General features: G+C 61.2%; 102 protein-coding genes, 3 pseudogenes and 2 riboswitches (2 of these 107 running past the window's edge). Of the genes and pseudogenes, 47 read left to right on the top strand and 58 right to left on the bottom strand.

Annotation, left to right across the window (positions count from 1 at the left end; translation table 11 throughout):
* Window positions 1–131, top strand: the end of a protein-coding gene (locus ACS4RR_RS13410; protein WP_456188895.1) for a DUF922 domain-containing Zn-dependent protease. 496 nt of this gene lie to the left of the window's left edge; only the last 131 of its 627 coding nucleotides appear in the window; the start codon falls outside the window, past its left edge; its stop codon occupies window positions 129–131.
* A 314-nt stretch (window positions 132–445) separates the two neighbouring features.
* On the opposite strand, the gene ACS4RR_RS13405 is transcribed toward ACS4RR_RS13410, so the two are convergent.
* Entirely contained in the window at window positions 446–766 is a 321-nt protein-coding gene (locus tag ACS4RR_RS13405) for a 2Fe-2S iron-sulfur cluster-binding protein (RefSeq protein WP_003540151.1), read from the bottom strand.
* Between the two features lie 260 nt (window positions 767–1026).
* On the bottom strand, window positions 1027–1410 hold the full coding sequence (locus ACS4RR_RS13400; protein ID WP_017964526.1) for an Hpt domain-containing protein: 384 nt from the start codon (window positions 1408–1410) through the stop codon (window positions 1027–1029).
* A 462-nt stretch (window positions 1411–1872) separates the two neighbouring features.
* Here ACS4RR_RS13400 and ACS4RR_RS13395 point away from each other — a divergent pair, with 462 nt between their 5' ends.
* Window positions 1873–8853 (top strand): apolipoprotein A-IV repeat region-like domain-containing protein, encoded by a 6981-nt coding sequence (locus ACS4RR_RS13395; protein WP_456188894.1) that lies wholly within the window; start codon window positions 1873–1875, stop codon window positions 8851–8853.
* A gap of 157 nt (window positions 8854–9010) precedes the next feature.
* Window positions 9011–9571, top strand: coding sequence for a cysteine hydrolase family protein (locus ACS4RR_RS13390; protein WP_222385165.1), 561 nt, complete (start codon window positions 9011–9013; stop codon window positions 9569–9571).
* A gap of 54 nt (window positions 9572–9625) precedes the next feature.
* On the opposite strand, the gene ACS4RR_RS13385 is transcribed toward ACS4RR_RS13390, so the two are convergent.
* Complete coding sequence (locus ACS4RR_RS13385; protein WP_222385166.1) at window positions 9626–10375, bottom strand: aminoacyl--tRNA ligase-related protein; 750 nt, start codon at window positions 10373–10375, stop codon at window positions 9626–9628.
* Between the two features lie 386 nt (window positions 10376–10761).
* Between ACS4RR_RS13385 and ACS4RR_RS13380 the strand changes: the two genes are divergently transcribed.
* A complete protein-coding gene (locus tag ACS4RR_RS13380) occupies window positions 10762–11637 on the top strand; it encodes a D-alanyl-D-alanine carboxypeptidase family protein (protein WP_170255771.1) in 876 nt (291 codons plus the stop codon).
* A 22-nt stretch (window positions 11638–11659) separates the two neighbouring features.
* Here ACS4RR_RS13380 and ACS4RR_RS13375 read toward each other — a convergent pair whose 3' ends face one another.
* Genes ACS4RR_RS13375 through ACS4RR_RS13360 form a run of 4 tightly spaced genes read right to left on the bottom strand, consistent with a single transcriptional unit; the run spans window position 11660 to window position 15692 of the window.
* The gene (locus ACS4RR_RS13375; protein WP_017964530.1) at window positions 11660–12271 is read right to left on the bottom strand and encodes an ABC-type transport auxiliary lipoprotein family protein; all 612 of its coding nucleotides are present in this window, start codon (window positions 12269–12271) and stop codon (window positions 11660–11662) included.
* Between the two features lie 24 nt (window positions 12272–12295).
* Complete coding sequence (locus ACS4RR_RS13370) at window positions 12296–13666, bottom strand: MlaD family protein (protein ID WP_260110952.1); 1371 nt, start codon at window positions 13664–13666, stop codon at window positions 12296–12298.
* 9 nt (window positions 13667–13675) lie between these two features.
* On the bottom strand, window positions 13676–14521 hold the full coding sequence (locus tag ACS4RR_RS13365) for an ABC transporter ATP-binding protein (protein WP_170255769.1): 846 nt from the start codon (window positions 14519–14521) through the stop codon (window positions 13676–13678).
* A 1-nt stretch (window position 14522) separates the two neighbouring features.
* Complete coding sequence (locus ACS4RR_RS13360) at window positions 14523–15692, bottom strand: MlaE family lipid ABC transporter permease subunit (protein WP_222385167.1); 1170 nt, start codon at window positions 15690–15692, stop codon at window positions 14523–14525.
* 102 nt (window positions 15693–15794) lie between these two features.
* On the opposite strand from ACS4RR_RS13360, the gene dgcA reads away from it, so the two are divergent.
* Window positions 15795–16778, top strand: coding sequence for an N-acetyl-D-Glu racemase DgcA (dgcA, locus tag ACS4RR_RS13355; protein ID WP_222294799.1), 984 nt, complete (start codon window positions 15795–15797; stop codon window positions 16776–16778).
* Here the strand turns inward: dgcA and ACS4RR_RS13350 are convergent.
* Window positions 16730–17950, bottom strand: a complete 1221-nt coding sequence (locus tag ACS4RR_RS13350) for an MFS transporter (RefSeq protein WP_170281231.1) — start codon at window positions 17948–17950, stop codon at window positions 16730–16732. The genes dgcA and ACS4RR_RS13350 overlap by 49 nt on opposite strands.
* Before the next feature lie 225 nt (window positions 17951–18175).
* The gene (locus ACS4RR_RS13345; RefSeq protein WP_017964536.1) at window positions 18176–19018 is read right to left on the bottom strand and encodes a UDP-2,3-diacylglucosamine diphosphatase; all 843 of its coding nucleotides are present in this window, start codon (window positions 19016–19018) and stop codon (window positions 18176–18178) included.
* A gap of 211 nt (window positions 19019–19229) precedes the next feature.
* Here ACS4RR_RS13345 and ACS4RR_RS13340 point away from each other — a divergent pair, with 211 nt between their 5' ends.
* Entirely contained in the window at window positions 19230–19979 is a 750-nt protein-coding gene (locus ACS4RR_RS13340) for a histidine phosphatase family protein (RefSeq protein WP_170281297.1), read from the top strand.
* Between the two features lie 130 nt (window positions 19980–20109).
* On the opposite strand, the gene ACS4RR_RS13335 is transcribed toward ACS4RR_RS13340, so the two are convergent.
* A complete protein-coding gene (locus tag ACS4RR_RS13335; RefSeq protein WP_456188893.1) occupies window positions 20110–21549 on the bottom strand; it encodes an FAD-binding oxidoreductase in 1440 nt (479 codons plus the stop codon).
* Window positions 21550–21809: 260 nt separating this feature from the next.
* On the opposite strand from ACS4RR_RS13335, the gene ACS4RR_RS13330 reads away from it, so the two are divergent.
* Window positions 21810–24122 carry an NADP-dependent malic enzyme gene (locus ACS4RR_RS13330; protein ID WP_456188892.1) on the top strand — a complete coding sequence of 771 codons (2313 nt, stop codon included), beginning with the start codon at window positions 21810–21812 and terminating at the stop codon, window positions 24120–24122.
* A 158-nt stretch (window positions 24123–24280) separates the two neighbouring features.
* Here the strand turns inward: ACS4RR_RS13330 and ACS4RR_RS13325 are convergent, their stop codons facing one another.
* Complete coding sequence (locus tag ACS4RR_RS13325) at window positions 24281–24817, bottom strand: ribonuclease H family protein (RefSeq protein WP_456190143.1); 537 nt, start codon at window positions 24815–24817, stop codon at window positions 24281–24283.
* Between the two features lie 251 nt (window positions 24818–25068).
* On the opposite strand from ACS4RR_RS13325, the gene ACS4RR_RS13320 reads away from it, so the two are divergent.
* On the top strand, window positions 25069–26163 hold the full coding sequence (locus ACS4RR_RS13320; protein WP_170261018.1) for a DUF2865 domain-containing protein: 1095 nt from the start codon (window positions 25069–25071) through the stop codon (window positions 26161–26163).
* A 73-nt stretch (window positions 26164–26236) separates the two neighbouring features.
* On the opposite strand, the gene bluB is transcribed toward ACS4RR_RS13320, so the two are convergent.
* Both bluB and ACS4RR_RS13310 read right to left on the bottom strand, forming a co-directional pair.
* Window positions 26237–26926, bottom strand: coding sequence for a 5,6-dimethylbenzimidazole synthase (gene bluB / locus ACS4RR_RS13315; protein ID WP_170261020.1), 690 nt, complete (start codon window positions 26924–26926; stop codon window positions 26237–26239).
* A gap of 42 nt (window positions 26927–26968) precedes the next feature.
* Window positions 26969–27156, bottom strand: a riboswitch (cobalamin riboswitch).
* Entirely contained in the window at window positions 27124–27285 is a 162-nt protein-coding gene (locus ACS4RR_RS13310) for a hypothetical protein (protein ID WP_456190176.1), read from the bottom strand. Its footprint overlaps the riboswitch before it by 33 nt.
* Before the next feature lie 270 nt (window positions 27286–27555).
* Between ACS4RR_RS13310 and ACS4RR_RS13305 the strand changes: the two genes are divergently transcribed.
* From ACS4RR_RS13305 to ACS4RR_RS13295, 3 genes are all read left to right on the top strand, one after another.
* Window positions 27556–29430, top strand: a complete 1875-nt coding sequence (locus ACS4RR_RS13305) for a methyl-accepting chemotaxis protein (RefSeq protein ID WP_222385172.1) — start codon at window positions 27556–27558, stop codon at window positions 29428–29430.
* A gap of 60 nt (window positions 29431–29490) precedes the next feature.
* The gene (locus tag ACS4RR_RS13300; protein WP_222385173.1) at window positions 29491–30072 is read left to right on the top strand and encodes a hypothetical protein; all 582 of its coding nucleotides are present in this window, start codon (window positions 29491–29493) and stop codon (window positions 30070–30072) included.
* A 402-nt stretch (window positions 30073–30474) separates the two neighbouring features.
* A complete protein-coding gene (locus ACS4RR_RS13295) occupies window positions 30475–31542 on the top strand; it encodes a 3-deoxy-7-phosphoheptulonate synthase (RefSeq protein WP_260110954.1) in 1068 nt (355 codons plus the stop codon).
* A 588-nt stretch (window positions 31543–32130) separates the two neighbouring features.
* On the opposite strand, the gene ACS4RR_RS13290 is transcribed toward ACS4RR_RS13295, so the two are convergent.
* The 3 genes from ACS4RR_RS13290 to ACS4RR_RS13280 form a co-directional block, all read right to left on the bottom strand.
* A complete protein-coding gene (locus ACS4RR_RS13290; protein WP_260110956.1) occupies window positions 32131–32694 on the bottom strand; it encodes a hypothetical protein in 564 nt (187 codons plus the stop codon).
* Between the two features lie 906 nt (window positions 32695–33600).
* Window positions 33601–34431: a TolB family protein gene (locus ACS4RR_RS13285; RefSeq protein ID WP_260110957.1), complete on the bottom strand. Its 831-nt coding sequence runs from the start codon at window positions 34429–34431 to the stop codon at window positions 33601–33603.
* A 93-nt stretch (window positions 34432–34524) separates the two neighbouring features.
* On the bottom strand, window positions 34525–36204 hold the full coding sequence (locus tag ACS4RR_RS13280; protein WP_222385177.1) for an NAD+ synthase: 1680 nt from the start codon (window positions 36202–36204) through the stop codon (window positions 34525–34527).
* Between the two features lie 192 nt (window positions 36205–36396).
* On the opposite strand from ACS4RR_RS13280, the gene ACS4RR_RS13275 reads away from it, so the two are divergent.
* On the top strand, window positions 36397–36927 hold the full coding sequence (locus ACS4RR_RS13275; RefSeq protein WP_222279334.1) for a DUF1003 domain-containing protein: 531 nt from the start codon (window positions 36397–36399) through the stop codon (window positions 36925–36927).
* On the opposite strand, the gene ACS4RR_RS13270 is transcribed toward ACS4RR_RS13275, so the two are convergent.
* Complete coding sequence (locus ACS4RR_RS13270; RefSeq protein WP_222385178.1) at window positions 36924–37322, bottom strand: GFA family protein; 399 nt, start codon at window positions 37320–37322, stop codon at window positions 36924–36926. The two genes, ACS4RR_RS13275 and ACS4RR_RS13270, sit on opposite strands and share 4 nt — an antisense overlap.
* Window positions 37323–37617: 295 nt before the next feature.
* Between ACS4RR_RS13270 and ACS4RR_RS13265 the strand changes: the two genes are divergently transcribed.
* The gene (locus tag ACS4RR_RS13265) at window positions 37618–39456 is read left to right on the top strand and encodes an ABC transporter ATP-binding protein (protein ID WP_260110958.1); all 1839 of its coding nucleotides are present in this window, start codon (window positions 37618–37620) and stop codon (window positions 39454–39456) included.
* A 239-nt stretch (window positions 39457–39695) separates the two neighbouring features.
* On the opposite strand, the gene ACS4RR_RS13260 is transcribed toward ACS4RR_RS13265, so the two are convergent.
* Window positions 39696–41069, bottom strand: a complete 1374-nt coding sequence (locus tag ACS4RR_RS13260; RefSeq protein WP_017964553.1) for a class II 3-deoxy-7-phosphoheptulonate synthase — start codon at window positions 41067–41069, stop codon at window positions 39696–39698.
* A 219-nt stretch (window positions 41070–41288) separates the two neighbouring features.
* On the opposite strand from ACS4RR_RS13260, the gene ACS4RR_RS13255 reads away from it, so the two are divergent.
* Window positions 41289–42572 (top strand): TadE/TadG family type IV pilus assembly protein, encoded by a 1284-nt coding sequence (locus tag ACS4RR_RS13255; protein WP_222385180.1) that lies wholly within the window; start codon window positions 41289–41291, stop codon window positions 42570–42572.
* 175 nt (window positions 42573–42747) lie between these two features.
* Here ACS4RR_RS13255 and gor read toward each other — a convergent pair whose 3' ends face one another.
* The gene (gor, locus tag ACS4RR_RS13250) at window positions 42748–44133 is read right to left on the bottom strand and encodes a glutathione-disulfide reductase (protein WP_260058857.1); all 1386 of its coding nucleotides are present in this window, start codon (window positions 44131–44133) and stop codon (window positions 42748–42750) included.
* A 230-nt stretch (window positions 44134–44363) separates the two neighbouring features.
* Between gor and ACS4RR_RS13245 the strand changes: the two genes are divergently transcribed.
* Complete coding sequence (locus ACS4RR_RS13245; RefSeq protein ID WP_260058858.1) at window positions 44364–44576, top strand: hypothetical protein; 213 nt, start codon at window positions 44364–44366, stop codon at window positions 44574–44576.
* A 170-nt stretch (window positions 44577–44746) separates the two neighbouring features.
* Here the strand turns inward: ACS4RR_RS13245 and ACS4RR_RS13240 are convergent, their stop codons facing one another.
* From ACS4RR_RS13240 to rpiA, 3 genes are all read right to left on the bottom strand, one after another.
* A complete protein-coding gene (locus tag ACS4RR_RS13240; protein ID WP_222385182.1) occupies window positions 44747–45031 on the bottom strand; it encodes an acylphosphatase in 285 nt (94 codons plus the stop codon).
* Between the two features lie 94 nt (window positions 45032–45125).
* Complete coding sequence (locus ACS4RR_RS13235) at window positions 45126–45689, bottom strand: DUF2059 domain-containing protein (protein WP_017964559.1); 564 nt, start codon at window positions 45687–45689, stop codon at window positions 45126–45128.
* 15 nt (window positions 45690–45704) lie between these two features.
* Window positions 45705–46403, bottom strand: a complete 699-nt coding sequence (gene rpiA / locus ACS4RR_RS13230; RefSeq protein WP_017964560.1) for a ribose-5-phosphate isomerase RpiA — start codon at window positions 46401–46403, stop codon at window positions 45705–45707.
* A gap of 265 nt (window positions 46404–46668) precedes the next feature.
* Here rpiA and ACS4RR_RS13225 point away from each other — a divergent pair, with 265 nt between their 5' ends.
* Window positions 46669–47385, top strand: coding sequence for an HAD family hydrolase (locus ACS4RR_RS13225; RefSeq protein ID WP_210254191.1), 717 nt, complete (start codon window positions 46669–46671; stop codon window positions 47383–47385).
* A 310-nt stretch (window positions 47386–47695) separates the two neighbouring features.
* Here ACS4RR_RS13225 and ACS4RR_RS13220 read toward each other — a convergent pair whose 3' ends face one another.
* Window positions 47696–49609, bottom strand: coding sequence for a L,D-transpeptidase family protein (locus tag ACS4RR_RS13220; RefSeq protein WP_260110959.1), 1914 nt, complete (start codon window positions 49607–49609; stop codon window positions 47696–47698).
* Window positions 49610–49683: 74 nt separating this feature from the next.
* A complete protein-coding gene (locus ACS4RR_RS13215; protein ID WP_162117672.1) occupies window positions 49684–49920 on the bottom strand; it encodes a hypothetical protein in 237 nt (78 codons plus the stop codon).
* 91 nt (window positions 49921–50011) lie between these two features.
* Between ACS4RR_RS13215 and fumC the strand changes: the two genes are divergently transcribed.
* Window positions 50012–51403 carry a class II fumarate hydratase gene (gene fumC / locus ACS4RR_RS13210; protein WP_456188891.1) on the top strand — a complete coding sequence of 464 codons (1392 nt, stop codon included), beginning with the start codon at window positions 50012–50014 and terminating at the stop codon, window positions 51401–51403.
* A gap of 226 nt (window positions 51404–51629) precedes the next feature.
* On the opposite strand, the gene ACS4RR_RS13205 is transcribed toward fumC, so the two are convergent.
* Complete coding sequence (locus ACS4RR_RS13205) at window positions 51630–52781, bottom strand: acyltransferase family protein (RefSeq protein WP_456188890.1); 1152 nt, start codon at window positions 52779–52781, stop codon at window positions 51630–51632.
* A 206-nt stretch (window positions 52782–52987) separates the two neighbouring features.
* Here ACS4RR_RS13205 and ACS4RR_RS13200 point away from each other — a divergent pair, with 206 nt between their 5' ends.
* On the top strand, window positions 52988–54595 hold the full coding sequence (locus ACS4RR_RS13200) for a fumarate hydratase (protein ID WP_260110961.1): 1608 nt from the start codon (window positions 52988–52990) through the stop codon (window positions 54593–54595).
* Between the two features lie 346 nt (window positions 54596–54941).
* Window positions 54942–56009, top strand: a complete 1068-nt coding sequence (locus ACS4RR_RS13195; protein WP_260110962.1) for a GGDEF domain-containing protein — start codon at window positions 54942–54944, stop codon at window positions 56007–56009.
* 344 nt (window positions 56010–56353) lie between these two features.
* On the opposite strand, the gene ACS4RR_RS13190 is transcribed toward ACS4RR_RS13195, so the two are convergent.
* Window positions 56354–56965 (bottom strand): pyridoxamine 5'-phosphate oxidase family protein, encoded by a 612-nt coding sequence (locus ACS4RR_RS13190; RefSeq protein ID WP_170261038.1) that lies wholly within the window; start codon window positions 56963–56965, stop codon window positions 56354–56356.
* Window positions 56966–57002: 37 nt separating this feature from the next.
* Window positions 57003–57983, bottom strand: coding sequence for an alpha/beta hydrolase (locus ACS4RR_RS13185; protein WP_170261039.1), 981 nt, complete (start codon window positions 57981–57983; stop codon window positions 57003–57005).
* Between the two features lie 47 nt (window positions 57984–58030).
* Here ACS4RR_RS13185 and ACS4RR_RS13180 point away from each other — a divergent pair, with 47 nt between their 5' ends.
* Window positions 58031–58498 (top strand): MarR family winged helix-turn-helix transcriptional regulator, encoded by a 468-nt coding sequence (locus ACS4RR_RS13180; RefSeq protein ID WP_456188889.1) that lies wholly within the window; start codon window positions 58031–58033, stop codon window positions 58496–58498.
* 3 nt (window positions 58499–58501) lie between these two features.
* Here the strand turns inward: ACS4RR_RS13180 and ACS4RR_RS13175 are convergent, their stop codons facing one another.
* The gene (locus tag ACS4RR_RS13175; protein WP_222294779.1) at window positions 58502–59692 is read right to left on the bottom strand and encodes a low temperature requirement protein A; all 1191 of its coding nucleotides are present in this window, start codon (window positions 59690–59692) and stop codon (window positions 58502–58504) included.
* A gap of 59 nt (window positions 59693–59751) precedes the next feature.
* The gene (locus ACS4RR_RS13170) at window positions 59752–60126 is read right to left on the bottom strand and encodes a gamma-butyrobetaine hydroxylase family protein (protein ID WP_170261044.1); all 375 of its coding nucleotides are present in this window, start codon (window positions 60124–60126) and stop codon (window positions 59752–59754) included.
* A 136-nt stretch (window positions 60127–60262) separates the two neighbouring features.
* Between ACS4RR_RS13170 and moaA the strand changes: the two genes are divergently transcribed.
* Window positions 60263–61309 (top strand): GTP 3',8-cyclase MoaA, encoded by a 1047-nt coding sequence (gene moaA, locus ACS4RR_RS13165; RefSeq protein ID WP_017964572.1) that lies wholly within the window; start codon window positions 60263–60265, stop codon window positions 61307–61309.
* 279 nt (window positions 61310–61588) lie between these two features.
* On the opposite strand, the gene ACS4RR_RS13160 is transcribed toward moaA, so the two are convergent.
* The gene (locus tag ACS4RR_RS13160; protein ID WP_456188888.1) at window positions 61589–62374 is read right to left on the bottom strand and encodes a class I SAM-dependent methyltransferase; all 786 of its coding nucleotides are present in this window, start codon (window positions 62372–62374) and stop codon (window positions 61589–61591) included.
* 115 nt (window positions 62375–62489) lie between these two features.
* Between ACS4RR_RS13160 and ACS4RR_RS13155 the strand changes: the two genes are divergently transcribed.
* The 3 genes from ACS4RR_RS13155 to ACS4RR_RS13145 are packed head-to-tail and all read left to right on the top strand — an operon-like array spanning window position 62490 to window position 65449.
* Window positions 62490–63626, top strand: coding sequence for an ABC transporter substrate-binding protein (locus ACS4RR_RS13155; protein ID WP_222294600.1), 1137 nt, complete (start codon window positions 62490–62492; stop codon window positions 63624–63626).
* A gap of 6 nt (window positions 63627–63632) precedes the next feature.
* Window positions 63633–64703: a FecCD family ABC transporter permease gene (locus tag ACS4RR_RS13150; protein WP_222294602.1), complete on the top strand. Its 1071-nt coding sequence runs from the start codon at window positions 63633–63635 to the stop codon at window positions 64701–64703.
* Window positions 64697–65449 carry an ABC transporter ATP-binding protein gene (locus ACS4RR_RS13145; RefSeq protein ID WP_222294604.1) on the top strand — a complete coding sequence of 251 codons (753 nt, stop codon included), beginning with the start codon at window positions 64697–64699 and terminating at the stop codon, window positions 65447–65449. The genes ACS4RR_RS13150 and ACS4RR_RS13145 overlap by 7 nt, the downstream gene beginning before the upstream one ends.
* 21 nt (window positions 65450–65470) lie before the next feature.
* On the opposite strand, the gene ACS4RR_RS13140 is transcribed toward ACS4RR_RS13145, so the two are convergent.
* The 4 genes and pseudogenes from ACS4RR_RS13140 to ACS4RR_RS13125 all read right to left on the bottom strand — a co-directional run bounded on the left by ACS4RR_RS13140 (window position 65471) and on the right by ACS4RR_RS13125 (window position 69800).
* Complete coding sequence (locus ACS4RR_RS13140) at window positions 65471–66421, bottom strand: sugar-binding transcriptional regulator (RefSeq protein ID WP_017964577.1); 951 nt, start codon at window positions 66419–66421, stop codon at window positions 65471–65473.
* Between the two features lie 21 nt (window positions 66422–66442).
* Window positions 66443–67908: pseudogene (locus tag ACS4RR_RS13135) on the bottom strand (FGGY family carbohydrate kinase).
* Between the two features lie 126 nt (window positions 67909–68034).
* Window positions 68035–68991 carry a transketolase family protein gene (locus tag ACS4RR_RS13130; RefSeq protein ID WP_222294607.1) on the bottom strand — a complete coding sequence of 319 codons (957 nt, stop codon included), beginning with the start codon at window positions 68989–68991 and terminating at the stop codon, window positions 68035–68037.
* A complete protein-coding gene (locus tag ACS4RR_RS13125) occupies window positions 68991–69800 on the bottom strand; it encodes a transketolase (protein ID WP_222294608.1) in 810 nt (269 codons plus the stop codon). The genes ACS4RR_RS13130 and ACS4RR_RS13125 overlap by 1 nt, the downstream gene beginning before the upstream one ends.
* Before the next feature lie 209 nt (window positions 69801–70009).
* On the opposite strand from ACS4RR_RS13125, the gene ACS4RR_RS13120 reads away from it, so the two are divergent.
* From ACS4RR_RS13120 to ribB, 6 genes are all read left to right on the top strand, one after another.
* Window positions 70010–70990, top strand: a complete 981-nt coding sequence (locus ACS4RR_RS13120; RefSeq protein WP_017964581.1) for an ABC transporter permease — start codon at window positions 70010–70012, stop codon at window positions 70988–70990.
* Window positions 70991–71106: 116 nt separating this feature from the next.
* A complete protein-coding gene (locus tag ACS4RR_RS13115) occupies window positions 71107–72036 on the top strand; it encodes a sugar ABC transporter substrate-binding protein (RefSeq protein WP_017964582.1) in 930 nt (309 codons plus the stop codon).
* A 28-nt stretch (window positions 72037–72064) separates the two neighbouring features.
* A complete protein-coding gene (locus ACS4RR_RS13110; RefSeq protein WP_456188887.1) occupies window positions 72065–73543 on the top strand; it encodes a sugar ABC transporter ATP-binding protein in 1479 nt (492 codons plus the stop codon).
* Between the two features lie 22 nt (window positions 73544–73565).
* Window positions 73566–74354, top strand: a complete 789-nt coding sequence (locus ACS4RR_RS13105) for an SDR family oxidoreductase (RefSeq protein ID WP_170282213.1) — start codon at window positions 73566–73568, stop codon at window positions 74352–74354.
* A gap of 265 nt (window positions 74355–74619) precedes the next feature.
* Window positions 74620–75402, top strand: a complete 783-nt coding sequence (locus tag ACS4RR_RS13100; protein ID WP_456188886.1) for a glucose 1-dehydrogenase — start codon at window positions 74620–74622, stop codon at window positions 75400–75402.
* Window positions 75403–75594: 192 nt separating this feature from the next.
* A riboswitch (FMN riboswitch) is annotated at window positions 75595–75745 on the top strand.
* Between the two features lie 126 nt (window positions 75746–75871).
* Complete coding sequence (gene ribB, locus ACS4RR_RS13095; RefSeq protein ID WP_222279332.1) at window positions 75872–76507, top strand: 3,4-dihydroxy-2-butanone-4-phosphate synthase; 636 nt, start codon at window positions 75872–75874, stop codon at window positions 76505–76507.
* A gap of 379 nt (window positions 76508–76886) precedes the next feature.
* On the opposite strand, the gene ACS4RR_RS13090 is transcribed toward ribB, so the two are convergent.
* The gene (locus ACS4RR_RS13090) at window positions 76887–77654 is read right to left on the bottom strand and encodes an SDR family oxidoreductase (protein ID WP_456188885.1); all 768 of its coding nucleotides are present in this window, start codon (window positions 77652–77654) and stop codon (window positions 76887–76889) included.
* Window positions 77655–77992: 338 nt separating this feature from the next.
* Between ACS4RR_RS13090 and ACS4RR_RS13085 the strand changes: the two genes are divergently transcribed.
* Genes ACS4RR_RS13085 through mobB form a run of 3 tightly spaced genes read left to right on the top strand, consistent with a single transcriptional unit; the run spans window position 77993 to window position 80074 of the window.
* Window positions 77993–78901, top strand: a complete 909-nt coding sequence (locus tag ACS4RR_RS13085) for a DMT family transporter (protein WP_456188884.1) — start codon at window positions 77993–77995, stop codon at window positions 78899–78901.
* Window positions 78902–78926: 25 nt separating this feature from the next.
* Entirely contained in the window at window positions 78927–79556 is a 630-nt protein-coding gene (gene mobA / locus ACS4RR_RS13080) for a molybdenum cofactor guanylyltransferase MobA (protein ID WP_222294612.1), read from the top strand.
* Window positions 79553–80074, top strand: coding sequence for a molybdopterin-guanine dinucleotide biosynthesis protein B (gene mobB / locus ACS4RR_RS13075; RefSeq protein ID WP_017964590.1), 522 nt, complete (start codon window positions 79553–79555; stop codon window positions 80072–80074). Before mobA ends, mobB begins: the two co-directional genes overlap by 4 nt.
* Here the strand turns inward: mobB and ACS4RR_RS13070 are convergent.
* The 3 genes from ACS4RR_RS13070 to ACS4RR_RS13060 all read right to left on the bottom strand — a co-directional run bounded on the left by ACS4RR_RS13070 (window position 80006) and on the right by ACS4RR_RS13060 (window position 84661).
* Window positions 80006–82174 (bottom strand): hybrid sensor histidine kinase/response regulator, encoded by a 2169-nt coding sequence (locus ACS4RR_RS13070; protein ID WP_222294770.1) that lies wholly within the window; start codon window positions 82172–82174, stop codon window positions 80006–80008. The genes mobB and ACS4RR_RS13070 overlap by 69 nt on opposite strands.
* Entirely contained in the window at window positions 82149–83660 is a 1512-nt protein-coding gene (locus ACS4RR_RS13065; protein ID WP_456188883.1) for an ATPase domain-containing protein, read from the bottom strand. The genes ACS4RR_RS13070 and ACS4RR_RS13065 overlap by 26 nt, the downstream gene beginning before the upstream one ends.
* 107 nt (window positions 83661–83767) lie before the next feature.
* Complete coding sequence (locus ACS4RR_RS13060) at window positions 83768–84661, bottom strand: LysR family transcriptional regulator (protein WP_260298807.1); 894 nt, start codon at window positions 84659–84661, stop codon at window positions 83768–83770.
* A gap of 120 nt (window positions 84662–84781) precedes the next feature.
* On the opposite strand from ACS4RR_RS13060, the gene ACS4RR_RS13055 reads away from it, so the two are divergent.
* Entirely contained in the window at window positions 84782–85177 is a 396-nt protein-coding gene (locus ACS4RR_RS13055) for a (R)-mandelonitrile lyase (RefSeq protein WP_260298808.1), read from the top strand.
* A 14-nt stretch (window positions 85178–85191) separates the two neighbouring features.
* The gene (locus ACS4RR_RS13050) at window positions 85192–86181 is read left to right on the top strand and encodes an aldo/keto reductase (RefSeq protein WP_260298809.1); all 990 of its coding nucleotides are present in this window, start codon (window positions 85192–85194) and stop codon (window positions 86179–86181) included.
* A 90-nt stretch (window positions 86182–86271) separates the two neighbouring features.
* Here the strand turns inward: ACS4RR_RS13050 and maiA are convergent, their stop codons facing one another.
* The 6 genes and pseudogenes from maiA to ACS4RR_RS13020 all read right to left on the bottom strand — a co-directional run bounded on the left by maiA (window position 86272) and on the right by ACS4RR_RS13020 (window position 90994).
* Window positions 86272–86907 carry a maleylacetoacetate isomerase gene (gene maiA / locus ACS4RR_RS13045; protein ID WP_260058874.1) on the bottom strand — a complete coding sequence of 212 codons (636 nt, stop codon included), beginning with the start codon at window positions 86905–86907 and terminating at the stop codon, window positions 86272–86274.
* A gap of 19 nt (window positions 86908–86926) precedes the next feature.
* Complete coding sequence (locus tag ACS4RR_RS13040; RefSeq protein WP_172643366.1) at window positions 86927–87088, bottom strand: hypothetical protein; 162 nt, start codon at window positions 87086–87088, stop codon at window positions 86927–86929.
* Between the two features lie 65 nt (window positions 87089–87153).
* Window positions 87154–87570: pseudogene (locus ACS4RR_RS13035) on the bottom strand (organic hydroperoxide resistance protein).
* Window positions 87571–87761: 191 nt separating this feature from the next.
* Window positions 87762–89084, bottom strand: coding sequence for a sensor histidine kinase (locus ACS4RR_RS13030; protein WP_456188882.1), 1323 nt, complete (start codon window positions 89082–89084; stop codon window positions 87762–87764).
* A complete protein-coding gene (locus tag ACS4RR_RS13025) occupies window positions 89081–89821 on the bottom strand; it encodes a response regulator (protein ID WP_170261080.1) in 741 nt (246 codons plus the stop codon). Before ACS4RR_RS13025 ends, ACS4RR_RS13030 begins: the two co-directional genes overlap by 4 nt.
* Before the next feature lie 126 nt (window positions 89822–89947).
* Window positions 89948–90994, bottom strand: coding sequence for an alpha/beta fold hydrolase (locus ACS4RR_RS13020; RefSeq protein ID WP_222294624.1), 1047 nt, complete (start codon window positions 90992–90994; stop codon window positions 89948–89950).
* A 360-nt stretch (window positions 90995–91354) separates the two neighbouring features.
* Here ACS4RR_RS13020 and ACS4RR_RS13015 point away from each other — a divergent pair, with 360 nt between their 5' ends.
* Both ACS4RR_RS13015 and ACS4RR_RS13010 read left to right on the top strand, forming a co-directional pair.
* Window positions 91355–93130, top strand: coding sequence for a cytochrome c biogenesis protein DipZ (locus ACS4RR_RS13015; protein ID WP_260298811.1), 1776 nt, complete (start codon window positions 91355–91357; stop codon window positions 93128–93130).
* A gap of 55 nt (window positions 93131–93185) precedes the next feature.
* The gene (locus ACS4RR_RS13010; protein ID WP_017964602.1) at window positions 93186–93944 is read left to right on the top strand and encodes an alpha/beta hydrolase; all 759 of its coding nucleotides are present in this window, start codon (window positions 93186–93188) and stop codon (window positions 93942–93944) included.
* A gap of 87 nt (window positions 93945–94031) precedes the next feature.
* On the opposite strand, the gene ACS4RR_RS13005 is transcribed toward ACS4RR_RS13010, so the two are convergent.
* Entirely contained in the window at window positions 94032–96260 is a 2229-nt protein-coding gene (locus tag ACS4RR_RS13005; RefSeq protein WP_017964603.1) for an OmpA family protein, read from the bottom strand.
* Between the two features lie 330 nt (window positions 96261–96590).
* On the opposite strand from ACS4RR_RS13005, the gene ACS4RR_RS13000 reads away from it, so the two are divergent.
* From ACS4RR_RS13000 to ACS4RR_RS12985, 4 genes are all read left to right on the top strand, one after another.
* The gene (locus tag ACS4RR_RS13000) at window positions 96591–97364 is read left to right on the top strand and encodes a transporter substrate-binding domain-containing protein (RefSeq protein ID WP_017964604.1); all 774 of its coding nucleotides are present in this window, start codon (window positions 96591–96593) and stop codon (window positions 97362–97364) included.
* A gap of 113 nt (window positions 97365–97477) precedes the next feature.
* Entirely contained in the window at window positions 97478–98284 is an 807-nt protein-coding gene (locus tag ACS4RR_RS12995; RefSeq protein WP_017964605.1) for an ABC transporter permease, read from the top strand.
* A complete protein-coding gene (locus ACS4RR_RS12990) occupies window positions 98281–99111 on the top strand; it encodes an ABC transporter permease (protein WP_017964606.1) in 831 nt (276 codons plus the stop codon). The genes ACS4RR_RS12995 and ACS4RR_RS12990 overlap by 4 nt, the downstream gene beginning before the upstream one ends.
* A 221-nt stretch (window positions 99112–99332) precedes the next feature.
* Window positions 99333–99599, top strand: coding sequence for an usg protein (locus tag ACS4RR_RS12985; protein WP_017964607.1), 267 nt, complete (start codon window positions 99333–99335; stop codon window positions 99597–99599).
* A gap of 60 nt (window positions 99600–99659) precedes the next feature.
* Here ACS4RR_RS12985 and ACS4RR_RS12980 read toward each other — a convergent pair whose 3' ends face one another.
* Window positions 99660–100385, bottom strand: coding sequence for a DUF2270 domain-containing protein (locus tag ACS4RR_RS12980; RefSeq protein WP_017964608.1), 726 nt, complete (start codon window positions 100383–100385; stop codon window positions 99660–99662).
* A 132-nt stretch (window positions 100386–100517) separates the two neighbouring features.
* Between ACS4RR_RS12980 and ACS4RR_RS12975 the strand changes: the two genes are divergently transcribed.
* The 4 genes from ACS4RR_RS12975 to ACS4RR_RS12960 all read left to right on the top strand — a co-directional run bounded on the left by ACS4RR_RS12975 (window position 100518) and on the right by ACS4RR_RS12960 (window position 102962).
* On the top strand, window positions 100518–101336 hold the full coding sequence (locus ACS4RR_RS12975; protein WP_456188881.1) for a class I SAM-dependent DNA methyltransferase: 819 nt from the start codon (window positions 100518–100520) through the stop codon (window positions 101334–101336).
* A gap of 128 nt (window positions 101337–101464) precedes the next feature.
* Window positions 101465–102151 carry a glutathione S-transferase family protein gene (locus ACS4RR_RS12970; protein WP_017964610.1) on the top strand — a complete coding sequence of 229 codons (687 nt, stop codon included), beginning with the start codon at window positions 101465–101467 and terminating at the stop codon, window positions 102149–102151.
* Complete coding sequence (locus ACS4RR_RS12965; protein ID WP_260110987.1) at window positions 102148–102489, top strand: ArsR/SmtB family transcription factor; 342 nt, start codon at window positions 102148–102150, stop codon at window positions 102487–102489. The genes ACS4RR_RS12970 and ACS4RR_RS12965 overlap by 4 nt, the downstream gene beginning before the upstream one ends.
* Complete coding sequence (locus tag ACS4RR_RS12960) at window positions 102486–102962, top strand: SRPBCC family protein (protein ID WP_456188880.1); 477 nt, start codon at window positions 102486–102488, stop codon at window positions 102960–102962. The genes ACS4RR_RS12965 and ACS4RR_RS12960 overlap by 4 nt, the downstream gene beginning before the upstream one ends.
* 55 nt (window positions 102963–103017) lie before the next feature.
* Here the strand turns inward: ACS4RR_RS12960 and ACS4RR_RS12955 are convergent, their stop codons facing one another.
* From ACS4RR_RS12955 to ACS4RR_RS12910, 10 genes are all read right to left on the bottom strand, one after another.
* Complete coding sequence (locus ACS4RR_RS12955; protein ID WP_017964613.1) at window positions 103018–103485, bottom strand: DUF1801 domain-containing protein; 468 nt, start codon at window positions 103483–103485, stop codon at window positions 103018–103020.
* Between the two features lie 101 nt (window positions 103486–103586).
* The gene (locus ACS4RR_RS12950; protein WP_017964614.1) at window positions 103587–104057 is read right to left on the bottom strand and encodes a DUF1801 domain-containing protein; all 471 of its coding nucleotides are present in this window, start codon (window positions 104055–104057) and stop codon (window positions 103587–103589) included.
* A gap of 11 nt (window positions 104058–104068) precedes the next feature.
* The gene (locus ACS4RR_RS12945; RefSeq protein ID WP_017964615.1) at window positions 104069–104290 is read right to left on the bottom strand and encodes a hypothetical protein; all 222 of its coding nucleotides are present in this window, start codon (window positions 104288–104290) and stop codon (window positions 104069–104071) included.
* Between the two features lie 57 nt (window positions 104291–104347).
* Complete coding sequence (locus ACS4RR_RS12940) at window positions 104348–104758, bottom strand: SRPBCC family protein (RefSeq protein ID WP_017964616.1); 411 nt, start codon at window positions 104756–104758, stop codon at window positions 104348–104350.
* On the bottom strand, window positions 104755–105078 hold the full coding sequence (locus ACS4RR_RS12935) for an ArsR/SmtB family transcription factor (protein WP_017964617.1): 324 nt from the start codon (window positions 105076–105078) through the stop codon (window positions 104755–104757). The genes ACS4RR_RS12940 and ACS4RR_RS12935 overlap by 4 nt, the downstream gene beginning before the upstream one ends.
* Window positions 105079–105327: 249 nt before the next feature.
* Window positions 105328–106155, bottom strand: coding sequence for an ABC transporter ATP-binding protein (locus ACS4RR_RS12930; protein ID WP_017964618.1), 828 nt, complete (start codon window positions 106153–106155; stop codon window positions 105328–105330).
* 10 nt (window positions 106156–106165) lie between these two features.
* The gene (gene ssuC / locus ACS4RR_RS12925; protein ID WP_260110988.1) at window positions 106166–107002 is read right to left on the bottom strand and encodes an aliphatic sulfonate ABC transporter permease SsuC; all 837 of its coding nucleotides are present in this window, start codon (window positions 107000–107002) and stop codon (window positions 106166–106168) included.
* An 86-nt stretch (window positions 107003–107088) separates the two neighbouring features.
* On the bottom strand, window positions 107089–108279 hold the full coding sequence (ssuD, locus tag ACS4RR_RS12920; protein WP_017964620.1) for an FMNH2-dependent alkanesulfonate monooxygenase: 1191 nt from the start codon (window positions 108277–108279) through the stop codon (window positions 107089–107091).
* Window positions 108280–108646: 367 nt separating this feature from the next.
* Window positions 108647–109612: an aliphatic sulfonate ABC transporter substrate-binding protein gene (locus ACS4RR_RS12915; RefSeq protein ID WP_456188879.1), complete on the bottom strand. Its 966-nt coding sequence runs from the start codon at window positions 109610–109612 to the stop codon at window positions 108647–108649.
* Window positions 109613–109812: 200 nt separating this feature from the next.
* Complete coding sequence (locus tag ACS4RR_RS12910) at window positions 109813–110181, bottom strand: hypothetical protein (RefSeq protein ID WP_456188878.1); 369 nt, start codon at window positions 110179–110181, stop codon at window positions 109813–109815.
* 162 nt (window positions 110182–110343) lie between these two features.
* Between ACS4RR_RS12910 and ACS4RR_RS12905 the strand changes: the two are divergent.
* Window positions 110344–111212 (top strand): annotated as a pseudogene (locus ACS4RR_RS12905) (NAD(P)-dependent oxidoreductase).
* Entirely contained in the window at window positions 111209–111892 is a 684-nt protein-coding gene (locus ACS4RR_RS12900; RefSeq protein ID WP_260110991.1) for a DNA alkylation repair protein, read from the top strand. The pseudogene ACS4RR_RS12905 and the gene ACS4RR_RS12900 overlap by 4 nt, the downstream one beginning before the upstream one ends.
* 144 nt (window positions 111893–112036) lie before the next feature.
* On the opposite strand, the gene ACS4RR_RS12895 is transcribed toward ACS4RR_RS12900, so the two are convergent.
* Both ACS4RR_RS12895 and ACS4RR_RS12890 read right to left on the bottom strand, forming a co-directional pair.
* The gene (locus ACS4RR_RS12895; RefSeq protein WP_260110992.1) at window positions 112037–112933 is read right to left on the bottom strand and encodes a LysR substrate-binding domain-containing protein; all 897 of its coding nucleotides are present in this window, start codon (window positions 112931–112933) and stop codon (window positions 112037–112039) included.
* Between the two features lie 452 nt (window positions 112934–113385).
* Window positions 113386–113800, bottom strand: the 3' portion of a protein-coding gene (locus ACS4RR_RS12890) for a porin (RefSeq protein WP_260110993.1). The gene runs 653 nt beyond the window's last position; only the last 415 of its 1068 coding nucleotides appear in the window; its start codon lies beyond the right edge, outside the window — the gene reads right to left on this strand; the stop codon is at window positions 113386–113388.

The raw sequence follows: 113800 nt of genomic DNA, 5'->3' as shown, positions 1-113800 counted from the left end.
AATCAGCTCGCGGTATAGAGGAGCACGACCGGCAGCAGGCGCGATTCGACCGGGTCGAGGCGGTCAATTTTCAGAAGCGCATGTTGAGGTTGCTGAACAATCGAATCAATGGTCGAGCCAGCGCAAAATAAGGCTTTTTCAGTCTTGTTGCGAGCGGAAAACCTTAGCTGCACAACGAAACTTGTGCGAAACTTGCACCCTCCCCAGCGATTGAATGGTCATTTTTCATCCTGGCAGACTCAACCGGAACGCATTAATATGAACACATTCGAAAGTTCAGGTACGGCATCTGCACTTTCATCGCTGGGTTCTCCTGGCGCGTTCCGAAGCCGCGGATGTTCCTCCCTCATCCGTAGGTAATGCGCCCGCCTCGCCTCGCTCGCTCTAGCGCGCGAGGCGTCTTTTTTGATATCGAATTTTTCGGCGACGTTTGAAGCGCTGCGCTTCAGGCCTGGCGTTCCGGCACGTGCACCACGAGCCCGTCATAGACGGCCTTCATCCGGATCTGGCAGGACAGCCGCGAGGTCGGGCGTACATCGAAGGCGAAGTCGAGCATGTCCTCTTCCATCGCTTCCGGCTGGCCGACCTTCTCCGTCCACTCCTCGTCGACATAGACATGACAGGTCGCGCAGGCGCAGGCGCCGCCGCATTCGGCCTCGATGCCGGGCACCGAATTGCGCACGGCATTCTCCATCACGGTGGAGCCTTGGTCGACGTCGAGGTCGAAGCGCGTGCCGTCGAAGGCGACGATGGTAAGTTTGGGCATCAGAACTATTTCCGGTCTTCAGGTGGATGGGCGGATTTTCTTCCGACAATTCGACGCGTCAGTCAACATTGGGAAATCCGCGACAGCCTCGCAGATCGGGCCTTCGCCCGCCGTCTTCAAAGCGTCATCAGGGACGTCGCAAAAAGACCCGTGGTTCCGCAATGGAACAACGGGCCTCGTTCGAACGGTACCTCATGCATATCGCCCAAAAATATGCGGCGGTTTTGGCACAGCGACATGCGTCGGTGAAGACCTAGAGATCAGCCGCGGCAGAGCTTCAGGATGAAATTCTCGGCGTCGATAACGGCAGCGCCGAGCGCTGCCGTCGCGCCGGCATCACCGCCGGTTTCCTCGACGGCTTCCGCCGTCTGCGACACGCGGAACGCGCCGACGGAGCTTGCCGCACCTTTCAGCCGGTGCGCGGCTGCGCCAATACGGATGGTTTCGCCGCTTGCAATATCCTGGAGGCAGGCACGGGCCTGGCGCGCAAACATCTGAAGGACTTCGATTTCCAACGTCTTGTCGCCCATCGTCTGCTTAGCGAGATGGACCAGATCGATCGGCCGGACCTTCGAAGGACACGGTCCCTTTGCATTATCCGGCGCCTCGAATACGATGTTCAATGCTGCCATCTGGGCTGCCATTGCCAATTCTCCCGTCTCTATCGTCCGCAGTTGCAACAGTTCTGCGTCCGGAGAGTGGCCATCACGTTAAATTCGGGCACATTCAGGGCGGAAATCTCGCCATATGGTTAACGTCCGTTAAATATCCCTAAATTATTGGTTTTTAAGCGATGCCTCGGATTCAAAGATGTTAACAACGGGTTAACGAGCCGTGAATCTCAAGCCTTCATTAATTGTGTGAGGACCTCAGATGTGTCACTACGATACTGGTGGAGCGGGTTTATGGTACGCGCCTTTGCCGAGCGAGTGGATAATGGTAGTGTTTTGATACCTTCCGTTTGAAAAAGCGGCTATCTACTCTGAAATGACATGCTTATCCGTCCTTCGTTGGGATGGAAGGCTGGAACGGCAAAGTTGTTCCCGGGTGAGGCGGAAGCCAGGGATGCGCGGTTGGGCCGGCTGACAGTAACGAGGCATACCCGAATGGCGAACAACAAATACAACGAGTCAATTGAGGACAAGGCGTTCAAGGCATTGGACGAGGCGCTCCAGATCGACTTTAGCAAGGATAACGTACCGTCTCGCCGCGGCGACGCGCCCCAGGCCCCGGAGGCTAATGTGTCTGATCCATCGAATGCGCGTAATCAGCAGGCTCAGGACGAAGCGCAGCGCCGCAGCCGCCGCGGTGCCGCCGGCGAGCAGACTTCCAGGGGTCCGGCCTTCACGCCCGCCAACGATGCCAGCCGCAATACGCCCGCCTCGATCCTGAAATCCTTTGACGGCGCCTCCAGCCGCTCGGCGGTGCGCACCGCCACCTTGTTTTCCGTGCTTTGGGTCATGGCCGGCCTCGGCCTGATGTCGCTGCTTTATGCTCCGCAGATCTGGCAGATCCGTTCGCTCGCCGACCTCGTCGCCCTGCCCGGCGTCATCGCCGGCCTCGTCGGCATCATCGTTCCCGTGATGATGTTCTACGCCTTCGCCATCATGATCTCCCGCGCCCAGGACATGCGCAACGCCGCCCGTTCCATGGCAGAGGTGGCATTGCGCCTGGCAGAGCCGGAAACCATCGCCTCCGAGCGCATCATGACCGTCGGCCAGGCCGTGCGCCGTGAGGTCTCGGCCATGAACGAGGGCATCGAGCGCACCATCGCGCGTGCCTCCGAGCTGGAAACGCTCGTCCATTCCGAAGTCAATGCGCTTGAACGTTCCTATGCCGACAACGAGTTGCGCGTGCGCGGCCTCGTCCACGAACTCGGCTCCGAGCGTGAGGCGATCGTCAACCATGCCGATCGTATCCGCACCTCGATCGGCAGTGTGCACGACCAGCTGAAGGAAGAGCTGTCGCTGGCGACCGAAGAGATCGCGGTGCGGCTTGCCACATCCGGCGAAGCCTTCGCCTCGCTGATCGATACGCGCGCCGCGACGATCCTGGAAAAATCGGACAGCGCCCTGCAGTCGATGGGCAGCCTGCTCTCTGCCAAGACAGATACCCTGCTGCAGACCCTGAACGCATCGGGTTTTGCGCTCGCCACAGAATTCGACAACCGCCTCGAAGCGCTCTCCGTCAATCTCAACGACCATGGCGAAAGACTGCTCAGCCAGTTCGAAACGCGCGCCTCGACCATGGACAGCAGCACCGAGAAGCTGAATGCGGCGCTGAACGAGCGCACGCACCAGCTCAACGAGATCCTGATCGCCCGCACCCGCGAGATCAACGAGAGCCTGACGTCAGGCGAACGTACCATCGGCGGCACGCTTGACGACGTGCTGTCGAAGCTGAACAGCGCGCTCGACGAAAAAGGCGCAAGCTTCCGCCAGAGCCTGCAGACCACCGCCGACGACGCCGTCATGGATCTCGACGTGCGCTCCGGCTTCTTCGAGGAGCGGCTGCAGACGACCGTCGCCCAACTGTCGACCGCCTTCGACGAACGCGTCGCCGAGTTCACCAGCGCCTTCGACAAGCGAACCGGCTCGCTCGACACCAAGCTGATGGAAAGCCTCGCTCGTATCAACGAGACGCTGACCGGCGGCTCGGATTCGATCGACGGCATCCTGAATTCCGGCATCGACCGGCTTGGTTCGTCGCTATCAGACCAGTCGCTGGCGCTCGCCACCGCGCTCGCCACCGGCCACGAAGTGCTGGAAAGCACGCTCGGCAGCCGCGCAGATGAAATCACCACGGCACTCACCAGCCGCACCGGTGAACTGACCTCTGCGCTGCAGAGCGCGACTTCTGAAATCGCGCTGACCCTTGCATCAGGCACCTCCGAACTGCAGAACAACCTTCAGACGCGCTCGGCCGAATTCCGCGACACGCTGCGCACCACCACCACTGATCTGACGACTGCCGTTGCCGCTGGCACAGAACAGGTGACCGCTGCCTTCGGCGGTCGCGCCGAGGAGCTCAGCGGCGTGCTTGCTGCGCGTGCGGCCGAAATCAGCGAGGCGCTCGGCACGGCCCACGGCCGCATCGACAGCGTCATGGCAGAGCGCGGCGGCGCACTGGTCGAGGCGCTGACCACCCATCACAGCCGCTTCGAGGAAACGCTGGCAACCCGCTCCGACGCCATCATCAATGCCGTCTCCGGCACCCATGACCGTCTTGCCGAGACGCTCGATGAAAAGTCGATGGCGCTTGCCATCTCTCTGAACGAGAGCCATGCCCGCATCGAGGATACACTTGAGACGCGCTCCGAGGCCTTACTCAACGCCGTGTCTGGCACGCATGATCGTTTGTCGGAAACGCTGGACAGCAAGGCGGCGGCCCTGACGACCTCGCTCGACGAGCGCCATGCCCGCATCGAGGATGCGCTTGGAACACGCGCCGAGGCACTGTTGAACACCGTATCCGGCACGCGCGACCGTCTTGCCGAGACGCTCGACGAGAAGGCGATGGCGCTGGCCATGTCCTTGAACGAGAGCCAGGCCCGTATCGAGGAGACGCTTGAAACCCGTTCAGCCTCTCTGCTGAACGCCGTCTCAGGCACCCATGACCGTCTCTCCGAGACGCTGGACGGCAAGGCGGCAGCTTTTGCCACCTCGCTGAGCGAAGGCCATGCCCGTATCGAGAATACGCTCGAAACCCGCTCCGCGGCCCTGCTGAACGCCGTCTCCGGCACCCATGATCGCCTCTCCGAGACGCTGGACGAAAAGGCGATGGCACTCGCCATCTCGCTCAACGAAACCCAGACGCGGATCGAAGACACGCTGGAAACCCGATCGGCAGCCTTGGTGAATGCGGTCTCCGGCACGCATGACCGTCTGTCCGAGACGCTGGACGAGAAGGCGATGACGCTCGCCATCTCGCTCAACGAGAGCCAGTCGCGGATCGAAGACACGCTGGAAGCACGCTCCGAGGCCTTCCTCAAGGCCGTGTCTGGCACGCACGACCGTCTCTCGGAAACGCTCGACGAAAAGGCGACGGCGATCGCCGCCTCCCTGAACGAGGGCCAGAGCCGCCTGCAGGATACGCTGGAGAGCCGCTCGGAATCCTTCCTGAATGCGGTCTCTGCCACCCACGACCGCCTGTCCGAGACACTTGACGATCGGGCGATGGCGCTTGCCATCTCGCTGAACGAGAGCCAGAGCCGTCTCGAGGAGACGCTGACAACAGGCGCCGATGCGATCACCAATGCGGTTTCCGGCACGCATGTTGGCCTGAACGGTGTACTCGACCAGAAGGCCGCCGCCCTCGCCACTTCGCTGAGCGAAGGCCAGGCCCGCCTCGAGGAAGCCTTGGGGCACCGCACCGCCGCGATCATCGGCGCCGTGACGGCAACCCACGACCGGCTCACCGATACGCTCGACGAAAAGACCATGGCGCTCGCCATTTCGCTCGACGATAACCAGAGCCGCTTCGACAGCGTGCTCGAAGCCCGCAGCAACGCCATCATGGAGGCCGTCTCCGGTGCCGAGGCACGAGTCGCCGGTGCCTTCTCCGACAAGACCGATGCGATCCGCACCGCCTATACCGACAATCAGCAGCGGCTCGAAAATGCGCTTTCCGAGCATAGCGCCGCCCTCTCGGGTGTTCTCGATGCCGGCGGCACCCGCTTCGAGGATCTCGTCGGCGGCTTGACCGGCCGCATTGAAGGCCGTCTGACCGATGCACATACACGGCTCGGCGGCCTCGCCGACGAAGCCGCGGCGCGCATCGAGGGCGGGCTTGCCTCGGCCCATGAGCGCATCCGCACGACGCTCGAAGACCGCGCCAACGCCATAGACCTATCGCTGAACCAGGCCCATGCGCTGATCAGCGATACGCTGGCCGAACAGGCGACCAGCATCGGCACCTCGGTGGCGACGAGCGTCGGCATGCTCGAATTGTCGCTGGAGCACCGTGAAGCCGCAATCCGCCAGGCGATCGATGCCGGCGCCCAGAGATTGGAAGATCGCATGCATGCCGGCGCCGGCCAGATCGCCGGCCGCTTCCAGGAGGCGGCAAGTGCGATTTCGAGCTCCACCCAGGATTTGTCCACCCGTCTCGATCGGTCGGTCGAAAACCTGACGGGCCGTTTTGATGAAACCGGATCGCGTGTGGAAGCCGGTCTTGCGGCGATCGAGACCCGCATCCGCGACGGCGTCGGCGGTGTTGCCGAAAAGGTCGAAGCGGCCAGCGGCCAGCTGTCCGGCGTGCTTGCCGACGGCGTCTCTCGTCTCGGCGCGCTCAGCGACGACGCCACACAGCGCATCTCGGCGACGCTCGAAGGCAGCGCCGCAAACCTCACTCAGGCGATCGACAGCCGCACCGCCAATCTGGCCGAGACGCTGGACAGCCGCACCACCAGCCTGACCGGCGCTATCGATGGCCGAACCGCGAGCCTCGCCGAAACGCTCGACCGCGGCAATGAACGCATCGAGGAACGCCTCTCCACCATGGACCGTGCGTTGACCGTCGGCCTCGATGCCGTCAACCGGACCATCGAAGGCAAGGCCGCTGGTCTCGCCTCGACGCTGCGCAGTGCGGTTGCCGACGCGGCCCAGGGAATGGAAGGCGAAGCGACGAGAACCACCGAACTGCTTGGCAAGACAGGCCAGCAATTCGCCGAGGATCTCAATGTGAAAAGCGACGAATTCACCCGCACCATGGATGAGCGCTCGTCGCAGATCGTCACCCGCGTCGCCGAAGCTCAGAACCGGCTGGCAAGCCAGGCCGCTGCCGTTGCCCAAACCTTCTCGGAAGCCGGCAACGCCATCGTCAACAAAGTCGCCGAGGCTGAGACCATCGTCGGCACGCAAGTCAATGCCATCTCCAAGGTGCTGTCGGATGCCAGCCAGTCTCTGGAGTCACGCGGCAACGCCATCCGCTCGACGCTCACGGGCGCCGGCAGTGAGATTTCCGCAACCATGGCGGATGTCGACCGGGCGCTCGAAGCGCGCAGCAGCGCCATTCGCACCAATCTCGAGGAGCGAGCCCGCGAGATCGATACGACGTTCTCCGAGATCGACCGGGCGCTCGAAGCGCGCGGCAACTCGATCCGCTCGACGCTCGAGGAGCGCACCCGCGACCTCAACTCGATGTTATCAGGCCGTTCGGTCGAATTGACGCGCATCCTCGACGAGACGGCCCGCCCGATCATCGACCGCTACACTGATGCCGGCGAGCAGGCCGCCGCCCGCATCACCGCCGCAGCCAACCTCAGCGCCGACCGTCTGCGCGCCGAAAACGAAGCGCTCGCCAGCGCAGTTGCCGCCCGCACCGAGAATGTCGCCAATGCCGTCAGCGCCATCGAAAACAGCCTGGTCGGCAACGTCAACGGCCTCGTCCAGCGCATGTCGGAAAGCAGCGCGGCGATGGCGATGATGATGAACCGCGCCGCCGAGCAGCTGACCAGCGTCGACGGTCGTCTCGGCGATACCACTACGCGGTTTGCCGACTCCGCCACCAAGGCCGCCGAGATGGTCTCCGCCTCCACCAGGCTTCTCGAAGGCAAGATCGACCGCCTCTCCGACATCTCGGGCCAGACGCTGGCGCAGGTCGGCGGCATCATCGGCCGCTTCGACGAACACTCCAAGGTCCTGACCCAGGCCTCGCAGCTTCTCGGCGCCGCCCAGTCCAACCTCGCCTCGACGCTCGAGGAACGCGAGAGCGCGCTGCAGACACTCTCTGTCGGCCTCGTCCAGCGCTCCGCCGAGATCGAAAAGACCATGCAAGGCCTCGGCGGCATGATCGAGACCGTGTTCGAGCGGGCAGAACAGCGCTCCAGCCAGGTCACCGGCAATTTGCGCCAAGGCGTGCAATCCTCCTTTGCTGACATTGGCCGCATTCTCACCGAAACCGAGAAGCGCGCCCAGGAAGCGGCAGAAACGATGCGCGAGGCGATCACCCGCGCCGGCGACGAGGCCAATACGACGATCGACGGCACTTTCGCCAATGTCGAACGCCGTTCCGGCGATCTCTCCAATCGCATTCGCGGCGGTCTCACCGCCTCGCTGTCGGACGTCGAGCGCATGCTCGGCGAAGCCGGCCGCGCCTCCGACGGTGCCGCCCAGCACATGCGGGAAGCGCTGCGCGAGGCGATCGACGATGCAGTCGGCCGCTTCTCCGGCGCCACCGAAGATATCCGCCGCTCTGCCGCCGACATCCGCAGTGAACTCGACGCGACCCGTGCCGAACTGAAGCGCGGCGCCTTCGATCTTCCCGAGGAAGCCAAGGAAAGCGCCTCGGCCATGCGCCGGGCGGTCGCCGAGCAGATCAAGGCGTTGCAGGATATCTCCCAGCTCGTCGGCCGCTCCAGCCAGCAGCTTGAGATCTCCGAACCTGTCACCCGCACGCTTGCTCAGGCGCAGCCGGCCCCGCGTCCCACCCAGCCGGTCGCAGCCCAGCCGCCGCAGCCGGCAGCGCCGCCGCCGCTTGAAGCGACGGGCCTGCGCGGAACGATTGCACCGTCTGCGCCGGCTGCCGCCCCTCCGCGCGCCGCGCCGCAGCCTGCCCCCGCTCGCCAGGAGCCAGCCCGCCAGGAACCGGCGCGCGCCGAAGGCGGCGGCTGGATCAGCGATCTCCTGCGCGGCGCATCGCGTGACGAGGCCGCCGACGAAGCGCCTGCCCGCGCCCCGGCCCGCCAAGCGGAAACCGCCGCCCCTGCGACGCGCAGCAACAGCGATAGCCGCAATCCGCGGCACGTCGTCGAATCGCTGAACTCGCTCTCGGTCGATATCGCTCGCGCCATCGACCACGACGCCTCGGTCGATCTCTGGCGCCGTTATCAGCGCGGCGAGCGCGACGTCTTCACTCGTCGCCTCTATACGCTGAAGGGCCAGCAGACTTTCGACGAGATCAAGCGCAAATACGACCGCGAACCGGAATTCCGCACCGCCGTCGACCGCTATATCGGTGATTTCGAAAAGCTGCTCGCCGACGTCGCCCGCACCGACCCGAACCGGACGGTGACGCAGTCCTACCTCACCTCGGATACGGGCAAGGTCTACACCATGCTCGCTCATGCCGCAGGCAGGCTCGGCTGAGCCTGACTGGGACCTGCGGTTTGGAAAGCCGCTTGAACACGTGTCAGGCGGCTTTCGTTCTATATTGCGAGCGTGACCAGGCCTCTCTGCAGATATACAAAAGCAAAGCATTCCGAAACGAAACCATCCACCGTCCAGTTACGGAAACCTCCCCGAAATGACCAAGGCCCTTCTGATCATCGACGTGCAGAACGCGATCCTCGCCGGCAAAGCCTCGCCTGAGCGGCAGCCTTACGTCGATACCGCACTCGACGAGACCGTTGCGCGCTTGGCAGTGTTGCAAGAAAAAGCTCGGCAGGCGGGCGCGCAGGTCGTGCTCGTTCAGCATGACGGCGACGTTGGCCATCGGTTGGCGGTCGGCACGCCGGGTTGGGCCCTGCGCGACGAGATCGCGCCAAGGCAGGCCGAGGTCGTTGTGCGCAAGAAAAGCGCCGACTCCTTCTTCGAGACCGATCTTGCCGAATGCCTGCACGAGCGATCAATCACTCACCTCGTCGTCGGTGGATGCATGTCGCAATTCTGTGTCGACACGACAGTCAGGCGAGCCGTGTCGCTCGGATATGATGTGACGTTGATTGCCGATGGTCACATGACCGGCGACACAGCGACCTTCACCTTCTCCGAGATCATTGCCCATCACAATGAAACGCTCGATGGTTTCGATGCCGGCAAGGCAACGGTAGAAATCCGCCCCGCCGCCGAGATCGAGTTTTCATAAATTCTCAGACCACATGAGAACCGGGACCGCCTGGCAGCACCGGATTCCGATATCTCACCGATCGGCGGCTATGCTCCAGTTATAAATGCACCGATCGAGACCGATCGCGATCTCAAGCACGAGCACGTCGTGGTCGAAGGCAGCTCCCTTCTTCGGCTGCGACCGGTAAGGCTGCGGAAAATCCGTGCGTCGCGAGATCGAGCAGACCTCCATCCACTTGTCGCCATTGTCGACCTCGATATCCATCGTCACCTCGGAATAGCCCGGCAGCCGGTCGGAAGGTACGATCCGCGTCGGCAGATGGATCAGCGATGCGACCATCCGACGGACCGGCTCTAGGCATGCGGCGTGATAGTCGTTACCGCTATCGGCCGTGAAGGCGCATTGGAATTCAAGCTGCCAGAATTCCTTCAGCCGCATGTGTTTGGTCGGCTGTTCCTGCTCGCGACGATAGGATCTGCCGGCTTGCCAGACGCAGAGCGGCAGCCGTGTCTTGGAGTGATTGCCGAGAATATGCTGCATATAGATGTAGGTCGACGGCGTGGTCTCCGGTCTCAGCACCAGCGCGGTATCGCTGGTGGAGAGCTGCTCCTGGACCCAGATATCGGCTTTCGAATAGGCGCTTGAAACAAGTGACCGCGGCATTAGCGCCGGCGCCTCGACCCTCCTGACATCCCAGGCCGGATTGACGGATCTGAGAAAACTGCGGACTTCTTGTGAGAAGAAGCCGATCATATGATCGCGCAGATGGATCTCGCGCTCCTCCCAATGGACGAGCGAATTGACATGATAAATATTGAGCACGGTGCCTGTCTCCCTGGCAGCCTTGATTGACGTGGTGAGGGGCTTTACGTCCAGCAGCGCGCCGGACGCCGATAGCGCCCGTACGTCACAGCAGGACGCGGAGACCTCGTTCGTCAAAAGCGCGCAAGATCGCAACCTGCGGGCAGGTGCTGATATGACGGGAGATGGGCGCGCGCTTCGTGCTCATGGCGAAATTCTCTACGTGCCCAGCCGGACATTGTCAAACGGCCGCAGCGAGCCGGACGTCGGTCGAAGGACATGGCGAGACAAAAGGGATCATCTGTGGATGACCCTTTTTTGTTGCCCCCGTTCCTTCATTCCGTCACAAACCTTTTTAATCCCCTTGCGTTCAAGCTCATAACCAACCGATAGAGACAGCAACATTGATGACCAAGACGACATCCAGGCTCCTTGCCACCGCGCTCTCCTCTGCTTTCCTGATGGGCGCCGTCACGCTGGCTGAGGCCGGCCAGGCAAGTTTCGTCGTCGATGCGCAGTCCGGCCAGGTCCTCGAAGGTTCGAATCAGGACGATCTGAACTATCCGGCGTCACTGACCAAAATGATGACGCTCTATCTCGCCTTCGAGGCCCTGCATGATGGACGCCTCAACTGGGACCAGAAGCTCACAATGTCGGAAAATGCCGAGAGCAAGGAGCCCTTCAAGCTCGCTGTCGGGGCCGGCCGTAAGGTGACGCTGCGCGAAGCGGTCGAAGGAATTGTGGTGCTGTCCGCCAACGACGCTGCTGTGGCGATCGCCGAGCAGCTTGGCGGCTCCGAACAGGCTTTCGCCAAGGCGATGACCGACAAGGCACGCCAGCTCGGCATGAAGGACACGGTCTTCAAGAATCCGTCGGGCCTTCCCGATCCTGAGCAAGTCACCACGGCGCGTGATATGGCGACACTCGGCGTTTCGCTGATGCGGGACTTTCCCGAGGAGTTCAAGCTCTTCTCGATGCGCGGCTTCCAGTTCCGCGGCATGAAGCTGCGCGGCCACAACAACCTCATGTATCGCTATGACGGCGTCGACGGCATCAAGACCGGCTACACCGACGCATCGGGCTACAATGTCGTGACCTCGGCGTTGAAGGATGGCCGCCGCGTGGTCGGCGTCGTCATGGGCGAAAAGACCGCGAGCATACGCGACGACAAGATGGCAAGCCTGCTGGACAGCGCTCTGTCGTCGTCATCGACCGCCACAGCTTCCACGACACCCGGCAGCCAGCCGGGAACGACGATGACGGATTCGCAACCGACGAAGTAGCCCGAAAGCTTAGCCCGCAAGCTTAGATGGTCTTCAGCGTCCAGCTGACGATTTCGCTGGCGACCGTGGAGAAGGCGCGGTCGAGGCCCTTGACGAAGCCGTCATTGCCGCCGCCGGCCGGCGCCATGGCGCGGAACACCTTCTGGGCGCGCACCGAGCCGTTGCGGTCGTTGAGGATCTTGGCGGAGATCTCGACCACCGCCTGGTTGCCGTTCGAAGCATCGATCTCGAAGGAGCGGATATCGGTAACGACTTGGTAGTCGATCGCCAGCCCCTGCCCCGGCATGCCGACGCCGCCGAGCTTGCCGGAGTTCTCGAAGGCTTCCACCAGTTTCGACTGCACTATGCGCGGCAGCTTGTCGCCCCACTGCGCCTTCGAGAGATATTGGATTTCTGACGGCGAAACACGGATAACGATCTGCTCGCTGTCGAGCGCTCTCAGCGCCGTCGGGCTGGCGATCAAGATCTGGCGGGATTTGGCTGCGGGTCCACCCCCGTCGACGGCGGCGGACAGGTCATAGGTATCGTTCTTGGCCGCGGTGCCGCACCCGGAAAGGATCAGCGCCGTCAGCGGCAGTGCGATCACCGTTCCCCTGATCCAAGAACGGCGTGACGACAGATGCGATGCGACCATATTCGGCTACCCCTGACTTCCCAGTTAACGCCGCGTCCGGCCGTCATATTGCTTGACCGTTTCCCCGCCGAAGATCAGGCGTTGCGGATTGCGGTCGAAGTTGGTGATCGTGTCGTTCAGATTGCTCACGGTTCCGCGCATGTCGTTGACGAGAGTCTGCACGTCGCGCAAGCCGCCGCTCGAGAATTTCTGCAGATTGTCGGCGATCGGCCCGATGCGCGAATTCAGGTTGTCCGCCACCTTCTTGAAGGATTCCAGCGTATCGCGCGCCTCAGTGAACAGCGATTGCGTATTGTCGGTGCCGAGCAGCGCATCGACCTTGATGAGAATGCCGTCGATGCGGGTCGAGGCCGAATTCAGCTTGTTGGAAAGCTGCGACACGTCCTGGATCGTCTGGTCGATATCTTTCTGACGCGCGGAAACCGTGTTGGCGACATCGCGGATCGAGGCGACGGCGACGCGCGCATCCTTGGTCGCCTGCGCGATATCGTCGACCGAACCCTTCACCTTCTGGGGATCGATCTGGGCAACGAGCGTATCGACGCGGTCGAGTGTCGCCTGCGCCTGCTTGCCGAAATCGTTGAAGGTGGTGGCCGTCTCGTCGAACTTCTGGATCGCGCCCTTGAGGTCGCCCGAAGCATCGGCGACATTGGCGGTAATCCTCTCGGCATTGGAGACGATGTTGTCGATCTTCTGTGCATCGACCGCCTTGACCAGCTTTTCGACCGCTTGCAGCGTCGAATCGACACGACCGGAGACCGCCTTCACCGTATTGGAGAGTTCACCCACGCTCTGCAGGAAGGAGTCGATATTGCCGGAATTCTTGGCAAGCGCATCCGAGAACGTCTCGGCATTCTTGAAAGTCTCGGTCAGCGGCCCGCGCGAATCTTCGATGAAACCCTGAAGTTCACCAACCGCGTCGTTGGCACGATCGAGGATCTTGTCGGCGGTTGCCAGAAGATTGGTGACGCTTGACTGGTCGGCGACGATGACGGCGCGTTTGCCGTTGTCGATCGCATGCTGGAGGATGCTTTCCTCGCCCTTCCGGCCGCCTGACAGTTCGATATAGGCGGCGCCCGTCAAGCCCTGGATTTCAAGGGCGGCCTTGGTCGAGGGGTAGATCGGCGCATCGGTGCGCACCTGGGTGAAGGCCAGTGAATATTGCGGATCGTCGGCATCGATCGATAAAGTCTGCACCGAGCCGATCTGGATGCCGTTGAAGCGCACCGGCGAGCCGACGCTGAGGCCGTTGGCCGAGCCCGGAATACGCACGATCAGTTCCGTCATCGGGCCGCCGCGGCCATATTCGGCCATCCAGTAGACGAAGCCGAAGGCAGCCGCGATCACCAGCACGGTGAAAAAACCGACAATCGTGTAATTGGCTTTGGTTTCCATCTTATCCGGTCACTTTCCGCTGCTGTCGTGCCGCGCGGCAGTAGCGTTCTGCGGCACGATCGACCGCGCGCGTTTGCCCTTGAAATAGGCCTGCACCCACGGATCGTCATAGGCCAGCATGTCGTCGATCGTGCCTTCCACCATTACTCGCTTCTTTCCGAGCACGGCAATACGGTCGCAGACCGAAAACAGGCTGTCGAGGTCGTGCGTGACCATATACACGGTCAATCCCAGACTATTGCGCAGGCTGGCGATCAGTTCGTCGAATTCGGCCGCGCCGATCGGGTCGAGGCCGGAGGTTGGCTCGTCCAGGAAGACCAGTTCCGGATCGAGTGAGAGCGCGCGCGCAAGGGCTGCGCGCTTGATCATGCCGCCAGACAGTTCGGAGGGATATTTGTCGGCGGCATCGGCTGCAAGCCCGACCATACGGATCTTCAGATGCGCCAGCTCATCCATCAGCGAGGTCGGCAAGTCGAGATATTCGCGCATCGGCACCTGGATGTTTTCCTTGACCGTCAGCGACGAAAACAGTGCTCCCTGCTGGAACAGCACGCCGAGCCGCATGTCGAGCGCGTTGCGCTGCGGCTCGTCGAGTTCGTCGAAATTCTGGCCGAGGATCTTGATCGTGCCGGAGCGGCGCGGCAGCAGCCGGAGCACCGTGCGCATCAGCACCGATTTGCCGGTGCCCGACGCGCCGACGAAGCCGAGGATCTCGCCGCGGTAGATATTGAGGTTCAGATTGTCGAGCACGACCTTGGAGCCGAAGCCGACGGTGACGTCGCGCGCCGACAGCACGATGTCCCTTTCGTCCTTGTCTTCCGTATCGATCGGTTTCTCGTCCACGCGATTCGCCATGCTAGAAGTCGATCGCTGCATAGAACATCGCAAAAAGCCCGTCCATCAGGATGACGACGAAAATCGCCTTCACCACCGAGGCCGTGACATGCTGGCCGAGCGATTCCGCGCTGCCGCCCACCTTCAGCCCCTCGACGGCGGCGACGATGCCGATGACCAGCGCCATGAACGGCGCCTTGATCATGCCCGACAGCACGGTCGACAGCGTCACCGCCTCGTGCAGGCGCGACAGGAAGTTGGCGAAGGTGATGCCGGAATAGCCCCAGGCGACAGCGGCAGCCCCTCCCAGCGAAGCGAAATTTGCCAGCACCGTCAAAAGCGGCAGCGCAATGGTCAGCGCCACCAGCCGCGGGAAGATCAGCACGCCGATCGGGTTCAGCCCCATCACCTTCAGCGCGTCGATCTCCTCGCGCATCTTCATCGAGCCGATTTCGGCGGTGATCGCGCTGCCCGAGCGGCCGGCGATCATGATCGAGGTCAGAAGCACGCCGATTTCGCGCAATTGCAGGATGCCGACGAGATCGACGACAAAAACCTCAGCGCCGAAGTAGCGCAGCTGAAAGGCGCCCTGCTGGGCAATGATCGCCCCGATCAGAAACGACATCAGCAGGATGATCGGGACGGCGCGAACGCCCATATGGTCGATCTGGTTGACGATTGAGGCCGGTGAAACGCCGCTGCCGCGGCCGAATTTCATCTGGGCGCCGCGCACCGCCGAGCCGAGGATATACATGGCGGCAGCGAAATTGTCCCAGATCTCATAGGTCATTTTGCCGATCGGCGCGAAGATGCGCGCAATAAGCGAGACTTTCTCCGTCTGCTCCGGCTCGGGCTTGGCCGGCTCCTCGGAAAACATCTCCAGCATTTCGTCGATATGCGGATTGGTGCCTTCGAAGCGAACCACCCGGCCGCTCGCCTCTTCTTGTTTCTTCAGCCGGCACAGCAGCCAGATGCCGGCGGTGTCAATATCCGAAACGTCCGAGAGGTCTACGGTCAAGTCACCGGTCTTTTTCTGCAGCAGCTTTTCGAAATCGCGCAGCACCAGATGGATGTAGGCGCTGCGCCAATTTCCTTGAAGACGCACACGCTGTCCCGAGCCATCAGCCTGGTCGTCCACATCAAGGGAGGCGGCGTTGCGATTCTCGGCGTTCAAGATACTTGTGTCTTTCAAGGCTTATAGCGACATTGCCGACTCGCGAAGCAGATCGTTCGTCGCCCGGCGCGTCAATATACAGAAGCACCGTGCAATTTCCATGCTCGTAGGAGAGCAATAATGCCGCGCACCCTCGATATCCAGATGAATTCCTTTCCGATTGCCGGGACCTTCACTATCTCGCGCGGGGCAAAGACCGAGGCCGAAGTGATCACCTGCACGCTTGTCGAAAAGGGTGCGCAGGGGCGCGGCGAATGCGTGCCTTACCGCCGCTACGGCGAGACCATGCAGAGCGTTTTCGCCCAGATCGACGCGGCGCGACCGCTGATCGAGGCCGGCATTTCGCGCAGCGACCTGCTATCGGCCATGCCGCCGGGCGCGGCCCGCAACGCCGTCGATTGTGCCCTCTGGGATCTCCAGGCAAAACAGACAGGAGACAGCGTCGCCGCCCGCCTCGGCATTGCCGCTCCGCAGCCGCTCACCACCGCTTACACCATCTCGCTCGGCACGCCGGAGGTGATGGCCGCCCAGGCGCGCGAGCATGCCGGCCGCGCCCTGCTGAAGGTCAAGGTCGGCACCGGCGACGATGAAAGCCGCATCCGCGCCGTCCGCGTCGCCGCGCCCGACGCCGCCATCATTCTCGACGCCAATGAGGGCTGGCCGGAGGCCGTGTTGGAGCGTCATCTCCATATTGCCGCAGAAGCAGGCATCGCCCTCGTCGAGCAGCCGCTGCCGGCTGGCCGCGATGGGCTGCTCGCCGAAATCAACCGCCCGCTCCTCGTCTGCGCCGACGAGAGCGTCCACCATACCGGCGATCTCGCGAGCCTCGCCGACCGCTACGACGCGATCAATATCAAGCTCGACAAGACCGGCGGACTGACGGAGGCGCTGTCGATGAAGGTCGAGGCCGAACGGCTCGGATTCAGCATCATGATCGGCTGCATGGTCGGTACCTCGCTTGCCATGGCGCCCGCCGTTCTGCTCGCCCAAAATGCCGATTTCGTCGATCTCGACGGCCCGTTGCTGCTGGCCCGCGACCGCGAACCCGGCCTGCGCTACGCCGCTTCGCTGGTCTTTCCGCCCGAAAGCACCCTCTGGGGTTGAAGGTAATAGGCTGAGATGACGAGGCAGAGGCCGGAAAACGCGATCAGCGCCATGACGTAATAGCTGACAACGCCGAGCCAGGCGTAGAGATAACCCGACGCCAGGGTCATCAGCGCCATCGCCATGCCGACATAGAAGAAATAGGCGCCCTGCGCTGATGATTCCTGCGTTTCCTGAACCGTCGCCATGATCCGCCGCTGCACGCCGGTATGCACGAAGGCGTAGGTAAAGCCGTGGAAACATTGCAGCAGGAAGAAACCGGCAAAACCGGTATTCATCGGAAACAGGATCCAGCGGCAGACGCTGATGGCGCAGCCGAAGCGGATCAGCGTCCAGGCGTCGAAGCGACGGTTGAGACGCTTCGACAGGAAGAACACCGTCACTTCCGAAGCGACGCCGGCGCTCCAGAGCAGCCCGACCTCAGTGCCGGAGAAGCCGAGCTGATGCCAGTAGATCGAGGAAAAAGCGTTGAGCACCGCATGGCTCGACTGCTGGATGGCGACGCCGATCAAAAGCAGCAGCAGGTGCGGCTCGCGCAGGCCGCTGCCGGTGGCGGCCGGAATGTTGATCGGCTGGCCGCGGCGCCGCGTCGGCCCGATGCGCGGACAGAAGATCGCCATGACAACGGTCATGATAAAGCCGAACACCATGACATCAAGCACCATCCCGCCGCCCCATCGGCTGATCATCTGGCCACCAACCAGCGTCGAGACGATGAAGGCGATCGAGCCCCACACGCGCATCGACCCGTAATCGAGCCCCCAGCGGCGCACACCTGAGATGACGATCGATTCGACGATAGGCACATAGGGCGCGAAGGTGGCGCCCTGCAGCGCATAGATGATCGCCACGGGCCAGAAGGTCGTCGTCCAGAAGAGCGCGATCGCCGTCAGCAGCGACATGCCGCCCGACCAAAGCAGCACGTCGGCGCGCTCCTTCAAGCGGTCGGCGATCATGGCGACGACAGGCGCCACCAGCACGCGAACCACCATCGGTATGGCAAGGATGATGCCGATTTCGTGGTCGCTGAAGCTGTGGGTTGCGAGCCAGACGGGAAAGAACGGCAGGACGATGCCGTTGACGAGCAGCGGCGCGCAATAGGAAAGCGCGCTGAGCAGCCGGAAACGCGGCGGCGCTCCCTCACCCGTCGGGGAATTTTGAGCGGGAATCATAGGTGGACCTGCAGGAAACTGGACGCTGTCCTAACACACCACCCTGGAGGCGACTATTGCGAGAAATAACCGTTCTGAAACGTTTTAGAAAATAAACAAGGCCTGTCGCCAAACGGTAACGGCCAAATACCTACTGTTTTATTTTAAGTGTTTGCGGCGTCCTATACGCGTCTGAAAAGACGCGCGGCGCTGTAAAGCGCAAACGCGGATGCGCCGCCGCCAGAATCAAGCGGCCTGCGGGGCCAGTTCGCCCTCATCATGCATTTCGATGGCGGCAAGCGCCGGCACGCTACTGGCAAGCGCCCGCCAGGTGATCAGTTCGAACGTGCCATCCTCGTGCTCGGCGACCGCCGTGCAGCTTTCCACCCAATCGCCGGTATTGATGTAGCGGATGCCGTCCATGTCCTGGATGATGGCATGGTGGATATGTCCGCAGATCACCCCGTCGGCGCCGTTTTTGCGGGCTTCCTCGGCCACGACGCGCTCGAATTCACCGATGAAATTGACCGCATGTTTGACCTGCAGCTTCGCCCAGGCCGAGAATGACCAGTAGGGCATGCCAAGCCGGCGGCGCACCGCCGCCAGGATGACGTTGATGCGGATCGCCGTGTCATAGGCCCAGTCGCCGAGATAGGCCAGCAGTCGGGCGTTGCGGACGACGATGTCGAACTCGTCGCCGTGCAGGATCAGGTATTTCTTGCCGTCGGCGCCGTCAAGCATCATGCGCTCGACGACTTCGATGCCGCCGAAATGCATGCCCGGGAAGGCGCGCAGGAATTCGTCGTGATTGCCGGGAATATAGACGACGCGCGTGCCCTTGCGCGCCTTGCGCAACAGCTTCTGGACGACATCGTTGCAGACCTGCGGCCAGTACCAGCTGCGCTTCAGGCGCCAACCGTCGACGATGTCGCCGACGAGCACGATCGTATCGGCCTCGTGGTGGCGCAGGAAATCCAGCAGGAAGTCGGCCTTCGCGGCCTTCGAGCCGAGATGGACATCGGAAATGAAGAGCGTGCGGAAATGTCTGGGTTCCATCATGTCTTTCACGAGCTGCCGCTCATGTCCCATCTTTCATCTAGCCTTCCAAAACCAGACTCGTGTTTCAGGAAGATGACAAGCTGGGGAAAAGCCCTGCAACCCTGTCCATTCCGCGCGGCCGCCTGGCCGTCGCCGCGCGTGCAGCACGCCCGTCGCCGCCAAGCCCACTGACGAGGTTGCCGTGCGCATTCAGGGCGTTCATGATGACGGCGATTCCATATCCGACAATGCGGGATGGCTGATGCGTCTCTTTCTCGTTCGCCACGGCGAATCCCTCGGCAACATCAACGAACAGGCCTACCGCCAATTCGGCGATCACAATGTGCCGCTGACGCAGTGGGGCCATCGGCAGGCGCTCGAAGCAGGCGGCGTGATCGCCTCCTATCTGCAAGCACTGCCGAGCGCGGGTTTCGGCAAGCTGCATATCTGGTATTCGCCCTTTCTGAGGACGCGGCAGAGCAAGGATGCGCTGCTCGAAGCCCTGCCGGCAAGCTTCATCGGCGATATCAGGGAAGACTATCTGCTGCGCGAACAGGATTTCGGTCTCTTCACCGAAATCTACGACCGCGCCGAACAGAAGCGGAAGTTTCCCGAAGAGTTCGAAAGATGGGCGAGGCTGCGCAGCAACAGCGGCAAGTTCTACGCACGGCCGCCGGATGGCGAAAGCCGGGCGGATGTGGCCCAGCGGGTGCGCCTGTTCCTCCAGACCGTCATGCACGATGCCGAAAATAGCGACCACAACGTCGTGATCGTCGGTCATGGCGTCACCAACCGGGCGGTCGAAATGAATTTCCTGCACCGCCCTGTCGAATGGTTCGAGCACTCCGACAATCCCGGAAACGCCGATATCACCCTGATCGAGGGGACGCGCTCGCAAGGATACGAGTCGATCCTGCTGCATCAGGCCGCCGACCGGCAGCCGGGACAGGAAGGCGAACTGCGCGATGCCTATGGCGCGGACGTGACGATCACGCCGAAGCCCGGCAGGTAGCGACGCCGGACCGAAACGATCGGCATGTCACCGGCCAAGGACATTATGCTACGAGCGCCAGAACATCGTGCCGCCGCGCGTTGAGCAAGCGCGCGACGGAGTGATTCAATGCCTTGATTTCGCCACCCCGTCAGGCGGCGCACACGGCCGCCACGGGTTTGACGTTCTGGTTCATGCGGAACAGGTTGTTCGGATCGTAGCGCAGCTTGATTTCGGCAAGGCGGTGGTAGTTGGTCCCGTATGCTATTTCGACCCGATCGGTTTCGTCTTCCGGCATGAAGTTGATATAGGCGGTACCGACCGAATGCGGCTTGGTTGCCTCGAAAAGCTCACGCGCCCAGCCGGTGCAGCTTCCGTCCATCCCGGCTTCCCGCCAGCGCGCATGCACATTCATGACGAAATGCGAGCTGCGCTGCGGAAACGCGGTGGCTTCGGTCGGAACACGCCCGGCCGCACCGCCGACATGGCCGATGAAGATCTCGCATTCCGGGCCGGGCAGCTTGCGCACGGCATTGAGCAGGACGTCGATCGCCGGATCCGAAAGCGAGGCGAAATCCTGGCTCTTCCAGTAATTGCGCGCACCTGGCGTGAGCAACGGGTCGAACGCCTGCTGCCAGCCGGCGAACGGCACCGGGCCGACGACGTCGGCAATCGGATTTCCGATCGCACGTAATCTGGCCGTCGCCTTTTCTCCCGCTGCGATGTCTCCGCAATAACACATCGCCAGCACGACGATTTCCTTTCCGTGCCATTCGGCGGGAAGGAACGGCAGCGGCGGCGCCTGGCGCATCACCACCCAGCAGGTCAGTTCGTCAGGTGCCGCCTCCAGCGCCTGCCGGTACTCCTTGAGCACCGTTTCCGCATCGGCGAAGGGATGTACGACCAGCCCGGCGAGAACCTCCGTGGTGAGAGGGTTAAGCTTGAACTCGAACGAGGTCACGACGCCGAAATTGCCGCCGCCGCCGCGTAGCGCCCAGAAGAGGTCGGGTTTTTCCGTCTCGCTCGCCTTGACCAACTCGCCGTCGGCCGTCACCACATCTACCGAAAGCAGATTGTCGATCGTCAGCCCGAATTTGCGGGTCAGCCAGCCGAAGCCACCGCCCAACGTCAACCCGGCGATGCCGGTGGTCGAATTGATGCCCGTCGGCAGCGCCAGCCCGAAGGCCAGCGTTTCCTTGTCGACATCGGCAAGTGTTGCGCCCGGCTCGATCCTGGCGCGCCGCGTCTGCGGATCGACCCGCACCGATTTCATCGCCGACAGGTCGATGACGACGCCACCCTCGCAGACGGCATTGCCGGCGATGCCGTGGCCGCCGCCGCGCACCGAAACGAGCAGATTATTGTCACGCGCAAACCGCACCGCCCGCACGACATCCGCAGCACCTGCGCAGCGCGCGATCAGCCCCGGCCGGCGATCGATCATTGCATTCCAGATCGCCCGCGCCTCGTTGTAATCCACGTCCTTACTGGTCAGAAGACTGCCGCGAAATCCGGCGGCAAAGGCATCGATGGCCACGTCATTGACCATCGTCTGACCCCTTTGCAGGGTCGTCAGGTTCAAATTGTCCATGGTTTCCTCCATGCGACCGGCGCCCCGCACCGTCGCGGCCGGCATTTTGCGCCCGTTGCCGCGGCCAGACAAGCTTCCAGAAGGATTAGCTAACTGAAACGATCGCAATCGAATTGGTCCGACGACCCCTCTGATTCGCGGGCAGAGCGGGTGTGCCATTTGACCCTTTGCGAAAACTTGAGCCACCCCGCATTTCCATACTGTCGCCCGTAGCCGATTGATGTATGGAGGGAGCTCAAAAGACGTGCACGGAGGCGGCGATGGATCACCTGGAAAAATCGAAGACGGAAAAGAACTTGACGAGCGGCGATCTCGACGAGCAGGCGCTTTTCTTCCACCGCTATCCCCGCCCCGGCAAGCTGGAGATCCAGGCGACCAAGCCGCTCGGCAACCAGCGCGACCTGGCGCTCGCCTATTCGCCGGGCGTTGCCGCCCCTTGCCTTGCCATCCGCGACAATCCCGAAATGGCGGCCGAATATACCTCGCGCGCCAATCTCGTCGCCGTCATCTCCAACGGCACCGCCGTGCTCGGCCTCGGCAATATCGGCCCGCTTGCCTCCAAGCCGGTCATGGAGGGCAAGGCCGTGCTCTTCAAGAAATTCGCCGGCATCGACGTCTTCGACATCGAGATCGACGCCGCAGCCGTCGACCAGATGGTTTCGACCATCGCCTCGCTGGCGCCGACTTTCGGCGGCATCAATCTTGAGGACATCAAGGCGCCGGAATGTTTCGAGGTCGAGCGGCGCCTGCGCGAGAAGATGAAAATCCCGGTCTTCCACGACGACCAGCACGGCACGGCGATCATCGTTGCCGCCGCGATCCTGAACGGGCTGGAACTCGCCGGCAAGGACATCGCCGACATCAAGATCGTCGCCTCCGGCGCCGGTGCTGCCGCCCTTGCCTGCCTCAACCTGCTGGTCATTCTCGGGGCGAAGCGCGAAAACATCTGGGTCCACGATCTAGAAGGCCTGGTCTATGAGGGCCGGGTCGAGCTGATGGACGAATGGAAATCCATCTACGCCCAGAAGAGCGATACGCGCACGCTCGCCGAAAACATCGGCGGCGCCGACGTCTTTCTGGGCCTTTCGGCCGCCGGCGTGCTGAAACCCGAGCTGCTGGCGCAGATGGCCGACAAGCCGCTGATCATGGCGCTCGCCAATCCGACGCCGGAGATCATGCCCGATCTCGCCCGTGCCGCCCGCCCCGACGCAATGATCTGCACCGGCCGTTCGGATTTCGCCAACCAGGTCAACAACGTCCTCTGCTTTCCCTATATCTTTCGCGGCGCGCTCGATTGCGGCGCTGAGACGATCAACGAGGAAATGAAGATGGCGGCGGTGCGCGCCATCGCAGCCCTTGCCCGCGAAGAGCCGTCCGATGTCGCCGCCCGCGCCTATTCCGGTGAAACTCCGGTCTTCGGCCCCGACTACCTGATCCCCTCGCCCTTCGATCCGCGCCTGATCCTGCGCATCGCGCCTGCCGTTGCCAAGGCCGCCGAACAGAGCGGCGTCGCGCGCCGCCCGATCCAGGATTTCGACGCCTATCTCGACCAGTTGAACCGCTTCGTCTTCCGCTCCGGCTTCGTCATGAAGCCGATCTTCACCGCGGCCAAGGCTGCAGAGCGCAAGCGTGTCATCTTCTCCGAAGGTGAGGACGAGCGCGTGCTCCGCGCCGCCCAGGTGCTGCTTGAGGAAGGCCTTGCCGAACCGATCCTGATTGGCCGCCCGCAAGTCATTGAGACGCGCCTGAAGCGCTACGGCTTGCGCATTCGGCCGTTGCAGGATTTCGAGGTCATCAACCCGGAAGACGATCCGCGCTTCCGCGAATATGTCGATCTCTATTTCTCCCTCGTCGGCCGCCGCGGCGTCATCCCGGAAGCGGCCCGCACGATCGTACGCACCAACACCACCGTCATCGGCGCGCTGGCGCTGAGGCGCGGCGAGGCCGATGCGCTGATCTGCGGCCTCGAAGGCCGCTACGAGAAGCACCTGCGCGACGTCCGCCAGATCATCGGCAAGCGCAAGAATGTCCGCGATTTCTCCGCACTCAGCCTGATGATTTCGCAGCGCGGCGCCACCTTCTTCACCGACACCTACGTCACCTTCAATCCGACTGCCGAGGAGGTTGCCGAGGCGACGGTGCTGGCGGCCGAGGAAATCCGCCGTTTCGGCCTCACGCCGCGCGCCGCGCTAGTCTCGCATTCCAACTTCGGCTCGCGTGAGTCCGAAAGCGCCACGAAGATGCGCAACGCCCTGCAGCTCGTGCGCGAAGCCGCGCCCGACCTCGAGGTCGACGGCGAGATGCACGGCGAAAGCGCCATCACCGAAGCGCTGCGCAAGCGCGTCATGCCGGACACGACCCTGCACGACGAGGCGAACCTCCTGGTCTTCCCGAACCTCGACGCCGCCAACATCACCCTCGGTGTGGTCAAGTCGATGACCGACGGCCTGCATGTCGGCCCGATCCTGCTCGGCACCGCCCTGCCCGCCCACATTCTCGCCCCCTCGGTCACCTCCCGCGGCGTCGTCAATATGGCGGCACTCGCCGTCGTCGAGGCATCGCAACCGGCTTGAGCCGGCTCAGACTGCCGACAAAGCCGGCAACGCCTCTTTCGTCATGCTCGGGCTTGTCCCGAGCATCTGCAGCCGGTTGATATCGAGCAGATATGAGGCCCGGGGCGTGGGATAGTACGAGCGGCCCCTGAAGCCGCTCCGACACATGTCCTGATGCCCTACCAGGCACTCCGTATCGACAGACGTCCTTTATCCGCGAGCGCATCCGCGCGCTCGTTGCCGGCAATGCCGGAATGGCCTTTGCACCAGGCAATGGTCACCAGGCCATTCTGGGATAGTTGAAGATCGACCGCCTTCCAGAGTTCCGCATTGGCGATCGTTCGCCTTCGCGCATTCCCATTCGGGCTGCTTTTCTTCCAGCCGTTGTTCTTCCAGATATGTCGCCAGCTGTTGCAGCCTTTGATGGCGTAGATGGAATCCGACCAGATGGTCGCGGGCTCGCCGCTTGCCTCGCTGTTGATCCAAACCACAGCCTTGAGGACGGCCATCACTTCCACCGAATTATTGGCGGAATCTTCCGCGCCACCGAAGCCGGACGCAATTTCCGCGGCATCGCAATAAACGACGAATGCCCAACCTCCGTGCCCAGAACCGGGTTCATAACAGCCGTCCACGAAGACGTGGAAGCCGTGTTGGGTTTCCGGCAGCCCGACTATCGTTGCGGGGGAGCTGAGTTCATTGGCAATTCCTGTCATTTTCAGCGTCCGGATATGAGTACGTTTCTCAAGCGCCCCAGGAGATTGGAGTGGGCACTTGGCCTCGTTGATTACCATCGGCAGCTTCTTCATAATCGAACACTGGGTCTTTGGCTGTCCGCTGGATAAAATCCCGAAAATACGCTAGGAATATCTCCAAGCTTATTAAGAGAAACAAGCTAAGAGACAAGGCGCGGCGGATGGACGCCGACAGTGACCGATCGATTCTTTGCTCATTCCGGGGCGACGCCGTGAAACGCCGAAACCTGTCTCTTGCCCTCTTCCTTGTCTTCGCAGCGCCCGCTGCCGGGCAGTCCATTACTATCTGTGAGGATCTGCGTGGCCGCCTCGCCGACCTGCCGCGGTCGATCGGCAATACCAACGGTCCGGAAGCGCGCCAATATGCCAGCGCCATGGCCGAGCAGAACCTCGAGCTGCGCAAGGTCCGCAACGAGCTGCGCGGCAACGGCTGCACCTCGGGCAGCATGGTCGTCATCGGCGGCGAAAATGCCGATTATTGCGCCGAGCTGTCGCAGTCCGAAGCCCGGATGATCGACAACATCCGCTATCTCCAGGACCGCCGTGACGAGCTGCGCAACCAGACCGACGGCAATGAGGACGCGCGCCGCGAGCTGACCGCCGCTCTCGACCGCAATGGCTGCAACAGCGAAAACTTCTATGCCCCGAGCGATCGCAGCGCCGACGACCTCGCCCCGAGCGTCGAAGAACAGGCGATGCGCACCGACACCTTTATTCCGCTCGGCGGCGGTGAAGAGGTCGATCCGCGTTACGGCGTGCCGCGGGCCGAAATGCTCTCGCCGGTCAGCACCATGTGCGTGCGCAGCTGTGACGGCGGCTTCTTTCCGATCAGTTCGAACGCCACATCGGTCGATTTCGGCCGCGACGCACAGACCTGCGCCAAGATGTGCCCGGGCATCGAGACCGAACTGTTCTATCGTGACGTGACGAGCACCGAAGCCTCGAACATGATCTCGGTCGCAACGGGCACGCCCTACAGCGCCATGAAAAATGCCTTTGCCTACAAGAACCGCACGCCCGGGGAAAAGTCCTCCTGCGCCTGCAATCTCACCGCCTATTATGAGGAGATGCGCGGCAAGCAGGTGGTGAGCGAACCACCGCAGCAGAGCTCCATTACCACTATCCGCACCAATCCCCCGGCGAAGGATGCCGCAGCTGCGCCGCAACCATCCGTTCCCGAGCGCCCCTACGATCCGACGCAGAACCGCGTCCGTCAGGTCGGCCCCCAGTTTCTCGCCGGCGATCAGGGCTCGATCGACCTCACCAATCCGGCAACGCCGGGCCCGCAACCACAACAACAGCAGTGATATCAATCAAGCCACCCAAACCGCGCGGCGGTTTTGGGACTACGACATGCGTCTTCGATGCGACGCACTTTATTTAGGGCTCGCTTCGTCCCCATCCATCATGAAAGACGAGTTCCTCAAGCGGCAGCCGCTGCCGCCAGCCTTTGACGGAGAGTTCCGGCTCGTCATAGAGCCGATCGACGAAACCGGCACAGAGCCAGGCGACCACCTCGATATGCTCGGGTATGCCGAGAATGCTCTTCAGGTCGCCTTCATGAAAGATGCTGACCCAGCCGACGCCGACCCCTTCCGCCCGCGCGGCAAGCCAGAGGTTCTGGATGGCGCAGACTGTGGAATAGCTATCCATCCTCGGATTGTGCGTACGCCCCAGCACCACGCTGCCGCCGCGGGTGGGATCGCAGGTCACGCAGATCCCGAGCGGCGCCTCCGTAATGCCTTCGAGCTTAAGCGAACGATATGCCTGCCGCCGTTCGCCTTCGAACATCAGCGCCGCCTCCTCGTTGGCGCTGGCAAAGGCATTCCGGACGCGCGCCCGCACAGTCGGGCTTTTCACCAGAATGAAATTCCACGGCTGCATGAAACCAACCGACGGCGCGTGATGGGCGGCCGTCAACAGACGCTCCACGACATCGTCTGGCAAGGGATCAGGCAGGAACTGGCTGCGAACGTCGCGCCGCGTCATGATCGCATGATAGACGGCCTCGCGTTCGGCCAAGGAAAAACCGGACGCCGCCGAAAGGGCATCCTCATCAAAGGGTCGCATCGTCAAATCCCCAACAACGCAACCGCCCCGCCGTCCGCGCGGATCGGTCTATCTAGCCAGGCCGGTCTTCTGACTGGGCGTCATCCGTCTGCCGCAGCCTTCCCGGCAAGAAGCCAGTGGCGTGATGAAGCGGCAAACGTCGGCCTTACAGCGTTGGGCACGTTCCGGCTTTGCACCGGATTCCCGATTCTCCCGCCTTACCGGCGGGCACCTGACGGCGCATCTATTTCAGGAAAGCGCGGCGGCGGCAAGGCGGCCCGCATGACGCCGCCGACACGCTGCATGGCCTTCGGCGATGTCGATGACGCCGACAGCAGCCAGGCAACCGCGATCAATGCCGTTGCCCAGCGTATCTCCATCCCTCCACCGTCCAGCACGATACGACAGTACCCGCCGGTTCGCTGGGCTTGGCGCCCGCAGGCGCCAGGGTGAAACGACCCGCATGTACCCCAGCACCATTCTACTTTATGATTTATTCACACATCAAATACACACTGCGTTTACGCGTTTTGGGTTGCTATCAGGACATGGGCATGAGGGCTCATGATGTGACCGTCAGCGTCGATGCCCGTATTGATACGCCAGTCCGGAACATGTCCGACTGAGCCGCAATTCTAGGCCGCCGCGGAATGTTCCAATTTTTGAAAACGATGCCTCTGACCGCCAAGCTGGCGGCGATTATCGTTGCCGTGAACCTCTGCGGCATTTCCGCTTTCGCCACCTATACCTGGATGTACGAAACCCGGGCCTTGATCGATGGCGCCAAGGCGAACTGGTCCAAGGATGCCGAGCAATTTGCCTCTCTGGCAGCGGGCGGCGTGAAATGGGGGAAGGCGAACGCCGTTCGAGAGGCTTATTCGCTCTACCGCGACGACCCCTCGCTCGATCTCGTGCAGTTTGCCGCATTCAACGCCGAACCTGCCGCCGTCGATACCTGGGCGCGCGATGGCGTCAGTGGTTTGCCGGCACCAACCGATCTGGCGAAGAGCCTGAGCGCGAAACCGGAAAAGACGACCATCGATGACGGTAGAATATCTGCCGGCGTCGTGACGATCATCGCGCCGCTCCCGCTGGATAAGTCGGGCAAGGCCACCGGTTACGTCGTCACGAACTGGTCCGTCGAAAAAATCGCTTCCGAAGTCAGGCAGAAAGTTCTCATTTCGCTGCTCACGCAGTCCGCGATCACCGCCATAGCCGTCGTTGCCTTCCTTCTCGCCATGCGCAGCCTCGTTGGCCGGCCCATCAGGATCCTCAGTGAGAGAATCAGCGCGTTGCAGAAAGGCGACCTGGCCTCTCCCGTCACCTACAGGGAAAATGGCGACGAGATCGGCTTTCTGGCACGCGCGTTGGAAGTCTTCCGCCACGAGGCGATTGCGAAGGTCGAGAGAGAGCAGGCCGCTGCCGAGCAGAGCGCTTCGCTCGACGCCGAACGGGCGCGCAATGTATTGTTCACCGAAGAAGCCAGCAACACCCAGCGGCTGGTCATGACCTCTCTCGCAAATGCATTGGAAAAGCTTGCCGCCGGCGATTTCTCGATACAATTGGCCGATCTCGGTCCCGAATTCGATAAATTGCGGCAGGATTTTAACAACATGGTCGATGCGGTCGCGGCCGCTCTGACAGAGATAAAGACCGCTTCCGTGGCGGTTGAAACCGGCTCCAGCGAGCTGGCGAACTCCGCGGATCAACTCGCCAGGCGGACCGAGCAACAGGCAGCAGCATTGGAACAGACCGCTGCGGCACTGGATGAGGTGACCACCACGGTCAGAACATCGTCGCAACGGGCTGAAAATGCCGGGCAGTTGGTCGAGGAGACAAAGCGGAGCGCTCATGTCTCGGCGACGGTGGTGCGCGATGCAATCGGCGCGATGGACCGGATTCAAACCTCCTCGAGCCAGATCGGCCGCATTATCGGCGTCATCGACGAAATCGCCTTCCAGACGAACCTGCTGGCGCTGAACGCCGGTGTCGAGGCGGCGCGCGCCGGCGAGGCCGGCAAGGGTTTTGCTGTTGTCGCGCAGGAAGTGCGTGAACTCGCTCAGCGGTCGGCAAATGCCGCAAAGGAAATCAAGAACCTGATCAACGTATCCGGCCAGGAAGTTGCCGCGGGCGTCGGGCTGGTGAACGAAACCGGTGACGCCCTGCTGAAGATCGAGGAGCAGATCAACCGCATCAGCGATAGCATCGCTTCCATCGTCCAATCCTATCGCGAACAGGCGACGGGCCTGCAGGAAATCAACAGCGCAATCAACCAGATGGATCAGACGACACAGCAGAACGCGGCAATGGTCGAGGAAACCAACGCGGCTTGCCACGAACTGCTGTCGCAAGGACGCCTGCTGCAGGACTCGGCCGGCAGGTTCGTGGTCGGTGGGTCTACCGCCAGCCAGCCCAAACCCGTTCAAGCCGCCCGCCAAGCTCGTCCCGAGCCCAGAGCCGTCATGCAGCGTCATGCAGGCAATGCCGCCGTTGCCGCTGCTCCCGGTGCCTGGGAGGAGTTTTGACGTCGCCTGCATCCGATAAGCCTTAGTTCTCAGCAACCTATAATCAGGAAGGAAACGCTTATGAAGAAAATCGTGCCCGCATTTCTTTTGGCCTGCACCGCATTTGCCATGCCCGTGGGCGTATCCATGGCACAGGATGCCAAGCTTGCCCCGATCTCCGACTACGTGACAAGCGATGTAAAGCCCTGGCTTAACGACCCCGCCATCATCGAGGCTATCAAGGCGCAGAACGCTGCCAACGCCAATCTCAATGCTGCTGATGTCGACGCCCTTGACAAGAAGTGGCGTGCCGAAGTCGATGGCTCAGACCACTCGATGATCGATGGTGTGCTCAACAACGCACTGTCGAAATTCCTTCAGGGGAAGAAGGAGGCTTCCGGCGGCAAGATCACGGAAATCTTCGTCATGGATACAAAAGGCCTGAATGTCGGTCAAAGCGACACCACATCGGATTACTGGCAGGGCGACGAGGCCAAGTTCCAGAAGTCCTTCGGAGCCGGCAAGGACGCCGTCTTCGTCGACGAGATCGAAAAGGATGAGTCGACCCAGACACTGCAGTCGCAGGCAAGCGTCACGATATCAGACGACAAGGGAACACCGATCGGCGCCATCACCGTCGGCGTGAACGTCGACGCCCTGTGATCTCAGGAACTGAGTCTTCTGGAACAGTGCGAACGACCGTCGCCCGGAAGCATCTTTAGGGCGACAGGTTTAAACAAAGCTTAGAGCGCGTCGCCTGCACGAGATCGAGTGCGACGCGCTTCTTGCCTCGCCGGGGGTCTCCCTTCCGCAGAAGCCGTTGCCATCTCGGGGAACGCCGGATTTTCAGGCCGAAAATTCTGCGTGACAACGCGTGGCCGTGACACTACATACCTCTCATGTCGATCACATCAATCTGCGCCTCGCGATTTTATTGGTACCGCTACTCTCAGCGGATGCGGGTCCATGCGTAACTGAATTCGACGCGACGACAACCCGAACAGCCGCTAGTCTACCTGGCGGTTTTTTTGTTCCGCCCGGGTATGACCAAACAGGAGCCATACCGTGTCTGATACCATTGACGATCTGCGTATCGTCGAAATCACCCCGCTGACCAAACCCGCCGATATCATCGCGGAAATTCCCCGCAATGCTGATGTCAGTAAGACCGTGACCAGTAACCGTGATGCGATCCATAAGATCCTGCAGGGCGAAGACGACCGGCTGATCGTCGTCATCGGCCCCTGCTCCATCCACGATCCCGTTGCCGCCAGGGAATATGCCGAACGGCTGGCGGAACAGCGCCGCCGCTTCGCCGGCGATCTCGAGATCGTCATGCGCGTCTACTTCGAAAAACCCCGCACGACCGTCGGCTGGAAGGGCCTGATGAACGACCCGCATCTCGACGGCAGCTACCGCATCGAGGAAGGGCTGAGGATTGCGAGACGCCTGCTGCTCGATATCAATGCCATGGGCCTTCCGGCCGGCTGCGAATTCCTCGACACCATCACGCCGCAATACATCGCCGATCTCGTCAGTTGGGGCGCGATCGGTGCGCGCACGACCGAAAGCCAGGTCCACCGCCAGCTTGCCTCCGGCCTTTCCTGCCCGATCGGCTTCAAGAACGGCACCGATGGTGGTGTGCGCGTCGCGCTCGACGCCATCCTCGCCGCCTCGCAGCCGCATCACTTCCCGGCAGTGACCAAAGACGGACAGGCAGCAATCGCCTCGACGACAGGCAATGAGGACTGCCACATCATCCTGCGCGGCGGTAAGCGGCCAAACTATGAGACGGCCGATGTCGAATCCGTCACGAGCGAAGCCGTCAAGCTCGGCGTGGCCCCGCGCATCCTCATCGATGCCAGCCATGCCAACAGCGGCAAGGACCCGATGAACCAGCCGCTCGTCGTCAGATCCGTTGCCACCCAGATTGCCTCCGGAAATAGCGACATCAAGGGCATGATGATCGAAAGCAACCTCGTCGCTGGCCGCCAGGACCTCGTTCCCGGCAAGCCGCTGGTTTACGGCCAGTCCATCACCGACGGCTGTATCGACTGGGATATGTCGGTGGCGACGCTGGAAGACCTGGCGCAGTCCGCCCGCGCCCGGCGCAAGGCAGCCGTCGCAGCCTGATAGTCAGCATTAAACGCAGCGGGCAGAAACCCGCCGCCCATTACAGGGCGGTGGGGGCAACCCGGTTATCTCACGGTACGCCGATGGCGACACTGCCGCTGGCTGTGACCGCCAGTTCATGCCCATTCATCCCAACGAGCCACAGCCGCCAAATGCAGGTGTCTGATGATGGAGCGACCAGATGGGCCGACACAGGCGCATATTTCGCGGGCACGTCATTTGTCGTCGGAGCCGGCTTGGTCGGAAAATACCTTCGTTTGTGGAGACGGCTATCAACGGTGCTCAATCGATCGTCACCACTTCGCCGGTGCTCGGGCCTGTCGTCGCATTCGTGGCGCTGGCCGCAATGCCGCTCGCGATGGGCGCTAAGTTCGCCGCAATTGCCAACAGCGAGGTCGGCTATAACAATTACTATGGCGCTGCTGTTGGTACCGGTAGGCTGATTGGAACCAAGGCCAATATCAGATTTCTCGTCCAATCATCCGCGAAGTCGCCGATCCCCAAGCAGCGTGGGGTTACTAACCCACCGCCCCGCCATCATGGGCGGAGCTCGGGACCGGATCACCGGCACGCGGAATAGGAGTAGATTTAATAGAGCCATGGATGCATTGAATCGGGCTCGTGTTCAGTCGCGACCCTGTAATAGGTACGCATGTCGTCGCGCTCTTTTTCGTAAGTCCACTTCAAGCCCCATCTGCATTCTTCCGTCATGCACTCACGGCTCTTCGATCCGAACATATCGAGTTGAAATGCCTCGCCATTGATTTCGCCGGTAATCGAGCCGGTTTTCCCCTTATCCTTCGATATGAGTTCAAACGCCCCTGCTCGACCATCCAGACAGTAGATCTTCCCGCGGTAGGTTCGCTCGCCGGTCTCAAGCTTCCAGAAATTCGTCTTCACCTGCGATACGCTGTAGCGACCCTTGCATTGCTGCCTTTCGGCCGAGCCGATCTCAATCGTCCCCCCCATCTCCTCACTCTCGTCCCTCGCAGTCACCTTTCCGAGCACCGGAGTACCCGTTGCGAGGTAGCTTCCCTCGACGCCACGGACAAAAAGATATGAACAACCTGCGAGCGTGAAACCCATTGCCACCAAGGGGCCGGCGACCGTGAAACCACGCAGCGTCCACGCGCATCTCAAGACAGCCAGCAAGTCTATACCTCCAGGTTCATCCTCATGTTCGCGGATGCCAAAAGAGCGGGTTGGAGCATTGGGCGCCAGTCGTTACCAGCCAGAATAGCGCTGATATTCAGGTCACAATATTTCCCCCACAATTAGGAAGATGAATAAATGCCACAGCTCATCTTGAAATAGAATACCCGTCCGCTTCGGCAAGTTACACGAAACTAGAGGCAGCTACTGCAATCAAACCTTGGGAGCCCCCAATCACCCACCCCTCAAAAGCGTGCGCATCAGCAATTCGAAGATGAGGCCGGGCGCGACGTTGTTACTCACACTGTGACGTGAAATCCTGCCGAATAAACTTTTTCGATAGGGGACGCATGCCTGTAAAAACTCTTCCATCTCCACCTTGGTGGAGAGTAACGATTGCGTTGATCGTAGTTCCCTAAATCGCGTCCTTCGCATACGCTGTTTACAGCCCACTGTATCAGGGCCTGCCGGATATGACCGAGCGCGTTATCCGAACAACTCAGGCCGTCGCGCTCATTGGTGCGTATCCGCCAACTGCTGTGTTGGGGATTCCATTGCTATGCTACTTCAGGCGACGTGTAGGGCCGCCCCTTGCAAATTGCGCGATGGTTGGAGCCTTTGTTGCGACCTTCCCCTGGATGTGCCTAGTTGTATTTTTCGGCCCTGACGAGGCTTATGCTGGTGACCACATCACTTACCAAAACGGCATGATGACATGGTGGGGATTGCTAGAGACCGTCAAATCGCTCGCAGTGACAGCTGTATTCGGCTTTGCTGCTGGTGGCCGCAGCTGGCGTTAAAAGACAGCCCGTTTCTGAAACGATTCCAAGCAAAGTGTTCGAGTAGGCGGTCTCTCGATATCATCAAATACCCACCACCCCATCATAAAATGGCGGTGCGTCAGTCTCAATATCTCACCGGAAAATACCTGGCATAGGCGAATTCCTCGCCATCAGGAGACCAGCAGGGCACATTGATCGTGCCCTGCCCGCCGAAAAGCTCGAACAGCGTCTTCAGATTGCCGCCATCCATGTCCATCAGCCGCAGCCGTACGTCGAGATCGCGCGGATGGTCGAACACCGAAGGGTCGTAGGACAGGATCAGCACCTTGTCATTGGCAGGCGATGGATGGGCGAACCAATTGCCCTGATTGTCCGATGTCACCTGCTCGAGCCCGGTGCCATCGGGATGGATGCGCCAGATCTGCATCAGCCCGGTGCGGCTGGAATTGAAGTAGATCCATTGGCCGTCAGCCGACCAGTCCGGCCCGTCATTGCGTCCCTCGCCATGCGTCAGCCGCGTTTCGGCGCCGCCATCGACGGAGATGGTGTAGATATCGAAGAGGTCGTCGCGGATGCCGCAATAGGCAAGCTGGCGCCCGTCCGGCGACCAGCCATGCCAGTAGGATGGCAGGTTCTGCGTGATGAGCCGCGGCGTGCCGCCTTCGATCGGCAGGAGATAGATCGCCGACTTGCCGAATTCGCTCTTGTCGGAGATGACAATTTCAGTCCCATCGGGCGAAATGCCGTGATCATTGTTGCAGTTGACGGCAAAGCCGGTATCGACCGTGACCACGTCGCCGCCATCGAGCGGGAGGCGATAGAGCAGCCCGTCGCCGTTCATGAGCAGGTAGGAACCATCCGGCGAGAAGTTCGGCGCCTCCACCAGCCTGTCCGTCTGCCAGACCTCGCGGGCCCTGCCCGTCCTGACATTGTAGATCTCAACCGAGCTGCGCATGTTTCCTCCCGAAAATCTTGCAACGCCGCGCATCTTTCCAGACGCAGGACGCCGTAACGCTTTGAATTGCTGCCGTCAGCGATCTCGATTGCGTTAGCGATCCCGAAAACGGTTGGTGATCGGATAACGTCGGTCCCGGCCGAAATTCTTTTTGGTGATCTTCACGCCGGGCGCCGATTGCCGGCGCTTGTATTCGGCGAGATAGAGCAGATGCTCGACCCGGTGAACGGTCGCGACATCATGGCCGCCCGCGACGATCTCCTCGACCGCCATCTCCTTCTCGACCAGGCATTCGAGGATATCGTCGAGCACGGGATAGGGCGGCAGCGAATCCTGATCCTTCTGGTCGGGCCGCAGTTCGGCCGACGGCGCCTTGTCGATGATATTCTGCGGGATCACCTCGCCCGACGGCCCCAGCGCATCCGGCGGCACGTTTTCGTTGCGCCAGCGGGAAAGCGCATAGACCTGCATCTTGTAGAGGTCCTTGATCGGGTTGAAGCCGCCGTTCATGTCGCCGTAAAGCGTGGCGTAGCCAACCGACATTTCCGACTTGTTGCCCGTCGTCACCACCATCGAGCCGAACTTGTTCGAGATGGCCATCAGGATGACGCCGCGCGCCCGGCTCTGCAGGTTCTCCTCGGTGATGCCGCTGCCCGTGCCTTCGAAAAGGCTGGCGAGCGCACTGCTGAAACCCGTCACCGGCTGTTCGATCGGCACGATGTCGTAGCGGCAGCCGAGCGCCTTGGCGCAATCGGCCGCATCCTTCAGCGAATCCTCGGAAGTATAGCGATAGGGCAGCATGACGGTGCGCACCCGCTCCTCGCCCAGCGCATCGACGGCGATTGCCGCACAGATCGCCGAGTCGATGCCGCCGGAAAGGCCGAGCACCACGGTTTTGAAGCCGTTCTTGTTGACGTAGTCGCGAAAGCCGAGCAGGCAGGCGCGGTAATCGGCCTCCTCGCTTTCAGGGATATGCGCCATCGGCCCTTCGTCGCAATGCCAGCCGCTTTCGCCGCGCTTCCATGTCGTCACCGCTAGCGCCGTCTCGAACTGGCTCATCTGGAAGGCAAGCGACTTGTCGGAATTGAAGGCGAAGCTCGCCCCGTCGAAGACGAGTTCGTCCTGGCCGCCGAGCTGGGCGGCATAGATCAGCGGCAGTCCGGTCTCGATCACCTGCTTCAGCACCACCTGATGGCGGATATCGACCTTGCCGCGATAATAGGGAGAACCGTTCGGCGACAGCAGGATCGCGGCCCCGCTTTCGGCCAGCGTCTCGCAGACGCCGAGATCGCCCCAGATATCCTCGCAGATCGGAATGCCGATGCGCACGCCGCGGAAATTCACCGGCCCCGGCATGGCGCCCTGGTCGAAGACGCGCTTCTCGTCGAACTCGCCGTAATTCGGCAGGTCGATCTTGTCGCGCACCGCGATCACCTTGCCGGCGTCGAGCACGGCGACCGAATTGTAGCGGCCGGTCTCGTCCTGCCGGGGAAAGCCGATGATGACGCCCGGCCCGCCATCGGCGGTATCGGCCGCGAGAGTCTCGACCGCCTTCCAGCAGGCGCGAATGAAGGCGGGCTTCAGCACCAGATCTTCAGGCGGATAGCCGGAGATGAAAAGCTCCGTCAGGACGAGCAGATGCGCGCCCTCCCGTCCCGCGTCAAAACGCGCCTCGCGCGCCTTGGCGAGATTGCCGGCGACATCGCCGACCGTCGGATTGAGCTGGCCGATGGCGATGCGGAAAATATCAGAAAGGGCGTTTTCCTCTGTCATGTCATTTGTTTAGCCTGCGCCTTTCGCGACCGCAACATGTTGGTGCCAAAAGCGGCGCCCCGCGGTGACGAAATTTTTATGAACGGATTGCGCATGGCGCCACGCGGCATTGATGCGCATTGCAATTTACCTCCGGAGCGGAATACTTGCGCCGGAAGCGACCGCATCGATAACGGGTATCGGAAACAGGCCATGTCTAATCTCTCGGAATTCGTGCACCATCATTTCGACAAACCGGCCGACGAACTCGGCGACGTCGAAAAGCGCGTGCTGGCGAAAGCGCACCAACGCAAGGTCATCTCGACCGACGTCAACGCCGCCTTCTCAGCCGAGGCCTCCTTCGGCGAGCGTATCGCCGACAGCATCGCCCGCATCGGCGGCTCCTGGTCTTTTATCATCGCCTTCTTCGTCTTCCTCACCGCCTGGACGGTGATCAACACCATCATTCTGGTGAGCGGCGCCTTCGACCCTTATCCCTTCGTCTTCCTGAACCTGATCCTGTCGATGCTCGCCGCCATCCAGGCGCCGATCATCATGATGTCGCAGAACCGCCAGGCCGAACGCGACCGCTTCGAGGCCGCCAAGGATTACGAGGTCAATCTCAAGGCCGAGCTCGAAGTGCTCTCTCTGCACCAGAAGATCGACATGCGCGTGCTGACCGAACTGACGGCGCTGCGCGAGGACGTTGCCCGCCTCAGCGCCGAATTCGCTGCCAAGGGCTAAACCGGATTCACCGCATATTGCGGCAGGCCATCTGTTATCTCGTAGAAATCGCCCTTGTCGGCACAGTAGATATGATGGCCGAAGGCCAGGCCGCTCGGCGTGTCGAAGGCGCCTGCCATGACCGAAACTTCCGCCGATCCGTCCGCCTGCCAGAACAGCGCGGAGCCGCAATTGGAGCAGAAGCCGCGCTGCGCCTCTTCGCTCGACCGGTACCAGCGGACCGCCTCAGTGCCATCAACCGAAAGAGCCGCGCGGGCCACGTTGACCGCAGCGTAGTAAAACCCCGTCTGCCGGCGGCATTGCGAGCAGTGACAACCGACGACAGGTCCTGGCTTCGTCGTCGTCGAAAATCGCACGGCGCGGCAAAGGCAGCCGCCTGTATGCCGTTCGGTCATGGTCGCCCTCCCGTTTATGACGGGATGTTGCCGCCGATCGCCCGCGGCGTCAAATCCATTCCGTTCAACGAAATCATCAAAAATCTTGAGGGTCGTCGACCTTGTGCATATTTGGCCGGAGCGATTACCCCTGTTGCTGGTCGACAACACCCGCAGGGCTCTTCGCATCACAGCATTGAATCGACCACCATTGTCGGCGATACTTATGGAGCAATTCATCCGACCCTCGGGAGACTGACATGAGAGCGATCCTGTCCGAACAAAGGAAACATCCCCCACAAGGACATTCAGCTTCATGAACATTTCGTTCTCTCGCGCGAGGAAAAGCTCGCGACCTCATAATCGCTTCCCGAAACTCTTCCGCGACGACGCGAATGCCGCAGACCGCAGGCGGCGCTGGTCGCGCATGCGCAAATTCCTCTCCTACTATCGCCCGCATCTGCCTTTGCTGCTGGCGGATCTGCTTTGTGCCATCCTCGTCGCTGGCACGGCGGTTGCCTTGCCGCTCTGCGCCAACATCGTCACGAGCCGTCTTCTCGCTCTGCCCGATGCGCCGCAGGCCTTCGCACAAATCCTTGCGATGGGCGGCATCATGTTGGCCGTTCTGGCGGTCCAGATCGTTGCCATCTTCTTCGTCGACTATCGCGGCCACGTGATGGGCGCCCGCATCGAGGCCATGGTGCGGCAGGAACTCTTCGAGCACTGCCAGAAGCTCTCGTTCAGCTTCTACGACCAGCAGCGCACCGGCCAGTTGATGAGCCGCATCACCAATGACAGCCTGTGGCTGGGCGAGCTCTTTCACCACGGCCCCGAGGATCTTTCCATTGCCGTGCTCAAATATGGTGGCGCCATGCTGGTGCTGTTCTTCATCGATCCGCCATTGGCGGCCCTGATCCTGTTGCTCACCCCGGTGGCGGTGGCCTATGCGCTCTATTTCAACCGGCGGATGAACCGCGCGCTCGAAGCCAGCAAACGGCAGGTCGCCGCCGTCAACGAGCGCGTCGAGGATGCTCTTTCGGGAATTCGCGTCGTCCAGTCCTTTGCCAACGAGGCGCTGGAGAAGGAACGTTTCGCCGAGCAGAACCGGCGCTTCCTGCAAAGCCGCGCCGAGGGCTATCGCAGCGAGGCCTGGTTTTCGGTCGGCACCGAAACTTTCGCCCAGCTCATCACCATAATCGTTATCGTCATCGGTGGCCTGCGCATCCTGACGGCGGAACTGACCGTCTCCGATATGCTGACCTTTCTGCTCTGTGTCGCCGTGCTGGTCGATCCGGTGCAGCGGCTCGCCAATTTCGTGCGCCTCTGGCAGGAGGGCTACACCGGTTTCATCAGGGCCATGGAGATCCTGGAGATCGCCCCCGATATCACGGACCGGCCGGCCGCCCGTCCGATGCCGGCGCCAACGGGCGAGATCCGTTTTTCCGACGTCGCCTTCGGCTACGAGGGCGATGGCCCGCGGGTGCTCGAGCAGCTATCGCTCACCATCGCCCCCGGGGAGTTCGTCGCCCTGGTCGGCCCCTCGGGGGTCGGCAAGAGCACGCTTTGTTCGCTGATACCGCGCTTCTACGATGTCGAGGCTGGCGCGATCCGTATCGATGGCACCGATATCCGCGACGTGACGCTGACTTCGCTCCGCCGCCATGTCGGCGTGGTGCAGCAGGATGTCTACCTCTTTGCCGGCACGGTGGCGGAAAACCTGCGCTACGGCCGGCCGGAGGCCAGCGATGCCGAACTGGAAGCGGCCGCGCGCGCGGCCAATGCGCACGACTTCATCATCGCCCTGCCTCAGGGCTATGACACCGATATCGGCCAGCGCGGCGTCAAGCTCTCGGGCGGTCAGCGACAGCGCCTCACCATTGCCCGTGCCTTCCTCAAGAATCCCCAGATTCTGATCTTCGACGAAGCGACCAGCGCGCTCGACAACGAAAGCGAACGGGCGGTGCAGCAGGCACTGCTCAGCCTGGCAAGCGGGCGAACCACCCTGGTCATCGCTCACCGCCTGTCGACCGTCCGCCACGCCGACCGCATCCTGGTCCTGACGGCTGATGGCATCGTCGAACAGGGCACCCATGACGAGCTGATGGCGCAAGACGGCGTCTACGCCAACCTGCACAGCGTCCAGGCGAGTATATGAGCGTCTGTGTCAGCCCCTCATACGCCTGCCGGCACCGACCAGGGTCGAGCCACGGGTCTCGACCCGTCCTTCGAACCCCCGTAAACGGGCGAAGGGACATGCCGTGCCCGCTTCCCCCAAACTCGACGCTGCGTTTGGTACGTCCCCTCGCCCCGTTTACGGGGAGAGGGCTAGAGGGGCAGCTATCAACAAAAACCCGGCATCGCGCCGGGTTTTTTGTCATTCATTTCAGACTGATCTCAGCCGTTGGCGACCATGCGCTTTTCGTCGCGCCCGCCCTTCATGCGCTCGGCAAGCAGGAAGGCAAGCTCGAGCGCCTGGTCGGCGTTGAGGCGCGGATCGCAATGCGTGTGGTAGCGGTCCTGCAGGTCTTCTGCGGAGACCGCGCGGGCGCCGCCGGTGCACTCGGTCACATCCTTGCCGGTCATCTCGATATGGATGCCGCCCGGATGCGAGCCTTCGGCGCGGTGGATCTGGAAGAAGCTTTCGACTTCCGACAGGATCCGCTCGAAGGGACGGGTCTTGTAGTTGTTGAGCGTGATCGTGTTGCCGTGCATCGGATCGCAGGACCAGACGACCTTGCGGCCCTCGCGCTCGACGGCGCGAATGAGCTTCGGCAGGCTGTCGGCGACCTTCTCATGGCCGAAGCGGCAGATCAACGTCAAGCGTCCGGCCTCGTTGGCAGGATTCAGGATGTCGATCAGTTGCAGCAGGTCGTCGGCCTGCAGCGACGGGCCGCATTTCAGGCCGATCGGGTTCTTGATGCCGCGGCAATATTCGACATGCGCATGGTCCGCCTGGCGCGTGCGGTCGCCGATCCAGATCATGTGGCCGGACGTCGCATACCAGTCGCCCGAGGTGGAATCGACACGGGTCAGCGCTTCTTCGTAGCCGAGCAGCAGCGCCTCGTGGCTGGTGAAGAAATCGGTCTCGCGCAGAGCCGGATGGTTTTCCGAGGTGATGCCGATCGCCTTCATGAAATCCATGGTTTCGCTGATGCGGTCGGCAAGCTTGCGGTAGCGCTCGCCCTGCGGGCTGTCCTTGACGAAGCCGAGCATCCACTGGTGCACGTTTTCGAGGTTGGCGTAACCGCCCATCGCAAAGGCGCGCAGCAAGTTCAGCGTCGCCGCCGACTGGCGATAAGCCATGGCCTGGCGCTCTGGGTTCGGAATGCGCGACTCCTCGGTGAATTCGATGCCGTTGATGATGTCACCGCGATAGGCCGGCAGCGTGACGTCGCCCTGCTTCTCGACATTCGACGAACGCGGCTTGGCGAACTGGCCGGCGATGCGGCCGACCTTCACAACCGGCAGTTGCGCGCCGAAGGTCAGCACGACCGCCATCTGCAGGAAAGCCCGGAAGAAATCGCGAATATTGTCGGCACCGTGCTCGGCGAAGCTCTCGGCACAGTCGCCGCCCTGCAGCAGGAAGCCGTTGCCTTCGGCGACATTGGCGAGATGCTTCTTCAGGCGGCGCGCTTCACCTGCAAAGACAAGTGGCGGATAGCTGGCGAGCGTGGCTTCCGTTGCCGCCAAAGCGGCCGCGTCGGGATAGTCGGGAACCTGCAGGATCGGTTTTTGCCGCCAGCTGCTCGGGGTCCAATTGTCTGCCATCTCACTCACCTGTTCTCACATCCATACCTCAGGATGCTCTCAATATGCGGCGGCTTATAGACCTTTAGATCCGGCTTGCAAAGACCAATCGCCGACAGTTGTCGCCTCACCGCCGCCGCTCGCCGCTGTCTGGTTAAACCCGCATATACCATGTCGATTTCCCCATATTTTAGACTTTCAATGTAGAACCGCAAAGAGTTTCAACATCGGGGACATGGCATGGCGATCCTTCCGCCCGGGTTCATATCGGACCGCTCGGGCAATTTTGGCATCATGACGGCGCTGCTGGTGGTGCCGCTCTTCGGCGCGGCCGGCATGGCCGTGGATTTCGCCCATGCGCTCAGCCTGAGGACACAGCTTTATACCGCCGCCGATGCCGCAGCCGTCGGTTCGATCGCCGAGAAATCCGGCGCGGTCGCAGCCGCCATGACCATGAGCAGCAACGGCACGATCTCGCTCGGCAAAGACGACGCCCGTAGCATTTTCATGTCTCAAATGTCCGGCGAGCTGACCGACGTTCATGTCGATCTCGGCATCGACGTCATCAAGACTGCCAACAAGCTGAACTCGCAGGTTTCCTTCAGCGCGACGGTGCCCACCACCTTCATGCGCATCCTCGGCCGGGACTCGATCACGATCTCTGGCGTTGCGACGGCCGAATATCAAACCGCCGCCTTCATGGATTTCTACATCCTGCTCGATAACACGCCTTCCATGGGCGTCGGCGCAACCGCGACCGATGTTTCCAAGCTGCAGGCCAAAACAGGCTGCGCCTTTGCCTGCCATCAGATGGACCAGAGCACCAACAACTACACTATCGCCAAGAGCCTCGGCGTCGCCATGCGCATCGACGTCGTGCGCCAGGCAACTCAGGCGTTGACCGATACGGCCAAGACCGAACGCGTCAGCAGCGACCAGTTCCGCATGGGCGTCTATACTTTCGGCACCAAGGCCGAAGACGCCAAGCTGACGACGATCTCCAGCCCCACATCCGACCTGACGAAGGTGAAGAACTACACCGACGCCGTCGATCTGATGACCATTCCCTACCAGAACTACAACCAGGACCAACTCACGAGCTTCGATAGCGCCCTGACCCAGATGAATACCATCATCGATCCGGCCGGTGACGGCACGTCGAATATCAGCCCCGAAAAGATCTTGTTCTTCGTTTCCGATGGCGTCGGCGACAGTTACAAGCCGTCGACATGCACCAAGAAGACGACCGGCGGCCGCTGTCAGGAACCGATCGACACCTCCTTCTGCAAGCCGTTGAAGGATCGCGGTGTCAAGATCGCCGTGCTCTACACCACCTACCTGCCATTACCGAGCAACGATTGGTACAACAAATGGATCAGCCCCTTCCAGAACGAGATTCCGACGAAGATGCAGGCATGCGCTTCGCCCGGCCTCTATTTCGAGGTGACGCCGACCCAAGGTATCGCCGATGCGATGAAGGCGCTTTTCCTGAAGGTCATCCGAGCGCCGCGCATCACCAGCTAGCGCATCGGCCCGAAAATCGAAATCGATTTTCGGGCCGATGCGTAGATTCAGAAAGTTAGAGCGTCCTATGTGCGTTCGAAAGGACGCACGGCGCACCTAATGCATGTCGCCGGAAGTGTGCTGCTGTTTCGGGTCAACGACATGCATAAAACAAAGAGCTAAAGCCCGCCGCGGGTCAAAGCCGCTTGCCGTCGCGGATCCGATAGCTCGGCGCATACATGGTCACGAGCTCTTCGGCGGCGGTCGGATGCAGCGCCATGGTACGGTCGAAATCGTCTTTAGTGCAGCCGGCCTTCAGCGTGATGCCGAGCAACTGCGCCATCTCGCCGGCGTCGTGGCCGAGGATATGGGCGCCCACCACCTTGCGGCTCGCCGCATCGACGATCAGCTTCATAATCATCCGCTCGGCCCGGCCGGAAAGCGTTGCCTTCAGCGGCCGGAACTGGGCGCGGTAAACCTCGAGCTCGCCGTAACGTTTGCCCGCATCCTCTTCCGAGAGGCCGACAGTGCCGATCTCCGGCTGCGAGAAGACGGCGGTCGGGATCAGCTCGTAGTCCGGCCGGGTCGGATTGTTCTTGTATTCGGTCTCGATGAAGCACATCGCCTCGTGGATCGCCACTGGCGTCAGCTGTACCCGGTTGGTGACGTCGCCGAGCGCATAGATGTTTTCGACATTGGTGCGGGAATATTCATCGACAATAACGGCGCCGCGTTCGTTGACGGCGACGCCGGCCGCCTCGAGGCCGAGGCCTTCGGTGTTCGGATCGCGCCCGAGCGCCAGCATGACGACGCCGGCCTGCAGCGTGCCGTTGTTCAGCGTCTCCAGAATGAGCCCGTTCTCACCCTTCGAAACCTTCTGCAGCGTGTCGTGGCAGAGGATGCGGATGCCCTTGGCGACCATAGCCTCGTGCAGCCCGCGTCTCAGATCCTCGTCGAAGCGCGACAGGATCTCGGCGCCGCGATAGATCAGCGTCGTCTCGACGCCGAGGCCATGGAAAATATTGGCGAATTCGACGGCAATATAGCCGCCGCCGGCGATGACGATCGATTTCGGCAGCTCTTCGAGATGAAAGGCCTCGTTGGAGGAGATGCAGAGTTCGTGACCGGGAAGGGCTGCATGCGGGTTAGGCCGTCCGCCGGTGGCGATCACGATCGTCTTGGCCGTCACCGTCTGTCCAGTCTTCAGCAGCCGGACCGTATGGGCATCCACGAGCTCTGCGCGCGTTTCCAGGATTTCGGCATTGGCGCCGGCGAGACCTTTCTTGTAGAGGCCTTCCAGACGGGCGATTTCAACATCCTTGGCCGCCACCAGCTTCTTCCAGTCGAAGCTGCTTTGGCCAACCGTCCAGCCGAAGCCCGCTGCATCCTCGAAATGCTCGTGGAACTGCGAGGCATAGACGAAGAGCTTCTTCGGCACGCAGCCGCGGATCACGCAGGTGCCGCCGTAGCGGTATTCTTCGGCAATCGCCACCTTCTTGCCGAGCGAGGCGGCGACACGCGCGCCGCGCACGCCTCCGGAGCCGCCGCCGATGACGAAGAGGTCGTAGTCGTAGGAAGACATGAGGAGCTCCGGAAGGGAATCGTAGGAAGGATGTCCCTGATATAGGGGCGATCATCACGAAAACAAAAGCCCGCTCGTGCGTCATCCCGTTCCCACCGCTGAATCTTCATTGTAAACGGCTGCCCCAGTCACCGTCTGCGGTTGACCCAGTCACCGTCTGTTTATGGTTGACCCGGTCAGCCGAGGCTGGCAGGCAATCCATGGGATGGAAAAGAATGCCGGAGCAAAGAATGGATCAAACTCTCTTCACCAACCTGTGCAAGGCTGGCAAATTCAAGGAAGCGCTCGGCCTCGCCATTCAGGGCCATGAGGACGAAAAATACACGCCAAGCCGTTTCTCGATCGACAAGAAGACGAGACTGCCGATCTTCTACCGCGGCAACAAGCGCGTGGAGCCGGATGAGGAGGGTGTGTGGCAACTTGCAAAGAACCCGAACGCCTAGGGACTGAGTTCCGGCGCACATCCGATGCCAATTGCATATGCCTAGATCGGGATGATTTTTGGCCCGATCGGCCTGAAATCTGAATCCTGATCTACATCAAAGAAGTAGAGCATGATGTCGTCCGAAAACCGCACACACCTTTCGGCATCATGCTCTAGCGATTGTTGCTGTCAGCGGGTAATGCGGAAATCCGTCGGGATCTTTTCAAGCTGGGCTGCTTCCGTCTCGACGCCCGAAACCGACGCCCCCGAAGGCCCGCGCCTGAAACGCTCGATCATCGTCGAGATGGCGCTGTCGGGTCCTGCGATCACAGCGACGACCGCCCCGTCCTCTTCATTGCGAACCCAGCCGGTCAAACCGAGCCGTACCGCCTCATCGCGTGTCCAATAGCGAAAACCGACACCCTGGACCTTGCCGGATATCCGCACTCGGACAGCCTTGTCATGATCGGACATCTGCAATCACCTGAAACCTCGCCGGCAGCATTTGCCGCATCATAGCAAAAAAGCCCGGACAATGCCGGGCTTTCGCAAATTTGATGGGCAAGCCTTACTGCTGGGCAGCCGGTGCGGGAGCCGGAGCGGCGGGGCTGTCGGTTGCCGGCGGCGGCGCCTTGATGACCTTGGAAAGCTCGGCGTTGCTCTGCTTTTCCAGGTCGCGGGAAATGCCCTGCGCCCAGATGTCGGCAGCCTTCGCCGTCTCGCGCGAAGCGACCGGACCGTCGCGCAGCAGCTTCTTGCCGACGTCGGAATTATAGAAGTCAGCGATCGCCTTCAGCTCATCGACGGTGAAGGTCTTGGCGTAGGTGAGCGCCGCCTCCTTCTCCAGATCGCCGCGGCGCGGCGCCAACGCAAGCGCCTGCGCGTCGACCGTCGACGAAATGATGTCCTGGTAATTCGGCGAATCCTGGATCAGGCCGGCCTTCAGGCGCTCGGCGAGACCGGGCAGGATATTGTCGAATTGGGCAGTGGCGCCAATGGCGTCGATCGCCGCGCGAGACGCCTTCAACTGCTCCTCGGAGACTTCCTGCGCCTTAACGGCGGAGCCGAAGGCAAGCCCGGAAAGAACGACGGTCGCAGCGGCGAGACGGCCAAGACCTGCAATGTTCATCATGAGTATATGCTCCTGTTATCTGTTTGCCTGCAGTGTACGCACACCCGCAGGACCGGCAATGATCGCAAGTGCCGCCATATTGATAAAGAGCCCGTGTTCGACGACGCCGGGTATGGAATTCAGCTCGCTCGAAAGCGCCTCTGCATCAGGAATGCGGCCAAAAGATGCATCGATGATGTGATGGCCGCCATCCGTGGTAAACTCTCCGTCACCCGACTGGCGCAGATTAAGTTCACCCGAGAGACCGAGCCGGGCCGAGACCTTTTCGATCGCGATGCGCGTCGAGACGAGCCCGAACGGATTGACCTCGATCGGCAGCGCGAAGGCGCCGAGCATTTCCACAAGCTTGCTCTCGTCGGCAATGACGATCATCCGCTCGGAGGCGGCTGCGACGATCTTTTCGCGCAGCAGCGCACCGCCGCCGCCCTTGATCAGCCTGAGCCCCGTATCGACCTCGTCGGCGCCATCGATCGTCAGGTCGAGCGCCGGCAGCTCGTCGAGCGACTTCAGCGGCACGCCGAGTTCGACGCAGAGTCGCGCGGTTCGTTCGGACGTCGGGACGCCTTCGACCCTGAAGCCGCCCGCGACCTTCTCCGCCAGCAGGCGAACGAATTCTTCCGCCGTGCTGCCGGTGCCGATTCCGAGACGCATCCCGCTTTCGACATGGGCGAGTGCGGCCTCGGCGGCCTTGATCTTCATTTCGCGGGCATCCATGCGCCGCCAGCTCCTGATATTGCGTTGGATGTGCTGTTTACACGGCTCGCCTGGCAAACGAAAGTCAAAATCATCACGGAAAATGAAAAGCCGAAACAGAGGCCTGCGGCCTTCCCAGCCATCGCCGGACGTTGCTTTCCGCCGCGCGATCGCCTACCTCAGGGACGATCCATCGTTCCCAGGGACGATCCATCGTTCCCCAGGACGATCCATCGTTCCCCAGGACGATCCATCGCTCCTCAAGCCGACCATCGCTCAAAGAGACATGCCCTTGACCCCTGCCCCCGCTCCCCCAGCGCTTGTCGTCTTCGATCTCGACGGCACCCTCCTCGATACCCATGTGGACCTGGTCGAGAGCCTGAACCATACGATCTCGGCCCTTGATCTCGAACCGGTCAGCTACGACGACCTCACCCATCTCGTCGGCCAGGGCGCGCGCGTGATGATAGAGCGCGCCTGCCGGCTGCGCGGCCATCCGCTTGAAGGCGACGCCCTGCCGGCACTGATGGAGCGCTTCATCGCCCATTATGCCGGCAACATGCCCGGCCGCACCGAGCCCTATCCGGGCCTAGTCGCCGCGATGGACCGGCTGAAATCAAAGGGTTACCGCCTCGCCGTCTGCACCAACAAGATGGAGAGCCTGGCGCTCGGCCTGCTCGAAAAGCTCGACCTCACCCAATATTTCGACGCGATATCAGGCGGCGACACCTTCCCCGTGCGCAAGCCCGACGCCCGCCACCTCACCGGCACCATCGAACGCGCCGGTGGCGACATCGCGCGCACGGTGATGATTGGCGACAGCATCAACGACATCGCCGTGGCCAAGAATGCCGGCGTCCCCTCGATTGCCGTGCCGTTCGGTTATTCCGACGTGCCGGTTTCGAGCCTCGATCCGGATGTTATCATCACCCATTTCGATGAGCTGACATCGGAACTGGTGGAAAGGCTGTTACGGGAATACGCCGAGAAGGTTGCCGTCTGAGGCCTAGCCGTTCCTTACTTTCTGCTGGCTTACAGTGTGGCACCCTCTGCCCTGCCTGGCATCTCCCCCACAGGTGGGGAGATTGGATGGGCGCGCCGGCTTCTCCAAACAATCATCGTCGCAACCGGCGAAGCGGAAGACGGGCCGGAGGTCGGGCCGCTTGCCGATCTCCCCCCTTGTGGGGGAGATGCCCGGCAGGGCAGAGGGGGGTGCCACACGGTACGCCCTTTCTACTTTGTTTCTGTGCTCGCGGCCAAAAAACAAAACGAGCGGCCCGAAGACCGCCCGCAAAATTCCATAGAAACTAGCGTCAGATCTGCGCCCCACGCGCCTTCGTCGTCGCGTCGAAGGCCTTGTCGACATAAGCGTCGCGGCCGTAGACGTCGTCGAAATATTCCACCACGCCGTCCTTATTCGGCCAAGCCGTGAAGTAGGAGACGTAGACCGGGATCTTCTGCGGCACGCGCACCGCATGGTTCTGCCCGCTGGCGATCTGCTTGGCGACATCGTCGACCGTCGTGCTGAGCACGGCAGCCGCCATCGCACGCGGATCGGCAAGGCGCACGCAACCGTGGCTCAGCGCCCGCATGTCGCGCTTGAAGAAGCTCTTCGACGGCGTGTCGTGCATGTAGATCGCGTGGCTGTTCGGGAACAGGATCTTGAGTTCGCCGAGCGCATTGTCGCTGCTCGGCGGCTGGCGCACCGAGACGTTATCGGTCGAGCCGTACCAGTCGACGCTTGAAGAGGCGACGGCATGGCCGTTCACCTCGACTTCATAACCGAGTTGGTCGAGATAATTCGGATCCGAGCGCAGCTTCGGCAGCATCTCGTTGATGATGATCGACTGCGGCACGCCCCAGAAAGGGTTGAATTCCACCGTCTCGATCTCGTCGTCGAAGAAATAGGTCTGGTTGTTCTTGCCGCCGACCACCACGCGCATCGACAGCTGTTCCTTGCCGTCATTGTGGTAGTAGACCATGTAGGCGGGCTGGTTGATCATGACGTAGCGGGAACCAAGATCTTCCGGCAGCCAGCGCGCCTGCTCCATGGCGACGACGAGCTTGTCGATCTTCGAGGCATTGGTGTCGCCGCCGGTCATGGCGCGCACGGTCGCCTGGCCGATAACGCCATCGGGCTTCAGCCCGCGCTCCTTCTGGAAGTCCTCGACCAGCGAAACGATCTCAGGCGAATAGTCGCTGCTGCCTGCGTAAGCAGCAAGCGTTGCCGCATGATCGGTCCTCAACGTTTCGGAGCCGTGCTTGCCGATCGCCTTGACGATATTGGCAATCTCGGGCGAGCTGTCGCCAGGCCTCAGCAAATTGTCGAGCGAAACGACGATTCGCTCCTCATTGCCGCCATCGACGGCGCGAAGCTTTGCAAGCTCCGCCCTGAGCGCCAGGAACTGCGGGCTATCAGGCGAGCGACTGGCGATGTAGGCATCGACATCGGGGCTCATGCGGGCAAGCTTCAGCACCGGGGCCAGATTGACCACCTTGCGCTGGAAGTCGTGATAGCCGGAGATCTTGTTCGGATCGATGCGGCCGCGCACCGTATCCTGCACAAAGGCGAGCACTTTGGCGGAGAGTTCGAGTTCGAACTGTGTCAGCGCCCGGTCGCGGAAGGCGGGATCGGGATTGGCCGGGTCGATATCAGGAGCCTGGACGGCGTAATCTTCTGGGTCGAGGCCGACGACGGCCGCATCGGCAAGAACTGACATCGCCGACTTGGCGCGGTCGTTGATCCGGTTGCCCTCGACCCAGACGAGCGGATTGCGGCTGTCGCCGTAATAGGCTTCGAGGGCCTTTGCGACGTCGGCATTGGCGCGCACCTTGGCCTGCGCCAGGAAGCGGCGCTGTACGGCGGGTTCGGCGCTGGAATCGCCGCTGCCCGAAACATCGGCGACTGCGCCGGTGACGACGGGATCGGCGAACTTGCCCGTATCGACGAACTGCAGCGTCTCGGTTTTGTAGGTATAATAACGCGGACCGCTCACCTTCGGCAGCGGCGCCTCAGGGTCGAGCCCGCCGAGCGATCCGCCGATGCCGCCGCGCTGGCCTACACGGCCGGGCGGCATTTGGTCCATGAAGATGGTGCTCTGGGTCCGCTGCCTGTCGCCGCGCAGCATATCCATCAGTGTGTAAGCATGCGCGGGAGCGGCGCCCATCACAGCCACGCCGCAGGAAATTGTCAACGCGGATACCGCGCTTTTAAAAACGAAGGTCATATATATTCCAGTCCCGGTGTCATGCTGTTCTCAGCTCAAATCCCGCGAAACTCAAGCAACGTCCGGCTCATTGATCAGAAACCGGCCTGCGCCGCCAGCGCCGGCGGACTCAATTCTATGTGACGGAGATCCTGCACGGCGCCGCGCAGCAGTTCACACAAAATTATGAAATTATTAGTTAATTTTTTACCGAATTTATCCCGGCAGACCAGTGCAGCGAAAACGCCGCGGCGCATAAAATATCCAAAGTGGCCGAAAAAGCACGCCGCCAGGCCAGGGCAAACATGACTTCCGCTTTCAATATTTTGCACGACGTGCAGTTTTCTTACCGGGCTTTCCAACCTATAAGACCTCATCTTTCGGAAATGCCCGAAAACAGCAGCCAAAGGGAAGGCAAGGCCGATGACCGCAACCCGCACTGAAACCGATACTTTTGGCCCGATCGACGTCGCGGCCGACCGATATTGGGGCGCCCAGGCCGAGCGTTCGCTCGGCAATTTCAAGATTGGCTGGGAAAAGCAGCCGCTGTCGATCGTGCGTGCGCTCGGCATCGTCAAACAGGCAGCCGCCCGCGCCAACGTGTCGCTCGGCCAACTCGATCCTGCCCTCGGCAAAGCGATCGGCGACGCCGCCCAGGAGGTGATCGACGGCAAGCTGAACGACCACTTTCCGCTGGTCGTCTGGCAGACCGGTTCGGGCACACAGTCCAATATGAATGCCAACGAAGTAATCTCCAATCGTGCAATAGAAATGCTTGGCGGCGTCATGGGTTCCAAGAAGCCGGTGCATCCGAACGACCACGTCAATATGAGCCAGTCATCCAACGACACCTATCCGACGGCCATGCACATCGCCTGCGCCGAGCAGATCGCCCATCACCTGCTGCCAGCCCTGAAGCACCTGCATGCCGCCCTCGACATGAAGGTCACCGAGTTCAGCCACATCATCAAGATCGGCCGCACCCACACCCAGGATGCGACGCCGTTGACGCTCGGCCAGGAATTTTCGGGATATGCCGCTCAGGTCGGCTCCGCCATCAAGCGCATCGAAATGACCCTGCCCGACCTCTGCGAACTCGCCCAAGGCGGCACTGCCGTTGGCACCGGCCTCAACGCGCCGGTCGGTTTTGCCGAAAAGGTCGCCGAAGAGATCGCTGCCATCACAGGCATGCCCTTTGTCACCGCGCCGAACAAGTTCGAGGCGCTCGCCTCGCATGACAGCATGGTCTTTTCCCATGGCGCCATCAATGCGGCTGCTGCCGCCCTCTTCAAGATCGCCAACGATATCCGCCTGCTCGGTTCCGGCCCGCGCGCCGGCCTCGGCGAGCTGGCCTTGCCGGAAAACGAGCCCGGCTCCTCGATCATGCCCGGCAAGGTCAATCCGACCCAGTGTGAGGCGCTGACGCAGGTCTGCATCCATATCTTCGGCAACAACGCGGCGCTGACCTTCGCTGACAGCCAGGGCCATTTCGAGCTCAACGTCTACAATCCGATAATGGCCTATAATTTCCTGCAGTCGGTGCAGTTGCTCGCCGACGCCGCCGTCTCCTTCACCGACAATTGCGTGGTCGGCATCGAGGCACGCGAAGAGAATATCAAGGCCGGCCTCGAACGCTCGCTGATGCTGGTGACCGCACTTGCCCCGAAGATCGGCTACGACGCAGCCGCCAAGATCGCCAAGACAGCGCACAAGAACGGCACGACGCTGAAGGAAGAAGCCCTCGCCAGCGGCCTGGTGACGTCGGAAGAATATGACGCGATCGTCCGGCCTGAGACGATGATCGGGCCGAAATAAGAAGGCCGTGGGGCCGTATGCCCCTCATCTTGCTCCCCTCTTCTCCCCATCGGGGAGAAGGTGGCCCGAAGGGTCGGATGTGGGCGCGCACGGCACACCATTCATTTCCCTTCGCGCTCCGCGTCAATCTCTGGACGAATGGCCAATCGGTTCCAATTCCAACCAATAATGCCGGCATCGCCCGGAACCTGAGATCTCGCCGTTATGACGATGCGCACCTCAAACCCTATTCGGCGGGCGTATATGCCGCAACCTTTCTTCTCCTCGGCGCTTTTAGGAACTGCGCGATTTTCTTCTCAACGGCGAAGTAGAAAGCCAATCCAACAAGGACGCAGCATATTGTCGTCGCGATAAGCAATGAGATACGCACGGAAAGCGGCGCGGCCCAGCGCTCGGCGCCGATGAGATAGATTGCAAGCTTCGCGATGCCAATCGTAATCATATGAGTGAGATAGAGGGAATAAGAGGCGTCACCTAATATCTTCAACCGTTTGATCTTCGGGACAAGTGCCGCGCGTTCTGCAATCAAGGCGCCTGAAACAATAAACGCCGAAGGCACACCCCAGGCAAGAAGCCGAATGAAGCCGGTTGGCTTGTCGAGGACAGAAGACGCGACAAGACCCGCGAGCCCCACCACAATCAACGCTGCCGCCAACGTCGGCGATTTGATATCTGCCTTACACATAACGAACGCGATTAGAATGCCGGCTAGAAACTCCAACAGAAGCGGAGAGGCGTACACGATGGAGTAAGGAGTCATTGGCGTGAATAGTCCGATCGTAACACAAGCGATCAGAAAGCCCGCTATCGCCAGGAGACGCGCAGTCTGTCCTTTCAAAAACAGCGCAAGACAAAACGCCGTATAAAAGAACATCTCGAAATTCAGTGTCCAACCCGGAACGAGAACTGGCTGAACAATTCCGGTGCTGTCGTAGTAGGGAATAAACAGCAACGACCGGATAATATCTACAGTATTGAAAGTGAGATGGTCGTAGTTCTTGGGTGAGGCAGTGGCCGCAACCAAAAATAGAATCGTGCAGATCCAGTAAATGGGCAGAACGCGCTGAACACGGTTTTTGATGAATCGCAGGGACGTCGTGGGCCTTGCATCCGATATGGTCCACATGATGAAGCCGCTGATTGTAAAAAACAGATCAACTCCGGCCGCCATGGGAACGAAATCCCAACCAAAAATGAACGCAACATGAAAGAATGTCACGGCGATTGCTGCGATGGCTCGCAGATACTGTATGGAATAAACCATAACCACCTCGCTTGTGTGCACCGCAACATTGCACGAGGGATTTGCAAATTCAATTAAGTTTTTAAGAAAAACCCTGTGCGCTATCAAAGGCGGCAAGGCTTTGCTGCCGAACATGAGGTATATCCGGACACGGCGTAGAGTTGATCCTTGTCGCGCAAACCGGTCTTGCGAGGACGCGATATAGTGCGTCCGAGGGTCAGCAGGGCACGTCCCTTACCGCGACGCCGAAATCGCCCGAACCCGCATCCCGATTGCTTTTGCCCCGCAGCGGATTTAGACCGGTTCCAATCTAGCGACGCCCCACCAGAAAGGTCACTTCGATGGCTGACGATCTCTTCCCCCTCGGCAAGGATGCCACCCCCTATCGCAAGATCAGTGGCGACCATGTCTCAGTCGATACGTTCAAAGGCCAGGAGATCCTGACCGTCGAGCCGGAAGGCATCCGCCTGCTTGCAGAAACCGCCTTTGCCGATATCAACCACCTGCTGCGCCCCGGCCATCTGAAGCAGCTTGCCTCGATCCTCGACGACCCCGAGGCCACGGACAATGACCGTTTCGTCGCCTACGACCTGCTGAAGAACGCCAATATATCAGCTGGCGGCGTGCTGCCCATGTGCCAGGACACCGGCACCGCGATCATCATGGGCAAGAAGGGCCGCAGGGTGTGGACCGAAGGCGAGGATACGGCAGCGCTCGCCCGCGGCGTCATGGATGCCTATGAGAAGAAAAACCTGCGCTACTCGCAGCTCGCGCCGGTCAAAATGTTCGAGGAGAAGAACACGAAGAACAATCTGCCGGCCCAGATCGACATCTACGAGGAAGGCACCGACGCCTATGAATTCCTCTTCGTCGCCAAAGGCGGTGGCTCGGCCAACAAGACCTTTCTCTACCAGGGCACGCCCTCGCTCTTGACGCACGACCGGATGATCGACTTCCTCAAGGAGAAGATCCTGACGTTAGGGACGGCGGCCTGTCCGCCCTATCATCTCGCGATCGTCATCGGCGGCACCTCGGCCGAGATGAACCTGAAAACGGTCAAGCTCGCCTCCACCCGCTATCTCGACGAGCTGCCGACCGAAGGGTCCGAGAGCGGCCATGCCTTCCGTGACATCGAGATGGAGAAGGAAATCCACAAGCTGACGCAGCAGATGGGCGTCGGTGCCCAGTTCGGCGGCAAGTATTTCTGCCATGACGTGCGCGTCATCCGCCTGCCCCGCCACGGCGCCTCGCTGCCGATCGGCCTCGGAGTCTCCTGTTCCGCCGACCGTCAGGCCAAGGGCCGCATCACCCGCGACGGCATCTTCGTCGAGCAGCTCGAAACCGACCCGTCGAAATACATGCCCGAGATCGATGAGGCCAAACTGTCGGAATCGACGGTGCGCATTGATCTCAACCGGCCGATGGCCGAGGTGCTCGCCGAGCTCTCCAGGCATCCCGTCAAGACGCGCCTGTCGCTATCGGGCACCATCATCGTTGCCCGCGACCTCGCTCATGCCAAGATCCGCGAGCGGCTGGAAAAGGGCGAAGGCATGCCGGATTACCTGAAGAACCACCCGGTCTATTATGCCGGTCCCGCCAAGACGCCGGCCGGTTACGCCTCCGGCTCCTTCGGCCCGACGACGGCCGGGCGCATGGACAGCTACGTCGACCAGTTCCAGTCCTTCGGCGGCTCGATGGTAATGCTCGCCAAGGGCAACCGTTCGCGCGCCGTGCGCGAGGCCTGCAAGAAACATGGCGGCTTCTATCTCGGCTCGATCGGCGGCCCCGCCGCCCGTCTTGCCCAGGACTGTATCCGCAAGGTCGAAGTGTTCGAATATCCCGAGCTCGGCATGGAAGCCGTCTGGAAGATTGACGTCGAAGACTTCCCTGCCTTTATCGTCATCGACGACAAGGGCAATGATTTTTTCCAGGAGCTAAATTTGGGGTGAGTGGCGGGCTGCGTTGCCGCCTGCTTTACCGAGCCGACGCCTTATCCGACGCGCTTATGTTCTGCGCCGCTGCAATACGAAACGACCAAAACCAACTGTCGACAAGATGAATACGCTCTCCGGCACAGAAGAACTGTAAGTTTTTCAGACGCCGCTCCCGCTCAACGAGTATGCACTGTCTCGATAAAGATACGTTTTTCCGTGGAGAATCATAGGCCTGATCGAAGTATTTCCCCATGCGGCATTTATCGCATGTAATCTTTGGTATATATCGCTTTAATCTTTTCCCAAGAAATTTAAGCTAACAAATAGAATATTGCCTTTGAATATATGAGGAGTTCGCCGGATGAATACGGCTGTCGCGCCCAAGGTGCAAATTCCCGACGTTGCGGGTCAGATCACCTATGCCATGCGCTCCATGGGCGTTGCGCCGATACCGCGCAATTACGAACTCTTCTACGAGGCCTATATCGGCTCTAATCCAGCTCTCACCCGCGAACTCGCGGCCTTCGGCGGCCAGGTGAGCCAGGCCGAACTCGATGCTCTCGGCGCGCAGTACTTCACCCACAGCCCGGCCCGCGTCTTCGACGATGCCCATACGCGCATATCAGGCGAACTCGACGGTCTGCTGCGGATCCTGAGGCAGGAGCAGAGCTCGCTCGAAAGCTATACCAGGCTGCTCGGCGAGACCCACAAGCGCATCACCTCCAAGAGCAATGCCAGCGTCGAACTGATCGAAAACGCCATCGATCTCCTGAGCCAGGCGACCGGTGACACCATGGCGCATGGCGAACGTACCGTTGAGGACGTCGTCCAGCGCTCGCAGGAGATGGATCAAGTCCGCAAGGAACTCGACGAATACAAGCGCATCGCCAACACCGACTCGCTGACGCGGCTTTCCAACCGCCGCGCCTTCGACGACCGCCTCGCCGCCATCTTCGACAATTCGAGCATGCGGCCGGTGACGGCGCTGCTGCTCTGCGACATCGACAATTTCAAGAAGATCAACGACACCTACGGCCATCCGGTCGGCGACAAAGTGCTTGCCACCGTCGCCTCCGTGATCCGCAGCAATGTCCGCCGCGACGTCTTCGTCGCCCGCACCGGCGGCGAGGAATTCGCCCTCATCATCGATGGCAACACGCCCGAGGAAGTCACCGCGATCGCCGAGCGCATTCGTCGCACACTGGAGACGACGCCCTTCAAGAATTCCCGCACGCGGGTGAATTACGGCCCGGTCACCGTCTCGATCGGCATCTGCATGGCCTCCAATGCCGATGATGCCGGCGAACTCTACAGCAAGACCGACATCGCCCTTTACGGCGCCAAGAATGCCGGCCGCAACTGCACCATCCTCTATCAGGATGGCATGCAAAAGGATTTCACCAAGAGCTGGCTGATCTACAAGACGTGACGGCGATCCAGCGCCGCACGCACACTGTCACCGGAAGGTGATGGCGGCGGGATGCTGTCCAGTTCGCGCGGCTTGCTCCCTCTTCTCCCCTCGGGGAGAAGGTGGCCCGCAGGGTCGGATGAGGGGGCCACACGGCATGCCCTTCATTGTTGCCTTCGCTTGCGCTCAGCGCATTCGCGGCTTTGCCGCTCACCCCCTCATCGCCTCGCTATCGCTCCGGCACTTCTCCCCGCTGGGGAGAAGAGACTTGTGGCGGCGCCGTATTCCTCGCTCATCCGTGAGGGAGAAAACGGACGAGTTCGCCGCGACGCCGAGTAAAAAGCCGGCAGCCACCGGCACGCTTTCTACCACATCGTCTTTGCCGCCCGCCCCGGCCATTCCCGGTCGTAGGTTTCCTGGTCGAAATCGCCGGTCGCAGCCTTCAGCATCTGCCCGGGCGTCGGCAGCTTCGCTGGATCGGCGAAGTGCTCGGTATTCCAGAGCTCGGCCCGCATCACGGCGCGCGCGCATTGGAAATAGACCTCGTCGATCGAAATCACGACGACGGTGCGCGGATGTTTGCCGTCCATCTCGAAACTTGAAAGCAGCGCATCATCATCGGAGACGACGCCGCGGCCGTTGATGCGCATCGTCGTGTTCGAGCCGGGGATCAGGAACATCAGCGCCAGTCTTGGATCGCGCACGATGTTGGAGAGCGAATCGACCCGGTTGTTGCCGCGCCAATCCGGCAGATGCAGCGTCTCGTCGTCGGCGACGCGCACCACGCCGCCAAGATCGCCGCGCGGTGAACAATCGAGCCCTTCCGGCCCGACGGTCGCAAGTGCCGCGAACGGCGAGATCTCGATCATCTCACGATAGAGCGGGGTCAATTGCTTCGTCACCTTGGTGACGGAGGCTGGCGACAGGCCGGCGCTATAGATCGTATTGAGCTCTTCGATGCTGCTGATGATTTTCATGAGACGTCCCGCCGCGGCTTGATCTTCGCGACGGACGCTACAATGCCGCGCGCCTTGCCGGAAGCTCAAAAAACGGAATGATCTCCGCATCTTTTTTGATGTTTTCATCAGGCGCTTCACCAGCTTCCCGATCGCCGTCGAGAAACGCCGCGATCGCGGCAAGAACCGGCGCGGCGCCGACGATGCGCCGGTGGCCGAAGCCGTTCGCCCAGAACAGCCGAACGCCCCTTCCCGCCGCGCCATAGCGCTTGGCATGGAGAGGCGACACCTCCTTGTCGTCCTCGGCATGGATGACGAGCACCGGGCGGCCGATCTCGCCCGCCGCTTCGCCGGCGTCGAAGTCTTCAAGCCTCCGTCCGGTGGCGCGGTGGACCTCGTTCTCCAGTGCCGCTTGCGCCGCAGAGCGAAGACCGACCATCCGGCCGAAGTCGGCAAACAGCCAGCCCATCTCGCTCGGCGCACCGATCAGCACCAGGCGCTCACCGCTGACAGGCGCCACGCGAGGCAGCAGCTCCGCTGCCGAGACCATGAGCGCCGCGCCGCCGAAGGAATGACCGATCGTCGCATCGAAGGCGCCGAAGCGCTCCTCGGCCGCCGCGATCGTCTCGACCGCGAGCCCCATATGCAGGAAGCGCCCGCCGGAACGGCCGTGGCCGGGAAAATCGAGTGCCACGACCTCCGCGCCCGTTGCCGCAAGCATCGAGACGAGTTCGGCCATATATGCCGCGCTCGATCCCCAGCCATGGGTCACCAGATAGCGCTGGCGCTTGCCTCTCGCTCCGCCGTTCAGCCGGTAGGCATGCGCTTGGCGCCCGCCGGCAAGCCTGAGGGTGAAGCGTTCGGCGCCGGAAAGTCGGGCAGCACCCGCCGCATGCGCTGCCTTCGCCTTTGCTCCCTTCGGCTTTGCCGATGGCGTCCGGCAGAACAGCTGGAACGCCGCTCTGCCTGCCAGATCGGGCGAAATCGCCTGCAGAGCCGAAAACCCGAGGCGGGTGACGTCAAGCGCAAAGTTTGCCATAGTGGGATTCCAAAAGACTGTTCAACACTGAACAATAAAGTACAACGATGAACAAAAATCAATCCCTTCCCTGGGATCATCCGCGTTTTCGCAGCTGGATCGCGGTGGCTCGCGCCTGCCAGCTGATGCAACAATCTCTTGCCCGCTCGCTTGCCGATCTCGACATCAAGCCGCCGCACCTCGATATCCTGGTCAATCTCTATCGTTTCGAGGGCATCTCCCAGCAGGAGCTGGCGCGCAAGCTGCTGGTCGGCCGCTCCAATATGAGCATGCTGCTGCCGCAGATGGAGAAGCGCGGTCTGATCCTCCGCCGCGATGACGAGCGCGACAAGCGCGTGCTGCGCCTCTATTTGACGCCGGACGGTCGAAAGCTGAGTGAAGAAGCCATGGCAATCCAGACCGGCCTCATCGACCGCGTTCTGTCGGACGAGCCGATAGAGCAATGCACGGCGACCGCCGATTTGATGGAGCGGATCATCACCATGCTGCTGAAAGATCTGCGTGACGAGGACTGATGTTCAATGCAGCGTCGGCGCCGCCGCCGTACCGGTCAGCGAGCGATATTCCCAAGCGGCGACGATAATCAGCACCAGCGTCGCCAGGATGCCCATCAGATAGACCTCGATGAAGGGTGCGGCGAAGGCGAGCAGGATCAGAAGGACCAGGCCGGCAAGATGCGATAGCGGCAGCTGGCCGCTGGTCGCGCCCTTGAACCAGAGATTGCCGATCAGGAACAGGCCGGAGCCGCCAAGCACGGCCGCGGCGATACCGAGATTGCCGGTTTCATGCGGATGCGAGAACATGAACTCGACCGCCACTGCATGGACGATGATGCCGGCAAGGATCGGGATATGCCCATAGGTGAAGGCCAGACGCGCCAAGCTGCCCGGCGTCTCTTCATGCTCGATGCGGTGGGCGGCGCGCCCGTGGCCGAAGCGGAAATAGAGCCACCACATGGCGACCGTGCCGACGAAGCCGGTGACGAAGACGACGCTGGTCAGCCCGGAGAACGGCAGCTCCGAAAAGGTTCGGCCGGAAACGAGGATCGCTTCGCCGAGGCAGATGATGACAAAGAGCGCGCAGCGTTCGGCCATATGCGCGCCGGAAACGTCCCAGTCCCGCGCCGTCGAGCGCCCGAGCCCGGGCACGGCAAAGCCCGCGGCCGGCCCGGCATATTCGATCGCCAGCGCAATCACCCAGGCGATCAGCCGGACTTCATGCTCGAGCAGCCCGCCGGCAATCCAGAAGACCCCGGCAACCACGAGCCAAGTGCTGATGCGGACGAAATTCAGCGTGTTGGGGCGGTCGACGCGCGTCATCGCATAGGTCGTAAACAGCGAGCGCCCGACCTGCATCGCCACATAGGCGCCGGCAAACAACAGCCCCTTGTCGCCGAAGGCCTCGGGGATGGAGGCAGACAGCAGCAGCCCGAGCATCATCAGCGCCACCAGCATGCCGCGTACCGGCATTTTGTCCGGATCGAGCCAGTTCGTCACCCAGGCCGTGAAGATCCACACCCACCAGACGGCGAAGGTCATCAGCGCCGCTTCGCCGGCACCGAGCGGCGTGTAGTGGGCGGCGAGCGCATGCGAGAGCTGCGAGATCGAAAAGACGAAGACCAGGTCGAAGAACAGTTCGAGGAAGGTCACCTTGCTGCCGCTGGCGCTGCCCTTGGCGCGGAGCCAGTTCTTTCCGTTCGTCTTCGCCATATGGCCCCCGATGGCTGGATTACCCGTGGATTGAAAGTGTAGCGGCGCTCAGGTGAGCATCAGCGCGGCTTTTCCGCCGTGTCGCGGTTCATGCCTTTTTCGCGGAGTTCGTCCTCGTAAGCGGAAAACAGCTCATCGCCCCGCTCGCCGAGTTCGCGCAGATAGGTCCAGGTGTAGATGCCGGTATCGTGCATGTCGTCGAAGCCGATGCGGACCGCGTAATTGCCGGTCGGCATCATCGAGATGATCGCGACATTGCGTTTGCCCGGCACCGTCACCTTCTGTCCTGGCCCATGGCCCTGCACCTCGGCCGAGGGCGACAGAACGCGCAAGAGCTCAGCCGACAGGTCGAAGCTCAGACCGTCATCGAAGGTTACCACCAGCCGCTGCCTGTCTTTCGAGACGCGAAGTTCGGTCGGCCAGATATCGCTCATCATTTTGTCCTCTTCTCATGCGAGGAGTAGGCGCTGATCTTTTTCGGCGCAAGCTGAAATTGGCATGCTCGCGCGGGCTGTTTCCCTTGACGCGACAATAGCATATGCCCACATTGATGAGAGTACGGAGATACAGGTGAACACCAGAGTTGGAACGGTAGGTAATGCATCGCCGCTGGTGGCAGGTGCGCACCCGATGATCGACCCCTTCGGGCGGGCGGTCACCTATCTCCGTGTCTCCGTCACCGACCGCTGCGATTTCCGCTGCACCTATTGCATGGCGGAGAATATGACCTTCCTGCCAAAGAAGGATCTCTTGACGCTGGAAGAGCTCGACCGGCTCTGTTCCGCCTTCATCGCCAAGGGTGTCCGAAAGATCAGGCTGACCGGCGGCGAGCCCCTGGTGCGCAAGAACATCATGTATCTGGTTCGCCAGCTCGGCCAGAAGATCGGTTCCGGCCTCGACGAGCTGACGCTGACGACCAACGGTTCGCAGCTTTCCCGCCACGCCGAGGAGCTCTATGATTGCGGCGTGCGTCGCATCAATGTTTCGCTCGATACGCTCGACCCCGACAAGTTCCGCAAGATCACCCGCTGGGGTGATTTCGCCAAGGTCATGGAAGGCATCGACGCGGCTCAAAAGGCAGGGCTGAAGATCAAGCTCAACGCCGTGGCGCTGAAGGATTTCAACGATGCCGAGATGCCGGAGTTGCTGCGCTTCGCCCATGGCCGCGGCATGGATCTGACCGTCATCGAAACCATGCCGATGGGCGAGATCGAAGAAGACCGCACCGACCAGTACCTGCCGCTTTCAAAGCTGCGCGCCGATCTCGAAGAGCAGTTCACGTTTGCGGACATCGATTACCAGACCGGCGGCCCGGCGCGTTACGTCAGGGTCGAAGAAACCGGCGGCCGCCTCGGCTTCATCACGCCGATGACCCATAATTTCTGCGAAAGCTGCAACCGCGTCCGCCTCACCTGCACCGGCACACTCTATATGTGCCTCGGCCAGAACGACGCCGCCGATCTCCGCGCCGCACTCCGCGCCACCGAAGACGACGCCCTCCTCCACGCCGCCATCGACGAGGCCATCACCCGCAAACCCAAAGGCCACGACTTCATCATCGACCGCACGCATAATCGCCCGGCGGTGGCCAGGCATATGAGTGTCACCGGAGGGTGAGAAGCGGTCCCGCAAAGCGGGAGCAATCGATCCAGTGAATCGATTGCAGCGCCGAACGCCCTGAGCAATGCGAAGGGCCGGGATACGGTGCGGCAGACTCCCCTTCTCCCCAGCGGGGAGAAGATGCCCTTCAGGGCAGATGAGGGGGTGAGCGGCGAAGCCGCGAGTGCGCCGAGCGCAAGCGAAGGGCAATCAACGCTGTGCCGAGTGGCCCCCTCATCCGACCCTGCGGGCCACCTTCTCCCCGCTGGGGAGAAGAGGGAGCCGCCCCAATCCCCATCACCAAGGCTTACGCGCGCAAATCGCAAACCGGTCCTGCACCATGCGCTCCAGCCCGCGCAGGAACGGCATCTTGCGCGCCTGCGCCCAATGGATATCGGCGAGTTTGCGGTCGACGACGATATCCGTAAAACCGGCTTGGCGCAAAAGATCGACAACTGCTTCGGCCGGCATCTGGCTGGAGAAATGCACGCGTGAGCGGATCTTCTGGTGCCGCGCCATCATCTCCGGCGACATGTGGCTCGCCGGCAGTTTGCCGGTCACCTTCGTCCAGAGCTTCTGCAGGCCCTTGACCCAGGTTTCCTTACCCATATTGCCGTCGAGGATCAGCACCTTGCCGCCCGGCTTCAATACCGAGAACCATTCCTTGAAGGCTGAAGCCGGGTCGACCAGCGTCCAGACAAGATGGCGGTTGGTGATGACGTCGTAGCTGTCCTTGGGCTCCATGGTGTTTTCGGCGTCGCCGGCGACGAAGCGGATATCGGTGCCGCGCTTCTTGGCCTTGGCGCGCGCCTGCGCCAGCATCGCATCCGACCAGTCGAGGCCGGTGACTTTGAAGCCGACATCGTTCATCAGATGCGAGATCACGGCGGTGCCGCAGGCAAGATCGAGCGCTGCCCGTCCCTGCCCGGCGCCAAGATGCTTTCGGATCAGCCGCTGCCAACCCTTCCGCTCGCCTTCAGAAAAGATTTCATGGCCGACGCTCTGGTCGAAGGTTGCCGCCCTCTCCGACCAGAAATCGCGGATTTCGTCGCGGATGGAGTAATTTGTGTTCGTCGAATTCATCTTGAGAGCCCCGGCATCGGATCAGTTTGGAAATGCTCTAAAACATATAACTTGATTCATAAAGTCATATTTCTTATGCCTGCGGACATTATTCAGACATCAGGGGAATTTCCAGATGAATTTCGTGAAAATGCTCGCAGTTTCCGCGGCTGCGATTGCCGGCTTGATGCCACTTTCGGCCTGGGCGCAATCCTTCACCGTCAAGGATGTTGCGGGCCGCGAAGTGACCTTCGACAAGCCGGTCGAGCGTGTGATCCTAGGGGAAGGTCGCATGCTCTATGCCGTAGCACCCATCGAGAAGGAAGATCCCTTCGCCAAGATCGTCGGCTGGCGCAACGATCTCTGGACCACCGACAAGGACGGTTTCAACGCCTATGTCGAGAAGTTCCCCAAGGGCAAGGACCTGCCCTTCCTCGGCAATCTGACGGACGGCACTCTGCAGACCGAAACGGTCGTCAAGCTGCATCCCGACGTGCTGCTGCTGCCGATCGGCAACAAGACGGCGGCCGACGAGGTGAAGCTCGAGGAGATGCTCAGCGGCATCGGCGTGAAGATCGTCTATATCGATTTCCGCGAGCACATTCTCGCCAACACCGAGCCGAGCCTGAAGATCCTCGGCCAGATCTTCGGCCATGAGGGCCGCGCCGAAGCCGTCGCCAGCTTCTGGAAAGAGCAGATGGCCCGCGTCACCGACAGACTGAAGGCGGCCAATCCGCCAAAGCCGAATGTGTTCATGTACCGCGCCGCCGGCCTCGTGGAATGCTGCGGCACCTTCGGTCCCGATAATTTCGGCCTGATGGTCGATTGGGCTGGCGGCCACAATCTCGGCTCCGATTTCCTGCCGGGCTATACCGGCTCGATCAATGCCGAGCAGGTTGTCGCCTCCAATCCCGATGTCATCGTCGTCACCGGCTCCAACTGGAGCCAGACCAAGAATGCCAAGGATTATGTGAATGTCGGCCCGAATGCCGTCGCCACCTTTGACGACAGCCGCAAGTCGCTGAACACGCTGATGGAAAACCCTGCTTTTACCGGCTCCAGGGTGGTTGCCGGCGGCAATGTCCATGCGATCTGGCACCAGTTCTATACCAGCCCCTATCAGTTCGTTGCCGTTCAGCAACTGGCCAAGTGGTTTCATCCCAACCTCTTTGCCGATCTCGATCCGGATGCCACCTTCAAGGAATTCCACGAAAAATTCCTGCCGGTCGCCTACCAGCCGGGTTACTGGGTCGACGCCAAGGCGGGTCAGTAATCCGAAATGGCAGAGATCGCCGCACTATCGATCGAAGCCGAAGCTGGGAGGGAGCGCTACCGCGCCCTCGCCCGGCGCAAGCTGCTGATCCTCGCCACCATGACGACAGCACTCTGCCTGTGCTTTGCCGTCGATCTCGCCTGGGGCCCGGCCCGCTATAGTCTTACCGAGGTCGTGGCCGCCCTCCTCGACCCCTCCTCCGTTTCGGATCAGGTGCGGGCCGTCGTCTGGGACATCCGCATGCCGGTTGCGGTGATGGCGATCGTCGTCGGCGCCTCGCTCTCCGTCGCCGGCGCACAGATGCAGACGATCCTCGCCAATCCGCTCGCCAGCCCCTTCACCCTCGGCATTTCGGCGGCGGCAAGCTTTGGCGCAGCGCTGGCGATCGTCACCAGCGTTCCGCTTCTGCCTGTTGCAGCCGGCCTGCTCGTGCCGGTCAATGCCTTCATCATGGCGCTGATCGCCACGCTCTTCATCCATTTCGTCTCGCAGGCCCGCGGCGTCTCGGTGCAGACGGTGGTGCTGCTCGGCATTGCCCTCGTTTTCACCTTCAATGCGGCCCTCGCCTTCCTGCAATATCTCGCCTCAGAACAGGCGCTGTCGGCCGTCGTCTTCTGGACGATGGGCAGCCTCACCAAGGCCACATGGCCGAAAATCTGGGTGACGCTCGCCGTCTTGCTGATCGCGTTGCCGCTCTTTGCCCGCAACGCCTGGGCGCTGACGGCGATCCGGCTTGGCGAGGACAAGGCCGCAAGCTTCGGCGTCAATGTCCGCCGCATCCGGCTGCAGACCATGCTGGTGGTCTCGCTGCTTGCCGCAGTCCCCGTCAGCTTCGTCGGCACCATCGGTTTCGTCGGCCTGGTCGGGCCGCATATATCACGCATGATTCTTGGCGAGGATCAGCGCTTTTTTCTGCCGGGCTCGATCCTGTCGGGCGCGCTATTGATGTCGCTGACCTCGATCGTCTCGAAGTCGATCATCCCCGGCGTTATCTTTCCGATCGGCATCATCACCGCACTGGTCGGCGTGCCCTTCTTCTTCTCGCTCATCCTCTCGAACAGGAGCCGGTCATGGTAGCGCTTCAGTTACAATCGGTCGGCGCCTATCACGGCCGCAAACTCTTCGTCGAAGACGTGACGACGCCAATGATGACATCGGGCGAGGTCGTCGCAGTGATCGGCCCGAACGCCGCCGGCAAGTCGACGCTCTTCAAGCGCATCACCGGTCTGCTCAAAGGGCCGGGCCATGTCGTCGTCGAAGGCTCGAAAACGAAAAACGCCATCAGCTACATGCCGCAGGATACCTCGGCCAACGCGGTGCTGACGGTCTACGAATCCATCCTGCTCGCCCGCAAGCAGGGTCAGTCCTGGGCCGTCAGCGACAGCGACCTGCGCTTCATCGACGAGGTCATGAAGGCGCTTGATATGTCAGCCATCGCCTTCCGCGATCTCGGCGCGCTTTCCGGTGGCCAGCGCCAGCTCGTCTCGATCGCCCAGGCGCTGGTGCGCGAACCCGAGATTATGCTGATGGACGAACCCACAAGCGCGCTCGACCTCCACCGCCAGGTCGAGGTCCTCGACTTCATGCGCCGCCAGGCCCGCACCAAGGGCATGATCGTGCTGATCGCCATCCACGATCTTAACCAGGCACTGCGCTTTGCCGACAAGGTCCTCGTCATCGCCAACGGTCGCATGCACGCCTGCGGCACCCCAAGGGATGTCGTCACCGCCGAGATGCTGCGCGAGATCTACAGGGTCGAGGCCCGGGTCGAGAAATGCTCGATGGAGTACGACCATGTGATCGTGGATGGGACGGCGCATTGAGGCTGGCAACAGTCTGCCTCGTCAGCTAATCAATCGCTGCGCGGTAAACTTGTCCGTAACAAGCATGTCGATGACTCCCACGCGGAGCGCCCCTGCAATCGCGTCGGTCTTTTTGGACCCGCCGGCAAGAGCAATGACCCGGTCCACTCGTTCGAGATCCTCAAGTGGAAGGCCTATGACCCGGTCGTCCAGGGGTGTCTTGACCGGCTTGCCGTTTTTATCGAAGAAGCGAAGGGAGATATCGCCGACGGCTCCCGCTTCCGCGAGATCAGACAGTTCGCGGGACGAAAAGATGTTGCCGGACCGTGCGAGAAGTTCGGACGGTTCGACTGCTCCGATTCCGACTATCGCAAGCGTTATGCTGCCGAACAGGTCAATCGTCTCGCGGACGAACGGGTCGGCCTGCATCAGAAGCTTTGCCTCTCTGGACGAGGTAACGCCCTGCACGGGAAGCAGTTTCGGCTCGGCGCCGGTCAGCCGTGCAAGCCGCGTGGTAAGCTGCGTCGCATGCGTCTGCACTGAAGGATCCCCCATGCCTCCAAGGGTCTGGACGACGTATTTCGCCTGAGCGCTCTTCTGAGGATGAATGTTCTCGACCATCTTGAAAATGGTCTGGCTCCAACTCGAAACGCCGATGATCTCCCCTGGCGCAAGTGTCACCTCCAAGAGATGAGCCGCTGCCTCTCCGATACGGGCCATGATCGCTCCGTCCCGATCTTCCGTGCACTCAACGACGATCGCCTCCGGCAGATCGTATTTCTCGCGAAGCGCGCCCTCGAGCTCGCTGTAGGTGCCGGCGGGAGGGATCACGCTGGTTCGCACGATATCTTCAGCCTCGGCACGCTTGAGCATCCGCGACACCGTCGCCTGCGACAGGCGAAGGTGCTGTGCGATCTCCGCCTGTCGCCGTCCCTCCATATGGTACATCTGGGCGACCCTTGAAATCAGGCGGAGTTCGTTAAGGCGAGTCATCGCTATTCCCAGAGTGAATTTTTATTCACCTTTAGCCTTTGTTTCGCGGACCGTCGAGCGGGCAAGCGCATCATTCCAGGTATCGAGAAGCAGCGCGCGATCCACGGGTTGCGGCTCAATGATTTGAGTGTTTCGCGGCAACTCCGCGACGTTCTGGAGATTGCTCCACAAGCCGAGCGAAAGCCCCGCCAGGTAAGCAGCGCCCAAAGCCGAAGCCTCGGGTGCTTCACATTGGATCACCGGATGTTCGATGAGGTTCGAGACACACTGCATCAGAAAGCGGTTCTGGCTCGGCCCACCATCCACGTAGAGCGCGCCGAGCGCGCCGCCGCTCTGTGCCCGCATGGCCGCGATCACGTCATGCACCTGCAGGGCGATGGAGTCTGTGACCGACCGAGCCATTTGCGCACGTGTCGTATTGAAGTTGATCTGGGAGAACAGGGCACGGGCGTCGGACTTCCAATAGGGTGCGCCCAGTCCCACGAATGCCGGCACGAAACCAGGTCCGCCCGGCTCAGCGCTCGCCGCAAGTTCGACAAGGGCCGCCACATCCGCCAAGCCGAGAATCTCCGCCATCCAGGGAAGACTGGCGGCGCAGACGAGAATATTGCCTTCGAAAGCGAAAGTCGGCTTTCCCTCGATGCGCCATGCGACGGTGGTTGTGACGCCGTTGCGTGGGGGAATGAATCGCGGCAGCGTCGTCATGACCGAAGAGCCGGTTCCAAAGGTCACCTTTCCGTCGCCCGGCTTGAATGCTCCATGACCGAACAGGGCTGCGTGGCTGTCTCCGATCGCAGCCATGATCGGAGTGCCATCCGGCACCCCGGCAATCCTTGCGTCCGGCCGAAATCGGCAGAGCTGTCTAGTACCTCGGGGAGGAGCGCGATTTCGACGCCGAAGATCTCGCCAAGTTCATCGCTCCATCTCTGTTCCCGCAGATCGAACAACTGGCTCCTGGCGGCATTGGAAGCGTCGCAAACATGCCGACGCCCGCCGGTCAGGCAGTGGACGAGCCAACTGTCGACCGTTCCCAGCCGCACCGATCGCCCGGCCGGAATACGGTCGAGCAGCCATCGGAATTTCGAACCTGGAAACATCGGATCCAATGGCAGGCCTGTGAGCGCCTGCACACGGTCAAGGCGGCCTTCGGCAATGAGACGCTCGCAATCCTGTGCCGTACGACGACACTGCCAGCTTACCACCGGTCCAAGCGCGTCTCCCGTTTCGGCGTCCCAGGCGGTGACAGATCTGCGCTGGTTGGAAATGGCCACCGCCTCGATAGTCACATCGGGACTGGCCTTCAGGCAGGCGTCGATCGCTTCGCAAACCGATGCGTAGAGCCGGCTTGGGTCTTGTTCGACCCAACCCGGCTTCGGATAGGAAATGCCGACAGCAGCCGAACCTCTGCCGACGATTTCTCCCCTTTCGGAAACCAGAACTGCCTTTGAATTGGTGGTGCCCTGGTCGATTGCCAGAATTGCCCGCATTCTATCCTCCCCAGATCAGGTCTCGGCCGGGACGACAAAAAGCGTCCCGGCTAGAGCAATTCCAGGAAAAGTGCCAAGCGGTTTTCCGTCCGGAATTGCATAAGAACAAAAGTCGCGCGATTCCAGTTACTTGCGCCTGATCAACGACTGCGCGGCGTCGGCGATTGCGGACGGCGCCATTCCGAATTCGTCGAGCAGAAACTCTGCCGAACCGGTCGGGGCATAGACCCCGGGAACTCCGAGACGTTTCATCGGGACCGGAGCATTGTCGACCACCACTTCGGCTACCGCGGAACCCAGCCCGCCAAAGATCGTATGCTCTTCGGCTGTGACGATCGCTCCGGTTTCCTTCGCCGCTGCTATGATAGCCTCCTCGTCGATCGGACGAACCGTTGCAAGATTGAGCACCCTGGCGTTGATGCCGCGGTCTGCGAGGATTTCGGCAGCCTTCAAGATGCGATGAGTCAAAGTGCCATTGGCGATAAGGGTGACGTCGGAGCCCTGGCGAAGGAGGTTTGCCTTGCCGAGTTCGAACCTGTGACCCTCCGGAAGCAGATCCGGTACACCAACGCGAGACAGACGCAGGAAACAGGGCCCGTTGTAAGCCGCGGCCCACTCAACCGCAGCAGCCGTTTCGATGCGGTCACAAGGCGCAATGACCGGAAGATTGGGCAGAACCCGCGTCCAAGCGAAGTCTTCGATCGAGTGATGGGTCGGTCCGAGTTCGCCATACGCCATTCCGGAAGAAATGCCGACCAGCTTGACGTTGGCATTCGAATACGAAATATCGGCCTTGATCTGCTCCAGCGACCGTCCCGTGAGAAACGGAGCAGCGGCGCACACAAATGGAAGACGTCCGCCATTGGCGAGGCCTGCGCCAACCCCCACCATGTTCTGCTCTGCGATGCCGACATTGACGAGGCGCTCTGCAAACTTCGCCTTGAAGCCGCCGAGCTTGGAGGAACCCACAGAGTCGTTGCAGACGGCAACGATGGTTTCGTTTTCGGCGGCCAGCCGCTCAAGCGCAGCAGCGAACGCGTCGCGGCAATCGTAGAGCCTGGGTGGGTTTATTGGCGCATTCATTACAGTGCCTCCGACAATTCTGCCAACGCAATTTCGTATTGTTCCTTGCTCGGTACCTTGTGGTGCCAGTCGACCCGGTCCTGCATGAACGATATTCCATGGCCCTTGTTGGTATGGGCGACGATGCAATGCGGTCTTGGCCCGCGGTGTTCGAGAGCCGGAACGATTTCGCTCATTTTGTTCCCGTTGATTTCGCTGACTTCCCAATCGAATGCTTCAAGCTTCGGACGAAGCGGGGCGAGATCATTGGTATCGGCCAGTGCAGCGCCCTGCTGAAACCTGTTGTGATCGATGATCAACGTCAAGTTATCGAGCTTGAACTGAGCTGCCGCCATGATCGCTTCCCAGTTTGAGCCCTCCTGCATCTCACCGTCGCCGGTGACGACATAGGTGTGATATTTCGCGCCTGAGAGCTTGGCGGCTATCGCCATTCCTACTGCGACCGGAAGACCGTGGCCGAGCGGCCCGGTATTCGTTTCGACGCCAGGAACCTTGTTGCAATTTGGATGCCCGTTCAGCCTCGAATGCGGCTTCAAGAAGGTGGAAATCTCATCCTCCGGGATGAAGCCGCGTTTTGCGAGCGTTACATACAGCGCGCATGCCGTATGCCCCTTAGAAAGAACGAACCTGTCGCGGTCGGGATGTTTGGGCTGATCCGGCCAGACATTCAGCACACGAAAATAGAGAGCCGTCAAAATGTCGATGACCGACATCTCGCCGCCAATATGGCCGGCGCCCGCTTCAAAGACCGCCTGGAGATCGCGCAATCGGATCTGGCGGGCGATGCGCTCAAGTTCTGTCGGATCCATAAATTCCTCCGTGCATAAATATTCAATCATCAATATTTTTGCACAACAAGCCGATTAGTCAAGCCCCTTAAGACGCTCCCGAGAGCACATGCCCGAAGAAAGCTTATTGACAGCTGAATGGCAAGTTGTTAATGAATTTTCCAGCAGGCATGAATAATTATTCTACCCTGAGCAAATATCGGATACAGGCCTACGCATAGGGAGGAGCAATGGTGGCGCTCGATATCAATGAACAGAGGCTTTCGTCCGGAGCCTGGCTGAGCAAGCTCAAGGGAGCTACCGGCCCCCTCGTCGGACTGCTCGCACTGTGCGTCTTTCTGAGCCTCAGCACAGATACGTTTCTTTCGGTTCGAAACGGCCTCAACATCCTCGACCAGATCACTGTTCTCGGCATCATGGCGGTAGGAATGACGTTCGTCATCCTGATCGGCGGCATTGATCTTTCCGTCGGCTCGGCACTCGCGCTGGCGATGATGGTCATGGGCTGGACCGCCAACGTCGCCGGCCTACCGCTGCCCGTCGGGATCGCTTTTGCTCTCATCGCCTCAGCGGTATCAGGCCTGATCGTCGGACTTCTGGTGACGCAGTTCCGGGTTCCAGCCTTTATTGCCACTCTTGCGATGATGTCCGCGGCTCGCGGCGTTGCAAACATGATCACGGACGGTCAGCAGATCGTCGGATTCCCCGACTGGTTCATGATGCTGGCCATCGATCGCCATTTCGGCATCATGACTGCCACGGTATTCCTCATGCTTGCGGTTGTTCTTGCCGCGTGGCTTTTCCTGCACTTCCGGTCCGAAGGTCGCATGCTCTATGCGGTGGGCGGAAACGCCGAAGTCGCGCGGCTGGCTGGTATCAACGTCCCGCTCGTGACGATAGCCGTCTATGTCGTTAGTGCCGTCCTTGCGGGGCTCGCAGGCATCGTGCTCGCCGCACGGCTGGATTCCGTCCAGCCGTCCAGTGGTCTGGGCTATGAACTGGACACCATCGCTGCGGTCGTCATCGGCGGGACTTCGCTCTCCGGCGGCGCGGGCGGCATCGGTGGAACGCTGATCGGCGTTCTTATCATCGGTGTGCTTCGCAACGGTCTCAACCTTCTCAACGTCTCGCCGTTCCTGCAGCAGGTGATCATCGGCATCGTCATCGTGCTCGCGGTCGGCGCAGAGACTATTCGTCGGCGTCGCGCCTGACGAGCGGGGTCCGCCGCGTTGGCAGACCCGGAATTCCGCCCCAAAATTTGGGGCGGATCAATACCCCGAGGGGGAGGACATACCCGAGGGTTCCATCAAACAACGGAGGAAATACAATGAAAATAGCGCGCACCATGCTCGCGTCCGCTGCACTGCTCGGCCTCATGCTCGGCCCCGTACATGCGGCGGAACTGAAGAAGCTCGGCCTGGCCGTTGCCAACCTTCAGGCAAACTTCTTCAACCAGATCAAGCAATCGGTCGAAGCCGAGGCCAAGAAGCGCGGCATCGAAGTCATCACGGTCGACGCGAAGGGCGACGGACCGACGCAGGTCAACCAGATCCAGGATCTTCTGACCCAGAAAATCGACGCGCTGATCTATATTCCGGCAGGTGCGGCGGCTGCGACCGTTCCGGTCAAGCTTGCGAAGAGCGCCGGCATCCCGGTCGTGAACGTCGACCGGAACGCCGAGGGAGCACCCGGCGATACCTTCCTTGCAACGGATTCCGTCGCGTCTGCCAAGGCCGTCTGCGACTACATCCTGAAGGAAGCCGGCGGCAAGGGGAAGATGGTCATCATCCACGGCCAGAAGGGCACGACGCCGGAAGTCGATCGTTCGAAGGGCTGCGCTGAATCTCTCAAGGCATATCCGGACGTCAAGGTTGTCGCCGAACAGTTCTCCAACATCTGGAGCCAGGACGAAGGCTTCCAGATCATGCAGAATATGCTGCAGGCAAATCCGGACGTTTCCATCGTGTTCGCACAGGCCGACGGCCTCGCCCTCGGCGCCGCGCAGGCGATCAAGGTCGCCAATCCGTCGCAGAAGATCGTGGTCGGCGGCTTCGATGGCGACACCGCGGCTCTCGAAGCGCTGAGCAAGGGCGTCTTCAACGTAACGGCGACACAGCAGACGCAGAAGATGGGCCGCGATGCGGTCGAAAATGCCGCCAAGCTTGTCGCCGGAGAAAAAGTACCGCCGGTGCAGCTTATGGACGCCACGCTGACAACCAAGGAAAACGTCGCAGGCTTCATCGCCAGCCATCCGTAATGAAGTCGAGGTCTTGAGGAGGTGTGCCATGACTGATCCCGTTCTTTCCCTGAGGGGCATATCCAAATGGTATGGGCCACTCCAGGTTCTGAAGGATGTCAGCTTGGACGTTTACCCCGGCGAAGTGGTTGCACTTCTCGGTGAAAACGGAGCGGGCAAGTCGACGTTGTCGGGCATTATTGCCGGGTCACGCTCGCCCTCCGAAGGATCAATGACATGGCTGGGGCAGCCTTATGCCCCGGCCACTCCAAGGGAAGCCATCGACAAGGGCGTTGTCCTGATACATCAGGAACTGCAGCTACTGCCGCAGCTGTCGATCGCGGAAAACGTCTTCATCGGACGCTGGCCGATGAAGAACGGCGTCGTCGACCGCGCCCAGATGGTTCGCCGGGCCCAGGACCAGCTCGCTCGCTTGAACCTTCGCATTCCTGCAACGCGGACGGTCGCCGGCCTTTCCACGGCGGATCAGCAACTCATCGAGATCGCCAAGGCGCTGGCTCTCAACGCAAAACTCCTGATCCTCGATGAGCCGACAGCCGCCCTTGGCGGAGCGGAGACGGAAGCTCTCTTCGAACAGGTTCGGAAGCTTCGCTCAGAAGGCGTCGGCATCGTCTATATTTCCCACCGCATGGAAGAGATCAAGCAGATAACCGACCGGATCGTCGTTCTTCGTGACGGCGAGCGGGTGCAGGAATTCTCCGACAGCGCCACCCCGGTGCGAACGATTGTCGAGAGCATGGTCGGGCGCCCGCTTGACCGCTTGTTCCCTACCCTTCCGGTTCCGACAAATCGCCCGGTACTCCAGGTGTCCGGGCTGAGCTCGCCGGACAACTCGTTCCGTGACGTTACCTTCGAGGTCCGGGCCGGGGAAATTCTGGGCATCGCCGGATTGGTCGGTGCCGGCCGCACCGAACTGGTGCGTGCGATTTCGGGAGCAGATCCAATCAGTGCTGGTTCGATCAAGCTGGAAGGCGAGGAACTCAGGCTGCGCGATCCAGCGGACGCGATCGCCAAGGGTATCGTGATGGTTCCGGAAGACCGCAAGGAGCAGGGCCTGATCGTCGGGCACCGGATCAGCGAGAACATTGTCTATGCCAATCTCGACAAACTCGGCGGCGGTTGGATCACGCCGCGCGTCAAGCGCTCCTTTGCAGAAAAGGCAGTTGCCAAGTTCGGCGTAAAGGGCCGTGCTGAACAGCACGCCTCGGACCTGTCCGGCGGCAACCAGCAGAAGGTCGTGATCGCGAAGTGGCTCATGCGCGATCCCAAGGTCGTTGTGCTCGACGAGCCGACGAGGGGCATCGACGTCGGCGCCCGAGCGGGCATCTACGACATCATCGTCAATCTTGCCAAACAGGGCGTGGCGGTCATCGTCGTAAGCTCTGACCTCGAAGAGGTTCTTGGAGTCTCCAATCGCATTCTCGTGCTTGCGCAAGGCAAGCAGGCGGGGATTCTCAATCGTGACCAGGCAAACGACGTTTCGGTCATGGAGCTAGCGACCATCTAAACAGACAGAGAAAGGAAGAGCGGTGTCCGACATCACTCTGAACGCCCCGAAGCTTTTCGATCTCAGCGGCCAGGTTGCCATCGTTACCGGAGCCGGCAGCGGCATTGGTCAGCACATTGCCATCGGCCTTGCGCAATGCGGCGCCGACGTGGCGCTGCTCGACCGCCGAACCGACGACGGACTGGTCAAGACGGCTGAACATATTCGCGCCGCCGGTCGCCGCTCGATCCAGATCGCGGCGGATGTCACGAGCAAATCTTCCCTTGGAGAGGCCGTAGCACGGACCGAAGCGGATCTCGGCGCGCTGACGCTTGCTGTGAACGCTGCAGGCATCGCTAACGCGAACCCGGCGGAAGAGATGGAGGAGGACCAATATCAGACGTTGATGGATATCAACCTCAAAGGCATCTTTCTTTCCTGCCAGGCCGAGGCCCGCGCCATGCTGAAGAACGGACGCGGCTCCATCGTGAACATCGCCTCTATGTCGGGTGTGATCGTAAACCGGGGGCTGAACCAAGCGCACTATAACGCCTCCAAGGCGGGCGTGATCCATATGTCGAAGTCTATGGCGATGGAATGGGTCGACCGCGGCATTCGCGTCAACACCATCTCCCCCGGATACACGGCAACGCCCATGAACACCCGCCCGGAGATGGTCCACCAGACCAAGCTCTTCGAAGAGCAGACGCCGATGCAGCGCATGGCAAAAGTCGACGAGATGGTAGGTCCGGCGGTGTTCCTGCTGTCGAATGCAGCAAGTTTCGTGACCGGCGTCGATCTTCTCGTCGACGGCGGTTTCTGCTGCTGGTGATGAGAAAGCTCATTGCCGCCGCTGGAAAGTGACCGGTCTCGCTTCCTCCCTGGCTGAGATCGAGGCGCTGAAGGGACTAACGGGTATGACGGCGTGCGACATCGTCGTCTGCCCGCCCTTCGCGCTGATCGAACGGAATGGGGGCTCGGGCGTCGTCATCCGCGCTCAAGACTGCCTGAATTCGCGACAAGCGGTTGAGATCCAATAATGATCGCACGGTAGGTCGCACCGAGATTTGCTGTTTATCGATGGACAAGGAAAGAGCATGAAACGCTTTGAGCAGAAGACCGTCGTCATTACCGGGGGTAGCCGCGGCATCGGAGCGGCGATCGCCAAACGCTTTGCGAAAGAAGGCGCCAATCTCGTCGTCTCGGCCAACGAGGACCTGGTTCACGGCGTCGCCGAACAGATCCGGGCCGAAGGCGGCAAGGCGGTCTCCTTCATCGGCGACGTCACCGACAAGGCGAGCGTCACCGCCCTCTACGATACCGCCGAAAAGGAATTCGGCTCGGTCGACGTCTCGATCCAGAATGCCGGCGTCATCACTATTGCCCGCGTCGAGGACCTGACCGAAAACGAATGGGACAAGGTCATGGCCGTCAACACCAAGGGCGTCTTCCTCTGCGCCCAGGAGGCGATATCAAGGATGCGCAAGCACAAGCGCGGCGGCCGCATCATCAACACCGCTTCCGGCCAGGCCCGCGACGGCTTCATCTACACGCCGCATTATGCCGCCTCGAAAATGGGCGTCGTCGGCATTACCCAGAGCCTGGCCAAGGAAGTCGCGACCGAGAAGATCACCGTCAACGCCTTCTGCCCCGGGATCATCGAGACCGACATGTGGGCCTATAACGACCAGGCCTGGGGCAAGCTGCTCGGCAACTACGCCCCCGGCGAGCTGATGAAGGAATGGGTCGAAGGCATCCCGATGAAACGGGCCGGCTCTGGCGAAGACGTCGCCGGCCTGGTGACCTTCCTCGCCAGCGAGGACGCCGCCTATATCACCGGCCAGACGATCAATGTCGACGGCGGCCTGATCATGTCCTGACGCAGGTCGCCCAAAAGTGCGCAGCGGCTTTGAGACAACGACCTGAAACAAACATCAAACCACCAACGAAGCGCGGAAGGCGACCCGGTCGTCGCCTCCATGTGAACAGTGTGTCCATCGGCGTCATGGCAGCTTTGCATTTTTGCCCCGTCGAGTGACCTTGCCATCCGCCTGTTTTTGATTCTATCTTTGAAATGTTCTCAGGGCGGGGTGTAATTCCCCACCGGCGGTATCAGGAGCAATCCTGGAGCCCGCGAGCGCTTCCGGCACCTCCTGCCGGAAGGTCAGCAGATCCGGTGAGATGCCGGAGCCGACGGTATAGTCCGGATGGAAGAGGACAACACGGGCAGTCGCACTCCATCCCGGAGTCGGCTGACGTTTGTTCGCCCAAGGGCAGAAGGCTCGCTCACGGATTGAGCCGAGCAGATCATGTCAGCCCGCTGACATAACCCTTGAAAGGCCAGACAGCATGACTATCGCAAGAATTGAAGATGCCATATCAGCCATTGCCAGCGGCAAGATGGTCGTCGTCGTCGATGACCAGAACCGGGAAAACGAAGGCGATATCGTGGTCGCCGCCGATGCCGTCACCTCGGAAACAATCGCCTTCATGATGACCCACGCCCGCGGCCTCGTCTGCATCGCCATGGAAGGCGAGCGTCTCGATGCACTCGATATACCGCTGATGGTGCCCAACAACACGGAATCGCACAAAACCGCCTTCACGGTCTCGGTCGACTATCTCAAGGGCACAACGACCGGCATCTCGGCAGCCGACCGCGCCGCCACCGTCCGCGCCCTCGTCGACGATCGCACAAAGCCTGACGAATTCGCCCGCCCCGGCCATATCTTTCCGCTGCGCGCTAATCCCCGCGGCGTGCTCGGCCGCCCTGGCCACACCGAAGCTGCCGTCGATCTCGCCCGCCTCGCCGGAAAGACCCCGGCCGGCGTCATCTGCGAAGTCGCCAATGACGACGGAACCATGTCCCGCCTCCCCGAGCTCACCCTTTTCGCCAAACGCCATGACCTCCTGCTCGTCACCATCGAGGATCTGGTTGCCTATCTCGAACGCCAGGCGGCAAAAGACATACGCGAAGTCGCCTGATCGTAGCCCTCAAGGCGGCACCAACAGCAGAGCGCCTCATTCGGAAGGGGCCTAATGGGCCTCGACGGATGGGACGCGTGCGCCGGGTTATTCTCCGCTGAGGCCATTGCCTTTCGCTTGTGCTCAAGGCGTTCGTCGCGACTGCTCCTCACCCCCCCTCATCTGCCCTACGGGCATCTTCTCCCCACCGGGGAGAAGCGGGAGCAAGCCGAACGGCTGTCATTTCCACAACTGGGCTCCCAAGAATGCAAGACGTTGCCACGACTCCCCTTCTCCCCAGCAGGGAGAAGATGCCGGCAGGCAGATGAGGGGGTGAGCGGCAAAGCCGCGAATGCGTTGAGCGCAAGCGAATGCAAATGAACGGCCCCGATCGTCCGCCCTATGTCCGGCTGATCGAAACGCCGCCATCCGCCAGCATCGCCGTGCCGGTCACGAAGCTCGACATGTCGGAGGCGAGGAAAAGCGCCGCATTGGCGATCTCTTCGGGTTGGGCCATGCGTTTCAGCGCATGCAGCCCCTCGACGAAGGCGAGCAGTTCCGGCGTGGCGTCCGGCGCGTTGGTGATGCTGGCGGGTGTGTCGGTGCCGCCTGGCAGCAGTGCGTTGACGCGGATGTTCTGCCTCCCGAGTTCGGCGGCGAGCACCTGCACGAGGCCGATAAGCCCCGCCTTGCCGGCGGCATAAGCGGCCATGCCCGGCATGCCGGCGGTGTGGCCGACGAAAGTCGAGGTGAAGATCAGCGATCCCCCGCGCGCTCCCATTGCCGCCGCCTGGTGCTTGGCGCCGAGGAAGGCGGCGGTGAGGTTGGTCTCGATCGTCTCGCGCCATGCCTCCAGCGAAAGCCCTGTCACCGGCCCCATCTCGCCAATGACGCCGGCATTGTTGAAGGCGATATCGAGCCCGCCGAAGCGCGAGACCGCCGTCTCGACAAGCCTTGCCTGCAGCGCCTCGTCCCTGACATCGCCTGATATGGCGACGGCCTGCCCGCCTTCCGCCTCGATTTCGGCAATGACGGCATCAAGCGCGTCCTGCCGCCGGCCGTTGACCACGAGTTTCGCGCCTTCCCGGGCAAAGAGTTTCGCCGCCGCGCGGCCGATGCCGGAGCTTGCGCCGGTGATGATGGCGATCTTGCCGTTCAGAAGTGTCATGTCGGTTTCTCCTGGGTTGTTGCGGCACCAGAGATCTCAAACATCAGGCGATGCAGCCACCCGTTTCCCGCGCAGGAAAAGAAAAACCGCTTACGACCGACGATGTCGGTCTGAGCGACAGCCACCGCGGGTCAGGTTTGAACCTTGATCGCTGCGCTGGAAGTATCGGAATTCACCTTATCAAACGGTGATTTGCCGCGATCTCCACCGACGCGCCTGCGTCGACGTCAGTGCCATTGTGCGTCGCATCATCGATTTATGCTGTGTGTGACATTCATCCGATTCCCTCCATGCATCTTCGCGATTAAAAGGAGCGCACAGGTAACGGGAATCTCTTCATGCCGCGGTCACGCAATACTGAAGGCGCCATCTATATGAGCTTGGCGATGGCCGGCTTTTCCGCAAGCGACGCTTTATCCAAATCGGTGATCGCCTATATGAACGCCGGCGAGATCATGTTCCTGCGCGGCCTCTTCACCAGCCTGCTTGTCTATCTGATCGCCTGGAAAATGGGCGCGCTGCGTTCCTGGCGCATCATGCTGCAGCCGATGATCATCTTCAGGATCATCTGCGAGACGCTTTCCGCCGTCACCTATATCACCGCGCTCGGCATGATGCCGATCGCCAATGCCTCGGCGATCCTGCAATCGCTGCCGTTGGTCGTTACCTTCGGGGCGGCGCTCTTCTTCGGCGAGCCGGTCGGTTGGCGGCGCTGGTCGGCGATCCTCGTCGGCCTCGTCGGCGTGATGATCATCATCCGTCCCGGCCCTGATGGATTCACCCCCGCCGCCCTCCTCTGCGTCGCCGCGGTGCTGACGACGGCCGGCCGCGATCTCGCCACCCGGAGCATCAGTCCGGAGTTCCCCTCGCTGATGATAACCGTCATCACCGCCATATCGGCCTCCTTTTTCGGTGCGCTACTCATTCCGGCGCTCGGCGGCTGGCAGCCGGTCAGCGCTAGCGCCCTTGGGCATCTCGTGCTCGCATCGGTGCTGGTGCTCGTCGGCTACCAGTCGGTCATACTCGCCATGCGCACCGGCGAAATCTCTTTCGTCGCGCCATTCCGCTATACCAGCCTAATCTTTTCCTCTCTGCTCGGCTTCCTCTTCTTCGCCGAAGTGCCTGATAGCTGGACGCTCGTGGGGGCTGCGATCGTCATCGCCTCCGGCCTCTATACGTTCTATCGTGAAGCTAAGCGCCGTGTGTCGCCGATCGCGCAGGAATCCGCGCCGCGCGCGCCCGTCTGAAGCAGATGATGGCTGAGGAAGGATGATGGCTGAATTCTCGTTGGATAAATCTCACATAGCAGGCGTCGTGCTGGCCGGCGGCCGCTCGCAGCGCATGGGCCGCGACAAGGCAGGCGTGATGCTTGGGACCGAGAGCCTGCTCCGCCATGTGTTGACCCGGCTCTCGCAGCAGGTCTTGCTCGTTACCGTCAATGCCGATGCCGCCGCCGGGGACGTGCCTGTCGTTCCCGACTATATTCGCGGCAAGGCCGGACCGATGGCCGGCATCCATGCGGCCATGGTCTATGCCGCCAGCCTGCCCTCGATCACCCATGTCGTCACCGTCTCGGTGGATTGCCCGTTCTTCCCGGCCGATCTCGTCGCCCGGCTGGCGGCAGCGGTCGAGCACTCGTCGCAGATCGCCATCGCCGCCTCCGAGGGCCGAAGCCATCCCGTCTTCGGGCTCTGGCCAGTGACGCTGGCCGCCGATCTCGAAGCCTGGATCGCCAGCGACGAGAAGCGGCGTGTGCGTGACTTCCTGTTACGGCATGACGTAACGGAAGTGGCGTTCCCGCTGCATCCGACTCGTGCCAGCCTGCTCGATCCCTTCTTCAACATCAACACGCCTGACGATCTCGTCGAGGCGGAACGCTGGCTGGAGGCCCTTCGCGGATGACCGCACCGAAAATCTTCGGCATCGCCGGCTGGAAGAACTCGGGCAAGACGGGTCTCGCCGTCCGGCTGGTGACGGAGTTCACCCGCCGCGGCTACAGGATCTCGACGATCAAGCACGCCCATCATGATTTCGACATCGACAAGGTCGGGGCCGACAGCTACCGCCACCGCCAGGCCGGCGCCCACGAGGTCGCCATCGTCTCCGGCACCCGCTACGCCATCATGCACGAGCTGCGCGGCGCGCCTGAACCTCAGTTCGAGGAGATCCTTGCCCGCCTCGCCCCCTGCGACCTCGTGCTGATCGAAGGCTACAAGCGTGAGCCGATCCCGAAGATCGAGGCCCGCCGCCTGGAGGCCGCCAATCGCGAACCGCTGGCGCCGAGCGATCCCCATATCTGCGCCATCGCCGCCGATCATGCCGTAATCGATACGGCCCTGCCGGTCTTCGATCTAGACGACACAGGCGCCATCGCCGATTTCATCACTGACATCGTTGGCCTTGGACAGGCGAGGCTTTGAACCACCTGCGTCGCCGCCGCCGGATCTAGGAAGCGGAGCCGTTTCGCGTGCCATCGCCTTGGCGATTTCCTTGGCGAGCTGAGCCTGATTATAGGGCTTTGCCAATCTCGGTAGATCGATATCGGTGCCAGAGGGAAGATCGGCGTAACCTGTCGCCAGCACGATCGGCAACGCCGGATAAATGTCCCGCGCGGCCTGGGCAAGCTGCGCGCCGGTCATACCAGGCATCGAATAGTCAGAGATGACAAGGTCGAAATGCTGACCGCTGCTGATCAGGTCCAGTGCCTGCGAGCCGGAATTTGCTTCGACGACCTCGTGGCCGAGATCTTCAAGCATGTCGACCGAACTCATGGCGATCAAGGCGTCGTCATCGACCAAGAGGATCTTCAGTCTGGATGCGGCTTGCTCAACAGTCACCTCCGACTCGGCCAGCACCTCTGTTCGCCAGGCCGTCGCCGGAAGCCACAATTCCGCAGTCGTTCCCACCCCAAGCTCGCTTGTCAGACGAAGTGCGCCATTGAGCTGAACGGCAAGTCCATGGATCATCGATAAGCCCAGGCCCGTGCCCTTTCCGAGTTCCTTGGTCGAGAAGAACGGATCGACGGCCTTCTTCAGGGTCTCCGCGTCCATGCCGGTGCCGCAGTCGGCCACCGCCAAAACAAGATAGGGGCCCTCGCCGAGATCACCCTTATCGCCGGCAACATTTTCCTGGCGCAGCGAGATGGACAGCGTCCCTCCGTCCGGCATCGCATCGCGTGCATTGACCGCCAGGTTGAGCAGCGCCAATTCGAGCTGGTTCGCATCGACCAGTGCCGGCGGCAGGCTTGTCGGCACATTGATTTCGATGCTGATCGAGGATCCAACCGAGCGCCGCAGCAGGTCTTTCATGCCGGAGACCAGCTCGGTCAGATCGACGGGCTTGACCTGCAGATCCTGCTGTCTGGCAAAAGCCAGCAGCCGTTGCGTCAACGCCGCCCCGCGCCGCGCCCCCTGAAGCGCCCCATCGACCAGACGCGTCGCCTTGGCATCTCCGGCAACATGCTTGCCGAGCAGCTCCAGATTTCCAAGAACGACCATTAGCAGATTGTTGAAATCGTGGGCAACGCCGCCGGTCAACTGGCCGATCGCCTCCATCTTTTGCGATTGGCGAAGCTGCTCCTCGGCCCTTTCACGCTGGGCGACTTCCTCGAGCAGCGTTTGGTGAGCGGCGTTAACTTCTTTGGTCCGTTCCCGCACACGCTCTTCGAGGTTTTCATTGAGCCGTCTTAGATTTTCCTCGATGGTCTTGCGGGCGGTAGTATCGGAGCAGACGCCGACGAGTTTCCTGGCGGAACCATATCTGTCGGAATAGAGCTGCGCATGGACCTCGGTCCAATGCAGCGATGCATCCGGCCAGATCGTCCTGTGCTCGATCGAATAGTCACGTCCAGTATCAATCGTCCGGCGCAGGCGTTCCAGCACAAGATCCCGGTCGTCGGGGTGGATGCTTGCGATGAGGTCGTCGCGTGTGACGTCCTCATCCGGACTGCGGCCGAAAACCGCTTTGCAGGTGGCCGAGGCTGATAAGGCCATCGAGGATAGCTCCAGCTCCCACGCCCCAAGACGACCGGCTGCAAGCGCCGTCTGCAGCCGTCGCTCGCCCTCGGCCAAAGCCTCGAGCTGAGCTCGAGCCTCATATTGGCGCAGGCGCCCTTTTAATGCGGTCCGCGCAATACTGATGAAGGAGGTCGCGTGGAACGGCCTTTCCAGGAAGGTGACATTGCCGAGAACCTCGGAAAGCCTCGCAGCGGCCGGATTTCGTTCAGGCCCGCCGCCGCGCGTGGTAAGCACGATGAATGGCAGATCCGACCAGCTTGGCTGGGCGGACACCCAGGCGGCAATCGGCTTCAAATCGCTCCAGCGAACGGCCTCTTCGGTCAGCACGCCAAGTGCGATGTCATCTTTCAGTGAAGAGGCAAAGACATTCAGGTCGGCAGCCGCAATCGATGATAGGCCGGCTTCTTCGATTAGCGATACCGCCACCTGGGCATCGCGTCCGGCGGGAGCATAGATCAATGCTTTCGGCTTTACGGAGTTAGGAATTGCCGCGACCCCCGCCATCAGTCGATAGGAGTGGCTCTGCGCCGGTAACAAATTCGGGAACGCCGCGAAGCACACCTTGGAACCCGACCAGAGGATCCCCGAACGTCAGCCCGGAACTGTTGATACGATACTCTCGGATTGTATCCTCATGCAGCCCAGTTCTCTTCTTGATCACCGAGACCGCTCGCCGCACCCTACCCGCAGCCTCGAAGTAGCGCAGCAGTATGACTGTGTCCGCAAGATAGGTCACGTCGACAGGCGCCTTCATGTCGCCGACAAGCCCATGCTGTGCAACGGTAAGGAAGGTATTGGCGCCTTGCCTGTTCAAATATTGAAGCAACTCATGCATGTGAAGGATCAGCGAATTTTCATCCGGCATGGATGCTTGATAGCCGTTGATGCTATCGATAATGACGGTCTTAGCATTCGACTCGTCCACGCACTCGCGCACGCGATGCGCGAATTCACCTGGTGACAGTTCAGCGGCGTCGAGCTGTTCAATGTGAATTAGACCGCTGCTCCTGAGCGTCTCGAGATCGATTCCGAGCGCCTTGAGCCGCGTAAAAAGCAGGCCAAGCTCTTCGTCGAAGATGAAGGCCGCCGCTCTCTCGCCACGCGCAACAGCCGCGACCAAGAATTGGAATGAGAAAGTACTCTTACCGGTACCGGATGGACCGAGGATAAGCGTACTGGAACCTCTCTCCAACCCACCGCCTAATAGGAGGTCCAGTTCCGGAATATTTGAGGATAACTCGTCGCGGACATAACTCGACCGATGTTCGGCGGCGACGAGACGTGGAAAGACAACGACGCCGCCAGTTTGAATGGTGAAATCGTGGAAACCGCCGCGGAAGGCTTGCCCACGGTATTTCGTGATCCTGAGGCGGCGGCGCTCAGCGCCATAGCTCGGCGCCATCTCCTCAAGATGGATGACTCCGTGAACGACGCTATGCACAGTTTTATCAAGCACGTCGGACGTCAGATCATCGAGCAAAAGGACTGTCGCCCCCTGCCGGGCAAAGTAGTGTTTGAGCGCAAGGATCTGGCGGCGGTAGCGCAGCGAGCTTTGAGCTAGAAGCCTTATCTCCGACAGGCTGTCGAGAACCACGCGACTTGGCTTAATCCGCTCGAAAGCGGCAAAGATCTCCTTTGTCGTCTCTCCGAGTTCTAGGTCTGATGAATAAAGCAGGCTCTGCTGCTGGTCGGCATCCAGCAGGCTTTCCGGAGGCACGACCTCGAAGACCTCGATATTGCCGTTGATCACCATGCCGTGCGATGCGGCACCGGCGCGGAGTTCACTCTCGGTTTCGGAAAGGGTGACGTAGAGCCCCTGCTCGCCAAGCCGCGCACCCTCGATCAGGAACTGCAGCGCAATCGTTGTCTTGCCCGCCCCTGGATTTCCCTCCAGGAGAAACACGTGCCCTGGCGAAAGGCCCCCTGCCAGAATTGTGTCCAAACCGGACACTCCAGTCCGGGCTTTCATGGCAGGTATCGCAGTATTCATTCATTGTTTCCTTCGGTTTATACCGGGAATTAGTGGCGACCGACGGAATGTCAAATAGTCAAGCTCGTATGATCCCGACGTGCTGATCCGGGGCTGGGATCGGCGATCTAACCCCGATATCGAAGCGCATCGACGACGAGGGCGAATGCCGGCGACGTATGTCTGCGGCTCGGATAGTAGAGATGATAGCCGGAAAACGGTGGGCACCAATCTTCGAGGACTCGCACCAGCCGCCCGTCGGCAAGATGTGCCTCGACCAAGTCCTCCGGCATGTAGGCGAGCCCCATGCCTGCCAGTACTGCGTTCAGCCGCAGCGCTATATTGTTGAAAACCAATTGCCCTTCGACGCGAACCCTAAGTTCGCGCTCGTCCTTCTCGAACTCCCAGGCATAAACGCTGCCATAGGTCGGCAGACGCAGATTGATGCAATTGTGATCCGTGAGGTCCTGCGGCGTCATCGGCTTTGGCCTGGTGTCGAAATAGGCCGGAGCGCCGACCACGGCCATGCGCATGTCGGGGCCGATACGCACCGCAATCATGTCCTTCGCCACCTGTTCTCCAAGCCGCACCCCCGCATCGTAACGCTCGGCGACGATGTCAGTCAGACCGTAGTCGACGATGATCTCGACATTGACATCAGGATAATCGGGCAAGAGCGTTTCCAAGGCGGGCCAGAGGACGGCATCCGCCGCATGCTCGCCGGCATTGATGCGAATGGTGCCTGCCGGTTTCTCCCGCAACGCGCTCAAGGCAGCCAGCTCGCTCTCGATCTCGTCGAGCCGCGGCCCTATGGAGAGGAGCAGGCGTTCGCCGGCCTCCGTCGGCGCGACGCTGCGCGTCGTGCGTGTCAGCAATCGCAATCCAAGCCGCTCCTCGAGCCCGCGGATGGTGTGGCTGAGTGCCGATTGCGACACACCGAGCTTGCCCGCCGCTTTGGTGAAGCTTTGAGCGCGCGCGATGGCGAGGAAGGCGATGAGGTCATTGACGACGGGGCGCGGCATTGATGAAAATTTCTCATGGGTTCTTGCCGTTTATACCATCTAATCGCGACCAGGCGCACGCGCTAAATACCTTGCTACTTGAGTGGACATGTCCGCCCCGACATTGAAAGGAAAACTAAGATGGAGATCAAGCGAAGCGGTTCGCAGCCTTCGGCCAAAGGACCGGCCGATTGGTTTACCGGCAGCGTGCATGTCGACCCGCTGTTTACCGCTACCAACCCCGCACGCGCGGCTGGCGCCAGCGTCACCTTCGAGCCCGGCGCCCGTACCGCCTGGCATACTCATCCGCTCGGCCAGACGCTGATCGTCACATCCGGCTGCGGCCGTGTTCAGCGCGAAGGCGGCCCCGTCGAGGAAATCCGCGCCGGCGACGTCGTCTCGTTCGCACCGGGTGAACGCCATTGGCACGGCGCATCGCCGACGACGGCAATGACCCATATCGCCATCCAGGAGCAGCTCGACGGCAAGGTTGTCGACTGGATGGAGCATGTCACCGACACGCAATACCAAGGTTAGCAAGGGAAACGTCTATGCAGAAGCGTGAACTTGGAAAGAGCGGACTTCAAGTCTCGGCCATCGGTCTCGGCTGCATGGGGCTGAGTTATGGTTATGGCCCGGCGACGGATATTCAGGAAGCGACAGCACTGATCCGGCGGGCGTTTGAACGCGGCGTGACCTTCTTCGACACGGCCGAGGCCTATGGCCCTTATAAGAACGAGGAGCTTCTGGGAGAAGCGCTCGCGCCCTTCCGCGAGGAGGTGGTGATCGCTACGAAATTCGGTTTCAACTTCGATGCCAATGGCGGCCAGAGCGGCATGAACAGCCGGCCGGAGCAGATCCGGACGGTGGCCGACCAGGCGTTGAAGCGTTTGAAGACCGATGTCATCGATCTCTTCTACCAGCATCGAGTCGACCCCGATGTTCCGATCGAGGATGTCGCCGGCACGGTCAAGGCACTGATCGCTGAAGGCAAGGTCAGGCATTTCGGCCTCTCGGAAGCAGGCGCCCGAACGATCCGCCGCGCCCATGCCGTCCAGCCGGTGGCGGCGTTGCAGAGCGAATATTCGCTGTGGTGGCGCGAGCCTGAGCAGGAAATCCTGCCGACGCTGGAAGAACTCGGCATCGGTTTCGTGCCCTTCAGCCCGCTCGGCAAGGGCTTCCTCACCGGCGCGATCAGCGAGACGACCACCTTCGACAGCAAGGATTTCCGCAACGTCGTGCCGCGCTTTTCTCAGGAGGCGCGAAAGGCCAACCAGGTGCTCGTCGATCTTCTGGCGGAGATTGCCGCGCGCAAGAAGGCCACCTCGGCCCAGGTGGCTCTGGCATGGCTGCTGGCGCAGAAGCCCTGGATCGTACCGATCCCCGGCACCACCAAGCTGCATCGCCTCGAGGAGAACATCCAGGCCGCTGAGGTGGAACTGACGGCCGAGGATCTCGCCAGCATCGAAAGCGCGCTCGCCACGATCAAGGTGGAAGGCGATCGTTATCCCGCGCATCTGCAGGCAAGGGTCGACCGCTAAAAGCGGCAAACGGGCGTCAAGGCGACTTCTCATCCGAACAAGAGAAGCGAGCGGCCACAGTCACCTGCGGCCGCTTCTTCATCGATTGCATCATCGTCTCGGTGCCGGCGCATTATCCCGAAAAGCCGGTATCGCCTCCAGCTTGGTGACAATCTCGGCGATATTGGGCCATCGGGTGAGATCGAAGCCGAGGCGACGGGCGCCGATCGACTGCGGGAACAGAAAGATATCGGCAATGCTCGGGCGATCGCCGACGGCGAAGATCCCTTGCCTGCGGCCGGCGATCATCGTCTCGACAGCCGCCATTCCCTCGCCCACCCAATGACGATCCCAGGCGATGATGGCATCGGCATCAGCCTGGAACGTGGCGCGAAGATGCAGGCCGATGCGTGGCGGCAACAACGCATGGATTTCGGCTGTGATCGCAAGCGCGATCGACCGCGCCAGCGCCCTATCTTCCGCTGTATCAGGCAGCAATGGCGGTCTAGGCTGAAGCTCATCGAGATATTCGACGATCGCCAGTGACTGGGTGAGGAGAACGCCGCTATCCGTCAGCAAGGCTGGCACGAGTCCCTGCGGATTGACACTGCGATATCCGGCCTGCCGGCTCTCGGAATCTTCGCCGAGAATGGTGACCGGCAGCGCTTCGGCCGTCAGTCCTTTCAGGGCGAGCGCGACGCGGACTCGGGATGTCGCCGAGGAAATTTCGTTCTGATAGAGTTTCACTGTCTTTCTCCCGGGTGATCTAAAAGAGCAGCTGGAGCGGCGGCCGCTCTCCTGAGGATGAAGCTGCGGATGCCGCCGTCACGAGGCCGGCAAGCGGCGACGGCTCCTGTGAGCTTACATCGTAGATGCAGGGCGCTGCGAAAATCGTCGCCCCCAGAATGCAGATGATCATCAGTCTCATTTGTTCCTCCATCGACGAGGCCCGACCGGCCTCGTCATGTTTCCTTTGGCGATCGATCCCATCAGTCAGGCAATGCTCAATTCGACATTGATATTGCCGCGGGTTGCTTTCGAATAGGGGCAGGTGCGGTGCGCTTCATCCACAAGCGCCCTTGCCAGATCCGCTTCGATGCCCGGCAGGCTGACCTTGAGGCGAGCCTGCAGGAAATAGTCGCCGTCGGTCGCCCCGAGATCGACCTAGGTATCGACGCCAAGATCTGCGGGAAGCCTGATCTTCTGCTTAGCCGCAGCAATGCCGATCGCGCCGATGAAGCAGGCAGACCAGCCGGCGGCGAAAAGCTGTTCGGGATTGGTGCCGGCACGGTTGCCGCCCGGAGGCGAAAGCTTGATATCAAGCTGCCCGTCGTCGCTATGCGACGCGCCGTCGCGCCCGCCCGTCGTGTGGGTCTTGCCGGTATAGAGAACCTTGTCGATCTTTGTCATGGAACACTCCTTGTGTTGCGTCGCTGCACGCGACTGGCCGCGCTGCGCGGCCGGGTTGAAGGAGTGTGGTTTGGCCGACGGATATATCCGCCATGTTTCCGAAATCGCCCGAAATGTCACAAAATGTAGCATCCGATATCGAAGACATCCTTGCATACAAACATCTCGAATTTTTGCGGTGACCGCCGACGTCAACGAATGGTGATTTCCGCCGCCAGACCGCCGCCGGCACGATTATAGAGCCGGAGCGACCCACCGATCTTGGCCGTCAGCTGCTGGGCGATCGCAAGGCCGAGACCGGTGCCGCCGGTCTCCCGGTTTCGGGATTGCTCCAGCCGGAAGAATGGCTGCATGGCGGCATCGAGCATATCGTCGGGGATTCCAGGCCCACGGTCCATAATCGTGATGACGATATCGTTATCTGGGCTGCGCTCGACGTTGATCTCGGCGGCGCCGGCAAACTTCAGCGCATTATCGATGAAGTTCGACAGAATGCGGCGAAGGACATGCGGCTTGGTGAAAGCGGCACCCTCAGCCAGGCCGACGACGGTGACGGCCTTTCCAATGTCCTGGTAGTCGTAGGCTATGCTGTCGATGAAGGAGGCAAGGTCAATGCGGGCATTCTTCTCGCCATTGCCGTGCGCACTGCGCGCATAGGCTATGCCGTCCTGGACGAGGCGCTGGATCTCGCCGAGATCATGCACCAGCTTGTCCCTCTCCGGCGACTCCTCCGCCATGTCGGCGCGCAACCGCATGCGGGTGATCGGCGTCTGCAGGTCATGCGAGATTGCCGCCAATATCTGGACGCGCTCTTCGAGATAATGGGCGATCCTTTCCCGCATCGCGTTGAAAGCCAGCGCCGCATGCGCGACCTCCCTCGGCCCCGCCTCGCTCAAAGCCGGACCGTCCTTGTTCGGATCGAGTGCATCGACGGCGGCGGCAAGCTCGCCAAGCGGCCGGATCGCCTGGCGAACCGCAAACCAGGTACAGAGGATGAGCAGCGCCATCTGGACGACGAAGACATAGGGCAGCCACGCGGCGATCGGCATGACGCCCTTCGGTGTGACGTCGATTGTCAAAGGGCTTCCGTCGCTCAGCGTCAGATGCGCCTGCAATCGGTTCACATCGCCAGGAATTCGTTCGATACGGATTGGGAAGCGGTGCCCGATCGCCTCCTCGATCTTTCCTGAGATCTCCGCCCCTTTGCTTGATGTGTCAGGCACGCCGGGAAGGCCGGGTCCGAGCACGAAACGATAATTGCCGCGGCTCAGCCGGTCGAGCAGGTCGCCGCGTTCCGCGGGAGGAAGCCGATCGAGAACCGCGATCGATGTTGCCACGTCGTTTTCCAGCGTGCCGAGCATCACCGCCTTGGCCGACATGGTGCGCTCCATATAGAGCACACTGAAGGACAGACCGTAGGCCAAGGCAAGTCCGATCAGCAGGATCAGGAAGATCCGCGACCGCAGTGTGCTCGGCCACGTCAGGCCCGAACGCAATGGGATTGCCGCCTTCATCGGCGCGGCTCCGATATTTCGACCGGAATCGAAAACACATAACCTTCGCTGCGCACCGTCTTGATATAGGTCGGTTCGCGCGCATCGTCGCCCAGCCGCTGACGAAGGCGGCTGACCAGGAGATCGATCGATCGATCGAAGAGATCGGCGTCACGGCCCTGCGTCAGGCTCAGAAGCTGGTCGCGATTGAGCACTCGCTGCGGATGATCGATGAAGACCCGGAGCAGACGGTATTCGGCGCCGCTGAGCGCAATCGCCGTCCCTTCCCTGTCGAGGAGATGCCGCGCGACCGTATCGAGCTGCCAGGCGCCGAAAGTCAGCAACTGTCCGGCCTCGCTGATCTGCAGGTTGGGCGGCAACATGCGCGTCCGCCGCAGCACCGCTTTGATGCGGGCAAGAAGCTCACGCGCAGCAAAGGGCTTGGGAAGATAGTCGTCGGCGCCCATTTCCAGTCCGAGGACCCTGTCCATTTCGTCGGTGCGGGCCGTCAGCATCAGGATCGGGATCGCCTTGTGCCGGCCGGCGCGAAGCTCGCGGCAGAGCACCAGCCCGTCGTCACCGGGCATCATCACATCGAGCACGATCAGGTCAACGGCATTGGCTTCGAGAAAACTGCGCATCTGCCGCCCGTCCGCGGCAACGCTGGTGCGCAACCCATTCTTCTCAAGATAGCCCGATACCAGCTCGCGGATTTCGCGATCGTCATCGACGATCAGGATATGATCGACATGATCCATATTTCCCTATTCCCCAACGATAGAAGCGGCCGCGCCGGTCGCTTCGTTCCCGGCCGAAGCGACAGACGCGAGCTACGCATATTCCGCCGGCCGGAGCAACGCGGCTCTGCAACCGGCATCGTCGACCTAGAAGCGATCGACGTCTATGACCGCCTGCGCAAAAGCCTGCGGCGCTTCCTGAGGCAGATTGTGGCCAATGCCGCCGCCAATCGTGCGATGCTCGTATTTTCCGGAGAATTTTCCGGCATAAGCGGAAGGCTCGGGATGCGGTGCGCCGTTTGCATCGCCCTCCATGGTGATGGTCGGCACCGAAATGACAGGCGTTGCGGCGAGCGTCGTCTCGTAGGCATCGTACTTGGCCTCACCTTCAACAAGCCCCAGGCGCCAGCGATAATTGTGAATGACGATGGCGACGTGGTCGGGATTGTCGAAGGCAGCGGCCGATCTGTCGAATGTCGCATCGTCGAAATTCCACTTCGGCGATGCCGTTTGCCAGATGAGCTTTGCGAAATCATGGGTGTTGCTCTCGTATCCCTGACGACCGCGTTCGGTGGCAAAATAGAACTGATACCACCAGGCAAGTTCGGCCTTCGGCGGAAGCGGCTTCTTGTTGGCCTCCTGGCTGCCGATCAGGTACCCGCTCACCGAAACCATCGCCTTGCAGCGCTCGGGCCAGAGCGCCGCCATGATATTGGCGGTCCGCCCGCCCCAGTCGTAACCGGCAATCACGGCCTTCTCGATATCGAGCGCATCGAGAAGCGCGATCATATCGGCGGCGAGCGCTGACGGCTGGCCGTTGCGAGGTGTGCCGTCGTCCAGGAAGCGCGTCGTCCCGTAACCGCGCAGATAAGGCACAATCACCCTGTAGCCTGCCGAGGCAAGCAGCGGTGCGACATCGACGAAACTGTAGATGTCATAGGGCCAACCATGCAGCAGCAATACGACAGGGCCATCCGCCTTCCCCGCCTCGGCATAGCCGATGTCGAGCACACCTGCCTTGACCTGTTTCAGCGCTTCGAAGGACGTGTTGGTTCCGGCCTTTACATCAGGCAGGGATGCGGCGGGCGCCGACTGGGCGGCGGCCGTGCCGGCCACGCCGAACTCGACCGCCGCAAGGGCGACTGCCGTCATGCCGAAGAAACGGCGGCGGTGATGGTTGATTTGCTCTGACATCGGTCTCTCCTGTCGAATGGATCTCGGTCCCGAAAAGGCGCTTCGCATGTATCCCTGATATGTCGCGAGTCGTCGATTTTGAATATGCATGTAGCTTCCGGCCGTCAGGATACAGTTTGATACAATCGCGCCGCCGGAGCGACACATAGGTTCGCCCGCAGCCGTTTTCACCGCTCTCCGCCGCCGCACCGGCACGTTGTGTCGCTCTGTATCGCCGCCGGTCGGCTGCAACACTTCGATACATTTTCCCGCAGAACCGGACACACCGGGGATACGTCGGCCCGGCCATATCCCCGCCGTTGCTGGTTCAGGCCCCATCGCCGTCCAGAGCCCGATCAATCGGTTTCAAAGGAAACGATGATGACACTTCTGATCATTGCCTATCTCGGAGGCGCGCTGACGATGCTCAGCCCTTGCATCCTCCCCATCCTCCCCTTCGTCTTCGCCCGCGCCGGGCAGCCCTTCGTCAGAAGTACGCTGCCGATGCTGGCGGGCATGGCCACCACCTTCGCGCTGGTCGCCACACTGGCCGCGGTCGGCGGCAGCTGGGCCATTCGCGCCAACGAATATGGCCGCCTTGCCGCCATTGTCCTGCTCGCGCTCTTTGGCGCCAGTCTGCTTTCGCCGCGTTTCGCAAGCACGCTTGCCCGACCAGTCGTCGACCTTGGCAACAATCTTATGAACGCCACCGGCGGCGGGCGCGGCACCACTACCGTGAAGAGCGCGCTTCTTCTCGGCGTCGCCACCGGCCTGCTATGGGCCCCCTGCGCCGGTCCAATCCTCGGCCTCGTGCTGACCGGAGCTGCGTTGCAGGGCGCCAATCTGCAGACGACCTTGCTGCTGATCGCTTATGCCGCTGGTGCTGCAAGTTCGCTTGCGGTCGCCCTGGTTGTCGGCGGCAAGCTCTTTGCCGCCATGAAGCGCTCCCTCGGGTTTGGCGACCGGATTCGCCAGGTACTCGGCGCTGCCGTACTGGCAGGCGTCGCCGTCATCGCGCTCGGCCTCGATACCAGTCTGCTCGCCCGGCTCTCCTACGCCAGCACTGCATCGCTGGAACAGGCCGTGCTCGACAGGCTGCATGCAAAGCCGCTGAGTGGCGCATCTTCCGAGCTGGCGAACAACGAGGTGATGATTGCCGCAGCTGACGCGAAGAAGCCCTTTCGTAGCGACTTGCCAGTCGAAGGCCCCGCCCCTTCGCTCGAAGGCGCGGTCGAATGGCTGAACTCTGAGCCTCTCACCACGGGACAGCTGCGAGGCAAAGTCGTGCTGGTCGACTTCTGGACCTATTCCTGCATCAACTGCATTCGTACGCTCCCCTATATCAGGGCCTGGGCCGAAAAATATGCGGATCAGGGTCTCGTGGTGATCGGCGTCCACGCCCCGGAATTTGCCTTCGAGAAGAAGATCGACAACGTCAAGAAGGCGATCGGCGACTTCCAGATCGGCTATCCCGTGGCGATCGACAATGACTACAGCATCTGGCGCGCCTTCGAAAACAGCTACTGGCCTGCCGCCTATCTGATCGATACCAAGGGCCAGATCCGCTACCACCATTTCGGCGAAGGCAATTACAACAGGACCGAAAAGGCCATTCAGGACCTGCTGCGCGAAGCCGGCAGCCAAACGACGGCAAGTGCGCCGGTCGTGCCGGATGCCAGGGGCGTGGAAGCAGGTCCTGATCTCGGCAATATCCGCTCCGGCGAAACCTATCTCGGCTACGAACAGGCGGCGAACTTCACCTCTCCAGAAGGGCTGCAGGCAGACACGGCGAAAAACTATTCGATCGCCGAACCCGGCCTCAATGGCTGGGGCCTGTCTGGAACCTGGATCGTCGGCCGGGATCAGGCGACGCTTGATCAGCCGGGCGGCGGCATCACCTATCGCTTCAGCGCCCGCGATCTGCATCTCGTTCTTGGGCCTGGCGCCGGCGACAAGCCGATCCGCTTCCAGGTGAAGATCGACGGCAAGGCGCCGGGGCTCGACCACGGGTCAGACGTCGATGCCGACGGCAACGGCACGGTGACCGCGACCAGGCTTTACCAGCTCGTCCGCCAGTCCGGCACGGTCGCCGCCCGAAACTTCGAGATCCGCTTCCTCGAACCCGGCGTGCAGGCCTATGCCTTCACATTCGGCTGAACCTGAAACGCACCACTATCCCAATCATCAACAACGACCCAAAGGAGTGATACCCATGAACAAACGTCTTATTTTCACCGCAGCCCTTGCGTTTGCCACGACCGCCATCGCACTCGCGGCGGAGGCTGCCGCGGTCAAGAACATCGTGATCGTCCACGGCGCGCTGGCCGACGGTTCGGGATGGCGCAAGGCGACGGACATTCTCGAGAAGCGCGGCTTCAACGTCACCATCGTCCAACAGCCCATCACCTCGCTCGACGACGATGTGGCGGCGACCAAGCGGGTCCTCGACCTTCAGGATGGACCGGTCCTGCTCGTCGGCCACAGCTACGGCGGCATGGTGATCACCGAAGCCGGCAACGATCCCGCGGTCGCGGGCCTGGTCTATGTTGCGGCATTCCAGCCTGACAAGGGCGAAAGCCTGCTCAGCCTCGCCAGCTCGAAGCCCGCCGGCAGCATGGATATAAAGGAAACGAAGGACGGCAAATATCTCTATCTCGATCCGGGCGCCTTCGCCGCGGATTTCGCAGCCGACCTTCCACAAGCCGAAGCCGATTTCATGGCAAAGTCACAGGTCTTCGCCGCAAAGCAGGCGTTCTCTGCCAAGATCAATCAGGCTGCGTGGCGGACCAAGAAAAGCTGGTCGATCATCGCCACCGAGGATCGCTCCATCAACCCCGAGCTGGAACGTGACATGGCAAAACGTGCCGGCAGCGGCGTGACTGAAATCAAGGCAAGTCACGCCGTCTTCGCATCGCAGCCGGAAAAGGTCGCCGACGCCATTGAAACGGCCGCCAAGCAAGCTGGCGAGTGACCATCCCATCTGACTTCCGATCACCGATCGGAAGAAGAGACGCAAGAACGGAATGCCCCTCCCCATAATGGAGAGGGGCAACGATATTTACTGGTTGGCAGCCACCGGCCGAACCAGCGCCGTCACGCGGCGGATGGTGACGCGGCGATTTTCCTGTTCGGGGCCTGACGTGTTGACCTTCAGATATTGCTCGCCATAGCCCTGGGTCGCCAAGTTCTCCGGCGGGATGCCGTAGACGTCGGAGAGCACGTTCGCGACTGATTCCGCCCGCTGGTCGGAGAGGACCAGGTTGCTCTGATCGGTTCCGACGGCATCCGTATGACCCTCAATCAGGAAGGTTTCGCTCGGATCCTTTTTCAGCACCTGGCTGATCGCGTCGGCAACCTTGCGCAGGGTGCGCGCCTGCGTCATCGGGATATCGGCGCTGCCGGTCGCGAAGGTGATGGTGTCGAGGTCGATGCGGCGCACCTTGTCGCGGATACGGGCCGAATACTTCACCTCGTCAAGCGAGTAGACACGCTCCACCGGCTCGACGGGCGGCTCGCTCAGGAACTCGTAATAATCCCGGTCCGGGTCACTGCGAGTATCGATGATGTAATCGTTGAGTGGTACGCGCAGCCGCATCGGCGGCAGGTCGGCACCCGGATCCTCGAAATAGTCGCGGTCCGGATCGTCGTAGAGGTCCTGCGAATAATAGAGCACATGCTCGCGCCCGCGGGCATCGACGCGCGACCGCTGGATGATGTCACCGTAGCGGTTGCGGATCGTCACGATGCGATAGCCTTCCGGCCGCACGATCGTCTCGCGGTAGCGGTCGCCCGAAAGCTCCTCGTAGCTCGGCCGCTCGCCGTCGCGCAGGAAGCGCCTGTCGTCGTCGCCGCGCACGATCGTCCTGTTGGCGTACTGGATGATGACGCGGTTGTCGTCATGGCTGTCGCTGACCTGCGCGCCGTCAGGACGGACGAATTGCGGTCGCTCTTCAAGCTTTCTGCCCTTCTCGCTGGTCACCGCTTCGAGCTTGACCGGCGCCGGCGCTTTGGCGCCGGTGGCGGCCTGAGCATCCGCATCCGAGGTCGGCATTTTCACCTCCTGGGTCTCGGCGCGCATCTTGTCGCGGTCGCGGCGCCCTTCCCGGCCCTTGCTGCGGTCGGCATCCTTGTCGCTGTCGAGCACCGCCGCACCGTTTTCGACCGGCAGCACGACGGTCTCGTTGCTCTTGGCCGGATCCGCAGCAATCTTCTTGCGGCGCTCCAGCTCTTCGGGTGAAACCTTTTCCGGCGCCGGAATGGCCTGCTCCACCTGCTGGCCGCCCTTGGCATCGGGCAGTGGCTGCGCAGTGTCAGTCGCGGGCGCAGCCGGCTGTTCGCCGGCGGGCTGTTGACCGGCAGGCTTTGCCGCGGTGCCGTCCTTCGGCTTTTCGGCGGGTGCGGCCTCTGGTACCGCCGCCTTATCTTCGGTCGGCTTGCCTTCGGTCGGCTTGCCTTCGGTTGCCTTATCTTCAGTTGCCTTGCCTTCGGTCGGCTTAGCCGCGGGTACTGCCGTTTCGCCCTTTCCCGGCTTCTTCTCAGCCGGTGCTTCGGCGGCGGGTTTTGCCTCCGGCTTGACTTCGGGTTTGGCCTGCTCCTCGGCCGGCGTCACGGCTTCGGGAGCCGCAGTCTCGGCCTTGCCCTTGCCTTTATCCTTGCCTTGGGCCTTGTCCTGCCCTTTGGCCCGCTTGCCGCCTTCCGGCTTGGCTTCCGGCTGCGCCTGCTCCGTCTCCGGCTGCGCTTCCTTTGCCGCCGGCTGCTGTTCGGGCTGCGGCTGAACCTCCGGCTCGGCCTGCTTCTTCGGCTTTCTCGGCTTCTCCTGCGTTACCGGCTGCTCCTGCTGCGGCGCGGCCTCCGGCTTGGCCTCGGGTTGGGCTTCCTGCTTGGCCTTCCGCTCGGGTTTGCTTTCGGCCTGCGGGGCGGGTTTTTCCTTCGGCGCTTCGGCCTTCGGCGGTTCCGGCTCTGCCTTGGGTTCGGGCGCCGGCGCCTCCTTGCGCTCGGCCTTCGGCTTCTCGGCGGGCGCCTCCTTCGGCTGCTCGGCGGCCGGCGCCTTTTCGGCCGGAGCCTCTTCCTTCTGCTTGCGCTTCTTCTTCAGCAACTCCTCCTCGGAAGGCGCATCCTGTGGCGCATCCTGCGCCACCTCGAAACTGCCTTGCTCGACTTGCCGTACGGACTGAGCCTGAGTCGTGACGTCGCGCGCGGCGGCCATTGCCGATGCCGGCTGCAGCGCCAGCGAGAGGGATAGCAGCGGGAAGGCTGCGCTCGCAAACAAACTTGATTTCTTGCCCATCGGGTTTCCTCGATCCTGTTTGAGCTTCCTGAAGGCCGACAGGCCCTGCTTCCGCCCCTAACGTCGCAATGAGGCGGAACGGCGAAATGGCAATCGCCGAGCCGCCGATTTGTTCCAGTTCTAGGAAGCCGCGGATTAACCTCGCGTGAATGTTGCAGTCTGCCGACGTTCATCTCCCCTGCTATTTGCACCGCCCAATTGCGATGGGATTTGTGTTGCAATTCCATGAAAAAAGTCTGATTATCGCCGCAAGGCGGTCTCAGCACCGTTGAACTGCGGCCGTCAGCCCAACAGAAAAAGGAGCGACGGCTACCAACAGAGAGGATCCTCATGCTTAACCCTACCCGTATCTTCGCGGCAGCCTCGATCGCGGCGATGTCCCTTTTTGCCGGATCGGCCATGGCCGATGGCGAGAAATATGTGATCGGCACCGATTCGACCTATCCGCCCTTCGAATTCGTCGACGCCAGCGGCACGATCCAAGGCTTCGACATCGACATCACCAAGGCGCTGTGCGCTGAGATGAAGGCCGAATGCACCTTCGTCAGCACCGACTGGGATGGCATCATCCCGGCGCTCAACGCCAAGAAGTTCGACATGATCGTCTCCTCCATGTCGATCACGCCGGAGCGTCTGAAGCTCGTCGACTTCTCAAACAAGTACTACAACACCCCGCCGGCCATTGCCGTGCCGAAGGATTCGACGATATCGGACGTCGCCGGCCTCAAGGGCAAGGTGATCGGCGCGCAGACCTCCACGACGCACGCCAACTACGCCGAGAAGCATCTCGCCGACACCGAGCTCAAGCTCTATCCGACTGCTGACGAATACAAGCTCGACGTTGCCAGCGGCCGTGTCGACGCCGTCATCGACGACGTCGTCGTTCTTTCCGAATGGGTCAAGTCCGACGCCGGCGCCTGCTGCAAGATCCTGACGATCCTGCCGGTCGACAAGGAAATCAACGGCAACGGCGCAGGTATTGCCATCCGCAAGGGCGACCCGTTGAAGGAAAAGCTGAACACGGCGATCGCTGCGATCCGCGCCAGCGGTGAATACAAGAAGATCCAGGACAAGTACTTCGACTTCGACGTTTACGGCGAATAAGAAAATCGTTATCTGGCCGATGAAGGTAATGGCGGAAGGCTTGCTCTTCCGCCATTTTTGTTTGACAAAGATGGCAAGATCAAAACGGCAAAAGCCGTGAGGGGAATTCTCGCATGGGCGGATTATTTTCCGCGCTGGGCTCCTTCTGGAGCTGGATTGTGCACATTTTCGATCCGCTGTGCGGACCCGTTGGCATCTTCACTTGGTTGGGTCGGTCGACGATCCTTGCCTGTGGCGATACCGGCTGGGGCGACGAGATCGCGCTTGGCCTGCAGGTCACCGTTTCGGTGGCGATCGTCACCCTGCCGATCGGCCTCGCCATCGGCTTCCTGGTGGCGCTCGGCCAGCAGTCGGAGGAAAAGCCGCTGCGGCTGGCGGCCGGCATCTACACGACGATCTTCCGCGGCCTGCCGGAGCTTCTGACGCTCTTCATCATTTACTATGGCATGCAGATGCTGATCCAGTCTCTGCTGAGCTTCGTCGGTTATTATGGGCCGCCGATCGAGATCAACGCCTTCCTCGCCGGCGTCATCGCGCTTTCGGTCGTCTTCTCCGCCTACTGTTCGGAAGTACTGCTATCGGCCTTCCGCGCCATTCCCAAGGGTCAATATGAGGCAGGCGACGCGCTTGGGCTGCATCGCGGCCGTACGCTACGCCTCATCGTCCTGCCACAACTCGTGCGCATCGCGCTGCCGGGCCTGACGAACCTCTGGATGGTGCTGCTGAAGGACACCTCCTACGTCTCGATCATCAGCCTTGCCGATATCCTGCGCCAGACGAGCGTCGCGGTGCGGGTGACCAAAGAACCCTTCTTTTTCTATGGTCTGGCCTGTTGTCTCTATCTGGTGCTCGCCATCCTCTCCTCCTTTCTGCTCGTCTATGTCGAGCGTTGGGCCAAGCGTTCGGAGATCCGTCGATGAGCTACGCCGAAACGCTGATCCAACCGCAGCCCGCGCCCCGTGCGGTGATGAAGCCGATGACGCCGGCCCGCATGGCCGGCTATATTCTCGTGGCCATCTGGGCTGTGCTCGCAGCACTTCTCGTCATTTCCGTCATCAATGGCTGGGATCCGGAAAAATTCATCCGCTACGGGCCGCGTTACCTCCACGGCCTCGGGGTGACGCTGAGCCTCGTTTTCATTTCCGTCATCTGCGGCGCCATCCTATCGCTGCCGCTTGCCGTGGCGCGCATGTCAAAGAACCGTCTGCTGAATGCGCTGGCCTACGGCTACATCTATTTCTTCCGCGGCACGCCGCTGCTTGCCCAGCTGTTCCTGGTCTATTACGGCCTCGGCGTATTCCGGCCGCAGCTTGAGTCCGTCGGTATCTGGTGGTTCTTCCGCGATGCCTGGTATTGTGGCCTCTTTGCCATGACCATCAATACCGCGGCCTACCAGGCGGAAATCCTGCGCGGCGCCATCGAAAGCGTGTCGCATGGCCAGCACGAGGCGGCCGCCGCTCTCGGCATCCACAAGTTCATCGCCTTCCGCAAGATCATTTTGCCGCAGGCTCTCATCGTCGCACTTCGCCCTTACGGCAACGAGATCATCCTTCTGATCAAGGGCTCGGCGGTCGTCGCCATTATCACGGTGCTCGACTTGATGGGCGAAACCCGCTATGCCTTCTCCCGCACTTTCGACTACCAGACTTATCTCTGGGCGGCGATCTTCTATCTCACCATCGTCGAGGCCTTGCGTCATCTCTGGGCCTGGTTCGAGCGCCGCCTGACCCGGCATCTCAAGCGCTGATGCGTGACGCCGAAAACTGTGTCGCGGCTTTGGGACAACGGCATTCATCAAACAAGAGCCAGTTTGGCAGCACTCTCGGAATGCTGCTGCCAAACCATTGATATTAAAAATAAATTGTCCTTTTACGAAGTATCTGTAAAGCTTCCGTTAACCACTCGCATGTTTCCATATCATCTAGCGCTAATAAGCGCGCGAGTGGGAACAAGAAGAAGTGGAATACGATGCACAAGGACATGGAAAAACAACTGAAGGGCTATGGTCTGACGACCGCCCAGATCCTCTATCATCTGCCGGACCACCCAGTGATCCTGCAGACTTATGTCTGGCAGGATTACGACCTCGCCCCCGACTTTCCCGAAATGCGCGGCTTCCTGAAATTCTGGGAAGAGAAGCTGGACGGGCCACTGCATTCGGTGCGCTACATCCACCGCAAGCTGATCTCGCCAACCGAGTGGCGGGCACTGAAGGGCGAGTTCATCCTGCACTGATCGGCTCTGGAGCATAATGCCGAAAAGTATGAACGGTTCAGGCGATATGTTCTGACCGCGTCAGACATGCGCCTCGCCATGGCCGAATTCGCCTTCGTCGCGATCCCGGCGAAGCGCGAAACCGAGAATGCCGAGATAGAAGGCGACGACGATGGCAATGACCGCAAGGCCGGGAACCGGCCCGAGTGCGGCATTGTCGATGACGTAGCTCCATGACTGCGCCTGCAACGCCGGCATGCCTTCCGTCTGCAGTTTCGGCGTCGAGATCTTCAGGCACCAGGCGAGCAACAGGATGAAATACATCCAGCCGTAATTGCGTTTGAGCCGGCGGTGCATCGCCTCTTGATAGCTGAGCAGGAAGCGCGGCTTGCGCAGGCTGCTGGCGACCACCACCGCCCATTCGCTGCCGGCATTGGCATCGGGCGCCAGGATTTGCGCGAAATAGCAGCGCTCGATCTGGCGAATGCGGGCGCGATAGATATCGAAGAAGCGGTAGCGCCGCGCCTCTATCATCAGAAGCAGGGTCACCAGCATCATCCCGAACAGCAGCACCCCATGATGCGAGGTCGGTGTCGACAGCGACACCGAGAGGAGTGCGGCGACCACGGTGATCGCCCAGTTGGACGTCCGGTCGATGCGGTCGCGCCAGCTCGTCATCCGCCCGAGTTCACCGCGGTAATAATGGCTGAGCGTGTTGGTGATCTCGCCTGGTGTACTAGGCAGCAGGAATGCCCGGCCGGCATCTTCTTCCCTTGCCGATGATATCCTCTCTGGCTCCGTTTTCATGGCCTTTCCTCCCTTGGTCTTCTTTTCGGCTATTCTGCGCCCGCAATCGCGCCATTGCAAAACATCGAAAGCCGTCTTAGACGCATGCCTGAAACAAAAGGACGGCCTGAAACAAAAGGACGACGGACTGCGATGGCAAAGAAGACCGACGAAGAAGCTCTTGGCGAGGCCTATAACCGCGCGCTGGCGCTGGAAAAGGCCGGCGATGTCGATGCCGCCGTTGCAGCCTATCAGGAAGTCCTGGCAATCGATCCCGACGATCACGGCGGTGCGGCCGTGCGCATTGCCGCGATGGGCCGCGGCGAAACGCCGGTCAAAGCGCCCGACGCCTATGTCGAGACCTTGTTCGACCAGCATGCCGAGGTTTTCGAGGACGTGCTGGTCGAGCAGCTCGGCTATCATGTGCCGATGCTGGTGCGCCAGCGCCTGCAGGCGCTGAAGCTTGGACCGTTCAAGCGGCTGCTCGATCTCGGCTGCGGCACGGGCCTCACCGGCGGCGCGCTACGCGACCTCTGCGCCGATATGACCGGCATCGACATATCGGAGAAGATGGTCGAGATCGCCCATGAGAAGGATCTCTACGAGACGCTGTTCGTCGCCGAGGTCGAAGATTTCCTCGACGACAACGACGAGGAAGCCTTCGACATCATCGCCGCCACCGATGTGCTGCCCTATCTCGGCGCGCTCGAACCGCTGTTCTTCGGCGCCGCCGAGAACCTGACGCCGGGCGGCCTATTCATCTTCTCCTCGGAAACCCTGCCCGAGGAAATACTCGCCGGCCGCGCCTATATGGTCGGCCCGCACCAGCGCTTCTCCCATGCCGACGCCTATGTGAGAGAACGCCTGACGGCCACGGGTTTCGAACTCGTCGAAATATCGGATATCAACGTGCGCATGGAAGACGGCCAGCCGACACCCGGCCATCTGGTGATCGCCCGGTATATTGGCTGACGCCGACACCTGATATATTGGCTGACGGAATACTTGCACGATTGGCGAAGTATTTGTTGCAAAATGTGTCGCGACCAGATAGTTAGTCGATCGGTAAAGTTTACCGCAACGATAGGAAAGGTCGCCGCATGTCGCTCGTGCTTTATGGGCATCCGCTCGCCTCCTTCTGCCACAAAGTGCTGATCGCGCTTTATGAAAACGCTACCCCTTTCGACAATCGCATCGTCGATCTTTCCGACGAAGCCTCGCGCGCCGATCTCTTTCGCTTCTGGCCGATCGGCAAGATGCCGCTGCTGCGGGACGAGGCGCGCGACAGCACCATTCCCGAGACATCGATCATCATCGAATATCTCGAGCAATATTATCCCGGCCCCGTTCGCCTGCTGCCGCTGGAGATCGACCGGGCGCTGCAGGTCCGTCTCTGGGACCGCTTCTTCGATCTCTATGTCCAGGCACCGATGCAGACGCTGGTCAGCAATCGTCGGCGCCCCGAGGGCACGGCAGACGAAACCGAAGTGGCCGCCGCCAAGGCGACACTCGCCACCGCCTATGCAATGATTGAAAAGCAGCTCGCCGACAAGCAATGGATATCAGGCGACGGCTTGACCGTGGCCGATTGCGCAGCGGCCCCAGCGCTCTTCTATGCCGAGACGCTGATGCCCTTCACTTCGGAGCAGCCAAACCTTCATGCTTATTACGATCGGCTGCTCGCCCGGCCATCCTTTCGACGGGTGCTGGAAGAGGCACGCCCCTACTTCAAATTCTATCCCTATAAGGAAAGGCTTCCGGCGCGCTTTCGGGATGCGGCCGGATGATCGAAAGCCAGGCGGATCTCGACCGCATGTTCCACGCGCTCTCCGACCGCAGCCGCCGCGGTATGATCGACCGGCTCGGTCGCAGCCCCGCCTCCGTCACCGAACTGGCGGCGCCGCTTGCCGTTGCCCTGCCGACGGTGCTGAAACATCTGCAGGTGTTGGAGGAAAGCGGTCTTGTCCTTTCCGAAAAGGCCGGTCGCGTGCGCACCTACCGCCTGCAGCAGGACGCGCTTGCCACCGTGGAGCGCTGGGTGGAACAGCGAAAGATCCAATGGACCACCACCTTCGACCGCCTCGACCAATTTCTTGCTGATGAACCGGAGACATTTCCCGAATGACGACACCATCCGCCGAACACGCCACTCTCGTCATCGAGCGTCACCTGAAGGCGCCCGTCGCCCGCGTTTTCCGCGCCTGGTCGGCGCCAGGGGCCAAACGCCAATGGTTCGCCTGCCACGGCGAATGGGTGCCGCTGGACTACGAGCTCGATTTCCGCCCCGGTGGCACGGAACGGAACTACGTCGCCGATACTGACGGCCTTCTGCACGCCTATGATGCCCATTACATCGATATCGTGCCCGATGCCCGCATCATCTATGCCTATGAGATGAAGCTTGGGGAAAGCCGCATCTCCGCATCGCTGACAACCGTCGCCTTTGAAGCCGAACCCGGCGGCACGAAAATGGTCTTCATCGAACAGGTGGTCTTCCTCGACGGCTACGCTGACAACGGCGCTCGCCTCCAGGGCACCGAAATCGGCCTCGACAATCTGCAACTCTTCCTCGAGCGCGAGGAAAGCCCGATCCACTGACACATGTCGCCAAATCAAGTTCGGTGCGACGCGTTTCAGGCGATATTGCCAAACCTCAAGCGCTGCTAGGTTTTTTTCGGGCGCCGGCGGGGCGAGCGGCAGCCCGCGTTGATGTGTTGAGTGCGGCGGCGGCGCAAACGAGCGCCTTCAGTGCCTGCTCGTTGATCTCATCGCCCTCATGGAAGTCGATGGCGCGCCTGGTATTGCCGTCAAGGCTGGAGTTGAAGAGGCCTGAAGGGTCCTCCAGCGATGCGCCTTTGGCGAAGGTCAGCTTCACCACGCTTTTGTAGGTCTCGCCGGTGCAGATGATGCCGGCGTGCTCCCAGACCGGAACGCCTCTCCACTTCCATTCCTCGATCACGTCGGGCTCGGCCTGCCGGATCAGAGTTCGGACCCGGGCGAGCGTCTCGCCTCGCCAATCACTCAACTCCTCGATTCTCGCGTCGATCAAACGAGAAGGAGAGTCTCCGTCTTTCTCTTCGCTGGTGCCGCTCTTCTTCATGGTTGCCATGGCTTTCTTCATCAATATCGCTCCTCCATCCCTTAAGTGCTGATGACCTATAGCACCGTGCGTCATTTTGGACGCACAAAGGACGCTCTAACGCTTTAAATCGACGCATCCGCTTACATTCGTTCACCGGGCAATTGGCTGGCTTGCTCCACCCAGGCGGCGAGCTGAGCCTCGTCGAGTTGGTCTTCCTCATGGATGTGGAAGTAACGCACTTCCTTTTGCTTCGACTCGCCGGGCGGGATGGGACTGAGCGACGTGCCACGAAAGAAAGCGAGTTTGATGTATTTCGCGAAGCAATGGACACCGAGGAACCAGCCCTGCCCTTCCATGCCATAGAGCGGCGAGTTCCATTTCACGGCCTTATACACCCCCGGCGCCGTGCGCGTGATGAGCGCATCGAGGCGATGCCCGATGTCGCTTTTCCAGCCCGGCATGGCGGCGATGTAGGCTTGCACGGGAGCGTCGCCGTAGCCCTTGGCGATCTGAGGGTTGCCGCCCGAGAGAAGGGTCGGCCCAGCGGTATCCGGCGTGGCAGCTGTCTTCTTCGTAACCTTCGCTGCGGTCTTGGATGTCTTCCCGGACATTGCCTTCACTCTTACCCTCCGCTGCGTCCCGCGCTGCGCCACTTGGTGGCATACGGCAGCGCGAACAAGTAGAGACCAGTGAGCAGGAGCAAGGTCAGCGGCAGCAGCGCCATGATCCCCACCCAGACGGATAATTTCTCCTGCACCATCGCGATGATATTAATTATGACGGCTAGCGTAAAGGCAATGGACAGCCAACGGTGGATCTGCCGAAGCCGGTTATTCCAATTCAACGGAGCCTCCTGCGAAAACGAGACGAAGCGGATGGCGTGATCCGTTTGGGCGCGGCCTCACTCTATCCGCGCCAGGACCTGCTCGAGATTTGCAAAGAACCGCTCCCACCCGCTCCTGGCGCCCCCGTAGGCCTGCCGCTGATCCGGTCGGAAGCCCGACTGCTCCATACGCAGCTGCGTGCCCGCGCTTGTGGGCGTGAGAGTCCAGGTGACGACGCTCGCGAGATCATAGGCAGCCCAGGTGTAAGATAGGGTTTTGTTCGGCTCGACTTCCAGGACCTGGCAATCGACAGAGCCCCAATCCGCGCTCAGCTTGAAACGGTGTTCCACGACCGGCACGAAGTCGTTCTTCATCAGCCAGTCCGCGATCAGATGTGGCTGGGTGAGCGCGCGCCAGATCTTTTCCGGCGGAAAGGGGATTTCTCGTTCGACGACGATGGAACGAGTCTCGGTAGATATTTCGGTCATTGGTCCATCCTTTTCAGTAGATCTTCCAGCTGGTCAAATCGATTTTGCCAAAAGCCGGCCATCTCACTTGTCCAGTCGACCAGCGGCGCCAGCGCACCGAGCTGCGCGCTGTAATGCGTCTGGCGACCTTCGTGACGATCACGCACCAATCCGGCCTGTTTCAGGATTCCGAGATGTTTTGAGACGACCGGTTGCGAGACCCCGGCCCGAGCCGTCAGAGCCCCGACCGTCTTTTCTCCTTCGCGGCACAGCCGTTCGAAAAGACCCCTCCGGGTCGGATCGGCGAGCGTTCTGAACAGCACGTCTTGGGTGTCCGACATCTACAATCCATATCCTGTTGGCTATAGATTAACGTATAGCCATGAAGGTATGAGTGTGTCAAGCTGGACGTGGGGCGAGCTAGGGAAACTATTGTTGCTGATTTTGACGCGTGCCGCAGCGCATCTCGACAGAGACGGCTGATTCCCTCATACCCATGCGGCTATACATCTTCGCCATTGGTGATGCATGCTCGTACCGACACGCCTCGTCTATGCCGAGGTCATGTAGCGTCGCGAATAGCCTTGGGATCAACCGCCGCTGTCGGTGCCGAGGATCGCGGCAAGCAGTCGGCCCTCCAGCTCGGCAAGGCCAGGATGGCCGTGCCGGCGCGGATGCGGATAGGGAATGGGAAGATCGAGTGCGATCCGCCCCTCGTCGAGCACGACGACCCGGTCGGCGAGATGCACCGCCTCGCTGACATCATGGGTGACGAGCACGGCGGTGAAGCCGAGTTCGCGCCAGACACGGTTGATGAGTTCCTGCATGCTGATCCGCGTCAGCGCATCCAGCGCGCCGAGCGGCTCGTCGAGCGCCAGCACGCCCGGCCGGCTCACCAGCGCCCGCGCCAGTGCCACGCGCTGCCGCTGCCCGCCGGAGAGCCGCGCCGGCCACTCCCCGGTTTTTTCGCCGAGCTGGACTTCGGCAAGCACGGACTCAGCCGCCTTCGCCGCAGCCCGGTTGTCGATGCCGTCTCCGAGCCCGACAACGACATTGTCAGCGACGCTGAGCCAGGGCAGCAGCCGCGGCTCCTGGAAGACGATACGCGCGTTCGGCCTCACCTGCGCGCCATCGGCATCCTCGAAATGCAACGCGCCGGCACTCGGCTCGTCGAGGCCCATCAGGATGCGCAGCAGCGTGCTCTTGCCGCAGCCGCTCTTGCCGATCACGGCGACGAACTGGCCGGCCGGAATAAGCAGATTGATGCCGCGCAGCACGCGGTTGGCCCCAAAACTCTTTTCAAGCCCCGTCAGGCTGATCGCCGCGGGCGCACTACGACCGCCCGCGGGCGCGCTTTCGCGCGTATAAGCGGGCTCGTCGGCGACGGCGTGAAAACGCTCATGCGCGATCGATGTCATGGCGTCTCTCCTATTTCTGATAGACCGGGTTCCAGGCGAGCAGCCGCCTCTCAAGAATCCGGGCGATGACATCGGCAAGCTTGCCGAGCACGGCATAGATGACGAGGGCGAGCACGACGACATCAGTCATCATGAATTCGCGGGCATTGTTGGCCATGTGGCCGATGCCTGAGGATGCTGCGATCGATTCCGATACGATCAGCGTCAGCCACATAATGCCGAGCGCATATCTCAGGCCGACGAAGATCGACGGCAGCGCGCCTGGAAAGATCACCTTGCGGAAGAGCGTCCAGTTGCCCATGCCATAGACCTTGCCCATCTCGATCAGATCGCGATCGACATTGCGCACGCCGTGATAGGTGTTGAGATAAACGGGGAAGAGCACGCCGAGCGAGGTGAGAAACAGCTTCGATTCTTCGCCGATCCCGAACCACAGGATGACGAGCGGGATCATTGCCAGGTGCGGAATGGTGCGCAGCATCTGCAGCGTGGTATCCGTCAGCTGCTCGGAAATACGCGATACGCCATTGGCGATACCGAGCAGGAAGCCGATCGAACCGCCGACGAGAAGGCCGGCAAAGGCGCGGCCGGCGCTCACCAGCACGTCCTTCGGCAACTGGCCGGAAACCGTCGTCGACCAGAAGGCGAGGCCGACATCGGCCGGCGACGGCATGATGCGCGACGAGATCCAGCCGGCCGAGGAGGCAAGCTGCCAGAACGCCACGGTCGCCACCGGCACCAGATAGGGCGTCAGCTTCTCCAGGCCGGGCAGTGGCAGGCGGAACCCCGCCTTCCCGGCCTTTTCGGAAGTGACCGACCGTATAAAGGGAGTATCGAAAGTCGACATGCATTGTCCTCGCGCTTATCGGGAGCAGGATGTCGCAAGCCCTAAGCGGCTTGCGACGGCGTCACGCTCTGCGTCTTCGTTCGAGATCAGGAGCCGGAGACGACTTTCAGATTGCCGCCATGGCTTCCGCCTGCGAAGACTTGCTTGCGGCCGAACTCGTTGTTGAAACCAAGGCGCTGCTGGTTGCGGGTAATGCCGAGCTCGGGGAAAAGCAGTTCGGCGACGCGATAGGCCTCTTCGAGATGCGGATAGCCGGAGCCGATCACCGTATCGATGCCGATCTCCTGATACTCGCGAAGGCGCGCAGCCACCGTCTTCGGCGATCCCACAAGCGCCGTGCCCGCACCGGCACGCACCAGGCCGACACCGGCCCAGAGGTTCGGCGAGACTTCGAGCTTGTCGCGGCGCCCGCCATGAAGGGCGGCCATACGCTTCTGGCCGACCGAGTCGGACTCGTGGACGAAGCGCTCCTGCGCCTCGCGGATCGTATCGTCGTCGAGATGGCGGATCAGCCGCTCGGCGGCCTCCCATGCCTCATCATCGGTTTCGCGCACGATGAAGTGCAGACGAATACCGAAGCTCACCTCGCGGCCGCGTTCGCCGGCGGCTTTGCGCACGTAGGCGATCTTCTCGGCAACCTGTGCCGGCGGCTCGCCCCAGGTCAGGTACTTGTCGACACGGCCGACGGAGAAATCGATGCCGGCATCCGACGAACCGCCGAAATAGAGCGGCGGGCGCGGGTTCTGCACCGAGGGAAAGCCGAGACGCGCATTGGTCGCCTTGATGTATTTGCCGTCGAAGCTTGCCGTTCCCTTTTCCAGCAGTTCCTCAAAGACGGTGAAGAACTCTTCGGCATGGGCGTAGCGCTCGTCATGCTCGAGATGGATGCCATCGCCGGCGAGCTCCGCCGGGCTGCCGCCGACGACGATGTTGAGCAGCAGCCGGCCATTGGAGATACGATCGAGCGTCGTTGCAAGACGCGCGTAATAGGCAGGCGACGCCGTGCCGGGGCGGATTGCCACCAGGAACTGCAGCTTCTCGGTCTTGGCGGCAAGGGCTGCCGCCGTCACGAAGGACTCCTCGCAGGCAACCCCGGTCGGCAGCAGCACGCCGGAATAGCCGAGCCGGTCGACGGCCTGGGCGATCTGCGTAAGGTAACCGATTTCCGGCGCGCGGTTGAGCTCGGAGGAGCCGAGATAGGTGCCGTCGCCCGATGTCGGGATGAACCAGAGGAAATTGATGGGCTCAGATGTGCCTGTTTGGGAGGTGGTGGTCATGGAAGACGGTCCTTTAGCTACGGAATTCGCGGTCGAGATGGCTCTCTGCACGTGACGACGCACAGACCGTCTGCCCGCATGACGCCGCCGCACGGATGCTTGGGAGGATCATGGTGGTGGCGGAGGCTGTAGTAAGGCCGGCTGTCTGACTGTGCGTGAGCATCTGAAATGTCCCTGTCGATCGGATGGCGGCTGGCCGATACTTTTCGGTATCCGCTCCGATCGAGAGGATACTGACATAGACCAGTAATTAGATCGACAATATCAATTTGCTATTGTAATCCGTTTTGGAGAATATTTTTCCGGTTTAACGGCATGGAGGCCCTCTCCATGCCGCCTCGCGGAAATCTTGGCACCGGGCGGAAAATCAGCTCGCCTTGGGACGCCAGACGATATCGCCGGTTGCGAGCTTCTTCGGCAGGATGCCGAGCCCATGGAATTCGTCTGCGAGTGCCTGCTGATAGGCGGCGGCGGCATCGGTGATGGTCGAGACGCTGCCGAGATCGGCGCCCTTACGCGTCAATGTCACGCGCGTCACGTCGGCCGGCACGCCGGTAATTTCGGAAAGCTCCTCGACCGTTTCGTCGAGATTGCTCTGTGCCGACTTCCCGACCTTGGCGAGCTCATCGATCACGTCGACGACCACTTGCCCGTTGGCATCGGTGAAATCGCGATTGGCAAGGAAGAAGCTATAGGAATCGACAATTCCTTCAGCGGTCGTTAGGATACGTGTCTCCGGATCAGCTTCCGCAATCGCCAGATAAGGATCCCAGATCGACCATGCGTCGATGCTGCCATTCTTGAACGCAGCGGCGGCATCCGGCGGCGAAAGATCGAGCTGCTCGACGTCTTCGGGCTTCAGGCCTGCCTTGCGCAAAACCTTGACGGTTACATTATGCGCGCTGGAGCCGCGCTTGAAAGCGACCTTTTTACCCTTGAGGTCTTCAAGCGTCTTGATGGACAAATCCTTGCGCACGAGGATAGCCGAGGCTGCCGGGCTGCCCTTGTAGAGACCGACATAATAGAGCTGCCCGCCGGCCGCTTGGGCAAAGAGCGGCGGCACATCGCCGGTCGCGCCGAAATCGAGAGCGCCGGCGCCCAGCGCTTCGAGAAGCGGCGGGCCGGAGGTGAATTCCGACCAGCTGACGGTAATGCCGTGATCGGCAAGCCGCTTTTCAAGTGCGCTGCGACGCTTGGCGAGCGCCAGCACGCCGTTCTTCTGCCAGCCGATACGGAATTCGGTGGCGGCAGCGCGTGCCGGCCGGACAGCCGGCAGGATTGCCGTGGTCGCAGCGGCTGCGAAAAGCCCGAGCGTTTGTCGACGTGAAATCATGACTTTCCCCTTTTTTGGTGGTGCCGGGCCTGTTTTCGGCTGGTCGACCCTGTCAGTGATGAATGCCATGATGATTAAATCTATAATTTTTATCGCCAACTTTATTTGCAAGATTCCGCCCTTGCTGAAATTTTGCGGCCCGGAAATCGCCCTTAAGCGGAATTTTTTCGCGCGTCCCCTATACTGCCGACAATCCCGGCTCACTCCCGACCTTCCGCGGCCAGCCGCTCGCGGATGAAGGTGGGGCCGCCGGCAAGACGCTTCGCAAGCAGGCTTGCGGGATCGATCATGCGCCAATAGGGCGTAACCGTCGAAACCGGCTCGCCCTTCTCCAGCGCGCCGAAGGACAGCTCGGCGATCACACGCAACTGCCGCTGCACGGTCACCGGACAACAGGCGTCCGCCCCATATTGAGCGGCAAGACGGCGGCGGAGGAGGCCGACTTCGGTGAGGACACTTTCCGGTGCCGATCGAATCTGCTTTGCGACCATCTGCTGCGATGGAATAAGCATCGCCTGCATTCCGTTGCGGCCTTTGCACCGTGGCTTGATCGTCGGAATTTCGCTCATGTCACCCCCGGAACATAATGCCTTCCCTCCAATCTAGGGCTCGGCCGAACGGTAGCCAGCCTCATATGCGTCAATCGCAAGGAAGTCCGTCTTCACGGGCTTTTCTGCTCGCGCCGTTTCGGTTAATCCTCGGGCCTGCACTTGAGGAAAAGGATAGGACATATGGCAAAAGTCGCGTTCATCGGTCTCGGCGTCATGGGTTTCCCCATGGCGGGGCATTTGAAGACGAAAGGCGGCCACGATGTCACCGTCTATAACCGCACGCCGGCAAAAGCCGCCGCCTGGGCCGAGAAATTCTCCGGCAAATCGGCCCCTACTCCGGCCGAGGCCGCCGCTGGCGCCGATTTCGTCTTCGTCTGCGTTGGCAACGATGAAGATCTCCGATCGGTGACATTGGGCGAGAACGGCGCCTTACACGGCATGAAGTCCGGTACGGTGCTGATCGACAACACCACCGCCAGCGCTGAGGTCGCCCGCGAACTTTATGCGGCGGCAAGGAGAAAGGTGTCGATTTCATCGACGCACCCGTCTCCGGCGGCCAGGCCGGCGCTGAAAACGGCGTCCTGACCGTCATGTGCGGCGGCGACGAGGCCGTCTTCGAACGCGCCAGGCCTGTCATCGAAGCCTATGCCCGCATGGTCGGTCTGATGGGGCCGGCAGGCTCGGGCCAGTTGACCAAGATGGTCAACCAGATCTGCATCGCCGGCCTCGTCCAGGGACTTGCCGAAGCGCTGCATTTCGGCAAGCGCGCCGGCCTCGATATAGAAAAGGTGGTCGAGGTGATCTCCAAGGGTGCAGCCGGCTCCTGGCAGATGGAAAACCGCCACAAGACCATGAACGCAGGCAAATACGACTTCGGCTTCGCGGTCGACTGGATGCGCAAGGATCTCGGCATCGTGCTCACCGAAGCCCGCCGCAACGGCGCCAAACTGCCGGTCACCGCCGTCGTCGACCAGTTCTATGGCGACGTGCAGGCAATGGGCGGCAATCGCTGGGATACATCCTCGCTGCTTGCCCGCCTGGAGAAATGATCGGCCCCTCCTCCGATGCGGCCGAATTGATCGCGCATCTCGAAACGCTGCGCTCGGAGGAGAATATTGCCGGCATGGCGCGCTTCGGCATCGTCACCGATCGCGCCCTCGGTATCTCCAATCCCGATATCAGGGCGGTCGCCAGGGTGGCGAAGAAGGATCACGTCAGGGCAATGCAGCTCTGGAGAAGCGATATTCGCGAAGCCCGCCTGCTTGCCCTCTACACAGCCGAGCCGAAGCGGTTGACGACAGAAGAAGCCCAAAATTGGGCCGATGATTTCAACTCCTGGGAGATCGTCGATTGCGCCGCCGATCTCTTTGTCGAGGCCCGGTTGGACAAGCTCATCTGGGAATTCGCTGCCGACGAGCGCGAATTCGTCCGACGCACAGCCTTCGCCATGATTGCCGGCGGTGCCGTCCACCGGAAAAAGGACCCCGACGCCACCATTCTTGCCTGGTTGCCGCTGATCAAGACTCATTCCGGCGACCCCCGAAACTTCGTGCGCAAAGCGGTGAATTGGGCGCTGCGCAATGTCGGCAAGCGCAATCTGGCCTGCCATGCGCCGGCGCTGGCACTCGCAAGGGCCCTGGCGGAAAGCCCTGATAAAACCGCCCGTTGGATCGGCAAGGATGCCGTCAGGGAACTGGCCGGCGAAAAGCTGCTGACGCGCTTGAGATAAGGCGGATGTCAGCGCCCAAAGCATGTCGCGCAAAACTCAACAGCGGTTTCGCGATAACGACATGCGTAAAATAACGCCCTAAAGCGCGAGAAGCGAATCTGAACGGATGGCAACGCGCTTTAGCTGAAGCCCCTCGCCTCTTCGTCAATGCTGCCTGGATTTTTCGACCAGGAAATCGATCAGCACCCGCACCGCCGGCGGCATGCCCTTGGCCGTCGTAAAAACGATGTAGAACTGGCTCTCCTCCGACTGCCATTCCGGCAGCACCCGCACCAGCTTGCCAGCCTGGAGATCGGCCTCGCAGGCGCTTTCGAGCAGGAGCCCGAAGCCGAGACCGGCCCGGGCCGCGTCGAGGATGGCGGTCATGCTGCGACAGGTGAGCCGCGGCTGATGACGAATCACCTGTTTGGCGTCATTCGGACCGACCAGTTCCCACGTGTGGAACGACACCCATGACGTCATTGCCAGCGTCGGAAGGTCGGCGAGCTCGTCAACACAATTCAAACTGCCTGTACGCTCGACGAGCGAGGGACTTGCGACCAGGATGCGTCGCGCCCGGTCGAGCTTGCGCATCGTCAGGCTCGTCTGCGTCTCCGGCTCGTTGGTCGCTCTCACCTCGAGATCGATCCGTTCGTTGATGAGGTCGGCGCGCCGCTCGGAGCCGATGATCTGCAGCTTGATCTTCGGGTAACGTTCCAGGAATTCAGGCAGGATGCCCCCGACCGAGATGTCGACGAGAGCGAGCGGGCACCCCATCCGCACCACGCCTTGCGGATCGGATTGGGCCTCGGTGACGATCGACTTGGCGCGGTCGGCCTCCTGCAGGACGGTCCGGCATCTTTCGTAAAGAGCTTGGCCGATCTCTGTCACCCGGAAGTGACGCGTCGAGCGTTCTATAAGCCTTGCGCCAAGCCCATCCTCGAGACGGCTGACCCGCCTGCTGAGTTTCGAACGTGGTATTTTGAGATCGCGACTTGCAGACGCGAAACCGCCGCTGGAGACGACAGCGGCGAAATAATAGTAGTCGTTGAGATCGTCCATAAGAACAAGCTATCCGAGAGTGTGAATTAATGCCAGCCCTCAGCAAAGGTTGCATCCTCTCTCCCAAAAAGCTGTAATCACATTGTCGGCATTGGATTTTCTTTTCACGACCCGTTGCGGCAAGCTCGCCGATGCGGACGAAGTCAATCAATCGACAGCCGTCCGCACGGCAATATCTCGGCCGATCCAGCTCGGTTGAAAAATTGAAAACGGGGGTGCCTCAATAGCCGAGGCTAACAAAATGCCGACATACGATACAAAACGTACCCGTTCGGCTCACCTGAAAAGACGATCCAGAAAGACTGCCTTGAAGACTGTGCGTCAAAAACGCTGCAAGGACGGTCCGGCAGGGAAGACCGGACCCGTCCCCGTAGCTGATCGGAGGTCACTCGGATCAGAAACTGATTTAAGTGCTCCCGGTCCGAAGACCGGGAGCATATCTACCAAGTGGATTAGAACGAACGCTGCAGACGGAAGTAGCCCGTCGTGGTGTCGTCGCCGTCTTCCGGATCGAGCCACTGAACCGAAGCCTTGGCGTAGAAGTTGTCGACGATCTGGTAATCAACCGTCAGACCAGCCTTCCAAGCATCGCCGAGACCGTCGAAGTTTTCCGGAACTTCCGTGCCACCGCCGAAGTAGTTGCCGTAGTACTGAACGCCCGGGGTGATTTTGAGCTTGTCGGTTGCCTTGATAGCGTATTCGGCAGCGATAGCCCATTCAGCCGAGGAGTAGTACGAGTTCGGGCCGGAAGAGTATACGCCGGCGAGGCCGAGCGTGCCGGGACCGATGTCAACCGTACCCATTGCACGGATAGCGCCGTCTTCGTTGTCGACGTCCCAGCCGCCAGTGACCTGGTAGCTGAACGCA

This window comes from Rhizobium zaerense (assembly GCF_051810725.1).
GTDB classification, from domain to species: Bacteria; Pseudomonadota; Alphaproteobacteria; order Rhizobiales; family Rhizobiaceae; genus Rhizobium; species Rhizobium leguminosarum_I.
The sequence above is the reverse complement of the archived record's forward strand: the minus strand, read 5'-3'. Positions and strand labels throughout refer to the sequence as shown.

What these genes read in the sequence shown, in the direction of transcription:
- ACS4RR_RS13405 (WP_003540151.1), bottom strand. Translation starts at nt 766, where the DNA reads ATGCCCAAACTTACCATCGTCGCCTTCGACGGCACGCGCTTCGACCTC.
- ACS4RR_RS13400 (WP_017964526.1), bottom strand. Translation starts at nt 1,410, where the DNA reads ATGGCAGCCCAGATGGCAGCATTGAACATCGTATTCGAGGCGCCGGAT.
- ACS4RR_RS13395 (WP_456188894.1), top strand. Translation starts at nt 1,873, where the DNA reads ATGGCGAACAACAAATACAACGAGTCAATTGAGGACAAGGCGTTCAAG.
- ACS4RR_RS13390 (WP_222385165.1), top strand. Translation starts at nt 9,011, where the DNA reads ATGACCAAGGCCCTTCTGATCATCGACGTGCAGAACGCGATCCTCGCC.
- ACS4RR_RS13380 (WP_170255771.1), top strand. Translation starts at nt 10,762, where the DNA reads ATGACCAAGACGACATCCAGGCTCCTTGCCACCGCGCTCTCCTCTGCT.
- ACS4RR_RS13375 (WP_017964530.1), bottom strand. Translation starts at nt 12,271, where the DNA reads ATGGTCGCATCGCATCTGTCGTCACGCCGTTCTTGGATCAGGGGAACG.
- ACS4RR_RS13370 (WP_260110952.1), bottom strand. Translation starts at nt 13,666, where the DNA reads ATGGAAACCAAAGCCAATTACACGATTGTCGGTTTTTTCACCGTGCTG.
- ACS4RR_RS13365 (WP_170255769.1), bottom strand. Translation starts at nt 14,521, where the DNA reads ATGGCGAATCGCGTGGACGAGAAACCGATCGATACGGAAGACAAGGAC.
- dgcA (WP_222294799.1), top strand. Translation starts at nt 15,795, where the DNA reads ATGCCGCGCACCCTCGATATCCAGATGAATTCCTTTCCGATTGCCGGG.
- ACS4RR_RS13350 (WP_170281231.1), bottom strand. Translation starts at nt 17,950, where the DNA reads ATGATTCCCGCTCAAAATTCCCCGACGGGTGAGGGAGCGCCGCCGCGT.
- ACS4RR_RS13345 (WP_017964536.1), bottom strand. Translation starts at nt 19,018, where the DNA reads ATGGGACATGAGCGGCAGCTCGTGAAAGACATGATGGAACCCAGACAT.
- ACS4RR_RS13340 (WP_170281297.1), top strand. Translation starts at nt 19,230, where the DNA reads ATGCGTCTCTTTCTCGTTCGCCACGGCGAATCCCTCGGCAACATCAAC.
- ACS4RR_RS13335 (WP_456188893.1), bottom strand. Translation starts at nt 21,549, where the DNA reads ATGGACAATTTGAACCTGACGACCCTGCAAAGGGGTCAGACGATGGTC.
- ACS4RR_RS13330 (WP_456188892.1), top strand. Translation starts at nt 21,810, where the DNA reads ATGGATCACCTGGAAAAATCGAAGACGGAAAAGAACTTGACGAGCGGC.
- ACS4RR_RS13325 (WP_456190143.1), bottom strand. Translation starts at nt 24,817, where the DNA reads ATGACAGGAATTGCCAATGAACTCAGCTCCCCCGCAACGATAGTCGGG.
- bluB (WP_170261020.1), bottom strand. Translation starts at nt 26,926, where the DNA reads ATGCGACCCTTTGATGAGGATGCCCTTTCGGCGGCGTCCGGTTTTTCC.
- ACS4RR_RS13310 (WP_456190176.1), bottom strand. Translation starts at nt 27,285, where the DNA reads ATGGAGATACGCTGGGCAACGGCATTGATCGCGGTTGCCTGGCTGCTG.
- ACS4RR_RS13305 (WP_222385172.1), top strand. Translation starts at nt 27,556, where the DNA reads ATGTTCCAATTTTTGAAAACGATGCCTCTGACCGCCAAGCTGGCGGCG.
- ACS4RR_RS13300 (WP_222385173.1), top strand. Translation starts at nt 29,491, where the DNA reads ATGAAGAAAATCGTGCCCGCATTTCTTTTGGCCTGCACCGCATTTGCC.
- ACS4RR_RS13285 (WP_260110957.1), bottom strand. Translation starts at nt 34,431, where the DNA reads ATGCGCAGCTCGGTTGAGATCTACAATGTCAGGACGGGCAGGGCCCGC.
- ACS4RR_RS13280 (WP_222385177.1), bottom strand. Translation starts at nt 36,204, where the DNA reads ATGACAGAGGAAAACGCCCTTTCTGATATTTTCCGCATCGCCATCGGC.
- ACS4RR_RS13275 (WP_222279334.1), top strand. Translation starts at nt 36,397, where the DNA reads ATGTCTAATCTCTCGGAATTCGTGCACCATCATTTCGACAAACCGGCC.
- ACS4RR_RS13270 (WP_222385178.1), bottom strand. Translation starts at nt 37,322, where the DNA reads ATGACCGAACGGCATACAGGCGGCTGCCTTTGCCGCGCCGTGCGATTT.
- ACS4RR_RS13265 (WP_260110958.1), top strand. Translation starts at nt 37,618, where the DNA reads ATGAACATTTCGTTCTCTCGCGCGAGGAAAAGCTCGCGACCTCATAAT.
- ACS4RR_RS13260 (WP_017964553.1), bottom strand. Translation starts at nt 41,069, where the DNA reads ATGGCAGACAATTGGACCCCGAGCAGCTGGCGGCAAAAACCGATCCTG.
- ACS4RR_RS13255 (WP_222385180.1), top strand. Translation starts at nt 41,289, where the DNA reads ATGGCGATCCTTCCGCCCGGGTTCATATCGGACCGCTCGGGCAATTTT.
- gor (WP_260058857.1), bottom strand. Translation starts at nt 44,133, where the DNA reads ATGTCTTCCTACGACTACGACCTCTTCGTCATCGGCGGCGGCTCCGGA.
- ACS4RR_RS13245 (WP_260058858.1), top strand. Translation starts at nt 44,364, where the DNA reads ATGGATCAAACTCTCTTCACCAACCTGTGCAAGGCTGGCAAATTCAAG.
- ACS4RR_RS13240 (WP_222385182.1), bottom strand. Translation starts at nt 45,031, where the DNA reads ATGTCCGATCATGACAAGGCTGTCCGAGTGCGGATATCCGGCAAGGTC.
- ACS4RR_RS13235 (WP_017964559.1), bottom strand. Translation starts at nt 45,689, where the DNA reads ATGATGAACATTGCAGGTCTTGGCCGTCTCGCCGCTGCGACCGTCGTT.
- rpiA (WP_017964560.1), bottom strand. Translation starts at nt 46,403, where the DNA reads ATGGATGCCCGCGAAATGAAGATCAAGGCCGCCGAGGCCGCACTCGCC.
- ACS4RR_RS13225 (WP_210254191.1), top strand. Translation starts at nt 46,669, where the DNA reads ATGCCCTTGACCCCTGCCCCCGCTCCCCCAGCGCTTGTCGTCTTCGAT.
- ACS4RR_RS13220 (WP_260110959.1), bottom strand. Translation starts at nt 49,609, where the DNA reads ATGACCTTCGTTTTTAAAAGCGCGGTATCCGCGTTGACAATTTCCTGC.
- fumC (WP_456188891.1), top strand. Translation starts at nt 50,012, where the DNA reads ATGACCGCAACCCGCACTGAAACCGATACTTTTGGCCCGATCGACGTC.
- ACS4RR_RS13205 (WP_456188890.1), bottom strand. Translation starts at nt 52,781, where the DNA reads ATGTTCGGCAGCAAAGCCTTGCCGCCTTTGATAGCGCACAGGGTTTTT.
- ACS4RR_RS13200 (WP_260110961.1), top strand. Translation starts at nt 52,988, where the DNA reads ATGGCTGACGATCTCTTCCCCCTCGGCAAGGATGCCACCCCCTATCGC.
- ACS4RR_RS13195 (WP_260110962.1), top strand. Translation starts at nt 54,942, where the DNA reads ATGAATACGGCTGTCGCGCCCAAGGTGCAAATTCCCGACGTTGCGGGT.
- ACS4RR_RS13190 (WP_170261038.1), bottom strand. Translation starts at nt 56,965, where the DNA reads ATGAAAATCATCAGCAGCATCGAAGAGCTCAATACGATCTATAGCGCC.
- ACS4RR_RS13185 (WP_170261039.1), bottom strand. Translation starts at nt 57,983, where the DNA reads ATGGCAAACTTTGCGCTTGACGTCACCCGCCTCGGGTTTTCGGCTCTG.
- ACS4RR_RS13180 (WP_456188889.1), top strand. Translation starts at nt 58,031, where the DNA reads ATGAACAAAAATCAATCCCTTCCCTGGGATCATCCGCGTTTTCGCAGC.
- ACS4RR_RS13175 (WP_222294779.1), bottom strand. Translation starts at nt 59,692, where the DNA reads ATGGCGAAGACGAACGGAAAGAACTGGCTCCGCGCCAAGGGCAGCGCC.
- ACS4RR_RS13170 (WP_170261044.1), bottom strand. Translation starts at nt 60,126, where the DNA reads ATGAGCGATATCTGGCCGACCGAACTTCGCGTCTCGAAAGACAGGCAG.
- ACS4RR_RS13160 (WP_456188888.1), bottom strand. Translation starts at nt 62,374, where the DNA reads ATGAATTCGACGAACACAAATTACTCCATCCGCGACGAAATCCGCGAT.
- ACS4RR_RS13155 (WP_222294600.1), top strand. Translation starts at nt 62,490, where the DNA reads ATGAATTTCGTGAAAATGCTCGCAGTTTCCGCGGCTGCGATTGCCGGC.
- ACS4RR_RS13150 (WP_222294602.1), top strand. Translation starts at nt 63,633, where the DNA reads ATGGCAGAGATCGCCGCACTATCGATCGAAGCCGAAGCTGGGAGGGAG.
- ACS4RR_RS13145 (WP_222294604.1), top strand. Translation starts at nt 64,697, where the DNA reads ATGGTAGCGCTTCAGTTACAATCGGTCGGCGCCTATCACGGCCGCAAA.
- ACS4RR_RS13140 (WP_017964577.1), bottom strand. Translation starts at nt 66,421, where the DNA reads ATGACTCGCCTTAACGAACTCCGCCTGATTTCAAGGGTCGCCCAGATG.
- ACS4RR_RS13130 (WP_222294607.1), bottom strand. Translation starts at nt 68,991, where the DNA reads ATGAATGCGCCAATAAACCCACCCAGGCTCTACGATTGCCGCGACGCG.
- ACS4RR_RS13125 (WP_222294608.1), bottom strand. Translation starts at nt 69,800, where the DNA reads ATGGATCCGACAGAACTTGAGCGCATCGCCCGCCAGATCCGATTGCGC.
- ACS4RR_RS13120 (WP_017964581.1), top strand. Translation starts at nt 70,010, where the DNA reads ATGGTGGCGCTCGATATCAATGAACAGAGGCTTTCGTCCGGAGCCTGG.
- ACS4RR_RS13115 (WP_017964582.1), top strand. Translation starts at nt 71,107, where the DNA reads ATGAAAATAGCGCGCACCATGCTCGCGTCCGCTGCACTGCTCGGCCTC.
- ACS4RR_RS13110 (WP_456188887.1), top strand. Translation starts at nt 72,065, where the DNA reads ATGACTGATCCCGTTCTTTCCCTGAGGGGCATATCCAAATGGTATGGG.
- ACS4RR_RS13100 (WP_456188886.1), top strand. Translation starts at nt 74,620, where the DNA reads ATGAAACGCTTTGAGCAGAAGACCGTCGTCATTACCGGGGGTAGCCGC.
- ribB (WP_222279332.1), top strand. Translation starts at nt 75,872, where the DNA reads ATGACTATCGCAAGAATTGAAGATGCCATATCAGCCATTGCCAGCGGC.
- ACS4RR_RS13090 (WP_456188885.1), bottom strand. Translation starts at nt 77,654, where the DNA reads ATGACACTTCTGAACGGCAAGATCGCCATCATCACCGGCGCAAGCTCC.
- ACS4RR_RS13085 (WP_456188884.1), top strand. Translation starts at nt 77,993, where the DNA reads ATGCCGCGGTCACGCAATACTGAAGGCGCCATCTATATGAGCTTGGCG.
- mobA (WP_222294612.1), top strand. Translation starts at nt 78,927, where the DNA reads ATGGCTGAATTCTCGTTGGATAAATCTCACATAGCAGGCGTCGTGCTG.
- mobB (WP_017964590.1), top strand. Translation starts at nt 79,553, where the DNA reads ATGACCGCACCGAAAATCTTCGGCATCGCCGGCTGGAAGAACTCGGGC.
- ACS4RR_RS13070 (WP_222294770.1), bottom strand. Translation starts at nt 82,174, where the DNA reads ATGGCGGGGGTCGCGGCAATTCCTAACTCCGTAAAGCCGAAAGCATTG.
- ACS4RR_RS13065 (WP_456188883.1), bottom strand. Translation starts at nt 83,660, where the DNA reads ATGAATACTGCGATACCTGCCATGAAAGCCCGGACTGGAGTGTCCGGT.
- ACS4RR_RS13060 (WP_260298807.1), bottom strand. Translation starts at nt 84,661, where the DNA reads ATGCCGCGCCCCGTCGTCAATGACCTCATCGCCTTCCTCGCCATCGCG.
- ACS4RR_RS13055 (WP_260298808.1), top strand. Translation starts at nt 84,782, where the DNA reads ATGGAGATCAAGCGAAGCGGTTCGCAGCCTTCGGCCAAAGGACCGGCC.
- ACS4RR_RS13050 (WP_260298809.1), top strand. Translation starts at nt 85,192, where the DNA reads ATGCAGAAGCGTGAACTTGGAAAGAGCGGACTTCAAGTCTCGGCCATC.
- ACS4RR_RS13040 (WP_172643366.1), bottom strand. Translation starts at nt 87,088, where the DNA reads ATGAGACTGATGATCATCTGCATTCTGGGGGCGACGATTTTCGCAGCG.
- ACS4RR_RS13030 (WP_456188882.1), bottom strand. Translation starts at nt 89,084, where the DNA reads ATGAAGGCGGCAATCCCATTGCGTTCGGGCCTGACGTGGCCGAGCACA.
- ACS4RR_RS13025 (WP_170261080.1), bottom strand. Translation starts at nt 89,821, where the DNA reads ATGGATCATGTCGATCATATCCTGATCGTCGATGACGATCGCGAAATC.
- ACS4RR_RS13020 (WP_222294624.1), bottom strand. Translation starts at nt 90,994, where the DNA reads ATGTCAGAGCAAATCAACCATCACCGCCGCCGTTTCTTCGGCATGACG.
- ACS4RR_RS13015 (WP_260298811.1), top strand. Translation starts at nt 91,355, where the DNA reads ATGACACTTCTGATCATTGCCTATCTCGGAGGCGCGCTGACGATGCTC.
- ACS4RR_RS13010 (WP_017964602.1), top strand. Translation starts at nt 93,186, where the DNA reads ATGAACAAACGTCTTATTTTCACCGCAGCCCTTGCGTTTGCCACGACC.
- ACS4RR_RS13005 (WP_017964603.1), bottom strand. Translation starts at nt 96,260, where the DNA reads ATGGGCAAGAAATCAAGTTTGTTTGCGAGCGCAGCCTTCCCGCTGCTA.
- ACS4RR_RS13000 (WP_017964604.1), top strand. Translation starts at nt 96,591, where the DNA reads ATGCTTAACCCTACCCGTATCTTCGCGGCAGCCTCGATCGCGGCGATG.
- ACS4RR_RS12995 (WP_017964605.1), top strand. Translation starts at nt 97,478, where the DNA reads ATGGGCGGATTATTTTCCGCGCTGGGCTCCTTCTGGAGCTGGATTGTG.
- ACS4RR_RS12990 (WP_017964606.1), top strand. Translation starts at nt 98,281, where the DNA reads ATGAGCTACGCCGAAACGCTGATCCAACCGCAGCCCGCGCCCCGTGCG.
- ACS4RR_RS12985 (WP_017964607.1), top strand. Translation starts at nt 99,333, where the DNA reads ATGCACAAGGACATGGAAAAACAACTGAAGGGCTATGGTCTGACGACC.
- ACS4RR_RS12980 (WP_017964608.1), bottom strand. Translation starts at nt 100,385, where the DNA reads ATGAAAACGGAGCCAGAGAGGATATCATCGGCAAGGGAAGAAGATGCC.
- ACS4RR_RS12975 (WP_456188881.1), top strand. Translation starts at nt 100,518, where the DNA reads ATGGCAAAGAAGACCGACGAAGAAGCTCTTGGCGAGGCCTATAACCGC.
- ACS4RR_RS12970 (WP_017964610.1), top strand. Translation starts at nt 101,465, where the DNA reads ATGTCGCTCGTGCTTTATGGGCATCCGCTCGCCTCCTTCTGCCACAAA.
- ACS4RR_RS12965 (WP_260110987.1), top strand. Translation starts at nt 102,148, where the DNA reads ATGATCGAAAGCCAGGCGGATCTCGACCGCATGTTCCACGCGCTCTCC.
- ACS4RR_RS12960 (WP_456188880.1), top strand. Translation starts at nt 102,486, where the DNA reads ATGACGACACCATCCGCCGAACACGCCACTCTCGTCATCGAGCGTCAC.
- ACS4RR_RS12955 (WP_017964613.1), bottom strand. Translation starts at nt 103,485, where the DNA reads ATGAAGAAAGCCATGGCAACCATGAAGAAGAGCGGCACCAGCGAAGAG.
- ACS4RR_RS12950 (WP_017964614.1), bottom strand. Translation starts at nt 104,057, where the DNA reads ATGTCCGGGAAGACATCCAAGACCGCAGCGAAGGTTACGAAGAAGACA.
- ACS4RR_RS12940 (WP_017964616.1), bottom strand. Translation starts at nt 104,758, where the DNA reads ATGACCGAAATATCTACCGAGACTCGTTCCATCGTCGTCGAACGAGAA.
- ACS4RR_RS12935 (WP_017964617.1), bottom strand. Translation starts at nt 105,078, where the DNA reads ATGTCGGACACCCAAGACGTGCTGTTCAGAACGCTCGCCGATCCGACC.
- ACS4RR_RS12930 (WP_017964618.1), bottom strand. Translation starts at nt 106,155, where the DNA reads ATGACATCGATCGCGCATGAGCGTTTTCACGCCGTCGCCGACGAGCCC.
- ssuC (WP_260110988.1), bottom strand. Translation starts at nt 107,002, where the DNA reads ATGTCGACTTTCGATACTCCCTTTATACGGTCGGTCACTTCCGAAAAG.
- ssuD (WP_017964620.1), bottom strand. Translation starts at nt 108,279, where the DNA reads ATGACCACCACCTCCCAAACAGGCACATCTGAGCCCATCAATTTCCTC.
- ACS4RR_RS12915 (WP_456188879.1), bottom strand. Translation starts at nt 109,612, where the DNA reads ATGATTTCACGTCGACAAACGCTCGGGCTTTTCGCAGCCGCTGCGACC.
- ACS4RR_RS12910 (WP_456188878.1), bottom strand. Translation starts at nt 110,181, where the DNA reads ATGAGCGAAATTCCGACGATCAAGCCACGGTGCAAAGGCCGCAACGGA.
- ACS4RR_RS12900 (WP_260110991.1), top strand. Translation starts at nt 111,209, where the DNA reads ATGATCGGCCCCTCCTCCGATGCGGCCGAATTGATCGCGCATCTCGAA.
- ACS4RR_RS12895 (WP_260110992.1), bottom strand. Translation starts at nt 112,933, where the DNA reads ATGGACGATCTCAACGACTACTATTATTTCGCCGCTGTCGTCTCCAGC.